Annotated in this window: 89 protein-coding genes, 1 tRNA gene, 1 pseudogene and 1 riboswitch (1 of these 92 only partly in view); of the genes and pseudogenes, 39 read left to right on the forward strand and 52 right to left on the reverse strand. The window is 66.8% G+C overall.

The features are described 5' to 3' along the window. Nucleotides 1–3: the start of a pirin family protein gene (locus HV681_RS16730; protein WP_175124112.1), read on the reverse strand. 861 nt of this gene lie to the left of the window's left edge; 3 of the gene's 864 nt are visible here — the first part of the coding sequence; its start codon is at nt 1–3; its stop codon lies off the left edge, out of view. A gap of 169 nt (nt 4–172) precedes the next feature. Between HV681_RS16730 and HV681_RS16735 the strand changes: the two genes are divergently transcribed. The 4 genes from HV681_RS16735 (at nt 173) to HV681_RS16750 (ending at nt 5,965) form a co-directional block, all read left to right on the forward strand. Further along, complete coding sequence (locus HV681_RS16735) at nt 173–721, forward strand: DNA-deoxyinosine glycosylase (protein ID WP_175124113.1); 549 nt, start codon at nt 173–175, stop codon at nt 719–721. A gap of 179 nt (nt 722–900) precedes the next feature. Next, nucleotides 901–1,674 carry a sulfate reduction electron transfer complex DsrMKJOP subunit DsrO gene (dsrO, locus tag HV681_RS16740; RefSeq protein WP_175124114.1) on the forward strand — a complete coding sequence of 258 codons (774 nt, stop codon included), beginning with the start codon at nt 901–903 and terminating at the stop codon, nt 1,672–1,674. Between the two features lie 19 nt (nt 1,675–1,693). Continuing rightward, nucleotides 1,694–2,728: an NrfD/PsrC family molybdoenzyme membrane anchor subunit gene (gene nrfD, locus HV681_RS16745; RefSeq protein ID WP_175124115.1), complete on the forward strand. Its 1,035-nt coding sequence runs from the start codon at nt 1,694–1,696 to the stop codon at nt 2,726–2,728. Nucleotides 2,729–2,749: 21 nt separating this feature from the next. Next, complete coding sequence (locus HV681_RS16750; protein WP_437340387.1) at nt 2,750–5,965, forward strand: tetrathionate reductase subunit A; 3,216 nt, start codon at nt 2,750–2,752, stop codon at nt 5,963–5,965. Between the two features lie 36 nt (nt 5,966–6,001). Here the strand turns inward: HV681_RS16750 and ccmI are convergent, their stop codons facing one another. From ccmI to HV681_RS16830, 16 genes are all read right to left on the reverse strand, one after another. After that, nucleotides 6,002–7,318, reverse strand: a complete 1,317-nt coding sequence (gene ccmI / locus HV681_RS16755) for a c-type cytochrome biogenesis protein CcmI (protein ID WP_175124116.1) — start codon at nt 7,316–7,318, stop codon at nt 6,002–6,004. Continuing rightward, entirely contained in the window at nt 7,315–7,773 is a 459-nt protein-coding gene (locus HV681_RS16760) for a cytochrome c-type biogenesis protein (RefSeq protein ID WP_175124199.1), read from the reverse strand. Before HV681_RS16760 ends, ccmI begins: the two co-directional genes overlap by 4 nt. Nucleotides 7,774–7,844: 71 nt before the next feature. Further along, nucleotides 7,845–8,366 carry a DsbE family thiol:disulfide interchange protein gene (locus tag HV681_RS16765; protein WP_175124117.1) on the reverse strand — a complete coding sequence of 174 codons (522 nt, stop codon included), beginning with the start codon at nt 8,364–8,366 and terminating at the stop codon, nt 7,845–7,847. After that, on the reverse strand, nt 8,366–10,378 hold the full coding sequence (locus HV681_RS16770; protein WP_175124118.1) for a heme lyase CcmF/NrfE family subunit: 2,013 nt from the start codon (nt 10,376–10,378) through the stop codon (nt 8,366–8,368). Before HV681_RS16770 ends, HV681_RS16765 begins: the two co-directional genes overlap by 1 nt. Continuing rightward, nucleotides 10,375–10,833, reverse strand: coding sequence for a cytochrome c maturation protein CcmE (gene ccmE, locus HV681_RS16775; RefSeq protein ID WP_175124119.1), 459 nt, complete (start codon nt 10,831–10,833; stop codon nt 10,375–10,377). The genes HV681_RS16770 and ccmE overlap by 4 nt, the downstream gene beginning before the upstream one ends. Continuing rightward, nucleotides 10,830–11,012 carry a heme exporter protein CcmD gene (ccmD, locus tag HV681_RS16780; RefSeq protein WP_175124120.1) on the reverse strand — a complete coding sequence of 61 codons (183 nt, stop codon included), beginning with the start codon at nt 11,010–11,012 and terminating at the stop codon, nt 10,830–10,832. The genes ccmE and ccmD overlap by 4 nt, the downstream gene beginning before the upstream one ends. Beyond that, nucleotides 11,009–11,833 carry a heme ABC transporter permease CcmC gene (gene ccmC, locus HV681_RS16785; RefSeq protein WP_254594245.1) on the reverse strand — a complete coding sequence of 275 codons (825 nt, stop codon included), beginning with the start codon at nt 11,831–11,833 and terminating at the stop codon, nt 11,009–11,011. Before ccmC ends, ccmD begins: the two co-directional genes overlap by 4 nt. Before the next feature lie 7 nt (nt 11,834–11,840). Further along, nucleotides 11,841–12,506 (reverse strand): heme exporter protein CcmB, encoded by a 666-nt coding sequence (ccmB, locus tag HV681_RS16790; RefSeq protein WP_175124200.1) that lies wholly within the window; start codon nt 12,504–12,506, stop codon nt 11,841–11,843. Continuing rightward, a complete protein-coding gene (ccmA, locus tag HV681_RS16795; protein ID WP_175124121.1) occupies nt 12,472–13,146 on the reverse strand; it encodes a heme ABC exporter ATP-binding protein CcmA in 675 nt (224 codons plus the stop codon). Before ccmA ends, ccmB begins: the two co-directional genes overlap by 35 nt. Next, the gene (locus HV681_RS16800) at nt 13,133–13,771 is read right to left on the reverse strand and encodes a cytochrome c3 family protein (protein ID WP_056569895.1); all 639 of its coding nucleotides are present in this window, start codon (nt 13,769–13,771) and stop codon (nt 13,133–13,135) included. The genes ccmA and HV681_RS16800 overlap by 14 nt, the downstream gene beginning before the upstream one ends. A 16-nt stretch (nt 13,772–13,787) precedes the next feature. Then, nucleotides 13,788–14,264, reverse strand: coding sequence for a nitrate reductase cytochrome c-type subunit (locus tag HV681_RS16805; RefSeq protein ID WP_175124122.1), 477 nt, complete (start codon nt 14,262–14,264; stop codon nt 13,788–13,790). 19 nt (nt 14,265–14,283) lie between these two features. Beyond that, entirely contained in the window at nt 14,284–16,779 is a 2,496-nt protein-coding gene (napA, locus tag HV681_RS16810; RefSeq protein WP_175124123.1) for a periplasmic nitrate reductase subunit alpha, read from the reverse strand. Next, nucleotides 16,763–17,104 carry a chaperone NapD gene (locus HV681_RS16815; RefSeq protein ID WP_175124124.1) on the reverse strand — a complete coding sequence of 114 codons (342 nt, stop codon included), beginning with the start codon at nt 17,102–17,104 and terminating at the stop codon, nt 16,763–16,765. The genes napA and HV681_RS16815 overlap by 17 nt, the downstream gene beginning before the upstream one ends. Then, on the reverse strand, nt 17,104–17,262 hold the full coding sequence (napE, locus tag HV681_RS16820) for a periplasmic nitrate reductase, NapE protein (protein ID WP_056569899.1): 159 nt from the start codon (nt 17,260–17,262) through the stop codon (nt 17,104–17,106). Before napE ends, HV681_RS16815 begins: the two co-directional genes overlap by 1 nt. 315 nt (nt 17,263–17,577) lie before the next feature. Continuing rightward, the gene (locus HV681_RS16825) at nt 17,578–18,450 is read right to left on the reverse strand and encodes a beta-keto acid cleavage family enzyme (protein ID WP_175124125.1); all 873 of its coding nucleotides are present in this window, start codon (nt 18,448–18,450) and stop codon (nt 17,578–17,580) included. A gap of 44 nt (nt 18,451–18,494) precedes the next feature. After that, on the reverse strand, nt 18,495–19,457 hold the full coding sequence (locus tag HV681_RS16830; RefSeq protein ID WP_175124126.1) for a 3-hydroxyacyl-CoA dehydrogenase family protein: 963 nt from the start codon (nt 19,455–19,457) through the stop codon (nt 18,495–18,497). A gap of 121 nt (nt 19,458–19,578) precedes the next feature. Here HV681_RS16830 and HV681_RS16835 point away from each other — a divergent pair, with 121 nt between their 5' ends. Beyond that, on the forward strand, nt 19,579–20,490 hold the full coding sequence (locus tag HV681_RS16835; RefSeq protein WP_175124127.1) for a LysR family transcriptional regulator: 912 nt from the start codon (nt 19,579–19,581) through the stop codon (nt 20,488–20,490). Nucleotides 20,491–20,575: 85 nt separating this feature from the next. Here the strand turns inward: HV681_RS16835 and HV681_RS16840 are convergent, their stop codons facing one another. The 5 genes from HV681_RS16840 to HV681_RS16860 form a co-directional block, all read right to left on the reverse strand. Further along, nucleotides 20,576–23,011, reverse strand: coding sequence for a TonB-dependent receptor (locus HV681_RS16840; RefSeq protein WP_175124128.1), 2,436 nt, complete (start codon nt 23,009–23,011; stop codon nt 20,576–20,578). 70 nt (nt 23,012–23,081) lie between these two features. Beyond that, a complete protein-coding gene (locus HV681_RS16845) occupies nt 23,082–24,134 on the reverse strand; it encodes a FecR family protein (protein ID WP_175124129.1) in 1,053 nt (350 codons plus the stop codon). Nucleotides 24,135–24,142: 8 nt separating this feature from the next. Then, nucleotides 24,143–24,664, reverse strand: coding sequence for a sigma-70 family RNA polymerase sigma factor (locus tag HV681_RS16850; RefSeq protein WP_175124130.1), 522 nt, complete (start codon nt 24,662–24,664; stop codon nt 24,143–24,145). 228 nt (nt 24,665–24,892) lie between these two features. Then, the gene (locus tag HV681_RS16855; protein WP_175124131.1) at nt 24,893–25,609 is read right to left on the reverse strand and encodes a GntR family transcriptional regulator; all 717 of its coding nucleotides are present in this window, start codon (nt 25,607–25,609) and stop codon (nt 24,893–24,895) included. Between the two features lie 14 nt (nt 25,610–25,623). Next, entirely contained in the window at nt 25,624–27,399 is a 1,776-nt protein-coding gene (locus tag HV681_RS16860; RefSeq protein ID WP_175124132.1) for an IlvD/Edd family dehydratase, read from the reverse strand. Between the two features lie 220 nt (nt 27,400–27,619). Here HV681_RS16860 and HV681_RS16865 point away from each other — a divergent pair, with 220 nt between their 5' ends. Together HV681_RS16865 and pdeR are read left to right on the forward strand one after the other, a co-directional pair. Next, the gene (locus HV681_RS16865; protein WP_175124133.1) at nt 27,620–28,615 is read left to right on the forward strand and encodes a Bug family tripartite tricarboxylate transporter substrate binding protein; all 996 of its coding nucleotides are present in this window, start codon (nt 27,620–27,622) and stop codon (nt 28,613–28,615) included. 288 nt (nt 28,616–28,903) lie between these two features. Beyond that, complete coding sequence (pdeR, locus tag HV681_RS16870; RefSeq protein ID WP_175124134.1) at nt 28,904–30,901, forward strand: cyclic di-GMP phosphodiesterase; 1,998 nt, start codon at nt 28,904–28,906, stop codon at nt 30,899–30,901. A 24-nt stretch (nt 30,902–30,925) separates the two neighbouring features. Here the strand turns inward: pdeR and HV681_RS16875 are convergent, their stop codons facing one another. Further along, the gene (locus tag HV681_RS16875) at nt 30,926–31,810 is read right to left on the reverse strand and encodes a crotonase/enoyl-CoA hydratase family protein (RefSeq protein WP_175124135.1); all 885 of its coding nucleotides are present in this window, start codon (nt 31,808–31,810) and stop codon (nt 30,926–30,928) included. Nucleotides 31,811–32,230: 420 nt separating this feature from the next. Between HV681_RS16875 and HV681_RS16880 the strand changes: the two genes are divergently transcribed. After that, nucleotides 32,231–33,109 (forward strand): dienelactone hydrolase family protein, encoded by an 879-nt coding sequence (locus HV681_RS16880; RefSeq protein ID WP_175124136.1) that lies wholly within the window; start codon nt 32,231–32,233, stop codon nt 33,107–33,109. A 9-nt stretch (nt 33,110–33,118) separates the two neighbouring features. Here the strand turns inward: HV681_RS16880 and HV681_RS16885 are convergent, their stop codons facing one another. Next, nucleotides 33,119–33,862 (reverse strand): SDR family oxidoreductase, encoded by a 744-nt coding sequence (locus HV681_RS16885; protein ID WP_175124137.1) that lies wholly within the window; start codon nt 33,860–33,862, stop codon nt 33,119–33,121. 116 nt (nt 33,863–33,978) lie between these two features. Here HV681_RS16885 and HV681_RS16890 point away from each other — a divergent pair, with 116 nt between their 5' ends. Beyond that, nucleotides 33,979–34,890 (forward strand): LysR family transcriptional regulator, encoded by a 912-nt coding sequence (locus HV681_RS16890; protein ID WP_175124138.1) that lies wholly within the window; start codon nt 33,979–33,981, stop codon nt 34,888–34,890. Here HV681_RS16890 and HV681_RS16895 read toward each other — a convergent pair. The 7 genes from HV681_RS16895 to HV681_RS16925 form a co-directional block, all read right to left on the reverse strand. Further along, nucleotides 34,869–36,263 (reverse strand): GntP family permease, encoded by a 1,395-nt coding sequence (locus tag HV681_RS16895; RefSeq protein WP_175124139.1) that lies wholly within the window; start codon nt 36,261–36,263, stop codon nt 34,869–34,871. The two genes, HV681_RS16890 and HV681_RS16895, sit on opposite strands and share 22 nt — an antisense overlap. A gap of 60 nt (nt 36,264–36,323) precedes the next feature. Beyond that, entirely contained in the window at nt 36,324–36,761 is a 438-nt protein-coding gene (locus HV681_RS16900; RefSeq protein WP_175124140.1) for an NUDIX hydrolase, read from the reverse strand. Between the two features lie 50 nt (nt 36,762–36,811). Further along, nucleotides 36,812–38,023, reverse strand: a complete 1,212-nt coding sequence (locus HV681_RS16905) for a hypothetical protein (protein WP_175124141.1) — start codon at nt 38,021–38,023, stop codon at nt 36,812–36,814. A gap of 144 nt (nt 38,024–38,167) precedes the next feature. After that, nucleotides 38,168–39,409 carry an ABC transporter substrate-binding protein gene (locus tag HV681_RS16910; protein WP_175124201.1) on the reverse strand — a complete coding sequence of 414 codons (1,242 nt, stop codon included), beginning with the start codon at nt 39,407–39,409 and terminating at the stop codon, nt 38,168–38,170. A 172-nt stretch (nt 39,410–39,581) separates the two neighbouring features. Further along, nucleotides 39,582–40,325, reverse strand: a complete 744-nt coding sequence (locus HV681_RS16915; RefSeq protein WP_105238367.1) for a GntR family transcriptional regulator — start codon at nt 40,323–40,325, stop codon at nt 39,582–39,584. 14 nt (nt 40,326–40,339) lie between these two features. Continuing rightward, entirely contained in the window at nt 40,340–41,944 is a 1,605-nt protein-coding gene (locus tag HV681_RS16920; RefSeq protein WP_175124142.1) for an AMP-binding protein, read from the reverse strand. A 3-nt stretch (nt 41,945–41,947) separates the two neighbouring features. Then, nucleotides 41,948–42,988, reverse strand: coding sequence for a cyclase family protein (locus tag HV681_RS16925; RefSeq protein WP_175124143.1), 1,041 nt, complete (start codon nt 42,986–42,988; stop codon nt 41,948–41,950). Nucleotides 42,989–43,091: 103 nt separating this feature from the next. On the opposite strand from HV681_RS16925, the gene HV681_RS16930 reads away from it, so the two are divergent. Then, on the forward strand, nt 43,092–44,084 hold the full coding sequence (locus HV681_RS16930) for a Bug family tripartite tricarboxylate transporter substrate binding protein (protein ID WP_175124144.1): 993 nt from the start codon (nt 43,092–43,094) through the stop codon (nt 44,082–44,084). After that, on the forward strand, nt 44,081–44,800 hold the full coding sequence (locus HV681_RS16935; protein WP_175124145.1) for an SDR family oxidoreductase: 720 nt from the start codon (nt 44,081–44,083) through the stop codon (nt 44,798–44,800). Before HV681_RS16930 ends, HV681_RS16935 begins: the two co-directional genes overlap by 4 nt. A gap of 827 nt (nt 44,801–45,627) precedes the next feature. On the opposite strand, the gene HV681_RS16940 is transcribed toward HV681_RS16935, so the two are convergent. Beyond that, entirely contained in the window at nt 45,628–46,515 is an 888-nt protein-coding gene (locus HV681_RS16940) for a GlxA family transcriptional regulator (RefSeq protein ID WP_254595002.1), read from the reverse strand. 90 nt (nt 46,516–46,605) lie between these two features. On the opposite strand from HV681_RS16940, the gene HV681_RS16945 reads away from it, so the two are divergent. Continuing rightward, nucleotides 46,606–47,280 carry a DJ-1/PfpI family protein gene (locus HV681_RS16945; RefSeq protein ID WP_175124147.1) on the forward strand — a complete coding sequence of 225 codons (675 nt, stop codon included), beginning with the start codon at nt 46,606–46,608 and terminating at the stop codon, nt 47,278–47,280. A gap of 166 nt (nt 47,281–47,446) precedes the next feature. Here the strand turns inward: HV681_RS16945 and HV681_RS16950 are convergent, their stop codons facing one another. Further along, a complete protein-coding gene (locus tag HV681_RS16950; RefSeq protein WP_105238374.1) occupies nt 47,447–47,929 on the reverse strand; it encodes an Lrp/AsnC family transcriptional regulator in 483 nt (160 codons plus the stop codon). 132 nt (nt 47,930–48,061) lie between these two features. Here HV681_RS16950 and HV681_RS16955 point away from each other — a divergent pair, with 132 nt between their 5' ends. Beyond that, nucleotides 48,062–48,694, forward strand: coding sequence for a LysE family translocator (locus tag HV681_RS16955; RefSeq protein WP_175124148.1), 633 nt, complete (start codon nt 48,062–48,064; stop codon nt 48,692–48,694). 258 nt (nt 48,695–48,952) lie between these two features. On the opposite strand, the gene HV681_RS16960 is transcribed toward HV681_RS16955, so the two are convergent. Together HV681_RS16960 and cydC are read right to left on the reverse strand one after the other, a co-directional pair. Then, nucleotides 48,953–50,839, reverse strand: a complete 1,887-nt coding sequence (locus HV681_RS16960; protein WP_175124149.1) for an ABC transporter ATP-binding protein — start codon at nt 50,837–50,839, stop codon at nt 48,953–48,955. Nucleotides 50,840–51,295: 456 nt separating this feature from the next. After that, entirely contained in the window at nt 51,296–54,904 is a 3,609-nt protein-coding gene (gene cydC, locus HV681_RS16965) for a thiol reductant ABC exporter subunit CydC (protein WP_175124150.1), read from the reverse strand. 93 nt (nt 54,905–54,997) lie between these two features. On the opposite strand from cydC, the gene HV681_RS16970 reads away from it, so the two are divergent. Next, nucleotides 54,998–56,035, forward strand: a complete 1,038-nt coding sequence (locus HV681_RS16970) for a LysR substrate-binding domain-containing protein (protein ID WP_254594999.1) — start codon at nt 54,998–55,000, stop codon at nt 56,033–56,035. Here HV681_RS16970 and HV681_RS16975 read toward each other — a convergent pair. From HV681_RS16975 to HV681_RS16985, 3 genes are read right to left on the reverse strand one after another with little or no spacing between them, the layout of a single operon-like run. Continuing rightward, nucleotides 56,032–56,820 carry an ABC transporter ATP-binding protein gene (locus tag HV681_RS16975; RefSeq protein WP_175124151.1) on the reverse strand — a complete coding sequence of 263 codons (789 nt, stop codon included), beginning with the start codon at nt 56,818–56,820 and terminating at the stop codon, nt 56,032–56,034. The two genes, HV681_RS16970 and HV681_RS16975, sit on opposite strands and share 4 nt — an antisense overlap. Further along, nucleotides 56,808–57,578 carry an ABC transporter permease gene (locus HV681_RS16980; RefSeq protein ID WP_175124152.1) on the reverse strand — a complete coding sequence of 257 codons (771 nt, stop codon included), beginning with the start codon at nt 57,576–57,578 and terminating at the stop codon, nt 56,808–56,810. Before HV681_RS16980 ends, HV681_RS16975 begins: the two co-directional genes overlap by 13 nt. 18 nt (nt 57,579–57,596) lie before the next feature. Further along, entirely contained in the window at nt 57,597–58,595 is a 999-nt protein-coding gene (locus HV681_RS16985; RefSeq protein ID WP_175124153.1) for an aliphatic sulfonate ABC transporter substrate-binding protein, read from the reverse strand. A gap of 203 nt (nt 58,596–58,798) precedes the next feature. Here HV681_RS16985 and HV681_RS16990 point away from each other — a divergent pair, with 203 nt between their 5' ends. From HV681_RS16990 to HV681_RS17005, 4 genes are all read left to right on the forward strand, one after another. Further along, a complete protein-coding gene (locus tag HV681_RS16990; protein ID WP_175124154.1) occupies nt 58,799–59,986 on the forward strand; it encodes an NAD(P)/FAD-dependent oxidoreductase in 1,188 nt (395 codons plus the stop codon). Next, nucleotides 59,970–60,611, forward strand: a complete 642-nt coding sequence (locus HV681_RS16995; RefSeq protein WP_175124155.1) for a HutD/Ves family protein — start codon at nt 59,970–59,972, stop codon at nt 60,609–60,611. Before HV681_RS16990 ends, HV681_RS16995 begins: the two co-directional genes overlap by 17 nt. Nucleotides 60,612–60,678: 67 nt before the next feature. Next, a complete protein-coding gene (locus tag HV681_RS17000; protein WP_175124156.1) occupies nt 60,679–61,428 on the forward strand; it encodes an electron transfer flavoprotein subunit beta/FixA family protein in 750 nt (249 codons plus the stop codon). Next, on the forward strand, nt 61,428–62,360 hold the full coding sequence (locus HV681_RS17005; protein WP_175124157.1) for an electron transfer flavoprotein subunit alpha/FixB family protein: 933 nt from the start codon (nt 61,428–61,430) through the stop codon (nt 62,358–62,360). The genes HV681_RS17000 and HV681_RS17005 overlap by 1 nt, the downstream gene beginning before the upstream one ends. 90 nt (nt 62,361–62,450) lie before the next feature. Here the strand turns inward: HV681_RS17005 and HV681_RS17010 are convergent, their stop codons facing one another. Together HV681_RS17010 and hutG are read right to left on the reverse strand one after the other, a co-directional pair. Next, nucleotides 62,451–63,464, reverse strand: a complete 1,014-nt coding sequence (locus HV681_RS17010; protein ID WP_175124158.1) for a LysR family transcriptional regulator — start codon at nt 63,462–63,464, stop codon at nt 62,451–62,453. Between the two features lie 32 nt (nt 63,465–63,496). Beyond that, nucleotides 63,497–64,300, reverse strand: a complete 804-nt coding sequence (hutG, locus tag HV681_RS17015; RefSeq protein WP_175124159.1) for an N-formylglutamate deformylase — start codon at nt 64,298–64,300, stop codon at nt 63,497–63,499. Between the two features lie 264 nt (nt 64,301–64,564). On the opposite strand from hutG, the gene HV681_RS17020 reads away from it, so the two are divergent. Both HV681_RS17020 and HV681_RS17025 read left to right on the forward strand, forming a co-directional pair. Beyond that, nucleotides 64,565–65,248, forward strand: a complete 684-nt coding sequence (locus HV681_RS17020) for a MarC family NAAT transporter (protein ID WP_279975433.1) — start codon at nt 64,565–64,567, stop codon at nt 65,246–65,248. A gap of 254 nt (nt 65,249–65,502) precedes the next feature. Continuing rightward, nucleotides 65,503–65,736: a hypothetical protein gene (locus HV681_RS17025; RefSeq protein WP_175124160.1), complete on the forward strand. Its 234-nt coding sequence runs from the start codon at nt 65,503–65,505 to the stop codon at nt 65,734–65,736. A gap of 32 nt (nt 65,737–65,768) precedes the next feature. Here HV681_RS17025 and HV681_RS17030 read toward each other — a convergent pair whose 3' ends face one another. Beyond that, nucleotides 65,769–67,055: an LLM class flavin-dependent oxidoreductase gene (locus HV681_RS17030; RefSeq protein WP_175124161.1), complete on the reverse strand. Its 1,287-nt coding sequence runs from the start codon at nt 67,053–67,055 to the stop codon at nt 65,769–65,771. A gap of 232 nt (nt 67,056–67,287) precedes the next feature. Continuing rightward, nucleotides 67,288–67,394, forward strand: a riboswitch (TPP riboswitch). A 100-nt stretch (nt 67,395–67,494) separates the two neighbouring features. Here HV681_RS17030 and HV681_RS17035 point away from each other — a divergent pair. The 5 genes and pseudogenes from HV681_RS17035 (at nt 67,495) to HV681_RS17050 (ending at nt 71,499) form a co-directional block, all read left to right on the forward strand. Continuing rightward, nucleotides 67,495–68,946: a sodium:solute symporter family protein gene (locus tag HV681_RS17035; RefSeq protein WP_175124162.1), complete on the forward strand. Its 1,452-nt coding sequence runs from the start codon at nt 67,495–67,497 to the stop codon at nt 68,944–68,946. Nucleotides 68,947–69,078: 132 nt separating this feature from the next. Next, complete coding sequence (locus HV681_RS17040) at nt 69,079–69,714, forward strand: DUF6088 family protein (RefSeq protein WP_175124163.1); 636 nt, start codon at nt 69,079–69,081, stop codon at nt 69,712–69,714. Between the two features lie 26 nt (nt 69,715–69,740). Then, nucleotides 69,741–70,388, forward strand: a pseudogene (locus HV681_RS27860) (nucleotidyl transferase AbiEii/AbiGii toxin family protein); the annotation flags it as partial. Nucleotides 70,389–70,510: 122 nt separating this feature from the next. Further along, complete coding sequence (locus tag HV681_RS27865; RefSeq protein WP_254595000.1) at nt 70,511–70,786, forward strand: hypothetical protein; 276 nt, start codon at nt 70,511–70,513, stop codon at nt 70,784–70,786. 14 nt (nt 70,787–70,800) lie between these two features. Beyond that, nucleotides 70,801–71,499: a metallophosphoesterase gene (locus HV681_RS17050; RefSeq protein ID WP_175124164.1), complete on the forward strand. Its 699-nt coding sequence runs from the start codon at nt 70,801–70,803 to the stop codon at nt 71,497–71,499. 149 nt (nt 71,500–71,648) lie between these two features. Here HV681_RS17050 and HV681_RS17055 read toward each other — a convergent pair. From HV681_RS17055 to HV681_RS17075, 5 genes are all read right to left on the reverse strand, one after another. After that, nucleotides 71,649–71,724 (reverse strand) — tRNA-Ala (locus tag HV681_RS17055). 70 nt (nt 71,725–71,794) lie between these two features. Then, on the reverse strand, nt 71,795–72,577 hold the full coding sequence (xth, locus tag HV681_RS17060) for an exodeoxyribonuclease III (RefSeq protein ID WP_175124165.1): 783 nt from the start codon (nt 72,575–72,577) through the stop codon (nt 71,795–71,797). A gap of 342 nt (nt 72,578–72,919) precedes the next feature. Next, a complete protein-coding gene (locus HV681_RS17065) occupies nt 72,920–73,141 on the reverse strand; it encodes a hypothetical protein (RefSeq protein ID WP_175124166.1) in 222 nt (73 codons plus the stop codon). A gap of 87 nt (nt 73,142–73,228) precedes the next feature. Beyond that, entirely contained in the window at nt 73,229–74,011 is a 783-nt protein-coding gene (locus HV681_RS17070) for a 3-oxoacyl-ACP reductase (protein ID WP_175124167.1), read from the reverse strand. 17 nt (nt 74,012–74,028) lie between these two features. Further along, complete coding sequence (locus tag HV681_RS17075; RefSeq protein WP_175124168.1) at nt 74,029–74,832, reverse strand: FadR/GntR family transcriptional regulator; 804 nt, start codon at nt 74,830–74,832, stop codon at nt 74,029–74,031. 291 nt (nt 74,833–75,123) lie between these two features. On the opposite strand from HV681_RS17075, the gene HV681_RS17080 reads away from it, so the two are divergent. Continuing rightward, nucleotides 75,124–76,560: an aldehyde dehydrogenase family protein gene (locus HV681_RS17080; protein WP_175124203.1), complete on the forward strand. Its 1,437-nt coding sequence runs from the start codon at nt 75,124–75,126 to the stop codon at nt 76,558–76,560. A 139-nt stretch (nt 76,561–76,699) separates the two neighbouring features. Continuing rightward, a complete protein-coding gene (locus tag HV681_RS17085; protein WP_056569982.1) occupies nt 76,700–77,404 on the forward strand; it encodes a riboflavin synthase in 705 nt (234 codons plus the stop codon). A 72-nt stretch (nt 77,405–77,476) separates the two neighbouring features. Here HV681_RS17085 and HV681_RS17090 read toward each other — a convergent pair whose 3' ends face one another. Beyond that, complete coding sequence (locus tag HV681_RS17090; RefSeq protein ID WP_175124169.1) at nt 77,477–78,973, reverse strand: M81 family metallopeptidase; 1,497 nt, start codon at nt 78,971–78,973, stop codon at nt 77,477–77,479. Between the two features lie 306 nt (nt 78,974–79,279). Between HV681_RS17090 and HV681_RS17095 the strand changes: the two genes are divergently transcribed. The 11 genes from HV681_RS17095 (at nt 79,280) to HV681_RS17145 (ending at nt 92,215) form a co-directional block, all read left to right on the forward strand. Beyond that, nucleotides 79,280–80,713, forward strand: a complete 1,434-nt coding sequence (locus HV681_RS17095; RefSeq protein ID WP_175124170.1) for an amidase — start codon at nt 79,280–79,282, stop codon at nt 80,711–80,713. A gap of 59 nt (nt 80,714–80,772) precedes the next feature. Next, nucleotides 80,773–82,356, forward strand: a complete 1,584-nt coding sequence (locus HV681_RS17100; RefSeq protein WP_175124171.1) for an ABC transporter substrate-binding protein — start codon at nt 80,773–80,775, stop codon at nt 82,354–82,356. A gap of 18 nt (nt 82,357–82,374) precedes the next feature. After that, on the forward strand, nt 82,375–83,316 hold the full coding sequence (locus HV681_RS17105) for an ABC transporter permease (RefSeq protein WP_175124172.1): 942 nt from the start codon (nt 82,375–82,377) through the stop codon (nt 83,314–83,316). Between the two features lie 8 nt (nt 83,317–83,324). Further along, entirely contained in the window at nt 83,325–84,188 is an 864-nt protein-coding gene (locus HV681_RS17110) for an ABC transporter permease (protein WP_175124173.1), read from the forward strand. 5 nt (nt 84,189–84,193) lie between these two features. Further along, entirely contained in the window at nt 84,194–85,846 is a 1,653-nt protein-coding gene (locus tag HV681_RS17115) for an ABC transporter ATP-binding protein (RefSeq protein WP_175124174.1), read from the forward strand. A gap of 11 nt (nt 85,847–85,857) precedes the next feature. Further along, complete coding sequence (locus tag HV681_RS17120) at nt 85,858–86,784, forward strand: 2-hydroxyacid dehydrogenase (protein WP_175124175.1); 927 nt, start codon at nt 85,858–85,860, stop codon at nt 86,782–86,784. Nucleotides 86,785–86,832: 48 nt separating this feature from the next. Then, nucleotides 86,833–87,813 (forward strand): alpha/beta hydrolase fold domain-containing protein, encoded by a 981-nt coding sequence (locus tag HV681_RS17125; protein ID WP_175124176.1) that lies wholly within the window; start codon nt 86,833–86,835, stop codon nt 87,811–87,813. Between the two features lie 8 nt (nt 87,814–87,821). Further along, nucleotides 87,822–88,541 (forward strand): FMN-binding negative transcriptional regulator, encoded by a 720-nt coding sequence (locus tag HV681_RS17130; RefSeq protein ID WP_175124177.1) that lies wholly within the window; start codon nt 87,822–87,824, stop codon nt 88,539–88,541. Nucleotides 88,542–88,559: 18 nt separating this feature from the next. Next, nucleotides 88,560–89,300 carry a class II aldolase/adducin family protein gene (locus HV681_RS17135; RefSeq protein ID WP_175124178.1) on the forward strand — a complete coding sequence of 247 codons (741 nt, stop codon included), beginning with the start codon at nt 88,560–88,562 and terminating at the stop codon, nt 89,298–89,300. Continuing rightward, complete coding sequence (locus tag HV681_RS17140) at nt 89,297–90,499, forward strand: pyridoxal-phosphate-dependent aminotransferase family protein (RefSeq protein WP_254595001.1); 1,203 nt, start codon at nt 89,297–89,299, stop codon at nt 90,497–90,499. The genes HV681_RS17135 and HV681_RS17140 overlap by 4 nt, the downstream gene beginning before the upstream one ends. Before the next feature lie 144 nt (nt 90,500–90,643). Beyond that, complete coding sequence (locus HV681_RS17145) at nt 90,644–92,215, forward strand: ABC transporter substrate-binding protein (protein ID WP_175124179.1); 1,572 nt, start codon at nt 90,644–90,646, stop codon at nt 92,213–92,215. A 25-nt stretch (nt 92,216–92,240) separates the two neighbouring features. On the opposite strand, the gene HV681_RS17150 is transcribed toward HV681_RS17145, so the two are convergent. Continuing rightward, nucleotides 92,241–93,032 (reverse strand): IclR family transcriptional regulator, encoded by a 792-nt coding sequence (locus HV681_RS17150; RefSeq protein ID WP_175124180.1) that lies wholly within the window; start codon nt 93,030–93,032, stop codon nt 92,241–92,243. 185 nt (nt 93,033–93,217) lie between these two features. Here HV681_RS17150 and speG point away from each other — a divergent pair, with 185 nt between their 5' ends. Further along, nucleotides 93,218–93,802 (forward strand): spermidine N1-acetyltransferase, encoded by a 585-nt coding sequence (speG, locus tag HV681_RS17155; protein ID WP_175124181.1) that lies wholly within the window; start codon nt 93,218–93,220, stop codon nt 93,800–93,802. A 108-nt stretch (nt 93,803–93,910) separates the two neighbouring features. Here speG and HV681_RS17160 read toward each other — a convergent pair whose 3' ends face one another. The 4 genes from HV681_RS17160 to HV681_RS17175 all read right to left on the reverse strand — a co-directional run bounded on the left by HV681_RS17160 (nt 93,911) and on the right by HV681_RS17175 (nt 98,075). Then, the gene (locus HV681_RS17160) at nt 93,911–94,228 is read right to left on the reverse strand and encodes an NIPSNAP family protein (RefSeq protein ID WP_056316357.1); all 318 of its coding nucleotides are present in this window, start codon (nt 94,226–94,228) and stop codon (nt 93,911–93,913) included. A 34-nt stretch (nt 94,229–94,262) separates the two neighbouring features. Beyond that, nucleotides 94,263–95,249: a tripartite tricarboxylate transporter substrate binding protein gene (locus tag HV681_RS17165; protein ID WP_175124182.1), complete on the reverse strand. Its 987-nt coding sequence runs from the start codon at nt 95,247–95,249 to the stop codon at nt 94,263–94,265. A gap of 49 nt (nt 95,250–95,298) precedes the next feature. Then, on the reverse strand, nt 95,299–96,984 hold the full coding sequence (locus tag HV681_RS17170; RefSeq protein WP_175124183.1) for a thiamine pyrophosphate-binding protein: 1,686 nt from the start codon (nt 96,982–96,984) through the stop codon (nt 95,299–95,301). Nucleotides 96,985–97,175: 191 nt separating this feature from the next. Then, nucleotides 97,176–98,075, reverse strand: coding sequence for a helix-turn-helix domain-containing protein (locus HV681_RS17175; protein WP_175124184.1), 900 nt, complete (start codon nt 98,073–98,075; stop codon nt 97,176–97,178). Nucleotides 98,076–98,207: the final 132 nt, after the last annotated feature.

Here is a 98,207-nt window from a genome sequence, read left to right on the forward strand (position 1 = left end):
CATGGTGAGGTTTCCTGTTGCGCGGCCCCTTCGGGGCCGTTCGTCATAGGCAAGAAGATAAGGGCGGAATGCCGATATCGGTAGTGCCTGTGGCTGATAAGCACTGTTCCATGCGGCGAACGATCAACGCGGGCGGGAGGCACGCCCGCCCCGGGCAGGTATCCTTCCGGGCATGGACAAGATCAGGGACGAAACCGCGGCGGCGCGGTGCGAGACGGTGGTGACGGGATTTGCCCCGGTCGTGGGGGAGGGTGCGCGCGTGCTGGTGCTGGGCTCCATGCCCGGCGTGGCCTCGCTGCGGCAGGTGCAGTACTACGCACATCCGCGCAACGCGTTCTGGCCCCTGGCAGCGCGGATCTTCGGGTTTGATCCGGGCCTGGCCTACGACGAGCGCTTGCGTGCGTTGCAGGCTAACGGCGTGGCGCTGTGGGATGTGTTGCAGGCCTGCGAACGGCCGGGCAGTCTGGATGCCGACATCCGGGGCGATACGCTGGTGCCGAACGATTTTCAGGGATTCCTGAACCTTCATCCGTCCATCGGGCGCATCTGCTTCAACGGTGCGAAGGCCGCGGCAATGTTCCGGCGGCATGTGCTGCCGACGTTGCAGGCGCCCGGGCTCGACATTTACGAGCTGCCCTCGACGAGTCCCGCCCACGCGGCGGCCAGTTTCGAGCAGAAACTGACGGCGTGGGCGCCCGCTTTGAAGTTTTCGACGCGCTGAAACTGCAGCCCGTGGGCAGATTGCATGGCATCTGTTCCCCACCACCCCTCACGCCAAACGCGATTGCGCCGTTCCACCGCCGCCTTGACTCCGTCCCCCAATTGACAGATATCAAGGCGCTATATAACTACAGGTGATAAGTTAATTTCCGTAACACTTAAACGTTTCGGAGTTTAACGATGCACACCCCCCACAGCCCCCCGGAAACGCCGCTCCCGGGCAAACGCGGTTTCCTCAAGGGGCTCCTAGGCCTGGGCGCCGCCGCCTCGGTCATTCCCATCCACGCCGAGGCCGCGCCGGGTCTCAATGGCCAACCGCCGCGCCGGCCCGGCATGGCCGGCAAGCGCTACGGCATGGTCGTCGACATGCGCAAGTGCATCGGCTGCCAGTCCTGTACGGTGAGCTGTTCGCTGGAAAACGTACCGCCCATCGGACAGTTCCGCACCACCGTCCTGCAGTACGAAGTCACGCCCGATACCGGCGGCCCCTGTTCGATGGTCATGCTGCCGCGCCTGTGCAACCACTGCGACAAGCCGCCCTGTGTGCCGGTCTGTCCGGTGCAGGCCACGTTTCAGCGCGAGGACGGCATCGTGCTGGTCGATAACGCGCGCTGCGTGGGTTGCGGCTATTGCGTGCAGGCCTGTCCCTATGACGCCCGCTTCATCAATCACGAGACCCAGACTGCGGACAAATGCACGTTCTGCGAGCACCGGCTGGAAGCCGGACTGCTGCCGGCCTGCGTGGAAAGCTGTGTGGGCGGCGCGCGCGTGATCGGCGACATGAACGATCCGGACAGCGCGATATCCCGGCTGCTGGCCGAACACAAGGCCGACATCAAGGTGCTCAAGCCCGAGATGAAGACCGATCCCCACGTCTTTTACATCGGCCTGCCCGATGCGTTCGTGCATCAGGTCGACGGCCAGGCCGGCGTGCGCCTGGCGGGCGGTCACTGACACGGAAGGGGAGACTCTCATGCGAATTTCTGAATTGCTCACGCCGGTCTACGACGCTGCCTGGTTGCCCTGGGCCGTGCAGTATTTCTTTCTGATCGGCATCAGCGCGACCACCGCGCTGACCGCCGCCTTTGCGACGTTCGGGCGGGCGGATTCCGCCCCGCGCCGCTTGCTGCCGGCCGCGGTGACGGTTCTGCTGGTCAGCGCCATCGCCGCGCCGGTGTCGTTGCTGGCCGACCTGCATCAGCCCGGCCGTTTCTGGCACTTCTATGCGCACATCACGCCGTGGTCGTGGATGTGGCTGGGGGCGTTGCTGCTGCCGGTCTTCGTGACGCTGGCGCTGCTGTTCTGCGCGGCGTGGTGGTGGGGGCGGATCGGGTGGCTGCGGGTGGTGGCGGCGGCCCTGGCGCTGTCGGCGCTGTCCATCCTGGTCTACACCGGGGCCGAGGTAATGGTGCTGCGTTCGCGGCCGTTGTGGCACACCGTGTTCCTGCCGGTCAACTTTGCGCTGACCGCCTGGCTGGGCGCGTTGGGCGCGATGTTCCTGGTGGGCGGCTGGCTGCCCGGCGGATTGCGCGCGTTGCCGGTGGAGATGTTGCGCCGGCTGAGCGTGACCGCCGTCGTGATGATGGCCCTGGGCGCGGGGGCGTGGGTGCTGCTGGGCCTGCTGGGACTGGATCCGTCCTTCGAGGCGGCGCTGCGGCTGTTCGCGGACTTTCCGATCTGGCGACTGAGCCTGGCGGGCGCCGTGATCACGGCCTTCTGCATCGTCGGGCTGTTGCAACGGCCGGCGCGCACGCTGGCGGCGCCGCTGCCGTCGGCCGCGTTGGCGCTGACGATGCTGGGCGCGGCGTGGATCTTCCGCTGGGTGGTTTTCATGAGCGTGCAGGGCGTGCCCAAGTACGGCGCAGGACTCTACCTCTACGACATGCCGTGGGGCAGCGACGGGCTGCTCGGCATGGTGGGCGTGCTGGGGCTTTGCGTGGCGCTGATCACCGCCGTCACCTGGGCCCTGGACATCTTCCCCGCGCGCGCACGCGCCGTGGCCGCCTGAGCGCGCCGAGACGATAAGCACATGGATAAGAAAGCAATGGACAAGCAACACGAAGATGACAAGCGTCGCGACGCTGACGATGGCCCGGACCAGCCGCGCGACGAGGCACGGCGCAAGCTGATGATGCGCGGCGGCATGGTGGCCGGCGGCATGGCAGCGTTTGCGGCGGGCTATGGCGACACGGTCGTCAAGGCGGTGAAGGGCCTGGCGCAGGGCACCGCGGGCGTGCCGACGACGCACGCCGTGCGCGGCAATTCGCTGACGCCGGAGTTTCGCATCGATCCGCTGACCGGCGCGCTGAGCGCCCAGCCGGGCCAGATCGTCAGCCCGTCGAGCTGCCTGGGCTGCTGGACGCAATGCGGTGTGCGGCTGCGCGTGGACACGGCCGAGAACCGCATCCTGCGCGTGGCCGGCAACCCGTACCACCCGTTGGCCACGACGCGGCCCGCAGCGATGGACACGCCCGTGCGCGATGTCTATGCGCAACTGGGCGGCGACAGCGGGCTGGAAGGGCGCGCCACCTCGTGTGCGCGCGGTTCGGCCATGCTGGAACAGATGGACAGCCCGTACCGCGTGTTGCAGCCGATGAAGCGAGTGGGCAAGCGCGGCGACGGCAAATGGCAGACGATCAGCTTCGAGCAACTGGTGCAGGAAGTCTGTGAAGGCGGCGACCTGTTCGGCGAAGGCCACGTGGACGGCCTGCGCGCGATCTTCGACCGCGAGACGCCGCTGGACCCGGACAATCCGGAGTACGGCGCGAAGGTCAACCAGTTCCTCTTTACCGACGCGTCCAACGAAGGGCGCACGCCGCTGATCCAGCGCTTTGCCGGGCAGTCGTTTGGCACGGTCAACTTCAGCAATCACGGCTCGTACTGCGGCCAGAGCTTCCGGGTGGGCGCGGGCGCGGCGCTGGGCGACCTGAAAGGCATGCCGCATGGCAAGCCGGATTGGGACAACGCGCGCTTCGGGCTGTTCATCGGCGCGGCGCCGGCGCAGGCCGGCAATCCGTTTCAGCGCCAGGCCCGCCAATTGGCCGAGGCGCGGGTGCGGCCCGGGGAAGCCGCGTTCACCTACGTGGTGGTGTCGCCCGTGCTGCCGGCCTCGTCCAGCCTGTCGGCGGGATCAGGCAATGAATGGGTGCCGGTCAATCCGGCCAGCGACCTTGCGTTGGCGATGGCGCTGATCCGCTGGATTCTGGACAACGAACGCTTCGATGCGCGCATGCTGGCGCAACCCGGTCCGAATGCCATGAAGGCGGCGGGCGAGGCGGCGTGGACGAACGCGACGCATCTGGTGGTGGCCGAACCCGGTCATCCTCGCCTGGGCGCGTTTTTGCGTGGCGCCGACATGGGCTGGGCGCGACCGGCCGATGCGGACGAAAAATGGGAGGACGTATATGTCGTGCGGCTGGCTGACGGCACGCTCGCGCCGCACACGACGGCATCATCGGCAGAACTGTTTGTGGACGACTCCATCGCCGCGCCTGGCATGCCCGGTAACCCGGAGGCGCTGCGCGTGCGGTCCTCGCTGACCCTGCTGCGCGAGGAGTCGCGCCGCAAGACCCTGGACGAGTACGCGGCGCTTTGCGGGGTGCCTGCTGCCAAGATCGCGTCGCTGGCCGAACGCTTCACCAGCCACGGCAAGCGCGCCGTGGCCGATGCGCACGGCGGCACGATGAGCGGGTCGGGCTTCTACACCGCCTACGCCATCGCCATGCTGAACACGCTGGTAGGCAACCTGAACGTCGAGGGCGGACTGGTGCTGGATGCCGGGCCATTTCCGCCTTACGGCATGGGGCCGCGCTACAACATCGCCGGCTTTGCCAACAAGGCCTCGCCCAAAGGCGTGTCGCTGTCGCGCAACCGCTTTCCGTACGAGAAGTCCAGCGAGTTCAAGCGCAAGAAGGCCGCGGGCCAACCAGCGTACCCGGCTGCGGCGCCCTGGTATCCGGCCACCGGCGGACTCAGTTCGGAGATGCTGGCGTCGGCGCTGGCAGGCTATCCGTATCGCGCCAAGGTCTGGTTCAACCACATGAGCAACCCGGTGTACGGTATTGCCGGGTTCCGCCACGTGGCGCTGGAAAAGCTGAAGGACCCGCGCATCCTGCCGCTGGCGGTGTCGATCAACCCGTTCATCAACGAGACCAATGCGCTGGCTGATTACATCGTGCCGGACACCGTCACGTACGAAAGCTGGGGCGTGTCGGCGCCGTGGGCCGACGTGGTGGCCAAGGCCTCGACCGTGCGCTGGCCTGCGGTGCAGCCGCGCGTGTCGCGTACCGCCACGAACGAGCCGGTGTGCCTGGAGACCTTCCTGATCGCGTGCGCCAAGCGCCTGGGCATGCCGGGGTTTGGCGAGGGCGCCATCTCGGACAAGGACGGCGGCAAGTACGCGCTGGACACGGCCGAGGATTTCTTCCTGCGCGGCATGGCCAACATCGCGTTTGCAGCGGGACGTCCGGTGCCGGAGGCCAGCGACGACGACATGGCGCTGACTGGCGTCGACCGCTACCGCGACCTGTTGCAGACCAAGCTCAAGCCGGGCGAATGGCGGCAGGTTGCGATGCTGATGAGCCGGGGCGGGCGCTTCGACCGGATGGAAGACGCGTGGACGCAAGCCGGCGAACAACCGCGCCGCACGCGCGGGGCCTACGCCAAGCCGCTGCATGTCTGGAGCGAGGAATTGGCGGGGTTCCGCCACGCGATGACGGGCGAGCGCTATAGCGGCTGTCCCACCTGGTACCCGACGCGCCTGGCAGACGGGCGCGATATGCGGGATGAATACCCGCGTGAGGACTGGCCCTTCCTGCTGAGCTCGTTCAAGTCCAACCTGATGAGCTCGCTGTCGATCGGCGTGAACCGTCTGCGGCAGGTGCATCCGCACAACCCCGTGTCGATCAGCCGGCAGGACGGCGAACGGCTGGGCATCCGCAGCGGCGATACGGTCCGCATCGTGACGCCGGGCGGGTCGGTGACGGGGCTGGCCCTGCTGCGCGATGGGGTTCAGCCGGGGGCGGTGGGCATCGAGCATGGTTATGGGCATACCGAGCTGGGCGCGCGCGCGCATGTCGTCGACGGCAAGCCGATGCCGCACGATCCGGCGCTGGCGGCCGGGGTCAATCTGAACGATCTGGGCTTTGGGGACGCGACGCGCGGCCAGCACGCCAACGTCTGGATCGATTGGGTATCGGGCGCGGCGGTGCGGCAGGGTTTGCCGGCGCGGATCGAGCGGGTTTGAACGGGTGTGAGCCGAAAGCGCTGACGGCGGAAGCGGTCAGCGCACGACGGTGTCAGCCACCAGTTCCAGCCCGTCGGCGCGCGGCTCCACGTCCGTCAGCACGCCGCTCAGGTCGCCGGCCTGGGCGGCAGCATTGCCCGAGCGGCTGACGCGGATCTCCACGCGAACCTTGCCGGCTTTGGACAGCGTGGCATCCGGCGACATGGACGTGCTGTCGTCCAGCACGAACGCCCGCGGCAGGTCCGCAACCTGCATCTTCAGGATGGCGACCGGCATGCGGGATCCCTCCATGGGGCGCGCCAGGATGAAGACGGTGTCGTTCGGCGCGACCTGGCCGCGCAGCGTGTCGGCGATGCGGGCCTGACCGGTGAGGCGGGCGGGCCCGGAGGGCGTGGTGGCCGGAGCGGCGGGCGTTGCGGAAGTAGCCGGCGTCGACCCTGCCACCGCAGGCGATGCGGACGAGTTACCCGACGCAGCCGCCACCGACGCTCCCGCAGCCCCACCCGTCGCCATGGCGCGCGCCTGCGCGATATTCGTCTGGATCTGCCGTGCCGCCTCCGACTCTGCCGGCAGCAGCTTTTGCAACCGTTCCCAGTGCGTCAGCGCCTCGGCGGCGTCGCCGCGGCGCAGCGCCATCATGCCGGCCAGCGCCAACGCCTTGGGCTGATCCGGCTCGGCCTGCAGCGCCTGCGCGACGGCTGCGATGGAGTCTTCGTCGGGCTGGCCCTGCCGCGCCGACAGCAGCGCGTCGGCCAGATCGGCCAGCACCACGGGCTGGCCGGGCACCAGCCGCAGCACCTCCCGATACGCGGCAATGGCGTCGTTGTAGCGGCCCAGCGTTTCGTAGGAACGCCCCAGCATGTACCAGCCATCGGCATCATCGGGCGAGGCGCGCAGGCGCTGGGCCAGCGCGTTGATCGCCAGCGCCATGTCGTTGTCCGCCTCCTGCGCATGGGGTTCAGGCGTTTGCGCCATGGCGATCGTGGCCGCCGCGCGCGGATTGCCCAACTGCCCGTACAACAGCACGGCGGCCACCGGGACGGCCACCGTCAGCACGCACGCCGCAGCAATGCCGGCGCGCTGTCCGCCCAGCCGTGCGCGGGGATCACGGCGCATTGCCAGGTCCTGCAGCAGATCGCGTTGCAGCTCTTCGTCGGCGCGGGCGTGCGCTTGCGGGCTGAGCGCGCCATTAGCCAGATCGCGCCGCAGTTGCTCCCGCTGCGCCAGGTAGAAGGCGCGCACGCTGGCGTCCGAGGCGGTTTCCGCAGCCGGCGTGCGACGCAGCAGCGGCGGCACCAGGCAGAGCAGGGTGGCCAGCAGCAGGGCCAGGACGATGAGCCAGAGCGTGGTCATGAGCCGGAATCCAGGAAGCGGGCGGCGCGGGCGCGTTCGTCCGCAGTCAGCGGCGCGCGCGTGCCGGCGCGCCGTTTGAGCGTGCGCACCAGCACCAGGAAGCCCACGGCCAGCAGCGCGAAGGGGCCCACCCACAGCAGCCAGGTAATCGGCTTGAAGGGCGGGTCGTAGCGCACGAAGTCGCCGTAGCGGTCTTCGAAGAAGCGCATGATTTCCGTGTCGGTCTTGCCTTCGGCAAGTTGGCCGCGGATGAGCTTGCGCATGTCCAGGGCGAGGGGCGCGTTGGATTCGGCCAGGGTCTGGTTCTGGCAGACGAGGCAGCGCAGGCCGTGCGCGAGCTTGTCGGCGCGCTGTTCCTGTTCGGGTGACAGCACGGGTGAGGGAGCCGGCGCTGCGCGAAGGGTCGCCGGGGTCAGGAATGTGACCAGCAGGCCGGTCACCAGGACGGCCAGCATGGCGACCGTTAGCAGCTTTCGGGGCAGCCGATGCCACGGCGGCAACGGACGGCGTTGCACACGCCGGGCCCTCATTGCAGCGCCTCGATGACCGGCTGCAAGCGGGTACGCCATAGCTCCGGCGTGATCAGCCCCAAATGCTTGTACCGGATGCGGCCGTCGCCGTCGATCACGAACGTCTCGGGCACGCCATACACGCCGTATTCGATGCCGACGCGCCCGTCGACGTCGCTGGCCGACGCCAGGTAGGGATTGCCATTGCGCGCCAGCCACTGCCGCGCCTCGTCGGGTTTGTCCTTGTAGTTCAGCCCATACAGCGCGATGCCATGGCGCTGCGCGGCCTCGCGCAGTACGGGCAGCTCGTCCTTGCACGGCCCGCACCAAGACGCCCACACATTCAGCAGCCAGACCTTGCCCCGCTGCGATTCCACGTCCAGTGTCTTGCCGGGTTCCAGCAGATCCGGCAGGCCGATGGCGGGCGCGGGCTTGTCGATCATGGCCGACGGCACTGCGCGCGGATCGCGCGACAGTCCCTTCGCCAGGAACACGGCCATGGCCAGGAATACGGCAAGCGGCAGCAGATAGCGCAGCATCAATAGCCCTCCCGCGCCGCGCCCGCGGTCTCGGGTAGGGCGGCGTGCGCGTCCTTGCGCGCCTGCGCCTCGCGCGCGCGGCGGTAACGTCCGTCGCCCGCGGCCAGCAGCCCGCCCAGCGCCATCAGGATGCAGCCGGTCCAGATCCACGTCATGAAGGGCTTGACCTGGATGCGCACGGTCCAGGCGTTATCGGCCACAGGTTCGCCCAACGCCACAAACAGGTCGCGGGTAAAGCCGCTGTCGATGTCAGCCTGGCTGAGCGCCATGTCCTGCACGGTGTAGTGGCGCTTTTCCGGATACAGCGTCACCACGGGTTTGCCATCCCGCACCACTTGGAAAACGGCGCGCTGCGCGGTGTAGTTGGGGCCGGTGGCCGGGCCGATGCCGGCAAACGTGAACTGGTAGCCGCCGGCTTCCTGCGTGGCGCCCACGTCGACACGAAGCTCGCGTTTGACCTCATAGCCGTTGGCCAGCGTGACGCCCGCGATGAAGACGCCAATGCCCGCGTGCGCCAACAGCATGCCGTACCACGAGCGCGGCTGGCGGGTCAGCCGCCGCAGCAACTCGCCGTCGCCATCGGTCAGGCGCTGCCAGGCATGCGCCCCGGCGCTGGCGACCGACCAGGCGGCCAGCCACAGGCCCAGCACGATCATCGGGGAACCAAAGCGCGAAGCGCCGGGCATCGCCAGCGGCACAAGCACCGCCGTCAGCACGCTGACCGCAAAGGCCACGCGCAGGCGCTTGCCCAGGTCGGGAAGCTCTGCCTGCTTCCAGCGGGCGACCGGCCCTACGCCCATCAGGAAAATCGCAGGCGTCATCAGCGGCACGAACACGGCTTCGAAGTAGGGCGGGCCGATGGAGATCTTGCCCCACTCCAGCACGTCCAGCACCACCGGATACAACGTGCCCAGCAGCACGGAACCCGCCGCGACCGTCAGCACGACGTTGTTGGACAGCAGCAGCGATTCGCGCGACAGCAGCGAAAAGCCGCCGCCCAGTCCGACCGTGGGCGCGCGCCAGGCGTACAGCGCGAGCGAGCCCCCCACAATCACCGTCATGAAGGCAAGGATGTACAGCCCGCGCCCGGGATCCACGGCGAAGGCGTGGACCGAGGTCAGCACGCCCGAGCGGACCAGGAACGTGCCCAGGATGCTGAGCGAAAACGTGCAGATGGCCAGCAGCACCGTCCAGCTGCGGAAGGCGCCGCGCCGCTCGGTGACGATCAGCGAATGAATCAGCGCGGTGCCTGCCAGCCACGGCATGAAGGAGGCGTTCTCGACCGGATCCCAGAACCACCAGCCGCCCCAGCCCAGCACGTAGTACGCCCATGCGCTGCCCAGCAGGATGCCGATGGTCAGGAACGTCCACGCGGCCAGCGTCCACGGCCGCACCCAGCGCGCCCACATCGCGTCCAGCTCGCCCGACAGCAGCGCCGCGATGGCAAACGCGAACGCCACCGAAAAGCCGACATAGCCCATATACAGCATGGGCGGATGCACGATCATGCCCGGGTCCTGCAACAGCGGATTCAGGTCGCGGCCGGCCATCGCGGCCGGAATCAGGCGCTCAAAGGGATTGGACAGGAACAGCATGAACAGCAGCAGGCCGACGCTGATCCAGCCCATCACCGCCAGCACGCGGCCCACGAAAGCCAAAGGCAGCCGCTTGCTGCACAGCGCCACGGCCAGCGTCCACGCCGTCAGCAGGAGCTGCCAGAGCAGCAGCGACCCTTCATGCCCGCCCCAGACCGCCGCGAAGCGGTAGCCGGCCGGCAGGTCGGCGTGGGAATTCGCGGCCACGTACAGCACCGAAAAGTCGTTGTGCACGAAGGCCCACGCCAGGCAGGCGAAGGCGAGCGTCGTCAGGCCGAACTGCCCGATGGCCGCAGGCCGCGCCACGCTCAGTCCCGCCTGCCAGCCGGTGGCAGCGCCGATGAGCGGCAGGATGCCCTGCGCCAGCGCCACCAGCAGCGCAAGGATGAGGGCGAAAAGGCCGATTTCCGGGATCATTTCGCCTCCGCCCGCAAGGTGGAGGCAGCCCGTTGCTCCGCCTTCTTGATCGCGTCGGCGGCTTCGGGCGGCATGTAGTTTTCGTCGTGCTTGGCCAGCACTTCGGTGGCGCGGAACACGCCGTCCGCGCCCATCTTGCCGGCCACCACCACGCCCTTGCCCTCGCGGAACAGGTCGGGCAGCAAGCCCTGATAGGTGACGGGCACGGCGTGGGCGGTGTCGGTCACGGCAAAGCGCAGCGTCAGGCCGTCGGCCTCCCGTTGCAGCGAGCCTTGTTCGACCAGGCCCCCGACGCGATAGCTGCCGCTGGCGGGCGCCTCGTGCGCGATGACCTGCGTCGGGCTGAAGAAGAACACCAGATTCGATTGCAGGGCGTTGAGCACCAGCGCTGTGGCCAGGCCCAGCAGGGCAAGGCCTCCCACGATGGCGAACGCGCGGCGTTTGCGCGGGCTCATCGGCGCGTCCTTTCTGCATTACGGGCGGGGCCGCCAACATCCTCCTGCCGCCGGCCGCTTCGACGCGCGCGCCGCCACAGTGCCAGCACTTCCCACGCCATCAACGCGAACGTGACGCCGTAGGCGCCCAGGATGTACGGCCCATGGCCTTGTAGCGAAAAGAGGGTGTCCCAGCTCATGGCGCCTCCGTCCGGGCGCTGCTTGCCGATGCGCCCGGCTGTCCGCCGCCCATCTGTCCGGCGTTCTTCTGAATGGCGCCCGGCTCGCGCGCTGCAATGATCCCGCGCACGCGCGCCAGCGCGACCGCTGCGCTGTACAGCCAGAACGCCGCCACCATCAGCAGCATTGCGGTCACCATGATGCGCGCCATGCTCGGGGCGGTTGTCAGGTTGATCGACGCGCCCTGATGCAGCGTGCTCCACCATTGCACCGAGAAATAGATGATCGGCACATTGACCACGCCCGCCAGCAGCAGGATCGCGCCGCCCCGGTCCGCGCGCTGCGTGTCGTCGGTGGCGGCCTGCAGCGCCATGAAGCCCAGGTACAGGAACAGCAGAATCAGCTCGGACGTGAGCCGCGCGTCCCAGACCCACCACGTGCCCCACGTCGGCTTGCCCCACAGCGCGCCCGTCCACAGCGTCAGGAACGTGAAGATCGCGCCAGTGGGCGCCAGCGCGCGCATCATCATGAACGACAGGCGGGTGTTGAAGATGAGCCCCAGCGCGGCATAGCCCGCCATCACCAGGTACAGGAACATCGACATCCAGGCCGCGGCCACGTGGATGAACAGGATGCGATAGACCTCGCCCTGCTGGCTGTCGACAGGCGCGACCACCAGCCCGGTATACAGCCCGGCCGCCGCCAGCAGCGCGGCGCCCACGGCAAAAAACGGAATCATGCGCCCGGCCAGCGGGTAGAACAGCGCCGGCGACGCGTAGCGCATCCAGCTGGATCGCGCGGGGGCGGCGCGAGGGGAGTCGAAGGTGGAGGGATTGTGCATGGATACCTCAGTCCAGCGCCACGCGCAGCGCCGCCGACGCGCTCCAGGGGCAAAGCAGGATCGCCAGGCACAGGCCGGCGCCCAGCAGCGAAAGCTGCGGCCCCGCGCCCAGGCCGGCATGCGTGGCCGACACGGCGCCCGCGCCGAAGATCAGCACCGGCACGTACAGCGGCAGCACCACCAGTGGCAGCAGCGCGCCGCCGCGCAGGCCCAGCGTCAGCGCCGCGCCCAGGCCGCCCACCAGCGCCAGCGTCGGCGTGCCCAGCAGCAGGGACAGCACCAGGATGCCGATGGCGTTCGGCGACAGGCCAAACTGCAGCGCCAGCACCGGGCTGGCAATAATCAGCGGCACGCAGGTGCTGAACCAGTGCGCGCCCAGCTTCACGGCCACCAGCAGCGGCAGCGGATGCGGCGACACCAGCAGTTGCTCCAGCGCGCCGTTGTCGTAGTCCTGCGCGAAGGGACGATGCAGGCTCAGCAAAATGCCAAGCAGGGCGCAGACCCACAAGACCCCCGGCCCGATCGCCAGCAGCAGCACGGGATCGGGACCCACCGCCAGCGGAAACAGCGAACCCGTGACGATGAAGAACAGCGTCGCGCCCAGCGTGTCCGCCGGTCGACGCCAGGCCAGCCGGACTTCACGCAATGCCAACTGAGACAGCGTTGCCAGCATCCGCGTAGTCATCCATGTTCAGGGTTTGGGTGTGATGGGCAGGCGTGCCGGGGGCGCGGTGCGAGGCGACGACGGCGGCGCCGCCCGCGGCCAGATGCGCGCGAAGCGCCTGCGCCAGTTGTTCCAGGCTGGCCGCGTCCAGGCCCGCGTCGGGCTCGTCCAGCAGCCACAGCGGCTTGGCGCCAAGCACCACGGCGGCCAGCGCCAGCCGGCGGCCCTGGCCCTGCGACAGGCGCGCGGCGGGCGTGTGCAGGCAGGCGCCCAGGCGCCAGTCGTCGAGGCAGGCGGCGATCGCGTCGTCGCGCCGCGGCGTGCCGGCCACATGCAGGCTGCACCGCAGGTTTTCCAGCGCGGTCAGGTCGCCCGACAGGCCATTGCCGTGCCCCAGATACGCGGTGCGCGCAAAGTGCGCCGACGGATCACGGCGGATGTCGCCAGCCGGGTCGAAGATGCCGCCGTCCAAAGGACGCAGCAGGCCGGCGAGCATGCGCAAGAGGCTGGTCTTGCCGCTGCCGTTGGCGCCTTGCACGTTCAATAGCTGCCCGGCGTGCAGATCAAAATCCAGCGCGCCGGGGCCGCCGCGCCGGCTGACCAGTCCGCGCGCGCTCAGCACCGGCAGCGGCGCGTCAGCGGGCCGCATTGGCCACCTCGTTGGACGCCCTGGCCGGCGGCGTCGCTTCGGAGGTCTGGCCAGGCGGAATGTGCGGCAGCGTGTGGGCGATGCCCTTGTGGCAGTCGATGCAGGTTTTGGACCGGTCCGCGAGATAGGTCGAGTGCATGTTCTGCGCCCGCACGCTCTGGCGGGTGAAGTCCATGTATTCGTAGTTGTGGCAGTTGCGGCATTCCAGCGAGTCGTTCGCCTTGAAGCGCGCCCATTCGTGCTGCGCCAGTTCCAGCCGCTTGTCGACGAACTTCTCGCGCGTGTCGATGGTGCCGAAGATCTTGCCCCAGACCTCCTTGGACGCCTGCATCTTGCGGGCGATCTTGTCGGTCCAGTTGTGCGGAACGTGGCAGTCCGAGCATAGCGCCCGCACGCCGGAACGATTGGTGAAGTGGATCGTGCCCTTCAGCTCCGAGTACACGTTGTCGCGCATTTCATGGCAGCCGGTGCAGAACTTCTCGGTGTTCGTCAGTTCCATGGCGGTGTTGAACGCGCCCCAGAACAGGATGCCGCCGATGAACCCGCCCACCGTCAGAAAGCCCAGGCTGAAGTGCACGCTGGGCCGGCGGATGATGTTCCAGTAACGCTTGATGAGCTTGACCATGACGGGCTCCTGTCCCTTACTTCTTTTCGGGCGCCGGAGCAGATAGGCGCTTGAGGATCACGTCGATGTCCTGGAAATTGTTCGGGACCAGCGGCTTGGCCTCCGTTTGCGGCACGTGGCATTGCAGACAGAAGTACCGGCGCGGGGACACTTCGGCCAGCACGTTGCTGTCGCGGTCCATGTAGTGCGTCACGCTCAGCGGCACCGCCTGGGTCTGCTCGGTGTTCACGCGGGCGTGACAGGCCAGGCAGCGGTTGAAGTTCTTGTCGATCTGGTAGCCGTCGATCTTGTGCGGAATGGTGGGGGGCTGCATCGAGTACGTGCGCATGCGCCGCACGTCGCGGTTCTCGACCGGGGGCATCAGCGGCGGCGTGGCCGACTCGGTCAGGGGCGTCGGGCCCCGCATGGGATCGATCATCGGATCGGTCGGCGCGGCCCAGGCGTTGGCGCCGATCAGAAAGACCAGGGCGATCGAAGTGGCGCGAATGTTCATGAGCGTCTCCGTCGGGCCGTCAAGCCTTGGTGATCTTGACCGCGCACTTCTTGAAGTCGGTCTGGAACGAGATCGGATCGGTGGCGTCGAGCGTGACCTTGTTGATCAGTTGGCCGGCATCGAACCAGGGCACGAACACCAGGCCGCGCGGCGGCTTGTTGCGTCCGCGCGTTTCCAGCCGGGTCTGCATCTTGCCGCGCCGCGACGCAATCTCCACCAGTACGCCGCGCCGCAGGCCCATGGCCTGCGCGTCGTCCGGGTGCATGAAGCACACCGCATCGGGAAAGGCTCGGTATAGCTCCGGCACGCGCCGCGTCATCGACCCCGAATGCCAATGCTCCAGCACGCGGCCGGTCGACAGCCAGAAGGGGTATTCCTCGTCCGGCACCTCGGGGGGCGGCTCATAGGGCAGGGCATAGATGTTCGCCTTGCCGTCGGGGTTGCCATAGAAGTTGAAGCCGGAGCCCACCTTCACGTACGGATCCGCCTTTTCGCGATAGCGCCAGCGCGTCTCGACTCCGTCCACCACGGGCCAGCGCAGGCCGCGCACCTGGTGATAGGTGTCAAACGGCGCCAGGTCGTGGCCATGACCGCGGCCGAATTCCGCATATTCCTCGAACAGGCCCTTCTGCACGTAGAAGCCGAACGCCTTGGCCTCATCGTTGGCGTATTCCGGGTCCAGTTCCGTGTTCGGAAACTTGTTGACCTTGCCGTTTTCGTACAGCACCTGAAAGAGCGTCTTGCCCCGCAGCTCGGGCTTCTTGGCCAGCAGGTCCGCCGGCCAGACTTCGTCCGTGGTGAAGCGCTTGGAAAACTCCATCAACTGCCACAGGTCCGACCGCGCGCCGCTGGGCGCGTTGACCAACTGGTGCCAGAACTGCGTGCGGCGCTCGGCGTTGCCGTAGGCGCCTTCCTTTTCGACCCACATCGCTGTAGGCAGCACCAGATCGGCCGAGATCGTGGTGACCGTCGGGTAGGCGTCGGACACCACGATGAAGTTCGCCGGATTGCGGTAGCCGGGATACCCTTCGTTCAACATGTTGGCCGCGGCCTGCATGTTGTTGTTGACCATCACCCAGTAGGCGTTGATGGTGCCGTCCTTCAGCATCCGGTTCTGCAAGACCGCGTGCGCGCCAACCTTTTCAGGGATGGTGCCGTCGGGCAGCCCCCAGACCTCCTCGGCGCGCGCCCGGTGCTTCGGATTGGTCACGACCAGGTCCGCGGGCAGGCGATGCGAGAACGTGCCTACTTCGCGCGCGGTGCCGCAGGCGGACGGCTGGCCCGTCAACGAGAACGGGCTGTTGCCCGGTGTGGAAATCTTGCCCGTCAGCAGATGGATGTTGTAGACCAGATTGTTCGCCCACACGCCGCGCGTGTGCTGGTTGAAACCCATGGTCCAGAACGACATGACGCGAATCTTCGGATCGGCGTACAACTCGGCCAGCGCTTCCAGATTCCGCTTTGGCACGCCCGTCAATTTGGCGGTGTAGTCCAGGTCGTATTTGGAGACGAACTTTGCGTATTCATCGTAAGTGATCGGGCGCGAGCCGCCGGCGTTGTTGGCGTTCTTGGCGGCCTTTTGCAGCGGGTGCTCGGGACGCAGGCCGTAGCCGATGTCGGTGTTGCCTTCCAGGAATCGCGTGTGTTCGTCGATGAATTCCCGGTTGACGCGCTTGGTCTTGATGATGTGGTTGGCGATGTAGTTCAGGATCGCCAGGTCGGTTTGCGGCGTGAACGTCAAAGAGATGTCGGCCAGTTCATACGACCGGTTCTCGAACGTGGACAGCACCACCACCTTGGTATTGGGCTTGCTCAACCGCCTGTCGGTCACCCGCGTCCACAGGATGGGGTGCATTTCCGCCATGTTCGCGCCCCACAGCACGAAGGCGTCGGCGTTTTCGATGTCGTCGTAGCAGCCCATGGGCTCGTCGGCGCCAAAGGTGCGGATGAAGCCCACCGCCGCCGACGCCATGCAGTGGCGCGCGTTCGGATCGAGGTTGTTGGTCCGCAACCCCGCCTTCATCAGCTTGAGCGCCGCGTAGCCTTCCCAGATCGTCCACTGGCCCGAGCCGAACATGCCGACGGCTTCCGGGCCCTTGTCCTTGAGCACGCGTTTGAACTGTTCGGCCATGACGTCGAACGCCTGGTCCCACGACACCGGCGCCAGCTCGCCATCCTTGGCGTACTTGCCGTCCTTCATGCGCAGCAGCGGCGTCGTGAGCCGGTCGTTGCCGTACATGATCTTGGACAGGAAATAGCCCTTGACGCAGTTCAGGCCGCGGTTGACCTCGGCGTTGAAGTCGCCGTGCGTCGCCACGACCTGGTTGTCCTTCACCGCGACGTTCACGCCGCAGCCGGTTCCGCAGAACCTACAGGGCGCCTTGGACCACTTCAGCTTGGCGGCTTCCGAATCCGTCACGATGTTCTGCGTGTAGCCCACGATGGGGATGCCGGCTACCGTGGCGGCAGCGGCGGCGGCAGATTGCTTGATGAACTCTCTACGAGCTATGGACATCGTCAATCTCCTCATTCATCGCGGCAAGCGTGTCGGAATGCTGATAGACCAGCGCGGATGCCAGCACGCCGTCCAGCCGCTGGATCTGCGCTATCTGCGCAAGCATGTCTTCGGTAGAGGGGGCTTCCAGGGTGACGACCAGCTTGCCGGTCTCGGAAGCGCCGTGGATTTCCGCGCCGCCGATCGCGAGGATCGCGCCGCGCACGTCCGCCAGCCGGCGTGGGGCGGCATGCACCACCATGCTGGCGATGTGCAGCTCGGGCGCCGCGCTACAGGGCGCGGAGGCGGGCTGATTGGGGGGGATGGGGGGGCGGAGGCTTTGCATCAGCTTCCCGGGGGGCCTGCGAACATCTGGTAGATCCAGACCGCAAAACCGTACCCGGCCACGATGATCACTGCCAACACCGGGGCCATGACTGCCGTCAGGAATAGGAAACTTCGCAGTTCCTGGGCTTTTGTGTAGCCATCGGATTCGTCTTGCACACACCACCTCGCAGCAGAAACTTGTGGGGGTATTGCGTTAAACGTACAGATGCGAAAGTTTGTAGCAGATACGCTTGCGCGGCGTCAATGTTGCAACACAGCGAAATAATGTCGGAGAGATTACAGAGCGGGGGAAAGGGGGCGCGTGCGATCACCGGCAGGGGGCGATCGAAAGCGGGGTATCCGGCGGCCCCCAGTCGACTGTGCGGATAAGCTGACAACGGTTAAATCCGCAGCCAGTTGACCGGCAGCCGGAATAACCGGTTGCGGATTAGCCGGCTGCGATTTGCTTGCACCGCGTCAATCGTTAGCGCATCAACCGATCGCGCCGTAGATACGCCGCGCGTCCGCCGCCGTCGCCAGCGGCCGGCCCAGCGCCCGCGCGCCTTGCGCGGCCTGGGCGACCAGCGCCGCGTTGTCCGGCGCCACCGACCCGTCGCGCAGCTTCAGATTGTTTTCAAACCCGACTCGCATATGGCCGCCAAAGGCCGCCGCGGTCGTGACGCAGGCGTTTTCCTCGGGACCGAAGGCGCAGATCGCCCAGGGCAACGAATGGTCGTAAGCGGCCAGGAACGGCAGCAGGTCGTAGGCCGACGACGTCTGTCCCGCGCTGTAACGGCCCAGCACGAACAGCACCGACCATGCGCCCGGCGGCACCAGACCGCGCGCGCGCAGCGACAGCCAGCGGCGCACGTCGGCGTCGTCGTACAGGATGATCTGCGTCATGACGCGTCGGTCGGCCAGCCACGCCAGGAAGGCGGCCAGCTCCGCTTCCGGAATGCCGGGCACGGCGATTTCGCGCAGGCCGATGGAGACGGCTTCGGGCTGCAATTCGCGCACCATCGCAATCTGCTCGGCGGCCTGATAGACGCCCGCCGCCTCGCTCGTCACCTGCACCAGCAGTTCGTCGCCGACGGCGCGCTGCACCGCCGCGAGCGCGTCGCGATAGGCCTGCGCATCCAGCAGATGGCTGCCGTCGGGCTTTCGGACGTGCATGTGCATCATCGCGGCGCCGGCGTCCAGGCATGCCCGGGCCTCGGCGGCCAGCGCGTGTGCGGTCAGCGGCACGGCGGGGTGGTCGGCAGCCTTCTTGTACGCGCCGTTGGGCGCGACGGTGATGATGACGGGCGAGTCGGCCAACGCGGCGCGGGGGAGGGCCGGAGCGGTGGCTGATGCAGAGGTGGCCATGGTAGCGGGTGCGCAAGCAGGCACGGAGTGGGTTGCAGGCGAATTCAAGGCTTGATCTCCGGCAGTTCGGGAGCGATCAGGTCCAGGCCGGCGCGCAGCAGCCGGTCGTAACGGGCGCGCTCTGCGGTAATAGTCTCGGGCGTCCAGGCATAAAAACCTTCGCCTGCCTTCATGCCATGCCGGCCGTCCGCGGCGCGTTCGGTCAGACAGCGCGCCGGATGGTCGGCGTTGCAGAACGTGGGATACATGGTTGCGCCGGCCGCCGCGTGCACGTCGATGCCCGCGTGATCGCGCTGCATCACGGGACCCGCCGCCAGGAACCGGAAACCAAATCCGAACCGCACGGCGGCGTCCACGTCCTCGGGCGACGCGATGCCGCGGTCGATGAGGTCGAAGGCTTCGCGCGACAGCGCGTGCTGCAGGCGGTTCGCCAGAAAGCCCGGCAGATCCTGCTTCACCTTGACCGGCACGCTGCCGCAGCGCCGCATGAAGTCGATCAGCGAATCCGCGCAGGCCTCGTCGCTGGCTTCGCCCAGCACCACTTCCACGAGCGGCACGAGGTGCGCCGGCATGAAGAAGTGCAGGCCCAGCATGCGGCCGCGCGTGTCCAGCCCCTGGCTGATCGCGCTGATCGGGAAGCTGGAACTGTTGCTGGCCAGAATGGCATCGGGCCGCGTGCGCCGCGCCAGGTCCGCAAAGAGCGCCTGCTTGATGTCCAGGCGCTCGGGAATGCACTCGATCACCAGATCCACCGTGGACCAGTCCACCTCGTCCAGCGACGGCGCGGTGGCCAGCAGGGCGGCGTTTGACTCGCGCCCGATGGTCTTCAGGTTTTCCGCCACGCGCGCCGGCAGACCGGCCGCGCGCTCGGCATTCGATTCGATCACCGTCGTGCGGCACGCCGCGCGCGTCAACACGACGGCGACATCCGCACCCATCGTGCCGCCGCCCACCACCACCGCATGCGCCGCGCCCGGATTGGGCAGCGCGTTCGTGTCTTTCTGCATGCTGTTCTCCTGATTCTGAAATCACGCTTGGGCGCGAGTGTAGAGAAGGGCGGTTGATTGATGAATCAGAATTTTTGAATAGAATGATCGGTCAATCAGATCAATAGGCCGGGGACAAAACATGCAGATCAACCTGTCGATGCGGGATATCGACACCACGCTGGTGCTGGGCCGAACGCTCAACTTCCGCCAGGCCGCGGGGCAGCTGCATCTGTCGCAATCCGCGCTGTCCACCCAGATCCAGCGCATCGAGGACGCGCTCGGCGTGCGCCTGTTCGACCGCACCACGCGCACGGTGCGGCTGACGGCGGCGGGCGAGGTCTTCCTGCAACAGGCCGCGACCCTGCAGGCGGCATTCCGCGATGCCATCGCCGCGGTCGGCAGCATCTCCAGCGCGGAACAGGGGCAGGTGTCGGTGGCGGCGTTGCCATCGCTGGCAGCACGGCTGCTGCCGCGCGTGCTGATGACGTACCGCCAGGCGCACCCAAATGTGGCGCTCAAGGTTCGCGACACGCTCTCCGGTCCGGCCTTCGACCTGGTGCGCGCGGGCGAGGTGGACTTTGCGCTGACCGCCGCCGACCCGCAGCACGCCGACCTGCACTATGTGCCGCTGATGTCCGACAGCTTCATCTTGCTGATTCCGGAGGCACATCCGCTGGCGCGGGCCAAAGGGCCGCTGCGCTGGGCCGACACGGCTGGAGCGGAACATGTATCCATGGTGCATCCAAGCAGCGTGCGCCAATACACGGAATGGGCCTTTCTGCAGAACCGCATCCGCTTCGCACCCGCATTCGAGGCCGAGCACCTGACCACCATCGTGGCGATGGTCGAATGCGGGTTTGGCGTCGCGGCGTTGCCGGAAATCGCCGCAGGCGCGGTGGCGCAGACCGGCATCGTGCAGCGGCGGCTGACAGCGCCGGTGGCCGAGCGCTCGATTGGGTTGGTGACGGCCCGCCACCGCAGCTTGTCGCCGGCTGCGGTGGCGCTGGTGCAGACGTTGAGGGAATACGTGGCGGCGCAGCCGCGGCAATAAAAAAGCCGGCCTCATGGCTGAGGCCGGCTCTGCGGCATGAAGGCGATTCGCGGCGTCGGCCGTGAACCGCTGCAGGCCCGTTGGATCAAAAGTCAATCTGCGCCGACAACAAGAACGTACGCGGCGCAGCAACCGTCGCGTACGAGCCGCTGGCCAGCCAGAAGTCCTTGTTGAACAGGTTCTCGATGTTTGCGCGGAACACCACGGAGCGGCCCAGGATCTCGGTGTTGTAGCGCGCGCCGATGTCGTAGCGCGTCCACGAGGGCAGGGTCAGCGTGTTGGCCGCGTTGAAGTACATCGACGACGTGTGGATCACGCGGGCGTTCAGGCTCAGGCCGCGGACCCACGGCGTGTCCCAGTCCACCCCCAGGTTGAAGGTGTTCTTCGGCACGCCGTTGGCGTCGTTGCCGTCGTTCACGCCGCCTGCGGTCTGCTTGAGCGTGGCGTCGTAGAACGTGGCGCTGGCCATCATGCGCAGGCCCGGCATGGCTTCGCCGAAGGCGGCCAGTTCCAGGCCGCGATTGCGTTGTTCGCCGTCGAAACTGTAGATGCGCGTGTCGGGATCGGTCATCGAGTTCGGGCGCGTGATCTGGAACACCGAGGCGCTGGTGATGATCTTGCCCCAGTCGACCTTGACGCCCGCTTCATACTGCTTGGACTTGTACGGTGCGAAGACCTGGCCGGCGTTGGCGGCGGTGGCCGGCGCGATGCCGCCGCGCGTCAGGCCGGACGTGAAGTTGCCGTACAGCGAGACGTTGGAGATCGGCTTGAACACGATGCCTGCGACCGGCGAGATCGCGCTTTCGTCGTAGGAGCCAGTGCGCGCGCCGGTGGTGGCCGAGTAGTTGTCGAGCACGACGCGCTGGTTGCGCATGCCGCCGGTGATCAGCAGGGTGTCGCCGGCGAAGGACAGGGTGTCGGTCAGCGTGTAGCTGGTCAGCTCGGTCTTGGATGCCTTTTGCGGCGCGCCGCGGTCGGCGGTGACGGGCGGTAGCGGGGCGGGCCGGAAGATGCTGGACGGCACGCCAGGACCGGAGGAGGTGACGTAGGCGTTGCCGGACTCCTGGTCCAGGCGCGTGGCCGACAGGTTCACGGTGTGGCCGATGCCCCAGGTATCGAAGCGGGCGCGCAGACCGATGTCGCCCGTCCACGTGCGCGAGTACGAATCGTAATAGGCGTTGGACACCGTGAAATTGCCCTGCGCGTCTGCGGGACCCGACGGGAAGGTCTGCTCGGCAGTGCCGTAGCGGTAGCCGGTGGCGCCGTAGACCATCAGGTGGTCATTGATGTCGTACTCGAGGCGGGTGGCCACGGTCGAATCGTTCAGCGTGAGCTCGGTGCCGGGGTAGAAATTGCGATGGCCCGAGGGCGGGGAGGGCAGCGAAGTCACATTCGACTGAAAGCCGATCTGCGGACGGAAGTTGTCGATGTTCTCGTGCTGGGTGTAGGCGTCCAGCGACCAGCGCAGCTTGGTGCCGCGGTAGTCCAGCGCCAACGCGCCCACGCCTTGTTCCTGCCTGCCGTCGTCGATGTTGGTGTCGCCGTTGCTGTAGACGCCGTTGACGCGGATGCCCCATTCGTTGTTGTCGCCAAAGCGCCGGCCCATGTCGAGCTGGCCGCCCAGTTGCGATTTGCTTTGGTAGGTGGTGGTCAGGCGAGTCAGGGGCTCGTCGCCGGCGCGCTTGGTGACGATGTTGATGCCGCCCCCGATGCTGCCGTTGGGGCCGATGCCGTTCATCAGCGTGCCGGGGCCTTTCAGGACTTCGACGCGCTCCATCATGGCGGCGGGCATGCGGCTGGCGGATGCCAGGCCGTAAAGGCCGTTCAGGCCGACGTCGCCGGCAGCCACGGAGTAGCCGCGGATCTGGAACTCGTCGGAAAAGCCGCCGCTGGAGGTGGTGGTGCGCACCGAGGATTCGCTGATGACGATGTCGGCCAGCGTGCGCGCCTGCTGGTTCTCGATCATCTGCGCGGTGTAGTTGGTGGTGCTGAACGGCACGTCCATGACGTCGCCCGTGCCCAGCACGCCCAGGCCGCCGCCGCGCGCCACCTGACCTCCCGCGAACGGCGCGGGCAGGTGGGGGTCGGCGGCGGAAGCGGTCACCGTCACGGCGGGCAGGTTGGTGGTGGCGATGCCCGCGTTGGCGGGGCGGTCCAGGACGTAGCTGCCGTTCGACTGCGGCAGCACGCGGATGCCGGTGCCGGCCAGCAGGGCGTCCAGACCGCCCCGCACGCCGTAGGTGCCGCGCAGCCCGTTGCTTTGCAGGCCGACCGTCACTTCGGGCCGGAACGACAGCACGATGCCGGCTTCGCGTCCGTAGCGGCCCAGCGCGTCCTCCAGCGTTCCCGCGGGGATGTCGAAGCTGCGGGTGGCGGCGGCCTGCGCGTGGGCGGCGGTGGGGATGGCCAGCGCGGGCGCCGCGAGCAGCGTGGCGGTGGCGATGCGGCCCGCCAGGCGCGCCGTGGCCGCGCGTCGCAGGAAACGGGAGGACTGGCGCTTGGGCGCCCGGACGTGATTCATGAACTGGCCTTTCAGAGAGGTGAGGTTGCTGTGTGCTCACCTGCCTTGACCCGCCAGATCGCAAAACGGATCAACTATTTTGTAACGGCGGTGCGGGACGTGCCGGGCCGGGGCCGGCGATGAGGTGCAGCCGGCGTCCGCGCCAGAGCCGCGTCTCGGTTTCGACGCGGACATCCAGCGTGGCGCTGAGCGCGGCCAGCACCTTGTCCACGTTGCTGACAGGAAACGAGCCTGACAGCCGGAGGTCCGAGACGGCGGGGTCGCAGCTGATCGTGTCGCGGCTATACCGTCCCAGCTCGGCGACGAAGTCGGCCAGTCGCATGCCGCGGGCCACGATGAACCCGTCCTTCCAGGCGATCTGGTTTTCCTCTGCGGTGGCGGGCTGCGCGATGCCCCGCGCGGAGTAGTTGGCGCGCAATCCCGCCTGCAATGTCAAGCCGTGCTCGGCATCGTCACGCGGCCGGATCTGGACAGCGCCTTGGAAAACGCTGACTTCCGTCGAGCCATCCAGCAGCCGTACGGCGTACTCGGTGCCGAGCGCGCGCGCGGTGCCGTGGGCGGTTTCAACGCAGAACGGCCGGTTCGGCGTACCCGATTCGTGGGCCGTCGCGATCAGGATCTCGCCCGCGATGAGCGTCACGCGCCGGCGGTCGGTGGTGTAGTGCACGTCGATGGCGCTGTCCGTGTTCAACACCAGGCGGGTGCCGTCCGGCAGCGTAACGTTGCGGCGTTCGCCAATGGCGGTGCGATGGTCCGACGTCCAGCTGCGCCACGGCGTGATCTGCCCCACGCCCCACGCCGCGCCGCTCGCGATGGCCAGCGCGCTCATGGTTTTCAAGGCGCGGCGGCGCTGGGCGGAAGCAGGTGCGGCCAGCGCTGCCTTCGCGATGGCTGCGTTGGCGGGTCCGGCCAGCGGCCGCAGCGTGCCCTGCACGGATTCAATGCGCAGCCACGCGCGCTCGTGGTCCGGGTGCGCAGCGCGCCAGGAGGCCCATTCGCGCACCGTTTCCGGCGCGACGGGTTCGTCTTGCAGTTCCACCAGCCATTCCAGCGCGCGCTGCGCGACGGCGGGCGGCAGGGTGGCGGCGTCGCGCGTGTTTCCGTACCAGGACGAGGCGGACATGCGCCGGCTCATCCCGTGAAGGAAAGATCGGCAAAGCAGCAGCGCTGCAAGGCCTTGACGAGGTAGCGCTTGACGGTGGGGATCGAGATTCCCAACGCGTCGGCCACCTGGGCGTGGGTGTGACCTTCAAGCTGCGACAACAGAAAGGCCTGCCGCACGAGGGCGGGCAGGCCGTCCAGCAGGCGGTCCAGCTCCAGCAAGGTTTCCAGCACGATGGCCCGGTCTTCGGGCGACCAGTGCACCGCTTGCGGCGCCTGGGCCAGCGCGTCCAGGTACGCGCGTTCGAGCTTTTCGCGGCGCCAATGGTTGGACACCAGATGCTGCGCCACGGTGGTCAGAAACGCGCGCGGTTCCGTGAGCGTGGCGGGAATGCGTTCGCTGCTCAGGAGGCGGATGAAGGTGTCGTGCGCCAGGTCTTCGGCCTGATCTGCATTGCCCAGGCGGCGTCGCAACCAGCCCCTCAGCCAGGAGTGATGATCGCTATAAAGTGTTTCGATGGAGGAGGGGAAGGCGCATCCCGGCGTACTCAAGATCCAACCTTTTGGTCTAGCCGCCGGCGCCTCGCAGTGGGAGGCGGGACAACTGCACATGCGAATTTCTGGAAATAGTAATTGTTATTATTACCGATTCCAGGCACGGCTTGTCAAATTGTTGCCGAGCGCGCACGGCCGGGCGTTGCCCGGAAACGTCAGACGTAAGTGGCGAGGCGGGGCGGTCGGATGTGAGCGTTTGGACGGCGAGCCGTTACACGCGAGCGGTTAGACCGACGCGGAAGGCGCCAGATAGGTGCCCTGCGTCTGCGCATACGCCTGTTGCGACGCCAGATAGGCATCACGCGACGGAATCAGGTGATCACGGCACACCGCCATCAGCGCGTCGCGGTCGCCGTCGCGCAGCGCCTGGATCATCGTCCAGTGTTCCTGGCGCGCGCGTTCGCGGTGCCCGGCCGTCACCAGCGAGCCGAAGCGGATCGGGTGGGTGCGGCGCGCGTATTCCTCGATGGCCTGTCCCAGCACCGCGTTGTCCAAGAGCCCAACGAATTCACGATGAAAGCGCTGGTTGCTGCGGAACACGCGGCGCGCGTCGCCGGCCGCGACAGCCGCATCGTGTTCGCGCTGCACCGCCACCAGCGCGGCCAGCCGCGCCTCGGACACGGGCAGCGGCATCTGGCGGGCGGCGTGCACTTCCAGCACTTCACGCAAGGCATAGAGCTCCATCACCTCGCGCACGGAAAACGCGCGCACCACCGCGCCGATGTTGCGCTTTTTCTCGACCACGCCCAGCAGTTCCAGGTCGACCAGCACCTGGCGCACCGCGTGCCGCTTCATGCCGAAGCGCGCCATCAGCTCGTCCTCGGTCAGGCGTTCGCGCGGATGCAGCCGGCCGAAGACGATGTCTTCTTCCAGCGTGGCCACCGCTGCCTGGACGGCGTCGGGGGCGGGTTCCTGCAAGGCGGCGGGCGTGATGGCGTTCATGGCAAAAGGCGGGGTTACTTCTTGGGGACCGTGTCGTTCGTGACACCGGCGCGCAGGAAGTCGAAGTCGACGCCCTGATCGGCCTGCGTCACCGACTGCAGGAACAGCTTGCGGTAGCCGCGGTCGGCGGTGGGGCGCGTGATGGGATTGGCGGCGGTGCGGCGCGCAAGCTCGGCGTCATCGACCAGCAGCGCGATCTCGCGCCGGGCCACCGACAGGCGGATGCGGTCACCGTTCTGCACATAGGCCAGCGGACCGCCGATGGCGGATTCGGGCGTGACGTGCAGCACGATGGTGCCGGCCGCGGTGCCGCTCATGCGGCCGTCCGAGATCCGGACCATGTCCTTGACGCCTGCGCGCGCCAGCTTCTTGGGAATGGGCATGTAGCCGGCTTCGGGCATGCCGGGCGCGCCGGTGGGGCCGATGCGCTTGAGCACCAGGATGTCGTCGGCGGTCACGTCCAGCGCGTCGTCGTCTATGCGGCGCGCCATGTCTTCGGCGTCCTCGAACACGACGGCGCGGCCTTCGTGCTCCATCAGCTTGGGGTTGGCTGCAGATTGCTTGATGATGGCGCCGCCGGGCGCGAGGTTGCCGCGCAGCACCGCCAAGCCGCCCACCGGATAGATGGGGGCGGCGGCCGTGCGGATGACGTCCTGCTTGAAGGGCGGCGGGGCGTCGTCCAGTTCTTCGCCGAGCGTGCGGCCGGACACGGTGAGGACGTCCAGATGCAGGAACGGGCGCAGCTCGCGCAGCAGCGCGGGCATGCCGCCCGCGTCGTGGAAGTCTTCCATATAGTGCTGGCCCGACGGCTTCAGGTCGACCAGCACGGGCGTCTCGCGGCTGATGCGGTCCAGGCCGGCCAGGTCGATGTCGATGCCCAGGCGGCCGGCGATGGCGGTCAGGTGGACGATGCCGTTGGTCGACCCGCCGATGGCGAGCAGCACGCGAAGCGCGTTTTCGATGGACTTGCCGTTCAGGATGCGGTCCGGGGTCAGGCGCGAGGCTGCCATGGCGACGGCCGTGGCGCCGGTGTGTTCAGCCACGCGGACGCGGTCGGCGGTGACGGCCGGGGCGGACGCGCCGCCCGACACCATCATGCCCAGCGCCTCGGTAATGCAGGCCATGGTGCTGGCCGTGCCCATGACGGAACAGGTGCCGACACTGGCAACCAACTGGTTGTTCACGTCGGCGATCTCGACGGCGTCGATCTCTTCGGCGCGGTAGCGGCCCCAGTAGCGGCGGCAGTCGGTGCAGGCGCCCACGCGTTCGCCGCGGTGCGAGCCGGTCAGCATCGAGCCGGTGACGAGCTGGATGGCGGGCACGCCGGCCGAGGCGGCGCCCATCAGTTGTGCGGGCACGGTCTTGTCGCAGCCGCCGATCAGCACGACGGCGTCCATCGGCTGCGCGCGGATCATTTCCTCGGTGTCCATCGACATGAGGTTGCGCAGGTACATGCTGGTGGGCTGCGAGAAGCTCTCGTGCACCGAGATGGTGGGGAAGTCCATGGGCAAGCCGCCGGCCAGCATGACGCCGCGCTTGACGGCCTCGATGAGTTGCGGCGCGTTGCCGTGGCAGGGGTTGTAGCTGCTGCCGGTGTTGACGATACCGATGATGGGACGCGCCAGCGCATCGTCCGACAGGCCCGCGCCCTTGATGAAGGCCTTGCGCAGGAACAGCGAAAAGCCAATGTCGCCGTAGTTGGTCAGCCCGCGGGCGACGCCGCGCGCGGTGGCGCTGTCGCTGTCAAAAGGGCCCTTGCCGGGCTTGCCGCCCTTGGTGTCGTCCGTCATTTTCAGTCCCGATAATATTATTGATAATCCTGCGGCGACATCATATCCAGCCCGTTGCCGGGCCTGCAAGCGGTTTATGGCAGTAGCTTAATTGATCTGCTTTAGAGATCAGTCGATAGAAAAATACCGATTCTTCAATCAAGGGTGGCCCCCTACACTGGCGCCGTTGACGAACCGGGCGTCCGTTCATTCCTATACCCATCCCGGCTGGAGAGACCACATGTCAGACCTGCGTCTGCGGCCGCGCCGCGCCGTGCTGTTTTCCCTGCTGGCGCTGTGCGCCGGCGTTTCCGCCCCGGCATTCTCGGCCGACGCCTATCCCGACAAGCCGATCCGCATGATCGTGCCTTACCCGCCCGGCGGCGCCACCGACGTGATCGGCCGCGTGCTTGCGCAGGAACTGACGGGCGCGCTGGGCCAGACCGTGGTGGTGGAAAACCGCGCGGGCGCAGCCGGCAACATCGGTGCGGACCAGGTGGCCAAGGCGCAACCCGACGGCTACACGCTGCTGATGGGCGCGCTGACCAGCCACTCCATCAACGCCGCGCTCTACCGCGGCCGCGTCACGTACGACGTGGAAAAGAGCTTCGCGCCCGTCGCCATCGTGGGCACGGTGCCCCTGGTGTTCGTGGTGAACCCGTCGGTGCCGGCCAAGACGCTGCCCGAGTTCATCGCACTGGCCAAGTCCAAGCCCGGCTACATGACCATGGCATCCGCCGGCAACGGCTCGCCCCAGCATCTGGCCGGCGAAATGTTCAAGCGCACCGCCGGCGCGGACATCCTGCACGTGCCCTACAAGGGCAGCGGCCCGGCGATGACCGACCTGATGGGCGGCCAGGTGCTCAGCATGATCGAAACGGTGCCTGCCGCGCAGGGCAACATCAAGGCGGGCAAGCTGCGCGCGCTGGCGGTGACCTCGCCGCAACGCGTCGATGCGCTGCCCGACGTGCCTACCGCCGCCGAAGCCGGCCTGAAGGACTTCGAGGTCAGCTCGATGTTCGGCATCGTGGCCCCGGCCAACACGCCCGCACCGGTCATTGATCGCCTGAATGCCGAGCTCAAGAAGATCCTGGCCAAGCCCGAGGTCAAGGCGTCGCTCTTGAACCAGGGCGCGATTGCGACGTGGACGTCGCCTGCTGACGCCAGCGCGCGTGTGTCGGCTGAAGTCGCGCGCTGGACCAAGGTGATCGACGAGGCGGGCGTGAAGGGCGAGTAAGCCGCTTCGGACGGCGCGCCGCGCCTCATTGCTCCCTACGCCGGAAATTCGCCACGGATTTCCGGCGTTCTCATTTTTGCGGCTTCTGAAAGGAACCGAAATAATCGCTTCCGCCGCCTTGTGCGCTGCGCTGGGAAAGACGCTGTATTTCAGAGAATTGCACTGATGCTGCGAACGGCTACGCAATAAACCGCAATAAAGCGGTTTTGGGTCCCGACAAGGTGGTTGACCCCAAATTCAGTAGCCCGTAATGTGTTTCGCGGGCCTTAGGACGGCGGGGGGATACCAATGACTGAGAACCAGGACGAAAAATCGATCCTGCACACGCATTTCGGTACGCATAGCCCATATTGGCGTTTGTCCGCCGATAGCGATGCGATTGAACTCGCCGCAGTCAAAGGCGCGACCAATATCGCCATGGCCTTGCGCCCGGATCAGGCCGAGGCCGTGCGCGGCCTGACGGGCATCACGTCCAGCGTGCGGATCGACATCATGCTGTATGGCGATCTGCTTCACCTGCACCTGGTTGGCCGCAAGATCAATCCCAACGAATGGGCCGGCACCGCATCGGCCCACACCGATACCGAATCCGTCGCCAAGGACCTCGTAGAGGGTCTGTCGTTCGCCGAAACGGTAGTGTCCGAAGCCAATTCGGTCATCGTGATCGTCGACCAGAACGGCCGCGTGCAGCGCTTCAACAAGCTCAGCGAGGAATACACCGGCAAGCGCGAACAGGACATCGTGGGCCGCAGCGTCTTCGACATGTTCATGACGCGCGAGGAGGCCATTGCCTCGCGCCGCAATATCGCCGAGTTCTACAAACGCGGCCAGTCGTACGAGGTCGAGCGCACGATCAACACCGTCAAGGGGCCGCGCCTTTTCCTGTTCCGCAACAAGTTCGTCACCAGCGGCAGCGGCGAAAAGCGGGTCTACCTGATCTGCTCGGGCACCGACATCACCGAAGAACGCCAGGCGCAGGAGCGCCTGCGGGTGCTGGCCAACACCGACATGCTGACCAACCTGCCCAACCGCCACGCGATCACGTCGCGGCTGAAGGCGGCGCTGGCGGCGGGCCGCGAAGGGCGGGGCGGCGTGTTGTTCCTGGACCTGGACAACTTCAAGCGCATCAACGACCACTACGGCCACGGCTTCGGCGACCGGCTGCTGAAAGCGGTGTCGGTCGCCATCTCGAACTGCCTGTCCGATGGCCAGACGCTGGCGCGCCTGGGCGGCGACGAGTTCATCGTCCTGCAGGAAGAGGCGCAGGCCTGGCAACTGGAGGCCACCGCGCAGCGCATCATCGAGCGGCTGCGCGAACCGTTCCGCCAGGGCCTCATCGAGGTCTACACCAGCTGCTCCATCGGCATCGCAATGTACCCCGATCACGGCGCCGACCTGGACAGCGTGGTGCGCAGCGCGGATATCGCCATGTACGTGGCCAAGGAAGCGGGCCGCCATACGTATCGCGTGTTCCAGCCCGACATGGACCGCCGCAACGCGGACTATGTGTGGCTGGACACGAACCTTCGCAAGGCGCTGGCCGAGAACCACCTGATGCTGTACTACCAGCCCAAGCTGGTCGGCCGCACGGGCGAGGTCGACGGCGTGGAAGCGCTGGTGCGCTGGCGTTCGCCGGAACGCGGCATGGTGGGTCCGGACACTTTCATTCCCTACGCCGAGGAATCGGGGCTCATCTCGCCGCTGGGCGTCTGGGTGATGCGCGAAGCGGCCCGGCAGGCGGCGGCCTGGAAGCGCGAGGGCCTGAACCTGCGCATCGCGATCAACATGTCGGCCCGCCAGCTGGACGACAAGGGCGTGGTCAGCGAATTCATGCGCGCCATCAACGATGCGAATCTCAACCCCTGCCTGGTCGACATCGAGCTCACGGAAAGCTGCCTGATCGACGATGAAGACGCCGCCATCGAACTTATCAAGCAGTTCCGGCAACTGGGTGCGCGTGTGCATCTGGACGATTTCGGCACGGGTTATTCGTCGCTGTCGCAGCTGGCGCGGATTCCGCTGGACGCAATCAAGCTTGACGCCAGCTTCGTGCGGGGCGTCAACGAAAATCCGGTCTCGCAGGCGCTCGCGCGCGCCATCGTTGCCGTGGCGCGCACGCTCGAGCTCCAGGTCATTGCCGAAGGCGTGGAAACCCAGGAAGAAACCGTCTTCCTGGACACCCTGGGCGTGGACGCCAAGCAGGGCTACCTGTACGCCAAGCCCATGCCCGCGGCGGAGCTCACCGCCTGGCTGGCGCAGCGCCGCCGGCTGCATCTCATTGCATGACGCAACCGGCGGCGCGCCGCCGGATCAGTGCATGGTGGCCACTTCGGTGGCCTCCGAATTGCTCGCCGTGCGGCGGTTCTGCGCCATCACCAGCCGCTCCATGTAGGCGCGGTCCTTCGGATCGATGGAGAAGGCGGCTTCGACCCAATCCTCGGTAATGTCCATCAGCTCGGCGCGCGGCAGAGCCAGCACGCGCTGGCGCGCGCGCAGCATGGCGCGCATGCCATTGAGCTTGGGCCGCATCACGTCGATGAAGGTGCGCGTGGCCTTGAAGGCCTCGCCCGGCTCGAACAGCACGTCCACCAGGCCGCGGCCGTGATACCACTCGGCCGTGTGCGATTCGCCGGTGCTGATCAGTTCCTCGGCCAGCTTCATGCCCGAACGGCGCGCGACCAGCGAATAGCCGCCCATGCCGGGGAAAAGGTTGAACGCCATCTCAGGGAAGCCCATGCGCGCATTGTTTTGCGCGAGCACGAAGTGGTGGGCCAGCGCGGCCTCGAAGCCGCCGCCCAGCGCGGTGCCCTCGATCATGGCCAGCGAGATGGCGCCAGTGTCAAAACCGCGCGTGGCGGCGTGCACGCAATCAACGCATGCACGGGCATAGGCCCGCAGCGCCTCGCGCTTGCCGGTGCGGATGGCCTCGGCAAAAAAGTTCAGGTCGCCGCCGACGTTGTAGATCTGCGGCACCAGCGAGCCCGTGACCCAGAAGTCGATGGGCAGGCCGGAGTCCTTGGCGGCACGCGCCAGGGTCATGATCTCGTCGATGAGTTCATGGTTAAAGCACGGGCGCGGTTGCGCGCGCAGCATCATCCACATGACACGGCGACCTTCCTCGTAATACGCGGAGATCTGCTTCAGATTGCCTGCGGCGGTAAAGGGGTGGCAGTCCGGATGAATGAGTTGATTCATTGCTTTCGTCCAATCGATCAAGGTGAGTCGGAGTACTGCCGGGTCAGGCTAAACCACGGCTTAAGGACTCCGTCTCATGCAAACCTCGTCCAACTGGCCAGACTTTTCCGTAAATCAAAGTCCGGAGCGCGCAAACTGAAAATTTGAAAACCGGTGAAATTGCCTCGGCCCATCGGGCGAGGCGCGCATGGGTAATACGGATGAGGACATCAGCAAATATGCGGCATTCCAAGCCGCGGCATTCGCGTCTGTCCACGTGACCGCGTTCATGCGTAGGGATGAGGGTGGGCCATCGCGCCAACGCCGGGCCGCGTCGAAAGCCGTGCGTGTGCACCCCTGCGCGTGCGACTGGCGGAGGCGATTTGGTGGGCGTACTGTGGCTCGCACCTCAACCGTGGCCTAACCCGAAGGGGGAGCAACATGAACGTTCTTGAACGCATCTCGCTCGTTTGCCTGGCCGGACTGGTCTCGGCCTGCGCGTCTTCTACACCCGGCGGCCGTCAAAGCAAGGAAACCGTGGAACGGGTGCCCGTCTCGGTGCAGACGGACACTGGCGTTGTTGTAGGAGCGCTGGTCGTGACCGTGTATGCGCCCGCAGCGCCGGGCAAACACCCCCTCTTGATCATCAACCATGGCCGGGGCGCAACCGCCGAGGAACGGGCCAAGATGAGCCGCACCCCGTATCCGCAGGCGGTCAGGTACTTTACTGATGCCGGCTTCGTCGTGGCGGTGCCGCTGCGGCTGGGCTATGGAGAAACGGCCGGCCCCGATCTGGAGGACAGCGGTCCTTGCGGGGATCGCCAGTTCACACCGATGTTCAATCGGGCCGCCAGCCAGATCGGACAGGTCGTGAAGGCGCTTCAGCAGCGCCCCGACGTGGACGCTTCCAACGTCGTGCTGGTTGGTCAGTCGATCGGCGGGGGCACCGTCATCGCGCTGGCTGCGCAGAATCCGCCCGGGGTCAGGACCGCCATCAATTTCTCTGGCGGCGCGGGCGGGGACGCGAAGTCTCCGGGTAACCCCTGCGGGCCAGACCGGCTGCAGCAGACGTTCGCGTCTTATGGGCAGACGACGCGCCTGCCCACGCTCTGGATCTATTCGGAGAATGATCTCTTCTGGGGGGCCGACTGGCCCAAGCGCTGGGTGGACGCCTACAACGCGGCGGGCGGTCACGCGACTTTTGTGCCGATGGGACCCGATGGCAACAACGGCCATCTGCTGTTTCCGCGCTCGCCGCAGAAGTGGCAGCCGGTGGTGGCGGAGTTCCTGCGGGCGCAGGGCTACGCCATGCCGAAGTAGGCGGGCCGCTCAGGCCACGCCGCCATTGGCGCGCACGATCTGCCCGTTTACCCACCCACTGTCGGGTCCCGCCAGAAACGAAACGATGCCCGCGATGTCATCCGGTTGGCCCAGGCGTTCCAGCGGCGGCATCTTGGCGTAGTGCTCGATCAATTCGGGGCTCTTGCCCTTGAAGAACAACTCCGTGGCGACAGGGCCGGGGGCGACGGCGTTTACCCTGATCTGGCGTCCGCGCAGTTCCTTGGCGAAGACCTGCGTCAGGCTTTCGACGGCGGCCTTGCTGGCGATGTAGACCGAGTAGCCGGGGAGGTTGAGCGCGACGGTGGTGCTGGACACGTTGACGATGCTGCCGCCATCGGCCAGACGTGCGGCGGCCTCGCGCAGGGTGTTGAAGGTGCCGCGGGTGTTGATGTCGAACGTCCGGTCGTACAGGTCGTCGCTGGTTTCCGCCAGCGGCTGCACCTGCAGCACGCCAGCGCTGTTGACCAGCACATCGATCCGGCCGAACTCGGCCTGGATGGCATCGAACATCGCGCGCACGTCATCGGGCTTGGCAACGTCGGCGCGTACGGCCAAGGCGCGTCCGCCGGCTTGGCGGACTTCGCCGGCCAAGGCGTCAGCTTCTGCCGCGCTCGAGGCGTAATTGATGGCGACGGCAAAGCCGTCGTCTGCCAGGCGGCGCACGATGGCGGCGCCGATGCCGCGCGATCCGCCAGTGACGAGGGCAACGCGCTGGGAAGCTTGGTCATTCATTGGTCTGCTCCTTGGATGGGTTGGTGAGACGTATGATCGACTATTCCGATCCAAAGATAATTACGCCTGCTTTGCTAAGATAATTTCATTTGCTTTAACAATAGGCGGGGCAGGGCATGGATCGTTTCCAGGAAATGCAGGTGTTCGTGCGCATCGCCGAACGAGGCAGTTTCACCAAGGCGTCGGACGACCTGCGCATCCCGCGCGCCACGGTCACCAACCTGATCAAGCGCATGGAGGCCCGATTGGGCGCGCGGTTGCTTGACCGCACCACGCGGCAGGTCCGGCTGACGCACGACGGGGAGGCCCACTACCAGCGCTGCGTGCGGCTTCTGGCCGACCTGGAGGAGGCCGACGGCGCTTTCCTGGACACGGCGCCCAAGGGGCTGTTGCGGGTGAACGCGCAGGGCACGCTGGCCCGGTTCTTCGTGATGCCCGGCCTGCCGGATTTCCTGCAACGCTATCCCGACATCGCCTTGCATCTGGGCGAAGACGACCGGCTGGTGGATCTGGTGCGCGAAGGCGTCGACTGCGTGCTACGCGCCGGCGTGCCGCAGGACTCGACGCTGGCCGGGCGGACGATCGCCCAGATGCCGCAGGTGACGGTCGCCAGCCCTGCCTATCTGTCGCGCCACGGCGTGCCGGACAGCGTGCAGGTGCTGGAACACCACGTAGCCGTGGATTACGTGTCCAGCGTGACGGGCCGCGCCGTGCCGCTGGATTTTCGGGTGGACGGGCGCATCGTCCAGGTGCGCCCGCGTGCCGTCGTCAGCGTGAGCGGGGCCGAACTCTACACCAGTGCGGCGCTCGCGGGCCTGGGATTGGTGCAGGTCCCGCGCTACCGCGTGGAGCGCGAGCTGGCGGCGGGGCACCTGAAGATCGTGCTGCCCCACGCGCCGCCCGCGCCCATGCCGGTTTCCGTGCTGACGCCGCAGAACCGGCAGGTGCCGGCGCGGGTGCGCGTGTTCACGCAGTGGCTGGCGGGCGTGTTCGCCGCCGCCTTCGATCAGACGATGCCGGTCAGGTAGAAGACGCCGATCACCAGGAACACCGACAGCGTCGATATCAGCGTGATGGCGAAGATGTCGCCATAGGATTGGCGGTGCGTAAGACCCGTGACGGCCAGCAGCGTGATGACCGCGCCGTTGTGCGGCAGCGTGTCCATGCCGCCGCTCGCCATCGCGGCGACCCGGTGCAGCACCTCCATGGGGATGCCCGCCGCCAGCGCGCCGTCGATGAAGGTCTGCGACATTGCGGCCAGCGCGATGCTCATGCCGCCCGAGGCCGAGCCCGTGATGCCGGCCAGCGTCGTTACCGCGACGGCTTCGCCCACCAGCGGATCGGGAATGGCCTTCAAGGCCTGCGCGACCAGCAGAAAGCCCGGCAGCGCGGCAATGACGCCGCCAAATCCGTATTCGGCCGCGGTGTTCATCGACGCCAGCAGCGCGCCCGACACGGCGCTCTTGCTGCCTTCGGCAAAGTGCGACTTGATGGCGCGGAACGAGAACAGCAGGATGGTGACGATGCCCGCGATCAGCGCGCCCATCACGGCCCACAGCGCCACCTGCTCCTCGGCGTTGACGGGCAGGGGTTTGGCCAGGCCGGGCAGGTCGACTTCGGAACCGGCCGGATACCAGCCCGGGATCCAGCGCGTCAGCAGGAAGTTCATGACGCCAACCACCACCAGCGGCAACAGCGCGATCAACGGATGATGATTGCGCTCACCGGTAGGCGCCGCGGGTTCGTTGCGCAGGTCCGTGCCGTAGGTCTCGCCAGCCGCGGCCGCGCGCTTGCGGCGCCATTCCAGGTAGGCGATGCCGGCGGTCAGCGTGAACGCGGCGCCGATGAGACCGAGCCAGGGCGCGGCCCAGGTCGTGGTCTCGAAGAACGTGGTGGGAATGATGTTCTGGATCTGCGGCGTGCCGGGCAGTGCCGTCATGGTGAAGGTGAAGGCGCCCAGCGCAATCGCGCCGGGCATCAGGCGCTTGGGGATGCCGCCCTGGCGGAACATCTCGGCGGCAAACGGGTAGACCGCGAACACCACCACGAACAGCGATACGCCGCCGTACGTCAGCACCGCACACACCAGCACGATGGCCACGATGGCGCGCTCGGCGCCGATCAGCCGCAGCACCGCCTGCACGATGGCGCGTGAAAAGCCCGACAGTTCGATGAGCTTGCCGAACACGGCGCCCAAGAGGAACACGGGGAAATAGAGCTTGGCAAAACCGGCCATGCGCTCCATGAAGATGCCCGAGAACACGGGCGCCAGCGCTGACGCGTCTGTCAGAAGCACCGCGCCCATGGCTGCGATGGGCGCGCACAGGATGACGCTATAACCTCGATACGCCGCCAGCATCAGAAACGCCAGCGCCGCCACCACGATGAACAATCCGGTCATTCGGTACTCCAGGAATGAAGAGACAAGGGGTGTGGGGCTACACCTTAACGTATCGGGCGTTTAGCGCGCTGCCATCAGATCTGCCGCCTTGTGCGCCAGCTCCGCCACGCCGAAGCTCGTGGCCAGCGCGTGGGCATCAAGGTCAGCCAGGGACACCCAGCGCGCATCGCGGGCATCGTCCCCCGCTACCGGCTCACCGGACACCCAGCGGCACAGCACGGCGATCAGGATGAAGTGGCGGCCCAGGGCGCCGGTGTCGTCGCGGTCGAAGACGTCGACGGCGTCAAAGACGTGCAGCGGCTCGGCAGTGACGCCGGTCTCTTCCAGCAATTCGCGCGCGGCCGCGTCAGCCAGCCGTTCGCCCGCGTCGATCTTGCCGCCCGGAAACGCCCAGCGGTCCTGATCGGGCGGGTTGGCGCGGCGCACCAGCAGCACGTGGCCGTCGCGCACGACGGCGGCGATGGTGGCAGCGATGGGGCGCGGGGCGGGGGTGGTCATGCGGATCTCCAGCGGCAGTCAGACGTCCGGCAAGGATACGCCCCGTCCGTTCATACCTCTTCGATGCGTCGCTTGGGCGCGAACGGCGTGCCCAGATCGAGCAGTGCGTAGATGCGTTCGGTGATGCGCTGGCGCCGCGTCGGCCTGCCCATGCGCCACCGCATGTCCAGCCATAAAAGCGGGAGTGCAAAGCAAAGCCATACCAGCAGGAACATCCCAAGAATGAACAGCGAAAGTTCCGGAAAATCGCCCTGAAAAGCTTCGGCGTCGATGAACCAGGTCAGGCCAATGAGGAACAGCCAGACCGCAAGCATCAACCCGCCGATGGCCTTGAGCAGCGGCGCGCGCTGGTTCATGCCGACGCCGACCGGCGTGTCCCTGCCGGGAAAGGCGCGGAATCGCAGATGACACATATAGGTGCGCCCGTCCTCAAGGTTGCGCAGGGCATACACCGCGTGCGGCTCGTCTGGCGCCGGTTGGGCATTGACGGCCATCTCGACGTAGTCGTCCTGCGCCAGGAACGGCTGCCAGCTTCCCAGTGATTCATCGACCGTCATCAGGAACTGCCGGCCCTGAACCGAAAAGCGATAGTGGCCGTAAGTCGGGCCCTTATGCACATGCCGCGTTTCATGCGTGATGCCGTCCAGCTGCCCGCGGATCAGGAGGAGAGGCGGATCGCCCTCCTGCGTCAGCGCAGCCGGTTCCTGCTGAAGCGGTGAGGGGGCTGGCGCAGCGTTCATGGCCGCTGGGCGCTTCGCGGGATCGAACAGAGCCTCGCTGGCAAGGATGCGCGGCCGCTCGCGGCGGTTGTGCCAGAGGGCGTGCAAGGCGTTCGCGGCAAGCACCAGCGCCATCAGCGCGATCACCAGCGCGAGCACCATCATGAACATGCGCGGCAACGTCGAGATCCCGGCCAGCCACGCCGCGCCCAGGGCGGCCACGCCCACGGCGCTGCAGATGGCGGCCTCGCGTCCGCTGCGCCGTTGGGCGGTCTGGTAGGTGAGCGGCGCAATGGGTTCGCCTTGCGCGGGCACGGCCCAGCAAAAGCGGTTCAGGCCATGCTCGGCTTCCAGCACGCCAATGCGCACGGCAGTGCCTTTATTGTGGAAGGCGCGCAGCAGGGCGATGTGCGAGGGGTCCAGCGCGGAACCCCAGATCGTCTCCGCACCGACCCGCAGGAAGACATCGTTTCGCCGCACCGGCGTTGCGACCCGGATCTGGTCGATGGTTCCCTCGATGATGCGGGGTGCGCGTTGCGGCATGTTGGAGCGGCCGAGGCAAAGCCGCAAGGATAACGCGGCGGACGTACTCGGCGGCGGGCGACCCCGCGGCGGGCGTCCCCGCGGCGGGCGTCTCCCGCCGCCGATGCCATCCGCCGCAGCTCCCGCCGAGGACGCCCCGCCGTACTACTTCTTGACCAGCGGGCAGGTCGACCGCGACAGCGGCATGAAGGCCTGATCGCCCGGCAGCGTGGCCACCAGTTTGTAGTAGTCCCACGGCCGCTTGGATTCCGACGGCTTCTTGACCTCGAACAGGTACATGTCGTGCACCATGCGGCCATCTTCGCGGATGCGGCCGTTGGTGGCGAAGAAGTCGTTGATGGGCGTGGCCTTCATCTGCTTCATCACCGCCGTGGGTTCGTCCGTGCCCGCCGCCTGCACCGCGTTCAGATAGTGCATGACCGACGAATACGTGCCCGCCTGGCTCATGTTGGGCATCTTCTTGAGCTTGTCGTAATAGCGCTGCGACCACGCGCGGGTCTGGTCGTTCATGTCCCAGTAGAAGGCTTCGGTCAGCGTCAGGCCGGCGGCCGCGTCCAGGCCGATGGCGTGGATGTCGTTGATGTAGAGCAGCAGGCCCGCCATCTTCTGCCCGCCCTTGGTCAGCCCGAACTCGCTGGCCGCCTTGATGGCGTTGACGGTGTCGCCGCCCGCGTTGGCCAGGCCCACGATCTGCGCCTTGCTGGCCTGCGCCTGCAGCAGATAAGAGGCGAAGTCGCTGGAGCCGAGCGGGTGGCGCGAGGCGCCCAGCACCGTGCCGCCATTGGCCTTCACGACGTCGGTGGCCGACGCCTGCAGCGTGTGGCCGAACGCGTAGTCCGCCGTCAGGAAGTACCAGCTCTTGCCGCCTTGCTCCACGGTGGCGCGTGCAGTGGTGTTGGCGAGCGACCAGGTGTCGTAGGTGTAGTGGACGGAATAGGGAGAGCACAGGTCGTTGGTGATGCGCTCGGTGCCCGGCCCGCTGAAGACGACAATCTTTTTCTTTTCACGCGCCACTTCCAGCACGGCCAGCGCGGGCGCGGAGCCGGCGACGTCCATGATGGCGTCGACCTTCTGGACGTCGTACCACTCGCGCGCCTTGGCGGCGGCGATGTCGGCCTTGTTCTGGTGGTCCACCACCAGCAGGTCCACCTTCTTGCCCAGCACGGTGCCGCCGAAGTCGGCAATCGCCATCTCGGCGGCGGTGGCGCTGCCCTTGCCGGTCACGTCGGCATAGACGCCGCTCATGTCCAGGATCAGGCCCAGCCGCACCACGTCGTCGGAGACGGCGGGGGCGGGCGTCTGTGCCTGTGCGCTGGCGGCGGCAAGCGCGGCCGCGGCAAAGGCGGTCGTGGCGAACAAGCGAACAATCGTGCTGCGGCACTGCATTGAAATCCGGGTCCTGTCGGCATGTCTCATGGTTGTCTCCCTGTATGCCGGATTCTTTTCGGATATGGCGGGCGCGTATGTAGGTTTTGTTTGCTGCTGCACCCAGTGTGTTCGGACGGCGGCGGTCGTTGATGGGGGGCGGTTTTCTCCTGAGGCAGGTTGGGTGAAACGCTCAGCGGCTGGTGAGCAGGTCGAACTCCATCCGCACCTTGCGGAATGGAAACTCCAGCCGCGCGAAATACACCACGCGGCCGTCGATGCAGGCATAGCGGCGCAGCTCGGCCACCGGGGAAGACACGGGTATCTGCAGTGACTCGGCAGACTCCTGGCCCGCTTCGATCACGTTCAGGACCTGGCGGGCTTCAGAGATGCGGGCGCCGTAAAACTGGTCCAGCACCGGGGCGACGGTGCTTTTCTGAATGCGGGCGCGGTGCTTACGGAAGAGGCCGCTGTCCAGAAAGACCTCGCTGTAGCAGAAGGGGCCGGCATCCGTCGTATGAATGCGCCGCAAGTACTGAAAGCTGCCGCTGCGGTCGGCGCCGCACGGCATGCCCAGTGTGTCGGGCAGGGGCGAGTCGGCGCTGGACTCCACCAGCGACACCGTGCCGAGCTGGTTGCTCAGTTCGACCGTTTCGGCCCAGGTCTTGGGAATGAGCAGCGTGGGCGTTTCGGGCAGTTCGGCGTTGACGAAGGTGCCGGAGCCGCGCGAGCGCCGGATCAGGCCGTCTTCTTCCAGCAGGCCGAACGCCTGGCGGATGGTCGCGCGCGAGATGCCGTAGGTCTCCATCAGCGATTCCAACGGCGGGATCTGCTGTCCGGGCCGCCACGTCCGGTTCTGGATGTGGCTGCGGAACAGCGCGGCGGCCTGCAGATAAAGCGGCTGGGGACTGCGCGAAAAAAGCTTGCGGGCGGGCATGGCGGGATGAAGGGCTATGAAGCGGAAGCCGAGAGCATAGCGTCCGCCATCTCGCGCAGCCGGTGCTTCTGGATCTTGACCGAGTTGGCGCTCTCCACTGACGGGAAGGCGTCCAGCACGGTAAAGCCCGCCGGCGCCTTGAAACCCGCCATGGCCGCCTTGCACGCCGCGGTCCAACCGGCCGGGTCCGCCTGCGCGCCTTCCTGCAGCAGCACGAAGGCGTACGGCACGATCTTGCCGTTGCGCGTCGCGCCCACCACCTGGCAGGCCCGCACGCCGGGCAGGGTCTCGACGACCTGTTCGATCTCCACCGGATTGACCAGGAAGCCGGACAGCCGCAGCGAGTCGCCCATCCGGGTCTGGAACACGAACTGGCGGTCGGTCAGCGTGTAGCCCAGGTCGCCGGTCTTGAAGTAGCCGTCATCCGTCACGGCCGCGCGGGTCGCGTCCGGGTTGTCCAGGTAGCCCTGCATCAGGCTGGGCGACAGGATTTCGATTTCGCCGGACTGGCCGTGCGGCAGCACTTGGCCGGACTCGGGATCGCGGGCGCGCACACGGGCGTTGGGGTAGATGAGCGTGCCGCCGGGCTGGTGGCGGGCCGACACGTCGCCGTCGGCGGGGTCGCGGGGCTGGCCGGCCACCAGCGCAATCAGTTCGCTGGAACCATACAGGCCCGTGAGCGGCACGCCAGCCACGCGGGCCAGGTCCAGCATGTTGTCCAGCGCGGGGGTGAAGCTGGCGAAGCCGAATAGCTGCACGGACGCAAACGCGCCGGGCGCGGCGGCGTGCATCATGCCGACCAGCGCCTCGTTGTTGGCGTAGGTATGGGTGACGGCGTGCCGGGCGATGGCCTGCGCGGATTGGGCCGCGTCGAACACAGGGGCGCAGACGACGGGCACGCCGCGCGCCAGGGCGCCGGCCAATGTCGCAAAACCGAATGCGCCGCAGAACGGCGCGCTGGCCAGCACGCAGGCCCGGTCGTCGTAGCCGAACGCCCGCGCCACCATCGCGCCGTGGCGCAACAAGGTCTTTTGATCGTGCAGCACGAACTTGGGTTTGGACGTGGTGCCGGATGTGGTGAAGCACAACACGCCGGCATTGGCTTGCGCGACGGGTGCGGGGTCGGCGCAGGCCAGCAGCGCGTCGTACCGGTGCACCGGTTTGCCGTGAAGCGATGCCGGAGGAAGTTCGTCGGGTCCGGCCAGCGCGACCGCGCCCTGCAACTGATCCACATCCACTGGCGCGACGCCATCCAGGATGCCCTGGAAGTCGATGCCTTTGAAGTCGGGCCAGTACACCAGCCAGTCGGCGCGGCCGCGGCCCAGGATGTCGGCCACTTCGACCGAGCGGAAGCGCGTGTTGACGGCCAGCACCAGCGCGCCCAGATGGGCGCACGCAAGAAAGGATTCGACCCAGGCCGCGCAGTTGGGCAGCCAGACGGCGACGCGGTGCCCGGGCTGCACGCCGATGCGGGCCAGGCCCGCCGCCAGCGCGAGGCTGCGCGTGCGCAGGTCCGCGAAACTGAGCGGCTGATCACGATCGATGAGCGCAACGGCATCGGGTTGCCGGGCGGCCAGCGCGTCCAGATGGTCGGAGAAGGTCGAGTACGGCAGGGGCATGGCTTACACCGTGGCGATAGGCGTCACAGGCGAGCCGACCGCGCCGGGCATGCGCAGGGGCGGCGCGGTCAACAGGAACCGGCTGCGGCCGTTTGCATGGAGCCAGTCGGCCAGGTCCTTCAGGTACCACAGCTCGGCCAGCGGTACGCCCAGCTTGAAGAGGCAATGGTGGTGCAGCGGCAGGATGGAATGGCCGGGGCCGGATGTGCGCGCCGGATACGATTCGACGGCGTAGTTGTCGGCGCAGATGGCGGCGATGCCGGAATGCGTGATCCAATCCAGCAGCGCGGGGTCGGCGCCGTCCAACACCGCGCCCGTCTGCTCCAGTTTGTGCGGATCGGGGTGGCCGTTCATGGCCACGACGGCTTCCGCGAAACCGGTGCGCAGCACCAGCATGTCGCCGGGCTCGGGCTGGGCGTCCTGCTCGCGCATGGCGGCTTGAAGCTGCGCATGGCCGACGATCGTGCGGCCCGGGCCAAAGGCACGCGCCAAGTCCACCAGCACGCCGCGGCCCTGCATGCCTTTTTCGGCATAGCGGCTGACGCTGAGCTTGCGCGCATACGAGCCGCCCGGCGGGCAGCAAGCGGCTTCCGAGTTGTCGGGATCGGCGCCGCCAAACACGTCCACGCCGGCGGCGTAACCGTTGTAATAGACGCGGCGCGCCTGGCCGTCGCCCTGGATGTCGAACATGGCGCCCACGTGGCACAGGCCGTCCCATTGCGTCGAATACTGCATTGACAGCGTGACCTGATCGTCCGACAGCACGTCGATGGCTTCGGGCTGTACCTGCGACATCGCAAAGTTCAGATAGGGTGTGCCTTCGCGGAAGGTGGGCTTTAGCGTGGGCGCGTGGCGGCGCGGATTGAGCACGTTGCCGCCGGGCAGATCCAGCGGCAGCGACAGGCAGAAGACCTTGCCGGCACGGACTTCGCGCACCGCCTGCAGCACCTTTTCTTCGGTCAGCAGGTTCAGGCGGCCCAGTTCGTCATCCGGGCCGAAGTCGCCCCAGGTGGAACCTTCGGGGCGTTGCGTCCAGCGTTTCATCTGCTTGTCTCCTGTCGGTTTTTCATGTTCTTATGAATATAGTACGTATTTACGTACTTTAAAAAGAAATCCGCAATCAGCGGGTTCGTTAGGAGACGAGACCATGACGCAATTGCAGCATCCGCGCGCCGGATGGCGCATCGCCCTTGCCGCGCTGGCCGTTCTGGCGCTGCCTGCGGTCCACGCCGCGGGCTATCCTGAGCACCCTGTGACCGTCGTCGTACCGTATCCGCCGGGCGGCGGCGCGGACCTCTTTGGCCGCGCCATCGCCAACGCATTGCAGCCGGGCCTGAAGCAGACGGTGCTGGTCGAGAACAAGCCGGGCGCGGGCGGCAATATCGGTATGGCTTACGTCGCCCGGGCGAAGGCGGACGGCTACACGCTGGGGCTGGGCACGATCGGCACGCAGACGATCAACCAGTTTCTCTACAGCAACATGCCGTTCGATCCCGAGCGCGACCTGGTGCCGATCGCGCTGGTGTCCACGACGCCCAACGTGATCGCGGTCAGCGCGAAGTCGCCGTACAAGACGGTGGCGGACGTGATCAAGGCGGCCAAGCAGTCGACGGACAAGAAGCTGACCTATGCGTCACCGGGCATCGGTTCGTCGGTGCACCTGACGGGGGCGTACTTCGAGGCCATGGCCGGGGTGACGATGCTGCACGTGCCGTTCAAGGGCACGTCAGCGTCGCTGCCGGCGGTGGCGGGCGGGCAGGTGGACCTTCTGTTCGACAATCTGCCGGGCGCGCTGGCGCAGATCAAGGACGGGAATCTGGTGCGCGGGGTTGCGGTGACTTCTGCGGCGCGTGATCCGTCGGTGCCAGACTTGCCGACGGTTGCCGAGTCCGGATTGCCTGGGTTTGACGTGACGGCGTGGTTTGCGTTGTATGCGCCGCGCAATACCCCCGCGCCGGTAGTTGAACAACTGATTGCCGCCGCCCGCAGCGGCTTGGCGACGCCGGCCATCGCCGCCAACTTCGCCACGATGGGCGCGAAGCCGGGCACGCTGTTCGGCAAGGATCTGGCCGCGTTCGAATCCGCCGAACGCAAGAAGTGGGGCGGACTCATCAAGGATCAGGGAATCAAGGCGCAATGAATTCACCCATCGCTCTCGTGACCGGCGCAAGCCGGGGAATCGGCCGCGCCATCGTGGCGCGGCTGATTGAAGACGGCTTTCAGGTCGTCAATTTCAGCCGTACGTCGCCCGAGACACTGTTGCCGGGCGAGACCTTCCGCTCGGTAGACCTGTGCGACGCGGCGGCGACTATTGCTGCGGGTCGTGAGTTGGCGGCGCAGGAACCGGTGCTGCATCTGGTCAACAACGCGGGGATGATCCAGGTTGCGAACATCGAGGACATTACGCAGGAGGAACTGGCGCGGACGATGGCGTTGAATCTGACTGCGCCGATTCTGCTGATGCAGGCGCTATTGCCGGGGATGCGGCAGGCGAAGTATGGGCGTGTCGTGAATATCGGCAGCCGGGCGGCGCTGGGCAAGGGCGGGCGGTCGGTGTATGGGGCGTCCAAGGCGGGGCTGGCGGGGATGACGCGGACCTGGGCTTTGGAGCTGGCGGGCGATGGCATTACGGTGAACACCGTGGCGCCTGGGCCGGTTGCTACCGAGCTGTTCAATCAGTCCAATCCGCCAGGGGCACCTAAGACGCTGGCGCTGGAGGCGGCGATTCCCGTGGGGCGGGTTGGGCGGCCGGATGAGGTGGCGCATACCGTGGCTATGTTTCTGGACCCGCGGGCGGGGTTTGTGACTGGGCAGGTGCTTTATGTTTGCGGGGGGATGTCTGTGGGGTTAGCTTGAGTGCCGTTGCTGGCCATCGTCGGCGTTCTTGAGACGCCCGGCGCGGCGTGAGCCTGGGGCGGGCGGGGCTCCGATTGCGGTCCGGAGCCTTCGCTCCGGACTGGCCTAGGCGGCCCCCCCCTTCGTCAACCTCGTACGCCTTCGGCTCCCTACGGTTTCCCTCGGGCGCATCTAAACGCCCCGCCCACCCCAGGCCCACGCCGCACCGGGCTCGAGTTGCTTGATCCTCGAGGGCGTTGGGGCGAGTTGGGTTCTTGAGGTTCTGGCACGCACTTGTGTGGAAGAGAAGCGTCTTGCGGTGCCCGCCCCCGGGCGGCCGCGCGGGCGGCCTTCGTGGGCTTACGCGCTGTCTTGCGTCAAATCGATGACGCTTCGCGTGTGGCTGCTTCTGCGTCAGGGGAAGTGTCATAAATTTTGTGTTTGACGCCCTGATCCCCACCAGCGCGCAAGCGCACACCGCCACGACGTGCCACCGGCCCAATGCCGGGTTGCCGCCGTCCGGGCGGCAGCAACCCGGCGGCCCCGCAGATCTCCTGCCCTGACCACGGGTCTTACAGCGCCTCAAACCAAAGACCCTCGCAGCACGACGTCGTGGTCCCCGTCGGCACGAGCGCCGTCGATGCGCCCGAGGGAATCCGTAGGAGTCGCCGCAGGCGAGGACGAGGATGACAACGGGGCAGTCCGGAGCGAAGGCTCCGGACCGCAATCGTGGGCGCTCGTGCCGACGGGGACCGCGGCGTCGGGCGACCTACGAAGCTCGGACGCAGCCTTGCCGTTATCGCCGCGGACGCAGCCTCACGGCTATTGCCGCGGACGCAGCCTCACGGCTATTGCCGCGGACGCTTGTACACCGGACCTACGTGTTGCTCGACGGCCTTCCTCGTCATCTTCCCCGCGCCCTCCAAGGCACCGGCGCGCTCTTCGCGCAGACGCCGCAGCACTTCGGCCGGCGTGACGCCGAAGTGTGCTGCGAACTTGCGCTGGAAGGTGCGCCGCGACATGCCGCAGGCGTCGGCCATGTCGTCCACCGACCAGCGCGCCGACAGGCGTGCTTCCATTTTTTCGACCAGTTCGCGGAATGGGGCGGCCACGCGGTCCTGCAGCCGCAGCGTCTGGCTGTACTGGCGTTGGTCGCCGTTGCGGCGCATGAAGACCACTAGCCGCCGCGCGACCTGCTGGGACAGCGCGGCGCCGAAGTCGCGTTCGATCAGCGCCAGCGCCAGGTCGATGCCGGCGGTGACGCCCGCGGAGGTCCAGTATTTGCCGCTTTCGATGAAGATGCGATCGTCATCGACGCGCAGGCCCGGGTAAAGCTTGCGCAGCCGGTCGGCGGAGCGCCAGTGCGTGGTGACGGCGCGGCCATCGAGCAGGCCGGCGGCGGCCAGGATGAATGCGCCCGTGCAGACGCTGCTGGTGCGGCGTGTGCCGGCGTCGCGGCGGCGTAGCCAGGCGCGCGTTTCGCCGTGCGCCGCGGCGCGATCCACGCCGGCGCCGCCGGGCACCAGCAGCATGTCGATGGGCGCGTCGTCGTCCGCTTCGAAGGTGCCGTCCACTTGCATGCGCAGCCCTTGTTCCCAGGTGGTTACCACCGGCGATGCCGCGATCGTGTTCAAGGCATATAACTGGCGGCCCGACTCTTCGTTGGCCGAGGTGAAGGCCTGCCACGGTCCGGCCAGGTCCAGCGGCTGGAAACCGTCGTACAGCACGAACAGCACGCGTTGTGGCGCGATTGGCGCGCTTTCTGGCGCACCGCGCGGCGCGCGTTCGCCTATGCTGGGTTCTGGCGTTTTCATGGGAGCAACGTCATGAAGGTGAATATCGTCTTGTTCGAAGGGCTGACCCAGCTTGATATGACCGGGCCGTACGAAGTGCTGGCGAACGCGCCTGGATTTACCGTGGATTTTGTCGCAAAAACGATGGAGCCGGTGCGCTGCGACCGGGGGTTGCGCTTCGTACCTACGCAAACGATCGACTCGGCGCAGCCTTGCGACCTGCTGGTCGTGCCGGGCGGACCGGGCACGGACGACGCCATCGTCGACCCGGCGTGGGTGGATTTCACCCGCAGGCAGGGGCAGGGCGCCAAATACCTGTTCGGCATCTGCACGGGATCGCTGCTGCTGGGTGCGGCCGGGCTGCTGCGGGGTAAGCGGGCGTCGAGCCACTGGCGGGCGCGGGAACTGCTGGCGCGCTTTGGGGCCACGCCGAGCGACGAGCGCCTGTGTGTGGACGGCAATGTGTTCACGGCCGGCGGCGTGACGTCGGGGATCGACATGGGGCTGAAGGTGGTGGCGTCGCTGTGCGGCGAGGATGTGGCGAAGCTGATCCAGTTGCAGATCGAATACGATCCGAAGCCGCCGTTTCCGGGCGGCACGCCCAAGACGTCCGAGCCGGCGATTGTGGAGCGCTATCTGGCGATGTCGCAGGCGCGATTCGAGCGACGCAGCGCGGCGGTGGATCGGGCGGCGGCGGCCATGCGGTGAGGCGGTGAACTTGGCATGAAGGGGGCGATTCGGCCGTATCGGCGGCGGCCATGCCGCGGGGGTGAGGTGGCGCGACGATAGCGATGCCGTGGCGGCGAAGTTCATGCCGTCACAGCGGTGCCCCTGTCTTTGAAGAGGGGTCGCATAGCCTTTATCGCTGCGCCGCTCACCGCCCCAGATGGTCCAGCGGCAGCGGGCTCTGCGGCTTGACCGTCTGGATCGCGAAGTTGCTGCGGATGTCCTTGACGCCGGGCAGTTTCAGCAGGGTATGCAGCAGGAACTGTTCGTATCCGCGCAGGTCGGGCACCACGACCTGCAACAGGAAGTCGGACTCGCCGGACACCAGATGCGCGGCGATCACTTCCGGCAGCGCGCTGACCTCGTTACGGAACATTTCGGCGTCGCGCTCATGGTGGCGCTCGACCTTCACGCCCACGAATACCGTCAATCCCAATCCGACCTCGTGCGGATCCAGCCGCGCTTCGTAGCCCTGGATGACGCCGGCTTCTTCCATCATCCGTACGCGCCGCAAGCAGGGCGAGGGCGACAGGCCGATCTGGTCCGCCAGCTCCACGTTAGTGAGCCGGCCGTTCTTCTGCAGCGCCTCCAGAATCCGGCGGTCGTAGGCGTCAAGTTGGCGTTTTGGCATAGATGTGAGGCATTTAGGCTTGGGTTGGTGGGTTGTGCCAGGAATGGTATCCAAGTTGGCAAGAATGGCAAGCACATGCCAGCCCCTTTTTTCTAGAATCTCGCCATTGAAAACTTGCGGTGGAGCGCGGTCATGGCCGATATGGCGTTGTTTCTGGGAGCCTTGCTGATTGTGTACGTGGTGCCCGGGCCGGACATGATCCTGCTGCTGGAAACCGGTCTGCTGCGCGGCCGCGGGCAGGCGCTGGCGGTGGCGGCGGGCTTGGCGATTGCACGTGCGGCGCATGTGACGCTGGCCGCGCTGGGTCTGGCGGCATTGTTCAAGACGCACCCGTGGGCGTTCGACGCGGCGCGCACGGTGGGCGGCTGCTATTTGGTGTGGCTGGGGATCCGTCTCTTGCGCGCGCCGCTTGCCGTTCCGCCCTTGGACGGGGAGGGCGCACCGCGACATGCTGGCTGGGGACCCGCGCTGATGAGCGGCGTGCTCACCAATGTGCTCAACCCCAAGGCCTTGCTGTTCTGCTCGGTGCTCCTGCCGCAGTTCGTGTCGCCGGAGCGCGGCCCGATTGGCCAGCAGTTCGCCGTGCTGGGCGTCATCCTCGTCGGACTGGGCCTGACGTTCGACGTGCTGTGCGCGCTGGCGGGCGGCGCGGTAGGCCGCTGGATGTCCGCCAGCCCGCGCGCACAAAAGATCCAGAGCCTGGTCTTCGGCACCGCCCTGATCGGCTTCGGCCTGCGCCTGACCTTCGCCAATCGCCCGGCCTGAGGTGCGCGGCACCTTGTCGGGAGTTGGACAACCATGGTTTTCCAAGACCGAATGAGGTGTCAGACACCCGTGGTTTTTTAGGACCAAATGAAGTGTCTGATACCCGGGGTTTTGTAGGACCAAATGAGGTGTCAGACACCCGGGATTCTGTAGTACCAAATGAGGTGTCAGACACCGGCCTTATGTGTCGAAATTCGCAACAAAATAAGGCCCGGTGCGCAATCGCACCGGGCCATATTGCTTAGCACCGCACCTGCTTTACTTGCCGAAGGCGAACGACGCTGCGTCGACCTCGTCAGCCTTGGCGGGCGGCGGGACGGCGCCGTCTTCCAGCAGTTCCGCGGGATCCAGTCCCTTGGTCAGCTCCAGCGCCTGGCGCTCGAACAGGCGCCGGTACAGGCCGCCCTTCAGGCGGATCAGCGCGTCGTGGCTGCCTTCTTCAATCACGCGGCCATGGTCCATCACCAGCAGGCGGTCCAGAGCCCGGACCGTCGACAGGCGGTGCGCTACGACCAGCGTCGTGCGGCCTTCCATCAGGCGGTCCATCGCGCGCTGGATCAGCACCTCGCTTTCGCTGTCCAGGCTGGACGTGGCTTCGTCCAGGATGAGGATCGGCGCGTCCGCCAGGAACGCCCGCGCAATCGCCACGCGCTGGCGTTCGCCGCCGGACAGCTTCACGCCGCGTTCACCGACGAGCGTCTCGTAGCCCTTGGGCAGCGCCATGATGAAGTCATGCGCACTGGCCAGCCGAGCAGCCTGCTCGATGTCGGCCTGCGACGCGCCGGGGCGGGCATAGGCGATGTTTTCCGCCAGCGTCCGGTGAAACAGCACGGGCTCCTGCTGCACGATCGCGATCTGCCCGCGCAGCGACGCCTGCTTCACCTGGGCGATGTCCTGCCCGTCGATGGTGATGCGGCCGCCGTTCACGTCGTACAAGCGCTGGATCAGCTTGATGAACGTCGTTTTGCCCGAACCCGAGTGGCCGACCAGGCCCACCCGTTCGCCCGGCGCGATGCGCACCGAGAACCGGTCGTACAGCGCGACGTTGTGCGCGCCATAGCGGAACGTCACGTCTTCGAAGCGGATCTCGCCCGCGGTCACCGCAATGTCGCCCGCGCCTGGCCGGTCTTCCACGCCCAGCGGCTGCTTTTCCAGCGACACCAGTTCCTCCATGTCGTTGACCGAGCGCTGCAGGTTGCGGATGTGCATGCCCACGTCGCGCAGATAGCCTTGGAGCACAAAGAACATGGTCAGCGTGAACGTGATGTCGCCCACGCTGGCCTGGTTGCGCGACCACAGCAGCAGCGATGCGCCCAGGATCGAGGCCTGCATGGCGACGAGCATTGCGCCCTGGATGCCGCCGTTGAACGTGGCGCGGATCCAGGTGCGGCGCGTGCGGCGGCGCCACTTGTCGATGACGCGGTCCAGCCGCGCTTCTTCACGCGTCTCCGCGCCAAAGGCTTTGACCACGGCATTGCAGCTGACCGCATCGGCCAGCGCGCCGCCCATGCGCGTATCCCAGGCATTGCCCAGGCGCGCGGCGGGCGCCACGTACGCCAGCGACAGCGTGGCGGTGACGGCGATGTAGAGCACCGAACCCAGGCCCACGACCAGCCCCATCAGCGGCCAATGCGCGCCCAGCAGCGCGGTGGCGCCCACCAGCATGACGACCGACGGCAGCAGCGCCACCAGCAACGTGTCATTGAGCAGGTCCACCGCCCACATGCCGCGCGTGATCTTGCGCACTGTCGAGCCCGCGAAGCTGTTGGCATGCCAGTCGGTCGAAAAGCGCTGTACGCGATAGAAGGCATTCGAGGCGATGCCGTTCATCATCTTCAGCGTGAAGGTGATGATGTTCTGGAACACCGCCTGGCGTAGCAGCGTCCCGCCCACGCCTAGCGCAACCAGCAGCCAGAAGGCGGTGATGGCGGCGGTCCAGGCAAGCTGGTCGCCGGCCGCGCCCGACGCAACCGCGTCGACCAGGCGGCCGGCGTACATCGGGGTCAGCACGTCGGCCACGGCGGACAGCAGCGCCAGCGCCACGATCACGACGATGCGCAGCGGCTGCCGGGCCCAATAGCGGAAGGTAAAGCCCAGGACATCCTTGAAGGCTTGTCCTCGAAAATCGATTTTTTTTCTAGCCATTGCCATGGCCTGGCGGCAGTAAACACGCCAGGTTCCTTGTAAGGAAAGAGGAAAAACACGCCGTGCGCCGGAAGGGGCGCTGGCAACTGCGTTAAGGGTTCAAATGGGCACGGCGGACCGGTCGCCAGGTAGTGAACTGGCGATGGTGCCGCGCGGGCGACGACTTAATGGCGTCGCGGGGACACGCGCGGGACGGCGTTCGGCATGGGGTACATCATGCGGCCTCCCTGTCGGTGGGTGAGGGGAAAAAAGGAAATGGGCGCGAGGCCCGAATTGCCGATTCTATCCAAGTGATGTAGGCGAATCAACGGGCCGTGCGTGGGGACGGAATGCGGTGTCGGTTTTTTTCAACGCGGCGGATGCGGCAAAGGTGCGCGAAGCTGGATGCGTCGCAAACGCTGCGATCAAGACGGTCGCAGCGGATCAGCGGGCACAACGAGCGACGCGACCGCCGTGCTAGCCGGGCAGCGACGCCGCGCCCGCAGCGGTATACCCGCCCTGATGGCTTGCCAGCCGCGCATACACGCCTTGCTTGCGCAGCAGTTGGTCGTGCGTGCCGGACTCCGCCAACGTGCCGCGGTCCAGCACCAGAATCAGGTCGGCATCGCGAATGGTGGACAGGCGATGCGCAATCACCAACGTCGTGCGGTGGCGCATCAGCACGTCGAGTGCGCCGCGCACCTGCATTTCCGACAGCGTGTCCAGATGCGACGTGGCTTCGTCCAGGATCAGCACCGGCGCGTTCTTCAAGAAGGCACGCGCAATCGAGATGCGCTGCCGCTGGCCGCCCGACAACTGCATGCCGCGCTCGCCCACGCGCGTCGCCAGCCCCTCGGGCAGACGCTGCACGAAGTCGGCCAGCGCCGCCTGTTCCAGCGCACGTATCAGATCTTCGCGGCTGGCCTCGGGACGCGCCAGCCGTATGTTGCCTTCGAGCGTGTCGTTGAACAGATACGTGTCCTGTGTGACCAGCGCCACGCGCTCGCGCAGGCCGTCGAGCTGGAGTTGGCGCACGTCCACGCCGTCCAGCTTGACTGCGCCTTCGCGGGGATCCCAGAAGCGCAGCAGCAGGCTGGCCACTGTGCTCTTGCCTGCGCCCGAGGCTCCGACGATGGCCACCGTGGCGCCGGCAGGCGCCGTGAAGCTAAGCTGCCGCAGCGTGTCCTGGCGCTTGCCGGGGTAGGCGAAGCTGACGCGCTCGAACGCGAGCGACAGGCCATGCGGCGCCACCGGCGCGGGCAGGGGGCCGTCCACGACGGGTTCGGGTTCGTTGGCCACCACGTGCAGGCGGCGCGTGGCGGCGATGGTGTCGGCCAGTTGCCGGCTGACCTGCGAGATCTCGGACACCGGCAGGAACGTCGCCAGCGCGATCAGCACCAGCAGCGGCAGCATGCCGGCTTGCAGCGTACCGGCCTGCACCTGCAGCGCGCCCACGACAGCTACCGAGAGCCCGCCCAAGCCCATCGCGATTTCAAACCAGGCCGTCTGGCGCGACAGGTCGCGCAGGATGGCCAAGCGCCGCGCCCGATAGTGATCGGCGACTTTCAAGAACTGATCGCGGCGCCGGCCCGTCGCCTGGAAGGCGGTCAGGTCGGCCAGGCCCTGGATGGTGTCGGTGGTGTGAGCGCTCATTTCACCCAGCGCCTCGCGCGCCTTGTCGCCCAACGCATCGACGCGGCGCCGGCCGCGCACGGGAGAGACCAGCGCATAGGCCAGGAACGGCAGCAGCGCCAGCGCCACCGGCCAACTGTAGAACCCCAGGAAACCCAGCACGGACAACGGCACCAGCACGGACACGATGGCCGGCGCGATGGTGTGCGCGTAGAAATACTCGACCATCTCCACGTCCTGCGTGGCCAGCGCGACCAGATCGCCCGAGCGGCGTTGCAGCAGGTACGCGGGCGCCAGCCGTTCGAGCTTGTCGTAGAGCTTGACGCGCATGTCGGCCAGAAGCTGATAGGCCATCGCATGCGCCAGCCACGATTCCAGCCAATGGAACAGGGCGGCCAGCGGCGCGGCGATCAGCAGGCCGACGATCAGCGCGGTGGTATCGCCACCGTCGCGGATCGCGGCCACGATCAGGGCGCTGAACACGCCCACGCCGATAAAGGCGGCGACACGCGCCACGCCCAGCAGAATGGTCGCGATGAGCGTGCCGCGCCATGGGCGCACCACCGACAGCAGGGTGCCCAGTGTGGCGCGCCAGCCGACGTGATCGGCATCCGCGTCCAGCGACCGCAGGGCCGGACCGGGCGCGTTGCCGTCGTCGGGCTCAGCGGCGGGATTGCCCGCCGCCTGCTGCGCCGAGGGCAATACGCCTGCGGCCGGGTTGCGGTGCGCGGCCGCCTGTTCGTGCATCAGGCGGTAGTACAGCCCTTTCTCGCGCATCAGGTCGGCATGCGGTCCGGCTTCGGCCACTCGGCCCTGGTCCAGCACCAGGATGCGGTCCGCGCCGATCACGCTGGCCAGCCGGTGCGCCAGGATCAGCGTCGTGCGGCCGGCCATGAGGCGGTCCAGCGCCTGCTGGATCAGCGCCTCGTTCTCGGTGTCGACCGACGACAGCGCCTCGTCCAGAATCAGGATGGGCGCGTCGCGCAGCAGGGCGCGGGCGATCGCCACGCGCTGGCGCTGGCCGCCCGACAATTGCAGGCCGCGCTCGCCGATGCGCGTGGCGTAGCCGTCCGGCAGCGCCATGATGAAGTCGTCGATGTTGGCGGCGCGGGCGGCGGCGCGCACCTCATCAAGCGTTGCGTCGGGGCGGCCCAGACGCAGGTTGTCGTCGATGGTGCCGTGAAATAGCGTGATGTCCTGGCTGACCAGGGCGATGTGTGACAAGAGGAACTGCGTGTCCAGCGCGTTGACGTCGTGCCCGCCCACGCGGACCGCGCCGGATTGCGGCACGCATTCGCGCAGCAGCAGCCGCACGATGGTGGATTTGCCCGCGCCGCTGGGGCCGACCACGCCGACCCGTTCGCCCGCCGCAATGCGGAACGCCAGGCCCCGGTGGGCGGCGCGTTCGGGCGTGTACGAAAAGGCGACGTCGTCGAACTCGATGGTCGGCGCCAGGCGCGCAGGGCCCGCTTGCGCGGCGCGCGCGTCGGGGGCGGGCGTCAGTGGCTGTGCGTCCATCAGCGCGTGAATGCTGGCGGCGGCCGACTGGCCCAGCATGCCCCGGTGCAGCACCGCGCGCAGATCGCGCAGAGGGCGGAAAATCTCGGTGCCCGCCATCAGCACGATCAAGAGCGCCTCGACGCTCATGTCGCCGGTGGTCACGCGCCAGGCGCCCAGCGTCAGCGCCAGCGCGGCGCCCAGCGCCACGCCCAGGTCGCTGATGCCGCGCGTCAGCAGGCTGACGGACAGCACCCAGAACGTGTTGTCGGACAGACTGCGCGCGCGGGCGGCAAGCCGCTCGCCCCACGCCTTGCCCTGGCCATACGACTTGAGCGTGGGAAGCCCCTGGACCGCGTCCAGGAACTCTTCACCGAATTCGTTGAGCGACCGGCTGCGCGCCAGGCTGGCACGGCGGTCCAGCATGTGTACGGCCATCGGCCCGAACAATGCGAAGAGCGCGGCGGCCAGGAAGACGAGGGCGGTCGGCACGTCCCAGAACGCGATGACGGCAAAGATGGCAAAGGGTGCGGCGGCCGCGATGGCGACCTGCGGCAGATACTGTCCGAAGAAGGTCTGCAACTGTTCGACGCCGTCCACCACAGTCAGCATGACGCCACCCGTGCGCTGGTTGGCGAACCATGCCGGTCCCAACGCGACGATGCGGTCGTACAGCTTCGCGCGCAGCGTGTGCTGGATGGCAGCGGATGTGCGGTTGGCCTGCACCGTGCGCCAGTCGTCCAGCAACGCCCGCAGCAGCACCATGGCCGCCACGCAAAGCGCCGGCATTGCCCATTCCTGCCACGGCGCCCCGTCGAACACGCGTGCGAGCAGCTGCCCCAGAAACACGTACCGCGCAATCCCGGCCGCCAGTGCCAACAGGCCCAGAAAGATGCCGCCCGCCATGCCGGCACGCAGACCCTCGGTCAGACGCCACAGCCTCGAATCGAAATACATAGCATTACTCCATCCAGAGCCTGCATCGTCCCCGATCCGGCGCGCGCGCGAAAGCGATGAATTTTCAATCAAGGGTTGAGATAAACTCAACCGATGTCCGATTTCTCTACCCGCACGCCGCCGCTGGCCGCGTTGCGCGCCTTCGAAGCCGTGGCCCGTCTGGGCAGCCTGAGCCGTGCGGCTGCCGAGCTCAACGTCACGAAAAGCGCCGTCAGCCATCAGTTGCGCGCCCTGGAAGCCGACCTGGGAACATCGCTGCTGCGCCGGGGCGGCACCGTGCGGCGCGCCGAAACCACGGAAGCGGGCGCTGCGCTGCTGGCTTCCGTACAACAGGCCTTGACCCTATTGGAAACCGCCTGCCGCAATGTCCGGGCCAGCGCCCGCGGCAAGCGGCGCTACACCCTGAACGTGTCCGCCAACCCCTCGCTGGCCGCGCTGTGGCTGGCGCCGCGCATCGGCCGCTTCATCGAACTGCATCCGGACATCGACATCCAGGTCTACCTGCACGCCAGCCAGGATCCGGCTTGGAAGACCCAGGACATCGACCTGGCCTTCCTGCACGTTCGGGCGATGGGGCCGCACATTGCCGCGCCGGGCGACATTCCGCTGATGACCGAAACCGTGGTGCCGGTGTGCAGTCCGGCGCTGGTGCCCGAGGCCGACCGCAATGACTCGCGCGTGTTCCTGCGCCACCGCTGGCTGGAAGAAAAGCACATCGACAGCCCCGAGACCGATTGGCGCACGTGGGGCCCCCGGCTGGGGATCGCGCCGGTCGACTGGCAGGATCCGATGGTGCTGAGCGGCTTGAGCACCGTGGTGGCCGCGGCGGCGGCAGGGGTGGGCATCGCGCTGGGCCGCGCGCCGCTGATCGACGAAGACCTGGCGAGCGGCCGGCTGGTGCCGCTGATGCCGCATCTGCGCATGCCGGGCTCGTGGGGCTATGTCATGCGCATCCACGCCAACCGGCCGATGGATCCCTCATTGCCCGCGCTGGTGGAGTTTCTGGCCGAGGAAGGCCGCAGCACAGGCGCGTGGCAAAGCCCCGACGGCGTATTCGGCAGCCTTGCCCCGCATGACGTTCACGCCGAGCATCAAGATCGTCCAGCCGGATCACGCACGCGGCGCGGTTAATCGGCCGTCAACTCCATGCTGCGCGTCACTTCCTCCTGCACGCGCTCCCAGATCGCCCGCTTCAGTTCCACGAATCGCGTCGACAATTGCACGTCCGCGCTGCGCGGATGCGGCAGGTCGTTCTGGATGTCCTGCACGATGCGGCCGGGCTTGGAACCCATGACCGCCATCCGCGTCGACAGGGTCAGCGCCTCGTCGATGGCGTGCGTGATGAAAACGATGGTCTTGCCGCTCTGCTCGTAGATCGACAGCAATTGGTCCTGCAGCACCTGCCGGGTCATCGCATCAAGCGCCGCGAACGGCTCGTCGAACAGCATCACGTCCGGGTCGTTGGCCAGCACGCGCGCAATCGACACGCGCTGCTTCATCCCGCCCGACAGCGCGTGCGGATACTTGTCCGCCGCGTGCTTCAGGCCCACCATCTCGATGAACTTGCGGGCGATCGGCGCGCGCTCCTGGCGCGACATTCCGCGCATCTTCAGGCCCAACTCCACGTTCTCCTGCACCGTGCGCCACGGAAACAGCGCGTACTGCTGGAACACCATGCCGCAGGCGGCGGTCACGTCGGTGACCTTTTTGCCGTTGATCTCCACCGACCCGGTGTTGGGCGTGATGAAGCCCGCCATCAGGTTCAGCAGTGTCGATTTGCCGCAGCCCGAGGCGCCCAGCAGCACCAGGAATTCTCCGCGTTTGACCTCCAGGTTGACCTTGTCCAGCACCGGCACTTCGCCGTAGGCCTTGGAGACGTCCGTCAGCCGGATCATCGTGTCGTTCATCGCTGCCATGCCAGCACCCATCGTTCAAGAAGCCGCAAACACAGATCGGTCACCAGCACGGTGAAACTGATCAGCACCATACCCAGCACCACGGTGTCGGTCTGGAAGAATTCCTTGCCGTTCATGATCATGAAACCCAGGCCTTCCTTGGACGCCACCAGTTCGGCCGAGATCACGCAGGTCCAGGACAGGCCCAGGATGATCTTCATGCCCGACAGAATCTGCGGCAGACAGCCCGGAAACAGCACCTCGCGCATGACCTGCCAGCGGTTGGCGCCCAGGTTGCGCGCGGCGCGCACCAGCACGGGGTCGATGCTGCGCGAGGCCTCCATCACGTACAGCAACGCGGGCACGAAGGACCCCATGAACACGATGCTGTACTTCTGCGTTTCGGTGATGCCGAACCACAGCAGCGACAGCGGAATCCAGCTCATGGACGGCAGGGGGCGCAGGAACGAGATGATGGGGTCGAAGACGGCGCGCGCCACCTTCGACGTGCCCAGCAGGATCCCCAGCGGAATCGCCACGATCACGGCAGCCAGAAAGCCCACCATGACGCGGCGCGTGGAGGCCAGCACGTTGTAGAACAGCGTGCCCTGGTCGGACATGGACAGCGCGCGCGCCAGGACCTGGGACGGCGCGGGCAGGAAGATGGGATCGACCGCGCCGGCACGGCACAGGCCTTCCCACATCAGCAGAAAACCCAGCAGCGAAAACACGCTGACCCAGAGCAGGCGCGTTTCGCGGGATGACGAACGTGTGGACATAGGCAGACTGTCCCGGGCTTAGAGGTACGAGGACTGGACCCAGTCCTTGACGGTGGGTGCGCGGTCGATCTGCTTGAGCGACACCAGCATCTCGGCCAGCTTCTGCATGCCGTTCACGAAGTTGCCGGGCTCGATCATCAGCGCCTTCTGGTCTTCAGCCGAATACCACTGCGTCTGCTTGATGACGGCCAGCTGCTCGTCCTTGGACAGCCCGGTCAGTTCCAGCAGCACGCCGGCCGCTTCCTCGGGCTGGTTCGTCAGCATGGCGTTGGCCTGGAACACCGCCTGCAGGAACTTGCGCACGGCGTCCGGATTTTCCTTGCCCAGCTTGGCGTGCGTCAGCAGCACGTCGGGTCCGGGGGTGATGGCGTATTGCTTGTAGAGCGAGAACGCGGTGTCGTCCAGCAACACGTGCGTGCCCGGCACGGCTTTGATGCGGTCAAACGCCGGCGTCCAGGCCACGGCCGCGTCGATCTGGCTGCCCTGGTAGGCAGACAGGAGGTTGGTCGCGGGCAGGTTGATGATCGAGACATCGCGATCGGGATTCAGGCCGGCCTGGCGCAGCACGTCCAGCAGCAGCACGTGGGCGCTGGAGGCGTACGTGACGCCGATCTTCTTGCCCTTCAGGTCGGCAACGGATTTGACGTTGTCGCGCACGAGCACGCCTTCGGCACGGCCGAAGTTGTTGGGGGTGGCGATGACCTGGAACTGGCGCGCGCCCGCGGCCATCAGCGCCAGCGACGACACCACGCCCGTGCCCGCCAGGTCCACATTGCCCGCCATCACCGCGCTCATGCGGTCCGACGACGTGGCAAAGCTCTGCCACTTGATGTCCAGACCCTGCTTGGCGAACAGCCCCGTCTTCATCGCGATGTAGGCGGAGTAATGGCCCAGCCAGGCCGAGCCGCCATAGGTGTAGGACGCGCCGGCGGCGCGGCCGATCATCGGAAAGCCCAGGGCGCTTGCGCCCGCAAGTGCAGCGGTGCGCACCAGCATGGCGCGGCGATTCATGTTCATATTTTTCCCCTACTTGAATGTAGATTGACCGATAGATTCCATGTCGCCGGCACTCTGGGGTGCGGCAGACGAGACTTTCGCCCGAGCGCCTGGCGGCGGCATGAATATAAGGAGCGGCGATGGTCAACATCAGCGGCGCTTAAATTTCTGCAGCTCCGAAACGGCGGGTCCACACTCGCCGCACTTGTCCTTGGAGCCTTGTCGTGAAAAGTTTTGACGTGATCGTGATTGGTGCCGGCGTGATCGGCAGTTCGGTGGCGTTTCACCTGGCCGAACTCGGCGCGAAGAACGTGCTGGTGCTGGACCGCGAGACCATCGGCGCGGGCACCACGTCGCAGTCGTCCGGCATCCTGCGCACGCACTATTCCGTGCGCGAGAACGTGGAGCTGGCCCAGCGTTCGTGGAGCGTGTTCAACAATTTCGCCAGCTATCTGGGCGACGAAGAGGCTTCGTGCGGCCTGGTCAAGTGCGGCTACCTGATCACCGCCGCCGACGACGACAAGCTGGAACCGCTACGCGGCGCGCTGGCGCAGCAGCAGGCGCAGGGCATCGCGCTGGAATTGCTGAATGCCGCGCAGGCGCGCGAGCTGCTGCCCATTGCGTCCTTCGACAACGCCGCGCTGATCGGCTACGAGCCCGAGGCGGGCTTTGCGGACGCGTATCTGGTGGCCACCAGCTTTGCGCGCGGCGCCCGCCGCCGCGGCGTCACCATCCGCGAAAACGTCAACGTCCAGCGCCTGATCATCGACAACGGCCGCGTGACGGGCGTGGTGACGTCCGAAGGCGACTACAGCGCGCCGCTCGTCATCAGCACGCAGAACATCTGGACGCCGGAACTTGCCGGCTGGACCGGCGTGGCCATGCCCGTCGTGCCGGAGCGCCACGCCGTGCTCGCGCTGGAATGCGACGCGGCGCCCTATACGTATTCGATGCCGGTCTTCAAGGACCTGGCCTCGCCCGGCATGCTGTATTGCCGCAGCTACGGCGGCAACCAGATGCTGGTCAGCGAAGGCATCGTCGGCGAGGCGCTGCAAAAGAGCGATGCCGAGCAGGGCGACATTCCGCTGGACTACGTGGCCGAGGTGGGCGCGCAGGTGGCGGACCGCTTCCCCGCGTATGAGGCCGCCGGACTGGCGTCGTCGTGGACCGGCGTCTACGACGTGACGCCTGACTGGAACCCCGTGCTGGGCCGTGTGCCGGGGGTCGACGGGCTGATCGTGGGCTTCGGCTTCTCGGGCCACGGCTTCAAGCTCTCGCCCACCGTGGGTCGCGTGCTGGCGCAGGAAGCGCTGGGTCTGGCGACCGACGTGTCGCTCACGCCTTACGAATTGGGGCGCTTTCAGCGCGGCGCGCTGTTGACCGGGAAGTACGGCCTTGGCGCAGTCTCCTGATCCGCGCGGTCCGGTGCAAGCCAGCTGGTTGGCGCTGCCGCCCGAGCCGTGGAAGAACGGCGGGGGTGTCACGCGCACGCTGGTGGCCGACCCAGCCGGACGCTGGCGCGTCAGCATCGCCGATATCGAACGCGACGGCCCGTATTCACGGTTTCCCGGGTATGACCGCGTGTCGGTCGTGCTGGCGGGCGAGGGCGTGATGCTGCAAGGCGAGGGTGTGGCCGTGCCGTTGCGGCTGCGTGAACCGGCGGTGTTTGGCGGCGATGCGTTGCTGCAATCCACGTTGGTGGGCGGACCGGTGCAGGTGCTGAATCTCTTTGTCTTGCGCGGCGGTGCGAGGGCGTCGGTGACCTGTTCGGGGTCGGCGTCCGGTTGCTGCGAGGTCGGCGCGTTGCCGGCCGGCGCGGATGGGCTCGAGGTTACGCGGGTGCGGGTGACGGCGGGGGCATACGAGATGACGCGCGGCGTGGAAATGCCGGGCGTCGATTCGCCGGGCGTCGACACGCCGGGCGTCGATACGCCGGGCGTCTGTACGGCGGGCGTCGCCACCCCCGGCGCCCCAGCCACGCAAACCGACTTCACCGTGATCCTGGACATCACGGTCCAGAAAAGCTTCCCGGACTGACCAAACTACAGCCGTCCCAGTCACAACCCGGGGCGTCCGTTGATTCCTTTCACTCAGGAGTGTTTCCATGAAGGTACTTGCCGCGGTCAAGCGCGTGGTTGACTACAACGTCAACGTGCGCGTCAAGGCCGACCAGAGCGGCGTGGACATCGGCAACGTGAAGATGTCGATGAACCCGTTCGATGAAATCGCCGTCGAGGCGGCCGTGCGCCTGAAAGAGCAGGGCGCGGCGGCTGAAGTCGTGGCCGTGTCTTGCGGCACGGCGCAGTCGCAGGAGACGTTGCGCACCGCGCTGGCCATCGGCGCCGACCGCGGCGTGCTGGTGCAGACGGATGCCGCCTTGCAGCCGCTGGAAGTCGCCAAGCTGCTGCGCGCCGTCGTGGTCAAGGAAGCGCCCGCGCTGGTGATCCTGGGCAAGCAGGCCATCGACGACGACGCGTGCCAGACCGGCCAGATGCTGGCGGCCCTGCTGGGCTGGCCGCAGGCCACCAACGCCAGCGCCATCGCCATCGGCGACGGCACGGCGCGCGTGACGCGCGAGGTGGACGGCGGCCTGGAAGTGGTGGAACTGACGCTGCCGGCCATTGTGACGGCAGACCTGCGCCTGAACGAGCCGCGCTATGTCACGTTGCCCAACATCATGAAGGCCAAGAAGAAGCCGCTGGATGTGGAAACGCCGGGCGCGCTGGGCGTGGACCCGGTGTCCCGCCTGCAGACGCTGCGCGTCGAAGAGCCGGCGGCGCGCGCACCCGGCATCAAGGTTGCCGACGTGGCCGCGCTGGTCGACAAACTGAAGAACGAAGCCAAGGTGATCTGATGACTGTCCTTGTTATTGCCGAACACGATAATCGGGCGCTGAATGGCGCCACGCTCAACGCCATTTCTGCCGCGGGCAGGCTGGACATGCCGGTCCACGTACTGGTCGCGGGCGAGGGCGCGCAGCCGGTGGCCGAGGCGGCTGCACGGGTCGCCGGGGTGGCAAAGGTGCTGCTGGCGCAGGCGCCGCAGCTTGCCGATGGCCTGCCGGAAGTCGTGGCCGCGCAGGCCGTGGCGGCGGCAGCCGGCTACTCGCACGTCTTCCTGGCCGCGACGGCGCAGGGCAAGAGCGTGGCGCCGCGCATTGCCGCGTTGCTCGACGTGGCGCAGGTGTCGGACGTGATAGAAGTGCTGGCGCCCGATACCTTCAAGCGTCCGATCTACGCCGGCAACGCGATCGCGACGGTCAAGAGCGGTTATCCGGTGGTCGTGGCCACGATCCGCCCCACTGCGTTCGATGCGGTGTCTGCCGACGGCGGCAGCGCCACGGTGGAAGCGGTCGAGGCCGTGGCGGCGGCGGGCTTGTCGCGATTCATCAGCCGCGAGATCGCGGTGTCAGAACGCCCCGACCTGGGCGGCGCGCGCGCCGTGGTGTCGGGCGGACGCGGCCTGGGTAGCGCGGAAAACTTCAAGCTGCTCGATCCCCTGGCCGAAAAGCTGGGCGCGGCGCTGGGCGCCTCGCGCGCCGCCGTCGACGCGGGATATGCGCCGAACGACTGGCAGGTCGGCCAGACCGGCAAGATCGTTGCGCCGGACCTGTACGTGGCCGTCGGGATTTCGGGCGCGATCCAGCATCTGGCGGGCATGAAGGATTCCAAGGTCATCGTCGCCATCAACAAGGACGGCGACGCGCCGATCTTCGGCGTGGCGGATTACGGGCTGGTGGGCGACCTGTTCGAAGCCGTTCCGGCGCTGACGTCCTCGCTGCCGTGATGGATGCGGCGTCGACGCCGCAGAACGCGCCAACGCCGCGGGCAGCCCTTCGCTGCCGAACCCCGCGTTCGGGGTGCCGCGGGCTTTACGTCAACGCCGCAGGCTGCGCCACAGCGTGGCCGGCGGCAGCCCCAGCGCCGGGGCCAGTTCTTTCTGGATCAGGCGCTCCATCGCCATCAGGATCACGTCGCGCGCCTCGGCGGGCAGCTTGCCCACCTCCTGCTGGCGCGCGGCCAGATACAGCGTGCGCGACAGCGCGGGATCGTCGGCTCGCGCTGCGCCCAGGAAGGGCGCCAGCGGCAGGACGCGCAACTGGTCCAGGAAATGGCGCGACTGCCAGATGCACAGCGGCGTGCTGATGCCAAAGCCCAGCCCGGCCGTGACCAGGCTGAGCAGCGGATCGGTATTGTCGAATTCGTAGGTGCGCTCGATCATCACGCCGTGCGACTCGACCAGCCGGTCGATCTCGGCGCCGATGAACGAACGCGCGCTGTAGCGGATGAACTGGGCGCGCTGGCCCAGTTCCTTCAGCGTGTCGATCCGGTCCATGCTCATCGAGCGCGGCACGATCAGCACGTAGGGTTCGCTGAACAGACTGTACTTGCGGATGGTGGGCCTGCCTGCCGATGCGCTGGTGGTGACGACGAGGTCTAGCTGCCGGTCTTCCAGTTGCTTGTCCAGCACGGGCGTGATGCCCGACCACAGCCGGATCTGGCGCGACGCGCCGGACAGGCCGTGGATCAGGGTCGGTCCCAGCGTGCCGGCAAACGAGTCCACGCAGCCGAAGCGCACGATGTTGCGCTTGGCCCGGCTAAGGTTGCGCACGCTTTCCGTCATGTCGCCGGCCTGCGCCAGCAGCCGCGCGGCGTGTTCGAACAGCAGCTCGCCGGCCGGCGTGGGCCGGGCAGGGCGGGTGCTGCGGTCCAGCAGTTCGGTCGACATGGCGGCTTCAAGCTGCTTGATCCGCTGCGACACCGCCGCCTGCGAAAAACCCAACAGCCGCGCCGCGCCCGAGACCGACGCCGCTTCCACCACCGCCACCCACGTCAGCAGCAGGCTCCATTCCGGATAGTTTTCCGTGCTGGTGAACGAAAAGCGGTTCATGGCGTGGGCGTCCGGCGGCGTTTCAACAGGGCTTAGCGCTGGCGCGCGGTGGTCTGGCGCAGCGCGGCAGTCACCATGCCTTCGACCACCGGAATGACCTTGTCGGCCAGATCGGGGCGATAGCCGTACGGGTAGGTTTCGTCCATGTAGGTGGACTGGCACATCTCGAGCTGGATGGCGTGCACGTTGTCAGCCGGCGAACCGTAGTGGCGCGTGATGTAGCCGCCTTTGAAACGGCCATTGACGGCCCAGGTGTAATCCTTGCAGCCGTTCAACTGTTCATGCACGGCGGCCAGGATATCGGGCGCGCAGGAAGCGCCGTCGGACGTGCCGATGTTCAGGTCGGGCAGCTTGCCCTCAAAAAGGCGCGGCAGCACGCTGGCGATCGAGTGCGCTTCCCACAGCAGCACCGTGCCATGCTCGGCCTTGATGCGGTCAATCTCTTCTTGCAGCTTGGCGTGATAGGGCTTCCAGTACGCCTCCAGGCGCTGGGCGCGTTCCGTGTCGGTCAGCACGGCGTCGTTCTGGTAAAGCGCATCGCCGCGAAAAGCCTGGGTCGGGCACAGGCCGGTCTTGGTCTGCCCGGGATACAGGCTTTCGTCGTTGGGCGGGCGGTTCAGGTCGACCACGTAACGCGAATAGCGCGCGCCCAGCACGGACGCGCCCAACGCCTGGGCGAACTGATAGAGGGTGTCCAGATGCCAGTCGGTGTCGCCGGATTGCAGAGCTACGTCCGTCATGTGCGGACGCTGCGCGTCGGGAATCTGGCTGCCGAGGTGGGGAATGGAGATCAGCAGCGGGGCGGTGCCGCGGCTGAATTGAAAGAGGTCGGTCAAGAGGAAACTCCGGGTGGCAATGGCAATGCGCCGCGGCAGAGCCGCAGGCAACGGGCGCTTGTATGCTAGGCAGCACGGCCCGCTGCGGGAATTGCATCAGTTTAATGGATGCTGATGATTAGCCGCGCCGATGCTCATGGCGATGGCCGCGGCGTGGTCACGATGAGCGGCGTTCTGGGTCGCGCTGGTCAGCCGCTGCCCGTGGACCGAGTTGCTGGGCCGCGTGAGGTAGAGTAGACGGCGCGCACACTCTAGCGAGCGGACATGATTGATGAACTGATTCAACTGGGCAAGCTCGTCAGCCTGGGTCTGGCGCTGATGCTGCCGCTGGCCAATCCGCTGACGTCCATGACGCTGCTGCTGTCGCTTGGCCAGCAGATACCGTTCAAGGAACGGCAGAAGCAGGTGACCCAGGCGGCGTTCTACGTGGTCGGGATCATGCTGGTGACCTACTACGCCGGCGCGCTGCTGATGCACACCTTCGGCATTTCCATCCCCGGCCTGCGCATCGCGGGCGGATTGATCGTGGTCAGCATCGGCTTCAGCATGCTGTTTCCGTCGGACCAGCCGCGCGCCCTGGAGGCCGAGGCCGCGGCCGACGCGCAGGAGCGCCAGAGCCCCAACATCGCATTCGTGCCCCTTGCCCTGCCCGGCACGGCGGGACCCGGCACGATCGCCATGATCATCAGCGGCGCATCGTCGGTCGATTCGGCCATTGCACCGGACTATGCGCGCTGGGTGGTGGGCGTGGCCCCGGTCATCGTGTTTGCGCTGCTGGGGCTCTTGTTCTGGGTCTGCCTGCATTTCGCGGGCCGCATCGTCGCCGTCATCGGCAAGAGCGGTGTCGAGGCGATCTCACGCGTGATGGGATTCCTGCTGGTCTGCATGGGGGTGCAGTTCGTCATCAACGGCGTGTTGGAGATTGTGGAGAAGTTTCCCAACGTGTAGCGGGCATAGCGTCAGGCCGTCCGTCCTTGCATACCTGCGCTGCGCCGGGCAGTCCATAAAGTCACGCGGATTTTGATTTCACCCCGTTTCGTGAAGCTTGTAGAAACATAATCTACGCTACATTACATTTTTGATTTTTCGCCGTGGGCAGTCATGCTTGCCCGCGACGGCAGTTTTTGTATGTGCAACATCATTGAAGACAAGATCAGGCAGTGCGCGGTAGCCCGCGAATCCATCGCGGTCGGCGCGCCGACGTGCCGATCAAGCTCCTGCGGTACGGCCGCCGCAACCTGCAAGCGTGCGTCATGATGGCCTGGCTACCCTTGATCGTGTTGGGGCTGGTGGTCAGCGGCGTAGTCACCGCCTTGATGCGCGAGCCTGGCGTTCGCCTTTACGACTGGATCGCCACCCGCGCGGGCCGGCCGCAACCGGCTGCCCGGCCGCGTGTCCCCGAAACCGAACGCGAACCATTGACCCAGACAAGCTGATCGGCACGCGTTTCGGTCCGGCGTCTGCCCTCTCAGCGGCCCGGTCGTTCCAGGCCCAGATGCCCGCGCAGCGTGGCGTGTTCGTAGTCCTTACGAAACAGTCCGCGCTGTTGCAGCACCGGCACCACCTGCTCCACAAAGTCGTCGATGCCGCCCGGCAGTGACGGGGGCATCAGGTTGAAGCCGTCGGCGCCTTCATTCCTGAACCAATGTTCCATCCGGTCCGCGATCTGCTCCGGCGTGCCCACCATCGTGCAGTGCCCGCCGCCCGCGGCCAGCCGGCCAAGCAACTGGCGCACGGTGGGCTGCTCGGTTTCGATGATGCGCAGGATGGTGCCGTAACGGCCCTTGGGACCTGTGAACTCGGGCAGCGGAGGCAGGGGCGGCACGGGCGCGTCCAGTTCCCAGCCCGAACAATCCTGCAGGACGAACGTCCCAAGTTGGCGCAATGAGGCGTCCGCGGGCAGGAGTTCGTCCAATTCGCGCTGCTTGGCGCGGGCCTCGGCTTCGGTCGAGCCGACATAGGTCACGAGGCCCGGCATGATGGGCACGAACGCGTCGCGGCCAGCGGCCCGGACACGTTGCTTGATGTCGCGGTAATAGGACTGCGCGGCGGGCAAGTCGTAGGCCACGGCATAGATGGCTTCCGCGCGGCGCGCCGCCAGATCGCGGCCCTGATCCGAGGCGCCCGCCTGGAACAGCACCGGATGCCCCTGCGGCGGTCGCGGCACGGTAAGCGGGCCGTCCACCAGAAAGTGTTCGCCATGGTGATCTATCTTGTGCAGGCGGTCCGGCACGCCGAAGTGGCCGTTGCGGTCGATGACCAGCGCGTCGTCGTCCCACGAGTCGAACAGCCTCAGCGCAACGTCGACAAATTCCTCGGCGCGCGCGTAGCGCCAGTCGTGGCCGGGCATGGCTTCGTACCCGTGATTGCGCGCCTCGGCGTCGAACATCGAGGTAACCACGTTCCAGCCCATGCGGCCGCCGGAAATGTGATCCAGCGAGGCCACCATGCGCGCCGCATGAAAGGGCGTGAAGAACGTGCTGGAAACCGTGCTGATCAGGCCGATGCGGGTGGTGGCGCGGGCGATCGCGGCCATCGTGGTGAGCGGTTCGAGATACCAGCGCGGCCCGTCGCCGATGTTGTCCATCGACTGGCCGTCGGCAAAGAAAATGGCGTCGAGCTTGCCGCGCTCGGCCGTGCGGGCCAGGCTTTCGTAGTAGCTGATGTCGCCCAGCCGCTCGGCCGCCGAGTCCGGGTGGCGCCAGGCCGCGCGATGGTGGCCGCAGCCGAAAATGAACAGGTTCAGGTGCATCATGGCGATCAGCTCGTCGATTGCGTCATCAGTTGCGTCATTGATTGCGTCATTGATTGCCGCGTCCGGCACGCCCGCAGGTGCCGCAAGCGGGCGAACTTAGCATAAAACGGCGGGCGGGCGGGCGCGGTTGCGGTGGGCGGGGCTTGCGCGGCCGCGGCGCCTGCCCGGCATGCCCGGCCCTACGTTTCTCACGCCGCGCGTTGACATCGCCGCGCCGCTCTCCTAACCTTGCGGCAATTCCTGGGGGAGCCCTGTACGGGCTGAGATTCCGCGTCTATGCGGTAACCCTTTGAACCTGATCCGGGTAATGCCGGCGAAGGGAAGGACTCCGCAAGTCTCTCGCGCGCCCTCCCTGATTCCATTCATCTCGCGGCTCCCTGACGGCGGGCCGCCGCGTTACGCGTCCGGCCTCAGGCCGCCCGCGGGAGGACCGACCTTCATGTTGACCCAAACCACCGCCCTGGTATGGCTGCTGCTGTTCTCGGGCGGCTTCGCCGTGGCCAGCGTGCTGTACACCCGGCGCAAGCGCGGCACCCTGGAAGACTACATCGTCGCGCGCAACAGCCAGGGGTCATTTGGCACGATCCTGACGCTGATGGCGTCCACGCTGGGCGCATGGATTCTCTTTTCGCCGGCGCAGGCCGCAACCTGGGGCGGGCTGGCCGCCGTGATCGGCTACGCGCTCGGGTCGATGTCGCCGCGCCTGGTCATGATTCCGCTGGGCCGGCGCATGCGCGAACTGATCCCGCACGGTCACACGCTGACCGAATTCCTGATGGCGCGCTACGGCCGGCCCATGTACGGCCTGGCGCTTTTCATCATGCTGTTCTACCTGTTCATCGCGCTGTCGGCCGAGGTTACCGCCATAGCCAAGCTGGTCGCGATGCTGGCGCCCGTGCCGCTGTGGGCCACCGCCGCCATCGTGATGGGGACGACCTTGCTCTACACCACCTACGGCGGCCTGCGCTCGTCCATCTTCACCGATCAGGTGCAGATGATGATCATCGTGCCGCTGCTGGTGGTGCTGTGCGTCGTCGGCTGGCAGGCGGCCGGTGGCGCATTGCCCACCATCGAAGCCCTGCAGGCCAAGGCGCCGCAACTGCTGGACCTGACCGACCCGGTGGGCGTGAAGGCGGGACTGACCTTCTTTGTCGCCATTTTGCTGACCGGCATCTTCCATCAGGGCAACTGGCAACGCATCTACGCCGCCCGCGACACCCGCACGATGCGCAACGGCTTTCTGCTGGGCGGCGTGCTGGTGGCGCCGTTCATCTTTTTGATGGGCCTGTTCGGCCTGGCCTTTGTCGGGTTGGCGCCCGAGGGCGACAGCTCGATCGCGCTGTTCAGCGTCATCATGCCGCACGCCCCGGCGTGGTTCGTCATTGCCCTGATTCCGCTGGGCCTGTCCCTGGTCATGAGCACCGCCGACACCGCCATCAGCGCGGTGTCCAGCATCATTGCGGTCGACCTGCGCCGCCTGATGCCCAACGCCGGCGGCGCCACCATGAAGCGCCTGGCGCGGTGGCTGGTGCTGCTGATGGCGATCCCCGTGATGATCGTGGCGTCGCAAGGCTACAGCGTGCTGTACCTGTTCCTGCTGGCCGACCTGCTGTGCTCGGCCGCCGCCTTCCCGGTGTTTTACGGGCTTTTCAGCCGCAAGCACGATGGATTCACGGCGACCACGGCCACCATCACGGGGCTGATCGCCGGCCTTTTCTTCTTCCCCGCGCCGGGGGACAAGCCGACCTTCCTGCTGGAATCGTTCCTGCTGGCGGCGTTTGTGCCGGTGGTGACGACGGTGCTGATCCGGCTGGTGATGCGCGGACGGAAGGAGTTTGATTTCTCGACGCTGAGCGCGGCGGTGCGGCGGTTGGATAAGGAGACGGTTTGAGGGGGGCGTAGTAATCACACCGTCCGAAATTGGCCTACAAATTTCGGACAGATTTGCCGTCTGTCCGAAAAAGATATACAAATATCGGACAAGGATGCGCTATGAACGATATCAAGACAGATTGAGGCCAGCATGGAGGCCGCCAGGCCCGGCCATGTCTGGGGCGCGGCTGACTTCGCCCATCTGGGTGGCCGCGACGCGGTGGACAAGGCGCTGCAGCGCCTTGCTGCCGCCGGGAAATTGCGCCGGATCGACCGTGGGTTGTATGACCGGCCCAGAGTAAACAGCCTGACGAAAAAGGCCGCAGTCCCGGACTATCGCGCGGTGCTGGATGCGATCGCCCGTCGGGATCAGTTGCGTTTGCTGGTCGATGGCATGACCGCAGCGAACGATCTGGGACTGACTCATGCCGTGCCCGCGCACGTCACGATTCATACCGATGCTCGCCGGCGGGCCATCCGGTTCGACAATCTGGTGATTCAGTTCAAGCTCACTGCTCCAAGCCGTTTGTTTTGGGCCGGAAGGCCTGCAATGCGCGTTGTGCAGGCGTTGCACTGGCTCAAAGACACTTTGCCCGCCAACAAACCCAACATCCTCAAACGGCTGTCTGCCATCCTGGCAGACTCTCCTCAAGGAGCTGCCATTCGCCAAGACATATCGGCGGGATTCAGCACCTTGCCCGCGTGGATGCAGGACGTGGTCCGAGAATTGCCCGGTTGCACTCCACAGGTAGGTGCGCCCGAGGAGACAATGACGGTCTCCAGATAGCGCCAGTCGCGCAGTGGGACCTCGGCATGAATTTGAATTTCCAGACGGTCATTCAGGCGAGCGGCGCAGAGCGTCGCGGCTTGTTTCTGACCACGGCCGCGCGTTTGGGCACCGCCGTTCAACATGTCGAAAAAGACTTCTGGGTGTGCTGGGTCCTGGATGCCCTGTTCAACGGCTTGCCGTCCAAGGGGCCGCGTTTGCTGTTCAAGGGCGGCACGTCGCTGTCCAAATCATTCGGACTGATTTCGCGCTTTTCCGAGGACATAGACATTACGGTGTTTCGCCAGGATATCGGCGAGCCCATCGAGGTGTCGGACCTCCACGCCTTGAGCGGCAAACAACGCCGCGTCCGTCTCGATCGCATCCGCGACGCCTGCCGGCAATACATTGCCGAGGTGATGGCAGTGCATTTGGGCGAGATTGCAAATCGGATCATGCTCACCGACCAATTCCGTGTGGAGCTGGACCTTGAAGATCCCGACCGGCAGACGTTGCTGTTCTGGTATCCCGCCGTGACGTCTGCGGAGGGCGACTACATTCGTTCCGCTGTAAAGATTGAGGCAGGCGCCAAGTCGGCGTTGGACCCGCACGAGTCGGCCACCGTCATTCCTTATATCGCTGACGATTTGGCCGATCTGGACATGGCGGTGCGCGACGTCACAACCGTTAAGCCCGAGCGCACGTTTTGGGACAAGATCATCATCTTGCACGGGGCGCGCCAATGGCATGACCGCCGGGGGAGTTACGCCAGGGCGGGCAGCGGGTCTCGCGTCACTTTTACGACATCCACCGCCTATTGCAGCACCCGGACATCAGTACGTGGTTGGCCGACCAGGATTTGGCTCAGGACTGCGCGCTGCACGCGCGGATGTTCTTCGGCAGCGGCGATCTGGGGCTGGACCTGGCGCAGCGCGGCTCTTTCACTTTGGCGCCGTCGCAGCCCATGAGCGAATCGCTAGCGCGCGATTACGTGGCGATGGGAGGAATGGTTTTCGGCGCGCTGCCCGAGATCCAAGATGTGTTGCAATCCATTGGGACGCTGGAACAGCGCCTCAACGCCAGGGAAGGGTAAGGGTGAAAAGCCGCATGGAAGCAGCTCAAAGGTCCGGAAATCTGCGTGTAGAGCGCTTTGGTCTAAACACCAAAGGCCGCGATCTCGCCGTCGGCGACATTCACGGCCATTTCGGCCGGCTTGAAGCCGCGCTTGCCGCAGCCCGGTTTTCCCCTGAGCATGACCGCTTGTTCGCCGTCGGTGATCTCGTCGATCGCGGGCCAGAGTCCGCCGAGGTTCTGGCTTGGCTGGAGCGCCCCTGGTTTCACGCGATCTGCGGGAATCACGACCTCATGACGTGGCGGCGCGCCATGAACAACCCCATTCCCGACGTGGATCATCGCCTCCATGGCGGGGAATGGCTGGACGCGTGCGATGGCGACACCCAGGTCCGCATCGCTACATGCCTGAATGCCTTGCCGTTGGCCATCGAGGTGGAAACGCCGGGCGGTGTCGTCGGTCTGGTGCATGCCGACTTTCCCTATGACGATTGGCAAGCCATTCATGGCGCCGGCTTCAGTCTGGACGATGAAGACGCGTGCCTGTGGTCCATCGACCGCTATCGAATGCAATATGCCAAACCTGTCCGAAACGTCCGTGCGGTGGTCCACGGGCACATGACGCTGCGCAAGCCGGCGCAGTTGGGCAATGTGTATTACATCGACACGGGGGGTTGGCTGGACGGGGGGCGGTTCACGCTGCTGGATCTGCACACGTTGAAGCCTTGCCGGTGAAACGGTCAAGCGCCGTCGCGCTTGCCGTACAAATATTGCGGCTCCATAGGCGGGCTGTAGGTTCCACCTACGGGCCGTAGAGATTCTGCCCGTAGAAACAAAAAAGCCTTGGCACACAAAAAGTGTCCAAGGCTTTTCCGTCTGGAATTTGGTGGAGCGGAGGAGGATCGAACTCCCGACCTTCGCATTGCGAACGCGACGCTCTCCCAGCTGAGCTACCGCCCCAAATCAAGCAAGACCAGAAATATACAGGAATTCCCCCCGGCTGCGCAACACGCGTCGGCGCCGATATTTTTCAGACAAATGCGAGCGTGGCGATGACCGGCGCGTGGTCTGACGGTTGCTCGTTGCGGCGGGGTTCCTTGTCGATCACGCAGGCGGTGCAACGCTTGACCAGGGGGGCGGACAGCAGCACGTGGTCGATGCGCAGTCCGGCGTTGCGGCGGAACGCGAATTGGCGGTAATCCCACCACGTAAACGACTTTTCCGGCTGCTCGAACAGGCGGAACGAGTCGGTCAGGCCCACGTCGATCAGCGAGCGCAAGGCCTGGCGTTCAGGTTCGGACACCAGGACCTGGCCTTCCCACTTTTCGGGGTTGTGCACGTCTTCGTCGGCGGGCGCGACGTTGTAGTCGCCCAGCACGGCCAGGCGGGGGAATTGCTTGATCTCTTCAGCCAGCCATTTGCGCATGGCTTCAAACCATTCCAGCTTGTACGCGTACTTGTCGGACCCGACCGACTGGCCGTTGGGGCAGTAGGCGCAGACGACGCGCACGTCGCCTTCGGGGCTGGGGAAGGTCAGGGCCAGGACGCGCTGCTGCGGGTCTTCGTAGCCGGGGATGTTGCGCACCATCGTCGTGCCGGGCACGCGGGAAATGATGGCGACGCCGTTATAGGTTTTCTGGCCGGCCCACACAGCGTGGTAGCCGGCTTCCTTGAATGCCGCCTCGGGGAACTTGTCGTCGGTGAGCTTGAGTTCCTGGATGCACAGCACGTCGACGGGATTGGCGGCGAGCCAGTCGAGGACCTGTTGCAGGCGCACGTTCAGGGAGTTGACGTTCCAAGTTGCGAGTTTCATGTTTTGTTCAGATGTTTGTTTACGCGGCTCTCGCGGCATCGCGTCGGCGTGACGGGCCGATGGCTTCAAATCCCGCTTCGATGGTGTCGTTGAAACGAGAGCAATTCGGGGGGGCGAGGCCGCCCCATGCAGATGCGGAATGATACCGCGCCGCCATGACGCGCTTTTTTGCCCGGCCTGCGCATATTAGGTGTCTGACACCCGCGGGAGGCGATCGCCAGTTCGGGGCAGCGTCTCATTGCGGTGTCAGACACCGGCCAGCGGAGCTCCACCGCCGCCGCAAGGTGTCAGACACGCACAAACAAAAACCCCGATTCCTGCGAATCGGGGTTTTGGCTTTTGCTATTCGCTGATGTGATTGAACTCGACCGACCCTGGTTCAATCCCGCCGCGCCGCAGCCGGCCGTCGACATCGTCCGGATTTCCGCCCGCCGCGTCCGCCGCCGGCAAGTCCAGCCAATTCGCCAGTTCCTGCTTTGCTTGCTGGCTGTCGGATATCCCGCCATTGACCAGCGCCACGCCGTCGCTGCCGTCGAGCTTTCGATAACTGATCTGTGACTTCATCTTGCCTCCTGGGTTGCGGTGGATTTGCCGGTCCACCGTAACACACGACGCATTAGCGTCATCCGGGGGGCTTCCCGGATGCGGCAATCAACCCTTTACCAAACCGCCGTCCACGATCAGGTTCTGCCCGGTCACGGCGCGCGACCAGGGGCTGGCGAAGAACAGAACCGCGTCGGCGAATTGCTCCGGCGTGGTGACTTCGCGCAGCGGGGTGCCGGCGGCGATCATGTCGAAGACGGCGTCGGGGGTGGCGGCCGAGGCGTCGGTGGTGCGCAGCAGGCCGCCGGACACCATGTTGACGGTGATGCCGTCCGCGCCCAGTTCGTGGGACAGGGTGCGGGTAAAGGCAAGCAGCGCGGCCTTGGCGGCGGTGTAGTCGTGGTACGGCACGACGGGGTTCTGGACCAGATTGGTGCCGACGTTGATGATGCGGCCGCCGCCGGCGGCGCGCATGCCGGGCAGGGCGGCCTGCGTGGTGTTGAGCGCCGCGCGCACGCTGCCTTCGATCTGGGCGTTCATCTGCGCCCAGTCCAGCGTGTCGGCGTGGGGACGGGCGTCGCCGTTGAACTGGAAGGCGGGCAGGGCGTTGTTGACGATCGTGCTGACCGGCTGGCCAAAGTGCTGGCTGGCGCGGGCGACCAGGGCGGCGACGGCGGCGGGGTCGCGCACGTCGGCCTGCACGGCCAGGGCGCGGTCCGGGGCGGAAGCCGCCAGAGCCTCGGCGCGCTCTGCGCTGTTCAGGTAGTTGATGACGACATTGGCGCCTTCACGCAGGAAGGCCTGCGCGATGGCGGCGCCCAGGCCGCGGCTGGCGCCGGTGACGATGACGAGTTGCTGGTTCAGGTTCAGTTGCGGGCGTTGCGATGACATGGGGTACGGCTTCCTGCTCAGTGTTCCGAGCCGCTATTTAGCATGCGGCTGCGGGCTTTTTCGATATGGGCGCGCATGACGTTGCGCGCGCCCTCGGCATCCTGATCGCGGATCAGTTTGTAGATGTGGCGGTGTTCGTCGATGGCGGCGCGTGTGCGCTTCCAGGGTTCGCTGTGGACCAGATGGCGCATGACGTTCACGGCGTGGCTCACGTCGTATTCCAGCGACTTGAGCACCTGCACGAAGCGCTGGTTGCCCGTGGCCGTGGCAATGGCGCGGTGAAAGCCATAGTCGTGATGGTGCGCGATGGCGCCGGACGCGTCGGCCTCTTCGTAGCCGGTCAGCATGCGGTCCATTTCATGCAGGTCTTCGGGTGTGCGGCGCAGTGCGGCCAGGTGCGCGCATTCGGGCTCGATCACCATGCGCAGTTCCAGGCCTTCCAGGATGTGGCCCACGCGGCGCGCGGGGTCCACGGCGGGCATGCCGCCCATCAGGTCCGGCTTGGACTTCACGTAGGAGCCCGATCCGCGGATCGAGTCCACGAGCTGGTCTTCACGCAGCCGGTCCAGCGCCTGGCGCACGACGGGCCGCGACACTTCAAAGAGCGCGGCCAGTTCCAGTTCGGTGGGCAGCTTGTTGCCGGGGGCGATCTTGCCGGTGGCGATCGCATAGAACAGGCTTTCGTAGACGCGCTCGGCAAAGCGCTCGGCGCGGACATAGCCCAGGCCTGACGCCACCTCGGCCAGCACGTCCAGTTCGGGACGGGGGCGGGTGGCCGCGGCCAGCAGCGATTCAAGCTGCGGGTCACGTACGTTGCTCATCGGGCGCTCCTTCAAGTAGGGACAGGTTGTCATGCGGCATGACTAACCGGCGGGCCGCTAAGCCCCTGAAATATTAGGGATAACCCGATCATCCAGAAAAATATCCTGAAGGTTGGGATTAAAGCTGTCATTTCAATTGACAAGTTGCGGAGGCCTCCCGTACCTTGCCATTCAAACCACAACGCCCGCGCGCACGACGCGCAGGCGGCGCGGCCGGCCCAGCTGCTGGCAAGCGCTCCGAGACATGCAGCTTCCCCCAACCGGCCGTTCGGCCGCTACTTTACTCCGCACATCGTGACTCAGAAGAACTTTATCGCCAACCAATGGGTGGCCGCGGCCACCGGTGAAACCATTCCCGTCCTGAACCCGTCCGATGGCAAGCCTTTCGAGGAACTGGCCCGCTCGAACGAGGCCGACGTGGACCGCGCCGTGCAGGCCGCGCGCCAGGCGTTCGAAGGCGAGTGGGGCCAGATGGCGCCCGCCGTCCGCAGCCGCCTGCTGATGAAGATTGCCTTTGCGCTGCTGGACCGCCAGGAGGAACTGGCGCAGCTGGAATCGGCCGACACGGGCAAGCCCATCAAGCAGGCGCGCGCCGATGCCGCCGCCGTGGCGCGCTATTTCGAGTTCTATGCCGGCGCGGTCGACAAGCTGCACGGCGAGACCATTCCCTACACCCCGGGCTTCACCGTGCTGACGGTGCGCGAGCCGCATGGCGTCACCGGCCACATCGTGCCGTGGAACTACCCCCTGCAGATCTTCGGCCGCAGCGTCGGCGCGGCGCTGGCGGCGGGCAACGCGTGCGTGGTCAAGCCCGCTGAAGACGCGTGCCTGTCGCTCCTGAAGCTGGCCGAGATCGCCGCCGAAGTCGGCCTGCCCGCCGGCGCGCTGAACATCGTCACCGGCTACGGCCATGAGGCCGGCGCTGCGCTGTCCGCGCATCCGGGCATCGACCACATCTCGTTCACGGGCTCGCCGCAGACCGGCAAGATGGTCGCGCACGCCGCTGCCGAGAACCACGTGCCCGTCACGTTGGAGCTGGGCGGCAAGTCGCCGCAGATCGTGTTCGACGACGCCGACCTGGACGCCGCGATGCCGGTGCTGCTGGGCGCCATCATCCAGAACGCCGGCCAGACGTGCTCGGCCGGCAGCCGCGTGCTGATCCAGCGCGGCGTGTACGAAACCGTGCTCAAGCGCCTGTCGGAAGCGTTTTCCGCCACGGTGACCGGCCCGGCCGCCGCCGACCTGGACGTAGGTCCGCTGATCAACGCGCGCCAGCAGGACCGCGTGCGCGGCTTCCTGGCCGAAGCCGAGGCGCAAGGCATGAAGGTCGCCGCGCGCGGCAAGCTGAAGGACGGCACGCCCGAGGCCGGCTTCTATCAGACGCCCGTGCTGTTCCGCGATGTGCCGCCCGACAGCCGCCTGGCGCAGGAAGAAGTCTTCGGCCCGGTGCTGGCCGCCATGGTGTTCGACACCGAGGAAGAAGCGCTGGAAATCGCCAACGGCACGCTGTATGGCCTGGTGGCGGGCGTGTGGACGCGCGACGGCGGCCGCCAGATGCGCTTGGCCCGCAAGCTGCGCGCCGGCCAGGTGTTCGTCAACAACTACGGCGCGGGCGGTGGCGTGGAACTGCCGTTCGGCGGTTCGCGCCAGTCGGGCTACGGCCGCGAGAAGGGCTTTGAGGCGCTGTACGGCTTCACCAGCCTGAAGACCATCGCGATCCGCCACTGATCCGGGCGCGGGGGCGCCGCGTTCGCGCAAGGACCCGGGCAATGGCCCGGGCAGCGGCCCCCAGCAAGGACCCGGACAAAATATCGGTTAACGTTGATGTTTTGCTTCCGGGGCCTGCCGCCCCGCTTTCAGGATCCGTATGTTCACCGGTATTGTTCAAGGCACCGCGAAGATCGCAAAGATCGCGGATCGCGAAGGCCTGCGCACCTTCACGCTGGATTTTCCCCCTGGTTTCTGCACTGACCTGGCCATCGGCGCCAGCGTGTCGACGGACGGCGTCTGCCTGACCGTCACGGAAATCCTGTCCGAAAACCAAGCCACGTTCGACGTCATGCTGCAAAGCCTGGCGATCACCACGCTGGGCAGTTATGGCGAGGGCGACAGCGCGAATGTAGAGCGCGCGGCCAAGGACGGCGCCGAGATCGGCGGCCATCCGTTGTCGGGCCACGTGGACTTCACGTCGCAGGTGCTGATGGTGAAGTCGTCGGACACCAATCGCCTGATGCGCTTCAGCATTCCCGAGGCCTTCCGCAAATACGTGTTCGCCAAGGGCTATATCGCCATCAACGGCGCCAGCCTGACCGTGTCGGAAGTGAACCGCGCCGAAGGCTGGTTCGAGGTCTGGCTGATTCCCGAGACGCGCCGCATGACGGTCTTCGAGGACAAGCAGGTGGGCGACGCGGTCAACATCGAGATCGAGCGCAGCACGCAGGTCATCGTCGATACCGTGCGCGAGACCGTTCAGGAAAGCCTGGGCAAGCTGCAACCGCTGCTGGAGGCGATCCTGAAGGAAAAGGGACTGACGCTGGAAGACTTCGTCAGCCCGCAGGGCAAGTTGAAGTAATACCGATTGATAGCGGCCACGGTGGCCGCCTTCGTCGACATGGCCGGCGCCTTTGCGCCGGCCATGCCGTTCTCACGCCGCCGCGAACGGCCGCCCCTGCGGCCGCACCCGCATCCCGGGCGCCAGACGCGTCCATGGCAGATCCGCGGGATCGGCCTGCATCGGGCCGGGCGCCTTGGCCACCAGCACCTCGTGCGCGATGGGCTGGAAGTCGGCCCGGAAATGCACCGAGCTTTTCACCACCAGTATCGCCATATCCTCGGGCTGCACGCCGCCGACGCGGAACAGGTTGCGGTCCAGCATCTGCGCCTTGCCGGCGCTGACCACCACCCGCACGCCGCCGATCCGCAGTGTGGCCGTCCCGCCCAGGTCGACGTCCATGCCGTTCATCATCGGTCCGTCAAAGCGCAGCCTCCCATCGGATAACGCCTCGACCACGAATTCGCCTTCAAAGGCCGCGTCGCCCGTGACGCCGGACTGACCGCCCAGCTTGAGCGCGACGGTCGCGCCGACGCCTGCCGCTGTTGCCTGACGCACCACGTCGGGGTCGTACAGCAAGCCCAGCGCCGCGTTCTGCGCGTCCGCTTCCACTAGCGCGCGCAGCATGCCGGTGGTGTTGGCGTCGCCGCCCGCGCCGGGGTTGTCCTGCGTGTCCGCAATGACGACGGGCCGCGTCGCTTCCGCGGCCAGGGCCTGCGCGCGGCGCACCGCCTCGGCCGGTTCCAGAAAGTCCGGCGACCACTCGGGTTCCAGCGCCAGCACGCGCGCATACAGCGATTCCGTGGCCTGCTCGACCGCGGCGGCGTCCGTGCCGTAGGCCCACACCACCGGCCCGCACTCCGGGAAATCCGCGGCGGGAAAGCCCGGCGCGAAGGAGATGGAGGCCACGCCGGGCGTCTGTTCTAGTTCACCCAGCAGCGCATACACGCCCTGCGAGGGTTCGAGCATCGTGCACATGCCGTTGATGGGAATCAGGAAGGGCAGGCGGCGTTCGCTGCGGGTCCATTTGCCGCCGGCCTGCATGCGCGCCATGAGCAGCCGCGCGGCCAGCACGCCGGTGTCGGCCATGTCCACGTGCGGATAGGTGCGGAATGCCACCAGGCCGTCGGCGCTTTGCAGCATCTGCGCGGTCACATTCGCGTGCAGATCCAGGCTGGCGACCACCGGCACGTCCGATCCCACGATCTCGCGCACGCGGGCCAGCAGTTCGCCTTCGCCATCGTCCAGATGTTCCGTGACCATGGCGCCGTGCAAGTCCAGATAGATGGCGTCAAAGCCGCCCGCCCGCACCGCGTCCAGGATCTCGCCGGCGATGCGTTCGTAGGCGTCGCGCGTCACATGGGCAGACGGGCTGGCGCCTGCCCAGATCACGGTCTGCACGGTGTGGCCTTCCGCGGCTACCGCGTTGATGAAGCCGCCGGCCGGAATGTTGACCTCGCGCAGCGCCAACATGTCCGCGCCCCGCACCATCGCGGGAAAACCTTCGCCGCGCACGAAGTTGTCGTAGCCCGCCTTGGAGGGCGCGAAGGTGTTGGTCTCGTGCTGGAAGCCAGCAACCAGGATGTGCATGAGCGTATTTCCTTGCCGATGAGAGGAGGGGAATTCGGGCGTGCGGAAATTATTGGGGGCGGCGCTGCGATCGGCAATACCGATGTCCGCACCACAACGCGCCAACGCCTCGACAAGCCCGCCATCGCGGGAAATCCCTGATGCATCGCGCGTTGCGTGCCCCGAAGTTGCTCGCTTAGAATATTTTTATGAACTACATCGGTATTGCTAAACAATACCTGAAAAGTAGGTGGCAAAAGCAGGGCATCGAATCGGATGCGGGCTATCGCGCCGGCCAACCAGGCGCATCAAGGTTGCAGGGAAGTCATGCGGACAGACGAGTACGAAGGGCAGGACGGATTGGCGTTGGCGGGGCTGCTGGCGCGCGGACAGGTGACGCCGGCCGAGCTGATGGAATGCGCGTTGCAGTTGGCCGAAGAACGCGGCGCGCCATTGAACGCGCTGACCTACGTGCAGCCTGAAGCGGGCCGCGAACTGGCCGGCGGCTGGACCGAGCGCGGCCTGTTCCGCGGCATTCCGTTTCTGCTCAAGGATTCGGGTCTGCCGAGCGTGCGCTTTCCGTCCAGCCTGGGTTCGGCGCTGTTCGACGACACGGAATACGCGTTCGACGCGACGTTGGCCCAGCGCTTCGAAGCGTCGGGACTGATCCCATTCGCACGGACCACGGTATCGGAACTGTGCATGGGACCGTCCACCGAGGCGCGCCGCAACGGCGGCGCCACGCTGAACCCGCGGGCGCTGGACCGGTCGGTCGGCGGTTCCAGCGGCGGCGCCGCGGTTGCAGTGGCGGCAGGCATCGTGCCGGTGGCACACGGCAGCGATGGCGGCGGGTCGATCCGCATCCCGGCTGCCTGCTGCGGCGTGTTTGGCTTAAAGCCCAGCCGCGGCCGCGTGCCGATGGGGCCGGCTCGCGGCGAAGGGTGGGGCGGCATGGCCTGCGAAGGCGTGCTGACGCGCAGCGTGCGCGATACCGCGGCGGCGATGGACGGGATCAGCGGCTATGCGCCGGGTTCGCCCTACGCCGCGCCGCCCGCGCCGGGCTCGTATCTGGATTCGGTGCGCGAGCAACGCCGCGAGCCCCTGCGCATCGCCGTGTGGCGCCAGGCCTGGAACGGCATCCCCATCGCGCCGGAATGCCTGGCCGCCGTCGAACGCACGGCCCGCCTGTGCCGGGAACTGGGGCATGAGGTCGTCGACGCGCCGTTGCCGGACCTGGACTATTCGGGATTCGTCCGCGCCCACGGCACCGTGCTGGCCACGAACATCGTGCTGGCCGTGCAGGCGCGCCTGGCAATCCGCGGCCGCGAGCTGCGCGACGACGACCTGGAGCCGGTCATCCGCGACGGCCTGTCGGTGGGCCGCGAACTGACCGCCACGCAATACGTGGATTCGATCAACCGCTTCCATGCGATCGGCCGCGCCATCGAGTCGGCCATGACGGACGTCGATCTGGTGCTGACGCCCACGCTGGCGCAACTGCCCGCCAAGCTGGGCGACCTGGCGCTGGAAGGCGAGTTCTGGGCGTTCCGCGAAAAGGTGTCGCGCTATGCGACCTTCCTGGCGGTGATCAACGCCTCGGGCCAGCCAGCGGCCAGCCTGCCGCTGGACTGGACGGAATCAGGGGTGCCGGTGGCCAGCCAGCTCTTCGGGCACTTCGGACGCGAGGACCAGATCCTGCGCCTGGCGGCCGAGCTGGAACGCGCCGCGCCCTGGACGGGGCGGCAGATCCTGCTGCCCTGATCCGCATCAAGGCCCGCCGGCACGCCGCCGGCGCCGGACCAAACCATAAAGGGGAAGTAATGAAGCGATCCTTTCTGTTTTCCGCAGCACTGATCCTGGCCGCGGCCGCGCCGCTGGCCGCCGTGCCCGCCGCCAGCCAGGCCGAGACCACCGCCAAGTTCGTGATGCACGCGCCGCTGCGCGTGCTGGACCCGATCCTGACGTCGGCCTACGTCACCCGCAACCACGGCTATCTGGTCTACGACACGTTGTTCTCGATGGACGCGTCAGGCCGTCCGCAGCCGCAGATGGTGGAGTCGTGGACGGTGTCCGAAGACGGCATGAACTATGTCTTCAAATTGCGCCCCGGACTGGTGTTCCATGACGGCGCGCCGGTCACGGCTGAAGACGTGGTCGCGTCCCTGCAGCGCTGGCAGGCGGGCGACGCGACGATCGGCAACCGCTTGAAGAACGCCACCGCCGAACTCGCCGCGACGGGGGCCGACACCTTCACGCTCAAGCTCAAGGCGCCCTACGGACTGGTGCTGGAATCGCTGGCCAAGGAAAGCTCGCCGGTGCCGTTCATCATGCCCAAGCGCATCGCATCCGCGCCGGCCTCGCAGGCGATCAGCGAGACGATCGGGTCCGGCCCTTACAAATTCGTGCAGGCCGATTTCCAGGCCGGCGTGAAAGCCACCTATATAAAGTTCGACGGCTACGTGCCGCGCAAAGAGCCGGCCAGTGCGTTCGCGGGCGGCAAGGTCGTCACGGTGGACCGGCTGGAACTCTTGAACATTCCCGACAGCCAGACCGCGGTGAACGCGCTGCGCAACGGCGAGATCGACTTCCTGGAAGATGTGCCGCCCGACCTGATGCCGCAGTTGAAGGACGCCAAGGGCATCGCGCTCAAGTCCTACGGCAAGAACTCCAACATGTTCACCTTGCGGATGAATTGGCTGCAGGCGCCGTTCAACAACGTGAAGGTGCGCCGCGCGGCGCTGGCCGCCCTGTATGAAGCGGACTACCTGGACGCGCAGATCGGCGATCCGGACGTCTACCAGGTGTGCGGGGCGGTGCTGACCTGCGTGTCGCCCTACGCGTCCGAAGAAGGCGCCACGCAGATCAACCCGCCGGATCTGGCAAACGCCCGCAAGCTGCTGAAGGAAAGCGGCTACGCCGGCGAAAAGGTCGTGGTGCTGCATCCGACCGATCTGCCCATCTTCGCCAACATCGCGCCCGTCACGGCGCAGGCGCTGCGCAGCATCGGCATGAACGTCGAGATCCAGTCGATGGACTGGGCCACGCTGCTCAGCCGCCGCAGCAAGAAAGAGGGCGTGGATCACGGCGGCTGGAGCATCTTCCAGTCCAACATGTCCAGCCTGGATCTGATCTCGGCGGTGGGCAATCCCAACCTGGACGGGCGCGCGGATTCCACCTATCCCGGCTGGACGCACGACGCCGTCATGGACGAGCTGCGCAGCCGCTTCGCCGCCGCGCGCACCGAGGACGAACGCCGCGAACTGGCCCAGGCCATCCAGCGCCGCAACTATGAACAGGTGATGTACGTGCCGCTGGGCGGGTACTCCAAGTTCAAGGGCTACAACGCCAAGTTCGCGGACATGGTCGATGCGCCGATTCCGCTCTTCTGGACCTCGCCCAAGTAGCGGGAAGGGATCTCCATCATGCTCAATCTGATCTTCAAGCGCGTGCTGGCCGCCATCCCCGTGATGCTGGTGGTGGCCACCGTGGTGTTCCTGCTGTTGCGGCTGGCGCCGGGCGACCCCGCCCGCGTCATCGCCGGCGACATGGCCAGCGAGGAAGCCGTGGCGCAGGTCCGCGCCGAGATGGGTCTGGACCGCCCGCTGCCCACGCAATACGCCCTGGCGATGGGCGCGCTGCTCCAAGGCGACCTTGGTTCCTCGATCATTTCGAAGGACCCGGTGACCACGCTGATCGGCCAGCGGCTGGGGCCGACGATGGCGCTGGCCATCTGCGCGATCCTGCTCACCATCTTTGCCGCGATTCCGCTGGGCGTGTTTTCGGCGTGGTGGCACAAGGGGCTGTTCGACCGCGTCGCGCTGGCGGTCACGGTGCTGGCGTTTTCGGTGCCGGCGTTCGTGGTGGGCTATCTGCTGATCCTGGCGTTCTCGGTGAAGCTGAACTGGTTTCCGGTGCAGGGCTACGCGGGGCTGGCGTCGGGGTTCGGGACGTTTCTGTACCACATGGCGCTGCCCACCATCACGCTGGCAACGGTGTTCGTGGCGCTGATCACCCGCATCACGCGGGGCAGCATGCTGGAAGTGCTGGGCGAAGACTTCGTGCGCACGGCACGCGCCAAGGGCGTGCCCGAACGCTACGTGCTGTACCGCCACGCCCTGCGCAACGCCGCGGTGCCCATCGTCACCGTCATCGGGCTGGCGCTCACCACGCTGATCAGCGGGGTGGTCGTCACCGAGACCATCTTCAACATCCCGGGCGTGGGACGCCTGATCGTCGACGCCGTGCTGGCGCGCGACTATCCGGTGGTGCAGGGCACGATCCTGTTCTTCTCGTTCGTGTATGTCTTCATCAACCTGGCGATCGACCTGCTGTATGTCGTGCTCGATCCGCGCATCCGCTACTGAGGCCGGACATGAACACAACTGCTCTGGATCGTCCCCGTTCCTTCTGGCCCGCGCTGACGCGCGATCCCATGATGTTCACCGGGTTGGCGCTGCTGGTGGCGCTGGTGGGGCTGGCCATGCTGGCGCCGCTGATCACCTGGCATGATCCAGCCGCGCTGGCGCCCCGCATGCGGCTCAAGCCGGTCAGCGCCGAATACTGGCTGGGCACCGATTCGCTGGGCCGCGACCTGTTTTCGCGCGTGCTGTACGGTGGGCGGCTGTCGATCACGCTGGCTGCGCTGGTCAGCGTGATCTCGGTGTGCGCCGGGCTGCTGCTGGGCCTTCTGGCAGGCTATTTCCGCCAGCTGGACGCGGTGGTGATGCGCATCATCGACGGCATCATGGCTATTCCCGGCCTGCTGCTGGCCATCGCCATGGTGGCGCTGGGCGGCGCGACCATTCCCACGATGGTGACGGCCATCGCCATCCCCGAGATTCCGCGTGTGGCGCGGCTGGTGCGCAGCGTGGTGCTGTCGGTGCGCGAAGAACCTTACGTCGAAGCGTCGCTGGGCATGGGCACGGCGACCTGGCGCGTGCTGTGGCGCCATGTCCTGCCCAGCACGATCAACCCGCTGGTGGTGCAGGCCACGTTCATCTGCGCCTCGGCCATTCTGATCGAAGCCGTGCTGGGCTTCCTGGGCCTGGGCTTTCCGCCCGAGATCCCCAGCCTGGGCAGCATCATTTCCGAGGGCCGCCCGTTCTTCCAGCGCGCGCCGTGGATCGTCCTGTTTCCGGGCGTCTTCCTGGCGCTGCTGATCCTGTCCGTGAACCTGTTCGGCGACGCGCTGCGTGATCGCCTGGACCCGCGCATGGCGCGCCAACGCAAGGGTTGAAGCCGATGTCCTCACCTCCCATTCTGGAAATCCGCGACCTGAAGGTCAGCCTGCCCGGCGCCGGCGACCGGCGTTACGCCGCCGAGGGCATCGCGCTCACCGTCAGCCCGCGCGAAATCGTGTGCATCGTCGGTGAATCCGGCTCGGGCAAGTCCGTCACGGCCAGCGCCGTGATGGGCCTCTTGCCCAAGAACGTGCTCAAGCTGGAAAACGGGCAGATCCTGCTGTCCGGCCGCGACATTACGCACGCCTCGTTGGCCGAGCTGCGCGCGCTGCGCGGCGACCGGATGGCCATGATCTTTCAGGAGCCCATGACGGCCCTGAACCCGCTGATGCAGGTAGGCGATCAGATCGCCGAGATCTTCCAGTTCCACGGCCCGTCGCTGTCGCGCCGCGAGGTCGACCAGCGCGTGCTGGCGCTGCTGACCGACATGCGGCTGCCTTCTCCCGAAACCCTGCGCCACGCCTTTCCGCACCAGTTGTCGGGCGGGCAGCGCCAGCGGGTGATGATCGCGATGGCGCTGGCGATGGAGCCGGCGCTGATCATCGCCGACGAGCCGACCACCGCGCTGGACGTGACGTCGCAGGCGCAGGTGCTGCGGCTGCTGCACGGCCTGCGCGAGCGCCACGACACCGGCATCCTGTTCATCACGCACGACTTCGACGTGGTGGCCGAGATCGCGGACCGCGTGATCGTGATGCAGCACGGCCGCATCGTGGAGGCCGGCGCTGCCGCCGACGTGCTGGCGAATCCGCAGCATCCCTATACCCGCAAGCTGATCGACGCGGTGCCCAAGGGCAAGTTTGGCGCCGGTGCGCCGCTGGCCGAGGGCGACCCGGTCATTTCGGTCGAAAACCTGGGCATGCGCTTCGTGACGTCCAGCCTGTTCCGGTCCAAGCGGCGCGAGGTCAATGCGCTGGACGGCGTGTCGCTGTCGCTGGCGCGCGGCGAAACGCTGGGCATCGTCGGCGAGTCCGGCTCGGGCAAGACGACGCTGGGCCGGTGCCTGGCGCACTTCGCGCGTCCCACGTCGGGCCGCATCGTAATGAATGGCGAGGACGTGTCGAACCTGTCGCGCGCAGCGTGGCGCCAATGGTGCAAGCGGATCCAGATGGTGTTCCAGGACCCTTATCGGTCCTTCAACCCGCGCCTGACCATCGAGGCCACGCTGTCCGAAGGGCCGCTGAACTACGGCGAAGACCCGGCCCGCGTGCAGGCGCGGATGCGCGACATGCTGGCGCTGGTCAGCATCGATGCCAGCGCGCTAAAGCGCTATCCGCATGAGTTTTCCGGCGGACAGCGCCAGCGGATTTCGATCGCGCGGGCGCTGATGATGGAGCCGGAGATCCTGATCGCGGACGAGGCGGTGTCGGCGCTGGACGTGTCCGTGCAGGCGCAGATTCTGGATCTGCTGGAGCGGATCCGCGCGCAACTGAACCTGAGCGTGATCTTCATCACCCACGACCTGCGCGTGGCCGCCCGGCTGTGCCATCGCATCGCCGTCATGCAGCGAGGCCGCGTCATGGAGATCGGCCCCGCCGAGCAGATCTTCACGCGGCCCGGCAGCAGCTACACCCAGGAACTGCTGGCCGCCATTCCCGGCAAGGACGGGTTGGGCAGCCGGCCCCCGGCCGGACTGGCATTGGCCGGCGCTTGAAGGAAACCCCGATGACACGCGTTGCCTTATTGAGCCGATCGGCCAATCTTTCCTACTTTCAGCCTTTGTTGCAGGGACTGGCGCCCGAGCTGGACGTCGCCGTCTGGCCGGACCCGCGCAGCCTGCATGCCGACGTGGCGGTCTGCTGGAACCCGCCCGTTGGCGTGTACGACGACATGCCCAACCTGAAACTGATCCACAGCATCGCCGCCGGCGTGGACAACCTGCTGGACGGCCAGCGCACGCGCGGGCTGCCGGTCTGCCGAGTAGTGGATCCGCAGTTGGCCCAAGGGATGCTGCAGTATGTGCTGTGGTGCGTGCTGACGTTTCATCGCAAGCTGGACCTGGCGCTGTCCAACCAGCGTGCCGCTCGCTGGAGCCGGCCGCCGCAGACGCCGGCGTCGCAGTGCCGGATCGGCCTGATGGGCCTGGGCGAACTGGGCGGCGCCATTGCCGCCGTGCTGCCCGGAATGGGCTATCCGGTCAACGGCTGGTCGCGCACGCCGCGCAGTATCGATGGCGTGCGCGTCTATGCCGGCGAAGACGCCTTTGACGAATTCCTGGCCAACACCGATGTGCTGGTGTGCCTGGTGCCGCTGACCGACGCTACGCGCGGCATCTTGAACCGCCGCACCTTCGACGCGCTGCCGCAAGGCGCGGCGGTGGTCAATTGCGGGCGCGGCGAACACCTGGTCGCGGCCGACCTGATCGACGCCCTGGCGCGCGGGCAACTGCGCGGGGCCGTGCTTGACGTGTTCGCGCAGGAACCGCTGGATCCCGCTGATCCGCTGTGGTCCACGCCCGGCGTGATCGTCACCCCGCACATGGCGACCATGCCGTCGCCGGACACCGTGGCCGAGCAGGTCGTGGCCAACATCCGCCGGCTGGGGCAGGGCGAGTCCCTGGCCCACACAGTCGACCTGACGCGCGGCTATTGACGCCGCGATACCCCGTTTTCCGATTGCCAACCCAAGACGAGACATTCCATGCATTTCGAAGATCCCGCGTTCACCATTCCGACCGGCACGCCTGCGCCTCTGGACCCGCAGATCGCCGAATTCCTGCGGCGCATGGCGGCGGACGCGTCGCAGTATCCGCGCCGCGACACCCTGTCCATCGAACAGGGCCGCGCCAATGCCGAGAAGGTGCGCCTGCCGTGGGCCCAGGGTGGCCCGCAGATGGCCCGAACGGTGGAACATCAGGTGGCCACGCGTCACGGGCCCGTGCGCGTGCGGGTCTATTACCCCGCGCAGCGCCGGCTGCCGGGCGCGTTCATGTACATCCACGGCGGCGGCTTCGTGCTGTTCAGCATCGACACGCATGACCGCGTGATGCGCGAGTACGCCGAACGCGCCGGGGTCGTGGTGGTGGGCGTGGACTACACCCGCGCGCCCGAAGCCAAGTTCCCGCAGCCGCTGGAAGAATGCGTGGACGTGCTGCGCTGGGTTGCCGCGTCGGCGGGCGAGCTGGACATCGATGCCGGCCAGATCTTCGTGGGCGGCGATTCGGCCGGCGCCAACCTGTCCATGGGCACGGCGCTGACGCTGCGCGATGAAGGCGTCCCGCTGATCAAGGGGCTGGTGCTGAACTACGGCGGCTTTGGCAGCAACCTGTTCCGCAATTCGGTCGTGCGCTACGGCGCCGGCGAATACGGCCTGTCGCTGCACATGATGATCTGGTTCCGCGGCATGCACATCCGCCACGGGAAGGACTTCTTCGATCCGCGCGTGGACATCCTGCGCGCCGACCTGAAAGGCCTGCCGCCGGCTTGGCTGGTGGTGACCGAGTGCGATCCGCTGCATGACGACAGCATCGAACTGGAGCGCAAGCTGCGCGACGCCGGCGTGGACGTCGCGTCCAAGGTGTATCCCGGCACCGCGCACAGCTTCCTGGAGGCCGTCTCCATTGCCGCGGTCGCGGGCGAAGCCTTCGACGACACGGCGCGCTGGCTGCACGCCAAGGCCTAGGGGGCGACATGTATACCCCGCCGGCCTATGCCGAAGCCGATATCGGCGTCCTGCACGCGTTCATGTGCGCGCACAGTTTCGCCACCCTGGTGACCGTGGGCGCGGCGGGCGCGAACGCCACGCACCTGCCGTTCCTGCTGCGCGACGATGGCGGGCGCGGAACGCTGGTCACCCATCTGGCGCGCGCGAATCCGCAGTGGCGCGACCTGCAGGATGGCGCGCAAGCGCTGGTGCTGTTCCAGGGCCCGCACGCGTTCATTTCGCCCAGCTGGTATGTCAACCAGCAGACCTTCCCGACGTGGAACTACACCGCCGTTCATGCGCGCGGCACGCCGCGCCTGATCGAAGCGCCCGAGGCCATCCGCGCGGTGTTGACTGAGACGGTCGGGCGTTACGACACGCCGCTCGGCGGCGAATGGCGCTTTCCGGACATGCCCGAGACCCTGACGGCGCCGCGCCTGAAGGCGATCGCGGCGCTGGAGATTCCGATTGCCGGGCTGGAAGGAAAGATGAAGCTGAACCAGGACAAGTCGGTGGCCGACCGCGTGGGCGTGATCCGCCAGCTGGAACGGCGCGGCGACGCGGGGAGCGTGGCGATAGCCCGGTTGATTCGCGCGCAGCCCGATCTTGCGGCTGGTCTTGCGGCGGATCTTGCGGCGGATCTCGCATCGGATTTGCCGGCTGATGTGGCGACCCACGTCGCCGGTCACGCGCCGAACAACGCCTGAAGAAACCGGAGCCTCATCATGCATGAACCTACCGAAGCCCGCGTGCGCGACGAACTGGCGGCCCTGTACCGTCTGGTCGCGCACTTTCGCATGACCGATCTGATCGACACCCACATCAGCGCGCGGGTGCCGGGCACCAAGCACCATTTCCTCATCAACCGCTACGGCGTGCTGTTTCACGAAATGCGCCCGCAGGACCTGGTGAAGATCGACCTGGACGGCAATCCGGTCGATCCCGGCGACGCCGACAGCCAGCTGGTCAACGCGGCCGGCTTCACCATTCATTCGGCGGTGCATGCCGCGCGCCACGATCTGGCGTGCGTGGTGCATACGCATACCGCCGACGGCATCGCCGTGGCGTGCCAGCGCGATGGCCTGTTGCCGATCACGCAGCACGCGCTGCGCTTCTACAACCGGTTGGGCTATCACGATTACCAGGGCATCGCGCTGGACCTGGAAGAGCGCGAGAGCCTGGTCGCCAGCCTTGGCCGGCATAAAGCCATGATCCTGCGCAACCACGGCCTGCTCGCGGCTGGATCGTCGGTGGCGGAGGCCTTCGTCAACATCTATTACCTGGAGCGCGCCTGCCAGGCACAGGTCAAGGCCCAATCGGCCGGCGCGCCGCTGGTATTCCCGTCGGAGGCGGTGTGCGAACGCACCGCGAGCCAGTTTGAACGGCCCACCGCCCCGATCTACACGCAGCGGGTATGGACCGCCGCGCGGCGCCTGCTGGAGCCGGACCTGGAGACAATCGAATGAAAGACAGCCTGACGACACCCCGCGCCGCATTGGCCGGTCCGCAATTCCTGCATACACCAGGCCCGACGCATGTGCCCGATGCAGTGCGCGAGGCCATGGGCCGCCAATGCATGGATCTGTCCGATCCGCGGCTGGCCGATCTGATCGCGGATTGCGAGGCGGGCCTTGCCCGCCTGCTGGGCACCCGGCACGCGGACGTCCTGATGTATGCCGCCAACGGCCACGGCGCGTGGGAAGCCACCATTGCCAATCTGGTCGCGCCCGGCGCGCAGGTGCTGGTGGCGGGGAGCGGCCATTTCGCGGAAGCGTGGGCCGTGCATGCCGAGGCAATGGGCGCCACGGCCCTGCGCACGCCGACCCGTCCGGGACAGGCGTTGGATCCGGCCGCGATCGAGGCGGCGCTGCGCGCCGACACGGCGCACCGCATTGCCGCCGTCTTTGCCGTGCACACCGACACGGCCAGCGGCGTGACCAGCGACATTGCGGCGGTGCGCCGGGCCATGGACGCCAGCGGCCATCCGGCGCTGCTGGTGGCCGATGTGATCGCATCCTTGGGCGCCACGCCGTTCCGCATGGACGATTGGGGCGTCAACGTGGCGATCGGCGCGTCGCAGAAGGCGCTGATGGGGCCGCCGGGGCTGTCCTTCACCGCAGTGGACGCGCGCGCGATGCAGGCCGCGCAGGCCAATCCCACTCCGCGCGCCTATTGGGACTGGGCCAAGCGCAAGAGCGATCTGCTCTACCGCAAGTTTTGCGGCACGCCGCCGCAAAGTTTGCTGGCAGGCATGCGGGCCGCGCTGGATCTGATTGCGGCCGAAGGCGAGGAGGCCGTGTTTGCCCGGCATCGGCGCGTGGCGAATGCGGTGCATGCGGCGGTGAATGCGTGGTCGCAAGGCGGCGCGTTGAAGCTGTTTGTTGAAGACCCCGCGGCGCGCGCGGTGTCGGTCACGACCATTTCGGTCGCCGACGGCGTGGACGTCGAGGCGATGCGAACCGTTGCGCGCGAACGCTTCCACGTTGCGGTGGCGGGCGGGCTGGGGCCGCTTGCGGGACGGATGTTCCGCATCGGCCACCTGGGCGACGTGCATCCCGCCATGATCCTGGGCGCGCTGGGCGGGGTAGATGCCGCGCTGCGGGCGTGCGGGATTCCCGTGGGCGACGGGGCGCTGCAGGGGGCCGTGAAGGCGCTGCACGAGTGACTCGCAAGACTGAAACGCAGGACGGAATCGCACGACTGAAACACCAGACTGAAACGCAAGACTGATACGAAACCCAGAAACGGCTTTCACACGCGGCCCGGACGCGGCCGCCATTTCTTCTTCACCTTGAATCGGGATAAGACGATGAGACAACGTGGTTTCGCGGCGGCCGCCCTGGCCGTCCTCGCGGTGGCGGTTCCCCTTTGCCCGGCCCAGGCCGAGCCGGTCAATGCCAAAGTGGTCATGCACGCGCCGTTGCGTGTGCTGGACCCCGTCCTGACCAACGCGTACATCACGCGCAATCACGGGTACATGGTGTACGACACGCTGTTTTCGCTGGACGCGGCCTCGCGCCCGCAGCCGCAGATGGTGGAATCGTGGACGGTATCGCCCGACCAGCTGACCTACGTGTTCACGTTGCGGCCAGGCCTGAAGTTCCACGACGGTGCGCCGGTCACCGGCGAAGACGTGGTGGCGTCGCTCAAGCGCTGGGCGCAGCGCGATCCCATCGGTTCGCGCCTGTCCGCCGTCACCCAGAGCATGGACAGCCCGTCCGCCGACACCTTCCGTATCGTGCTCACCAAGCCGTACGGACTGCTGCTGGACGCGTTGGCCAAACCGGGTTCGCCGGTGCCGTTCATCATGCCGCGGCGCATCGCGGCCACGCCGCCGTCCGAGGCCATCAAGGAAACCGTGGGCTCGGGACCCTACAAGTTCGTGCAGGCCGAGTTCCAGGCGGGCGTGAAGGCCGCGTATGTGAAAAACGCGGACTACGTGCCGCGCAAGGAGCCCGCCAGCCGCTTTGCCGGGGGCAAGGTCGCCATGTTCGACCGGATCGACGTCGTCAACGTGCCGGACGCGCAGACCGCGGTGAACGCGCTGCGCCAGGGCGAGATCGACTTCGTCGAGAACGTGGCGCCCGACCTGCTGCCGCAACTGGATGGCGTGAAGACCCTGACGGTGCAAAGCTATGGCGACGCATCGGAAACCTACACGCTGCGCATGAACTGGAAGCAGCCGCCGCTGGACAACGTGAAGGTGCGCCGCGCCGTGCTGGCCGCGCTGTACCAGGCCGACTACCTGGATGCGTCGCTGGGGGATCCCGCCTATTACAAGCTGTGCGGCGCCATGTTGAGCTGCATCTCGGCCTACCAGACCGAAGCCGGCGCCACGCAGACCAAACCCGCTAATCTGGCGCAGGCGCGGGCGTTGCTGAAGGACAGCGGCTATGCCGGCGAGAAGATCGTCGTCCTGCATCCCACCGACGTGCGCAGCCTGTCCGCGCTGGCGCCCGTCACCGCGCAGGCCTTGCGCAGCATCGGCATGAACGTGGAAGTGCAGTCGATGGACTGGGCCACGCTGCTGTCGCGGCGCAGCAAGGATGCGCCGCTGGCCGACGGCGGCTGGAGCATCTTCCATTCCAGCCTGACCAGCATGGACCTGCTCAACCCCATCGTGAACGCCAATCTGGATGGGCGGGGCGAGGGCGGTTATCCGGGCTGGACCCGGGACGACACCATCCAGCGCCTGCGCGCCGAGTTCGAGTCGGTGACGGGATTGGATGCGCAAAAGCGTGTCGCCGCCGAGATCCAGCAGCGCGCCTATGAACAGGTGATGTTCGTGCCGCTGGGCGGCTATTCGGAGTTCAAGGCCTACGACAAGAAGTTCGACGGCATGGTGGCCGCGCCGTTGCCGTTGTTCTGGCGGGGCAAGTAACGGGTTGGGGCGGCGGGCAGGGCGGTCAGGACAGGCCGACCTTGCCGCTCAGCCCCCGCGCCGCGGTCAGCAGCAGCGGCGAATAACGCCGCGCAAATTCCGCCGGCGAGGCCCATTCGGACACCAGCCCCGCGATCTGGATGGCCGCCACCGGCCGGTGGCGATGATCCAGGATGGCGGCGGCCAGGTTCAGCTCGCCCAGCATGCTCTCCTCGATGGCCGTCGCATAGCCGTCCTGGCGCGCCTGCTGGACCAGGCCCCGGATGCGGTCCGGATCGTTGTCGGTCTTTGGCGTGCTTGGAATCGTGGCAAGCGGCATGTCCTTGGACCGCGCAAGGATGTCCTCGACTTCCTCTTCGGGCAGGTGGGACATGATGGCCCGGCCCCCGGCCGTCTGCACCATCGGCAGGGCGCGGCCGGCCAGCGTGCTGCTGAAAGTCTGACGCTTGGTCTGGCGGCGCAGCGCAAAAATGATGTACAGGTCGTCGAACAGGCTCAGTTCCACGCGTTCGTTGGTTTCGCGTTGCATCTCGGCGATGAGCGGGGTGGCGCGTTCAAGCAGCGGCACGCTGCGCATGTAGTCGAAGCTGCGCTGCAGGATCTTCTTGCCCGGCGTATAGCCCTTGCCACCGGCGCCGCGTTCCAGATACCCCAGCGTGACCAGCGTGTGCGTCATGCGCTGGGTGGTGCTGCGGTCGAATCCCGTGATTTCCATGAGTTCGTTCATGCTCATGGTGGACGGGCGTTGGGCAAAGGCTTCCAGCAGTTCGAAGCCTTTGGCCAGGGATTGAACGAAGAGAGGGTCGGGACGGCTCATGGGATTCGCTGTAAGAGTGGGCGGTGGGCGTCCGCGGCGGGCGGGGGAATCAGGGATTTTATAAAGATTCTTAGGTATTTCCTAGAGATACTTATGTGCTCGCAACCCGGCAACGGTTTCCTGAACGCAGGACCCGTGGGCTTGACATAGAATGGCCGCACCCCAGCGGTCATTTCGAGGTATCTATGTCGGTCGCATCCGATATCAAACTACGCCCGCTCGAACGCGGCGACCTGCACTTTGTGCACAAGATCAACAATAACGACGTCATCATGCGCTACTGGTTCGAAGAGCCTTACGAGGCCTATGACGAACTCGTGGCTCTGTACGACCGCCACCTGCATGACCAGAACGAGCGGCGTTTCATCATCGAGCACGACACCGGGCAGCCGGCCGGGCTGGTCGAACTGGTCGAGATCGACTACATCCACCGCCGCGCCGAATTCCAGATCATCATCGCGCCCAGCTACCAGGGCCGCGGCTACGCCAAGGCCGCCACGCGCATTGCGGTGGGCTACGCGTTCCGCGTGCTGAACCTGCACAAGGTGTATCTGGTGGTGGACAAGGACAATACCGCTGCCGTCCACGTGTACGAGCGCTGCGGCTTCCAGATCGAAGGCCTGCTCAAGGAAGAGTTCTTTTCCAACGGCGCGTACCGCGATGCCTATCGGATGGCGCTGTTGCAGCACGACCATCTGCGCGACGTGGGACCGGGCGCGCCGGATGCGCCCGTGCTGCGGGACTGGCCGCAGGAAGACCAGGCGGGCTGACGCCGCCTGCAAAGGCGAAGGCCGCGGCATCATGCGCCGCGGCCTTCGCCGAACGAAACCTGAACCATCGCGCCGCCCCGCGCTTCATGCGCGAGGCGGCGTTTTACATCAGGGCTTGAAGAATGCCGTCGGCGTCATCAGGCGGTTTTCCTGGCTGATCAGGTAGCCGGCCTCGGCGCTTTTGGTCAGATAGGTCGCCCAGGCCGGATCCTTCTGCAGCGCCTGGCGCTTGGCTTCGCGGTCGGCGGCGCTGTCATAGACCCAGATGTGCATGTAGGTGTTGACGTTGCCCGTCTCGGTCTGCATGTAGGCGAGCGGCTTGCCCAGATGGCGGCTCTGCACCTCGTAGCCGTGTTCGGCATACAGCGCCAGGTGCTTCTTGATGGTGCCGGCGCGGCAGGTGTAGGTACGTACGTCGTAAAGCATGATGAATCCTTGATGGCGGTTGCAAAAACGGGTGTCAGTCGGCGGTGGCGCCGGACTGCTTGACCAGCACGCTCCAGCGTTCCACTTCCGTGTTGACGTATTTCTGGAAGGCGGTGTGACCATCGCCCACCGGGTCGGCGCCCAGGCCCTTGAGCTTGTCCTGCACCGCCGGGTCGGCGATGCCGTCCGTGATGGCCTTGGACAGTTTTTCCACCACGGGCGCGGGCGTGGCGGCCGGTACGAACAGGCCAAACCACGAACGCGCGTTCATGGCCGTGTAGGCTGTCTCGGAAAACGCGGGCACGTTGGGCAGGGCGGCGTGGCGCTGCGTGCCGGTAACGGCGATGGGGGTGAGGCGGCCTGCCTGCACCTGCGACAGCACCTCGGGCAGGTTGGCGAACATGATCTGGACCTGTCCGCCCATGAGGTCGTTGAGCGCCTGCGCGCCGCCCTTGTACGGCACGTGCGTCATCTGCGCGCCGGCCAGCGAATTGAATTGCGCGCCCGCCAGGTGCGAGGCCGTGCCGGTGCCGCCGGACGCGTAGTTCACGCGGTTGCCGTTGGCCTTGGCGTAGTCGGCCAGTTCCTGCGGCGTCTTGGCCGGCACGGACGGGTTCACCACCAGCACCAGCGGCACCGAGGCCAGGTTCGACAGGCCGGCGAAGTCGCGCGTCAGGTTGTAGTCCAGCTTGTGATAGAGCGAGGCGTTAATGGCGTGGCTGGACGTGGCCATCAGCAGCGTGTAGCCGTCGGCCTCGGAACGGGCCGCCATGACGGCGCCGATGTTGCCGTTGGCGCCGGCCTTGTTTTCCACCACGACGGGCTGGCCCAGCCGGGTGGACATGGACTGCGCCACGGTGCGGGCGATGACGTCGGTGGCGCCGCCTGCGGCGAACGGCACGATGATGCGCAGGGGGCGCTCGGGGAAATCAGCCGCGGCAGCCGTTGCGGCCGCGCCCAGCGAGGCGGCGGTCATCAGGAAGGCGGCCGCCAGGCGGCGCGGGGTCAGGGTTGTGGTCATGTCTCTCTCCAGTGTTGGATTTTTTTATGTAAACGCCGCGCCTGATCTGTCAGGCGCCGGCGGTGCGCGCCTTTTCGCGCAGGCTCGTCAATGTGGCCCGGGGCGTGATCACCTCGGGGTCCAGACTGAGTTCGATCAGATAGGGGGAACCGCTGTCCAGCGCCCGCGCCAACGCGGGGCCGAACGCTTCATGGGTGTCCACGCGTTCGGCCGTCACGCCGAACGATTGGGCGTAGGCCACGAAGTCCGGGTTGCACAGGTCCGTGCCGATGGTGCGGCCGGGGTAGTGCACCTCCTGGTGCATGCGGATCGTGCCGTACATGCCGTTGTTGAACACGATGAAGACGATGCCCAGCTGGTGCTGCTTCACGGTGGCCAGTTCCTGCGAGGTCATCAGGAAGCAGCCGTCGCCCGCCAGGCAGATCACCTGGCGATCAGGATGGCGCAGCTTGGCCGCGATGGCCGCGGGCACGCCGTAACCCATGGCGCCGCTGGTGGGCGCCAATTGCGTGCGCGGTTGGCTGAAGCGGTAGTAGCGATGCGCCCAGGCGCTGTAATTGCCCGCGCCGTTGGTCAGAATGGCGCTCGGGTCGAGCTGGTCGCGCAGCGTGGCAATGACGCGCGCTGGGTCCATCTCTCCGCGCGCGGCGGGCAGCTCGGTGTAGCGCAGGTAGTTGCCGCGCAGCGTCTGCGTCCAGTCGCGCCACGGGGTCGCATCCACGGGCGTCAGTTCCGCCGCCGACGCCGCAAAGGCGTCCATGCCGGACTGGATCTTCAGCGCGGGTTGATACACGCGGCCCAGCTCTTCGGCGCTGGCCAGCACGTGGATCAGCGTCTGGCTGGGCACCGGCGATTGCAGCAGGGTATAGCCGCCCGTCACCATCTCGCCCAGCCGCGCGCCCACGGCCAGGATGACGTCGGCCTGGCGCACGGCCTCGGCTAGTTCCGGGTTTACGCCGATGCCGACTTCGCCGACGTACTGCGCGTGGTGGTTGTCGAACAGGTCCTGGCGGCGGAACGAGCACGCGACCGGCAGGCCGTTCAGTTCGGCAAAGCGGGTCAGGCTTGCCAGCCCCGCGTCCGTCCAGCCGGAACCGCCGGCGATCAGCAGGGGACGCTGCGCGTTGGCAAGCAGCGTGCGCATGCCGGCCAGCGCGTCGGGCGCCGGGTAGGCCTGCGGCACCTGGATCGCGCCGCAGGACAGGGCCGGGGCCACGTCCGTCAGCATGTCCTCGGGCAGCGCCAGCACCACGGGGCCGGGGCGGCCGGACGTGGCGACGGAAAAGGCGCGGTTCAGGTATTCGGTGACGCGCGCGGCGCTGTCGATCTGCGCCACCCACTTCGTGAACTGGCCGAACATGCGGCGGTAGTCGATTTCCTGGAAGGCCTCGCGCTCGACCATGTCGTTGCCGACCTGGCCCACCAGCACGATCATCGGGGTGGAATCCTGGAACGCGGTCTGCACGCCGATGCTGGCATTGGTGGCGCCTGGGCCGCGCGTCACCATGCAGATGCCGGGCCGGCCGGTCAGCTTGCCGTGCGCTTCGGCCATGAATGCCGCCGCGCCTTCGTGCCGGCAGGACACCAGGCGGATCTGCTCGCGGTGCGCATACAGCGCGTCCAGGACGTCCAAATAGCTCTCGCCGGGCACGCCGAATACGGTGTCCACGCCGTGTTCCAGCAAGGCTCGCACCACATGCTGGCCGCCCGTCATCAATGTCGAAGTGTCATTCATCGCAGTTTCAATCTGGCCGCAGCGCGGCGGGTTGAGTCCGGATGAACTTTACGCAGCCCGGGTCAGGGCGCGTTAGGACAGATCAGAGCTTGTTTTGCACTTTTTTGCGGGGCGGGCGACGCGGCCGCCATTCGGTATGGCCGTCATCCGACGGGGCCGTCATTCATTACGGCCGCCATCCGACGGGGCCGTCATTCGATGGGGCGGTAGTACTTCTTGCGGAAGTCGCCCGGGGTGCAGCCCGTGTGCTTCTTGAAAAAGCGCGTGAAGTAAGCCGGGTCCTCGATGTTCAGCTGGAATCCGATCTCGGCGATGCTCAAGTCCGTGTTGCACAGCAGCCGCTTGGCCTCCAGCGCAATGCGCTCCTGCACGAGCTGGCTGGCGGTGCGCCCCACGCTGCGCTTGACCGCGTCGTTGAGCTGGCGCTCGCTGACGCACAGGGCGTCGGCGTACTGGCGGATGGCCGAGAAGTCCAGGTAATGCTCTTCGATCAGCATGGTGAAGCGCTTTGCCAGCGAATAACTGGGACCGGCGGCGGTCTCGCGTTCGTCGGCCGGATACAGGCGGCGAAGCTGTGTCAGGAGGATCAGCAGGTACGAGCGCACCACGTCAAACCGGCCCGTCTGCCGGTCGCGCGTTTCGCGTTCGATCTCGGCCAGCAGCGGCAGCATGGCGTCGTGCTGCTCGCGGGTCAGGTAGATCACGGGCGGGCCGCCCGCCAGGTGAAAGAACGGAAATTTTGCGATGTCGTCCGCGCGCGGGAACATCTGTGCGAAGAATTCGGTGCTGATGTTCATGACGTAGCCGCTGGGTTTCACCGACGACGTCCACGCGTGAATCTGGCCCGGGGACAGGAAGAAGACCGAGTGGTCGCGCACCGCGTGCTGCTCGAAGTCGAGCAGGTGGGTGCCCTGCGCCTCGGTCATCCACAGCAGATGGTAATAGCGGTGCCGGTGCAGGAAGCCGCGCGGAATGTCGTCGTGATCCTGCAGGCGCACGAGGTCGAAATAGAAGGATCCCTCTCCCGAGAAATCCGATGATTCAAAGGTGGGAAACGTTTCCGGGATGGGCGAATGCGAACCTGCGGACAAGCGGGAGTCTCCTTGATGGCGCGCGGGGCGGCTCTGTTTTTCGCCATCATACGGGCAATCGCGGCGGAGGCTGCGGCGCGGCGGTGCCAGTTCGGCGCCGCCCGCCGCAGCCAGCGCGTTGGCCGGCCTCGG

It is taken from the genome of Achromobacter animicus, assembly GCF_902859585.1.
Classification (GTDB): domain Bacteria; phylum Pseudomonadota; class Gammaproteobacteria; order Burkholderiales; family Burkholderiaceae_B; genus Achromobacter; species Achromobacter animicus.

Bases quoted from the DNA above. Each gene is read 5' to 3' on its own strand.
- HV681_RS16735 (WP_175124113.1), top strand. From the start codon at position 173: ATGGACAAGATCAGGGACGAAACCGCGGCGGCGCGGTGCGAGACGGTG.
- dsrO (WP_175124114.1), top strand. From the start codon at position 901: ATGCACACCCCCCACAGCCCCCCGGAAACGCCGCTCCCGGGCAAACGC.
- nrfD (WP_175124115.1), top strand. From the start codon at position 1,694: ATGCGAATTTCTGAATTGCTCACGCCGGTCTACGACGCTGCCTGGTTG.
- HV681_RS16750 (WP_437340387.1), top strand. From the start codon at position 2,750: ATGGATAAGAAAGCAATGGACAAGCAACACGAAGATGACAAGCGTCGC.
- ccmI (WP_175124116.1), bottom strand. From the start codon at position 7,318: ATGACCACGCTCTGGCTCATCGTCCTGGCCCTGCTGCTGGCCACCCTG.
- HV681_RS16760 (WP_175124199.1), bottom strand. From the start codon at position 7,773: ATGCTGGCCGTCCTGGTGACCGGCCTGCTGGTCACATTCCTGACCCCG.
- HV681_RS16765 (WP_175124117.1), bottom strand. From the start codon at position 8,366: ATGCTGCGCTATCTGCTGCCGCTTGCCGTATTCCTGGCCATGGCCGTG.
- HV681_RS16770 (WP_175124118.1), bottom strand. From the start codon at position 10,378: ATGATCCCGGAAATCGGCCTTTTCGCCCTCATCCTTGCGCTGCTGGTG.
- ccmE (WP_175124119.1), bottom strand. From the start codon at position 10,833: ATGAGCCCGCGCAAACGCCGCGCGTTCGCCATCGTGGGAGGCCTTGCC.
- ccmD (WP_175124120.1), bottom strand. From the start codon at position 11,012: ATGAGCTGGGACACCCTCTTTTCGCTACAAGGCCATGGGCCGTACATC.
- ccmC (WP_254594245.1), bottom strand. From the start codon at position 11,833: ATGCACAATCCCTCCACCTTCGACTCCCCTCGCGCCGCCCCCGCGCGA.
- ccmB (WP_175124200.1), bottom strand. From the start codon at position 12,506: ATGCTGGCAACGCTGTCTCAGTTGGCATTGCGTGAAGTCCGGCTGGCC.
- ccmA (WP_175124121.1), bottom strand. From the start codon at position 13,146: ATGCGGCCCGCTGACGCGCCGCTGCCGGTGCTGAGCGCGCGCGGACTG.
- HV681_RS16800 (WP_056569895.1), bottom strand. From the start codon at position 13,771: ATGGTCAAGCTCATCAAGCGTTACTGGAACATCATCCGCCGGCCCAGC.
- HV681_RS16805 (WP_175124122.1), bottom strand. From the start codon at position 14,264: ATGAACATTCGCGCCACTTCGATCGCCCTGGTCTTTCTGATCGGCGCC.
- napA (WP_175124123.1), bottom strand. From the start codon at position 16,779: ATGTCCATAGCTCGTAGAGAGTTCATCAAGCAATCTGCCGCCGCCGCT.
- HV681_RS16815 (WP_175124124.1), bottom strand. From the start codon at position 17,104: ATGCAAAGCCTCCGCCCCCCCATCCCCCCCAATCAGCCCGCCTCCGCG.
- HV681_RS16825 (WP_175124125.1), bottom strand. From the start codon at position 18,450: ATGGCCACCTCTGCATCAGCCACCGCTCCGGCCCTCCCCCGCGCCGCG.
- HV681_RS16830 (WP_175124126.1), bottom strand. From the start codon at position 19,457: ATGCAGAAAGACACGAACGCGCTGCCCAATCCGGGCGCGGCGCATGCG.
- HV681_RS16835 (WP_175124127.1), top strand. From the start codon at position 19,579: ATGCAGATCAACCTGTCGATGCGGGATATCGACACCACGCTGGTGCTG.
- HV681_RS16840 (WP_175124128.1), bottom strand. From the start codon at position 23,011: ATGAATCACGTCCGGGCGCCCAAGCGCCAGTCCTCCCGTTTCCTGCGA.
- HV681_RS16845 (WP_175124129.1), bottom strand. From the start codon at position 24,134: ATGTCCGCCTCGTCCTGGTACGGAAACACGCGCGACGCCGCCACCCTG.
- HV681_RS16855 (WP_175124131.1), bottom strand. From the start codon at position 25,609: ATGAACGCCATCACGCCCGCCGCCTTGCAGGAACCCGCCCCCGACGCC.
- HV681_RS16860 (WP_175124132.1), bottom strand. From the start codon at position 27,399: ATGACGGACGACACCAAGGGCGGCAAGCCCGGCAAGGGCCCTTTTGAC.
- HV681_RS16865 (WP_175124133.1), top strand. From the start codon at position 27,620: ATGTCAGACCTGCGTCTGCGGCCGCGCCGCGCCGTGCTGTTTTCCCTG.
- pdeR (WP_175124134.1), top strand. From the start codon at position 28,904: ATGACTGAGAACCAGGACGAAAAATCGATCCTGCACACGCATTTCGGT.
- HV681_RS16875 (WP_175124135.1), bottom strand. From the start codon at position 31,810: ATGAATCAACTCATTCATCCGGACTGCCACCCCTTTACCGCCGCAGGC.
- HV681_RS16880 (WP_175124136.1), top strand. From the start codon at position 32,231: ATGAACGTTCTTGAACGCATCTCGCTCGTTTGCCTGGCCGGACTGGTC.
- HV681_RS16885 (WP_175124137.1), bottom strand. From the start codon at position 33,862: ATGAATGACCAAGCTTCCCAGCGCGTTGCCCTCGTCACTGGCGGATCG.
- HV681_RS16890 (WP_175124138.1), top strand. From the start codon at position 33,979: ATGGATCGTTTCCAGGAAATGCAGGTGTTCGTGCGCATCGCCGAACGA.
- HV681_RS16895 (WP_175124139.1), bottom strand. From the start codon at position 36,263: ATGACCGGATTGTTCATCGTGGTGGCGGCGCTGGCGTTTCTGATGCTG.
- HV681_RS16900 (WP_175124140.1), bottom strand. From the start codon at position 36,761: ATGACCACCCCCGCCCCGCGCCCCATCGCTGCCACCATCGCCGCCGTC.
- HV681_RS16905 (WP_175124141.1), bottom strand. From the start codon at position 38,023: ATGCCGCAACGCGCACCCCGCATCATCGAGGGAACCATCGACCAGATC.
- HV681_RS16910 (WP_175124201.1), bottom strand. From the start codon at position 39,409: ATGCAGTGCCGCAGCACGATTGTTCGCTTGTTCGCCACGACCGCCTTT.
- HV681_RS16915 (WP_105238367.1), bottom strand. From the start codon at position 40,325: ATGCCCGCCCGCAAGCTTTTTTCGCGCAGTCCCCAGCCGCTTTATCTG.
- HV681_RS16920 (WP_175124142.1), bottom strand. From the start codon at position 41,944: ATGCCCCTGCCGTACTCGACCTTCTCCGACCATCTGGACGCGCTGGCC.
- HV681_RS16925 (WP_175124143.1), bottom strand. From the start codon at position 42,988: ATGAAACGCTGGACGCAACGCCCCGAAGGTTCCACCTGGGGCGACTTC.
- HV681_RS16930 (WP_175124144.1), top strand. From the start codon at position 43,092: ATGACGCAATTGCAGCATCCGCGCGCCGGATGGCGCATCGCCCTTGCC.
- HV681_RS16935 (WP_175124145.1), top strand. From the start codon at position 44,081: ATGAATTCACCCATCGCTCTCGTGACCGGCGCAAGCCGGGGAATCGGC.
- HV681_RS16945 (WP_175124147.1), top strand. From the start codon at position 46,606: ATGAAGGTGAATATCGTCTTGTTCGAAGGGCTGACCCAGCTTGATATG.
- HV681_RS16950 (WP_105238374.1), bottom strand. From the start codon at position 47,929: ATGCCAAAACGCCAACTTGACGCCTACGACCGCCGGATTCTGGAGGCG.
- HV681_RS16955 (WP_175124148.1), top strand. From the start codon at position 48,062: ATGGCCGATATGGCGTTGTTTCTGGGAGCCTTGCTGATTGTGTACGTG.
- HV681_RS16960 (WP_175124149.1), bottom strand. From the start codon at position 50,839: ATGGCTAGAAAAAAAATCGATTTTCGAGGACAAGCCTTCAAGGATGTC.
- cydC (WP_175124150.1), bottom strand. From the start codon at position 54,904: ATGTATTTCGATTCGAGGCTGTGGCGTCTGACCGAGGGTCTGCGTGCC.
- HV681_RS16970 (WP_254594999.1), top strand. From the start codon at position 54,998: ATGTCCGATTTCTCTACCCGCACGCCGCCGCTGGCCGCGTTGCGCGCC.
- HV681_RS16975 (WP_175124151.1), bottom strand. From the start codon at position 56,820: ATGGCAGCGATGAACGACACGATGATCCGGCTGACGGACGTCTCCAAG.
- HV681_RS16980 (WP_175124152.1), bottom strand. From the start codon at position 57,578: ATGTCCACACGTTCGTCATCCCGCGAAACGCGCCTGCTCTGGGTCAGC.
- HV681_RS16985 (WP_175124153.1), bottom strand. From the start codon at position 58,595: ATGAACATGAATCGCCGCGCCATGCTGGTGCGCACCGCTGCACTTGCG.
- HV681_RS17000 (WP_175124156.1), top strand. From the start codon at position 60,679: ATGAAGGTACTTGCCGCGGTCAAGCGCGTGGTTGACTACAACGTCAAC.
- HV681_RS17005 (WP_175124157.1), top strand. From the start codon at position 61,428: ATGACTGTCCTTGTTATTGCCGAACACGATAATCGGGCGCTGAATGGC.
- HV681_RS17010 (WP_175124158.1), bottom strand. From the start codon at position 63,464: ATGAACCGCTTTTCGTTCACCAGCACGGAAAACTATCCGGAATGGAGC.
- HV681_RS17020 (WP_279975433.1), top strand. From the start codon at position 64,565: ATGATTGATGAACTGATTCAACTGGGCAAGCTCGTCAGCCTGGGTCTG.
- HV681_RS17030 (WP_175124161.1), bottom strand. From the start codon at position 67,055: ATGATGCACCTGAACCTGTTCATTTTCGGCTGCGGCCACCATCGCGCG.
- HV681_RS17035 (WP_175124162.1), top strand. From the start codon at position 67,495: ATGTTGACCCAAACCACCGCCCTGGTATGGCTGCTGCTGTTCTCGGGC.
- HV681_RS17040 (WP_175124163.1), top strand. From the start codon at position 69,079: ATGGAGGCCGCCAGGCCCGGCCATGTCTGGGGCGCGGCTGACTTCGCC.
- HV681_RS17050 (WP_175124164.1), top strand. From the start codon at position 70,801: ATGGAAGCAGCTCAAAGGTCCGGAAATCTGCGTGTAGAGCGCTTTGGT.
- xth (WP_175124165.1), bottom strand. From the start codon at position 72,577: ATGAAACTCGCAACTTGGAACGTCAACTCCCTGAACGTGCGCCTGCAA.
- HV681_RS17065 (WP_175124166.1), bottom strand. From the start codon at position 73,141: ATGAAGTCACAGATCAGTTATCGAAAGCTCGACGGCAGCGACGGCGTG.
- HV681_RS17070 (WP_175124167.1), bottom strand. From the start codon at position 74,011: ATGTCATCGCAACGCCCGCAACTGAACCTGAACCAGCAACTCGTCATC.
- HV681_RS17075 (WP_175124168.1), bottom strand. From the start codon at position 74,832: ATGAGCAACGTACGTGACCCGCAGCTTGAATCGCTGCTGGCCGCGGCC.
- HV681_RS17085 (WP_056569982.1), top strand. From the start codon at position 76,700: ATGTTCACCGGTATTGTTCAAGGCACCGCGAAGATCGCAAAGATCGCG.
- HV681_RS17090 (WP_175124169.1), bottom strand. From the start codon at position 78,973: ATGCACATCCTGGTTGCTGGCTTCCAGCACGAGACCAACACCTTCGCG.
- HV681_RS17095 (WP_175124170.1), top strand. From the start codon at position 79,280: ATGCGGACAGACGAGTACGAAGGGCAGGACGGATTGGCGTTGGCGGGG.
- HV681_RS17100 (WP_175124171.1), top strand. From the start codon at position 80,773: ATGAAGCGATCCTTTCTGTTTTCCGCAGCACTGATCCTGGCCGCGGCC.
- HV681_RS17105 (WP_175124172.1), top strand. From the start codon at position 82,375: ATGCTCAATCTGATCTTCAAGCGCGTGCTGGCCGCCATCCCCGTGATG.
- HV681_RS17110 (WP_175124173.1), top strand. From the start codon at position 83,325: ATGAACACAACTGCTCTGGATCGTCCCCGTTCCTTCTGGCCCGCGCTG.
- HV681_RS17115 (WP_175124174.1), top strand. From the start codon at position 84,194: ATGTCCTCACCTCCCATTCTGGAAATCCGCGACCTGAAGGTCAGCCTG.
- HV681_RS17120 (WP_175124175.1), top strand. From the start codon at position 85,858: ATGACACGCGTTGCCTTATTGAGCCGATCGGCCAATCTTTCCTACTTT.
- HV681_RS17125 (WP_175124176.1), top strand. From the start codon at position 86,833: ATGCATTTCGAAGATCCCGCGTTCACCATTCCGACCGGCACGCCTGCG.
- HV681_RS17130 (WP_175124177.1), top strand. From the start codon at position 87,822: ATGTATACCCCGCCGGCCTATGCCGAAGCCGATATCGGCGTCCTGCAC.
- HV681_RS17135 (WP_175124178.1), top strand. From the start codon at position 88,560: ATGCATGAACCTACCGAAGCCCGCGTGCGCGACGAACTGGCGGCCCTG.
- HV681_RS17140 (WP_254595001.1), top strand. From the start codon at position 89,297: ATGAAAGACAGCCTGACGACACCCCGCGCCGCATTGGCCGGTCCGCAA.
- HV681_RS17145 (WP_175124179.1), top strand. From the start codon at position 90,644: ATGAGACAACGTGGTTTCGCGGCGGCCGCCCTGGCCGTCCTCGCGGTG.
- HV681_RS17150 (WP_175124180.1), bottom strand. From the start codon at position 93,032: ATGAGCCGTCCCGACCCTCTCTTCGTTCAATCCCTGGCCAAAGGCTTC.
- speG (WP_175124181.1), top strand. From the start codon at position 93,218: ATGTCGGTCGCATCCGATATCAAACTACGCCCGCTCGAACGCGGCGAC.
- HV681_RS17160 (WP_056316357.1), bottom strand. From the start codon at position 94,228: ATGCTTTACGACGTACGTACCTACACCTGCCGCGCCGGCACCATCAAG.
- HV681_RS17165 (WP_175124182.1), bottom strand. From the start codon at position 95,249: ATGACCACAACCCTGACCCCGCGCCGCCTGGCGGCCGCCTTCCTGATG.
- HV681_RS17170 (WP_175124183.1), bottom strand. From the start codon at position 96,984: ATGAATGACACTTCGACATTGATGACGGGCGGCCAGCATGTGGTGCGA.